95 protein-coding genes, 1 pseudogene and 2 riboswitches (2 of these 98 running past the window's edge) are annotated in these 114,346 nt (G+C 71.8%); of the genes and pseudogenes, 40 read left to right on the top strand and 56 right to left on the bottom strand.

Annotation, left to right across the window (positions count from 1 at the left end; genetic code table 11):
- The 8 genes from ACSHXN_RS16770 to ACSHXN_RS16805 all read right to left on the bottom strand — a co-directional run.
- On the bottom strand, positions 1–2,326 hold the 5' portion of the coding sequence (locus tag ACSHXN_RS16770) for a hypothetical protein (RefSeq protein WP_356111973.1). The gene continues 308 nt to the left of window position 1, outside the view; the window shows 2,326 of its 2,634 coding nt (coding positions 1–2,326); it begins with the start codon at positions 2,324–2,326; the stop codon falls past the left edge of the window.
- Positions 2,323–4,050 (bottom strand): phosphate ABC transporter substrate-binding protein PstS, encoded by a 1,728-nt coding sequence (gene pstS / locus ACSHXN_RS16775; protein ID WP_355136100.1) that lies wholly within the window; start codon positions 4,048–4,050, stop codon positions 2,323–2,325. The genes ACSHXN_RS16770 and pstS overlap by 4 nt, the downstream gene beginning before the upstream one ends.
- Positions 4,050–5,339: a phosphate ABC transporter permease PstA gene (gene pstA, locus ACSHXN_RS16780; RefSeq protein WP_356294544.1), complete on the bottom strand. Its 1,290-nt coding sequence runs from the start codon at positions 5,337–5,339 to the stop codon at positions 4,050–4,052. The genes pstS and pstA overlap by 1 nt, the downstream gene beginning before the upstream one ends.
- A 1-nt stretch (position 5,340) precedes the next feature.
- Positions 5,341–6,405, bottom strand: a complete 1,065-nt coding sequence (gene pstC, locus ACSHXN_RS16785) for a phosphate ABC transporter permease subunit PstC (protein ID WP_356294547.1) — start codon at positions 6,403–6,405, stop codon at positions 5,341–5,343.
- Positions 6,406–6,562: 157 nt separating this feature from the next.
- Positions 6,563–7,780: a hypothetical protein gene (locus ACSHXN_RS16790; protein ID WP_356111969.1), complete on the bottom strand. Its 1,218-nt coding sequence runs from the start codon at positions 7,778–7,780 to the stop codon at positions 6,563–6,565.
- Positions 7,781–7,806: 26 nt separating this feature from the next.
- Positions 7,807–8,745 carry an N-acetylneuraminate synthase family protein gene (locus tag ACSHXN_RS16795; RefSeq protein ID WP_345549601.1) on the bottom strand — a complete coding sequence of 313 codons (939 nt, stop codon included), beginning with the start codon at positions 8,743–8,745 and terminating at the stop codon, positions 7,807–7,809.
- Between the two features lie 14 nt (positions 8,746–8,759).
- The gene (locus ACSHXN_RS16800; RefSeq protein WP_438303294.1) at positions 8,760–10,061 is read right to left on the bottom strand and encodes a cytidylyltransferase domain-containing protein; all 1,302 of its coding nucleotides are present in this window, start codon (positions 10,059–10,061) and stop codon (positions 8,760–8,762) included.
- Between the two features lie 41 nt (positions 10,062–10,102).
- On the bottom strand, positions 10,103–11,461 hold the full coding sequence (locus tag ACSHXN_RS16805) for a DUF6716 putative glycosyltransferase (protein WP_438303295.1): 1,359 nt from the start codon (positions 11,459–11,461) through the stop codon (positions 10,103–10,105).
- 198 nt (positions 11,462–11,659) lie between these two features.
- Here ACSHXN_RS16805 and ACSHXN_RS16810 point away from each other — a divergent pair, with 198 nt between their 5' ends.
- The 4 genes from ACSHXN_RS16810 (at position 11,660) to ACSHXN_RS16825 (ending at position 16,769) form a co-directional block, all read left to right on the top strand.
- Positions 11,660–12,646 carry a glycosyltransferase family 2 protein gene (locus ACSHXN_RS16810; protein ID WP_355136088.1) on the top strand — a complete coding sequence of 329 codons (987 nt, stop codon included), beginning with the start codon at positions 11,660–11,662 and terminating at the stop codon, positions 12,644–12,646.
- Complete coding sequence (locus ACSHXN_RS16815) at positions 12,646–13,977, top strand: alpha-2,8-polysialyltransferase family protein (RefSeq protein WP_438303296.1); 1,332 nt, start codon at positions 12,646–12,648, stop codon at positions 13,975–13,977. The genes ACSHXN_RS16810 and ACSHXN_RS16815 overlap by 1 nt, the downstream gene beginning before the upstream one ends.
- A gap of 142 nt (positions 13,978–14,119) precedes the next feature.
- Positions 14,120–15,094: a hypothetical protein gene (locus ACSHXN_RS16820; protein WP_356294551.1), complete on the top strand. Its 975-nt coding sequence runs from the start codon at positions 14,120–14,122 to the stop codon at positions 15,092–15,094.
- A gap of 22 nt (positions 15,095–15,116) precedes the next feature.
- Positions 15,117–16,769 carry a phospholipid carrier-dependent glycosyltransferase gene (locus ACSHXN_RS16825; RefSeq protein ID WP_383358090.1) on the top strand — a complete coding sequence of 551 codons (1,653 nt, stop codon included), beginning with the start codon at positions 15,117–15,119 and terminating at the stop codon, positions 16,767–16,769.
- A gap of 44 nt (positions 16,770–16,813) precedes the next feature.
- Here the strand turns inward: ACSHXN_RS16825 and ACSHXN_RS16830 are convergent, their stop codons facing one another.
- Positions 16,814–19,165, bottom strand: a complete 2,352-nt coding sequence (locus ACSHXN_RS16830) for a glycosyltransferase (RefSeq protein WP_438303297.1) — start codon at positions 19,163–19,165, stop codon at positions 16,814–16,816.
- Positions 19,162–20,622 (bottom strand): glycosyltransferase family 29 protein, encoded by a 1,461-nt coding sequence (locus tag ACSHXN_RS16835; protein WP_355136080.1) that lies wholly within the window; start codon positions 20,620–20,622, stop codon positions 19,162–19,164. The genes ACSHXN_RS16830 and ACSHXN_RS16835 overlap by 4 nt, the downstream gene beginning before the upstream one ends.
- Positions 20,623–20,917: 295 nt before the next feature.
- Between ACSHXN_RS16835 and ACSHXN_RS16840 the strand changes: the two genes are divergently transcribed.
- The gene (locus ACSHXN_RS16840; RefSeq protein ID WP_383358089.1) at positions 20,918–22,075 is read left to right on the top strand and encodes an acyltransferase family protein; all 1,158 of its coding nucleotides are present in this window, start codon (positions 20,918–20,920) and stop codon (positions 22,073–22,075) included.
- Positions 22,076–22,133: 58 nt separating this feature from the next.
- On the opposite strand, the gene ACSHXN_RS16845 is transcribed toward ACSHXN_RS16840, so the two are convergent.
- The gene (locus ACSHXN_RS16845; protein WP_438303298.1) at positions 22,134–22,811 is read right to left on the bottom strand and encodes a TetR/AcrR family transcriptional regulator C-terminal domain-containing protein; all 678 of its coding nucleotides are present in this window, start codon (positions 22,809–22,811) and stop codon (positions 22,134–22,136) included.
- A 70-nt stretch (positions 22,812–22,881) separates the two neighbouring features.
- On the opposite strand from ACSHXN_RS16845, the gene ACSHXN_RS16850 reads away from it, so the two are divergent.
- The gene (locus ACSHXN_RS16850) at positions 22,882–24,291 is read left to right on the top strand and encodes an FAD-dependent oxidoreductase (protein ID WP_356111961.1); all 1,410 of its coding nucleotides are present in this window, start codon (positions 22,882–22,884) and stop codon (positions 24,289–24,291) included.
- A 7-nt stretch (positions 24,292–24,298) separates the two neighbouring features.
- Here the strand turns inward: ACSHXN_RS16850 and leuE are convergent, their stop codons facing one another.
- Positions 24,299–24,952, bottom strand: coding sequence for a leucine efflux protein LeuE (gene leuE / locus ACSHXN_RS16855; protein ID WP_355136072.1), 654 nt, complete (start codon positions 24,950–24,952; stop codon positions 24,299–24,301).
- 159 nt (positions 24,953–25,111) lie between these two features.
- Entirely contained in the window at positions 25,112–26,692 is a 1,581-nt protein-coding gene (locus ACSHXN_RS16860) for an acyl-CoA mutase large subunit family protein (protein WP_355136070.1), read from the bottom strand.
- Between the two features lie 230 nt (positions 26,693–26,922).
- Here ACSHXN_RS16860 and ACSHXN_RS16865 point away from each other — a divergent pair, with 230 nt between their 5' ends.
- Positions 26,923–27,750, top strand: coding sequence for a L,D-transpeptidase family protein (locus ACSHXN_RS16865; RefSeq protein ID WP_355801314.1), 828 nt, complete (start codon positions 26,923–26,925; stop codon positions 27,748–27,750).
- Positions 27,751–27,991: 241 nt separating this feature from the next.
- On the opposite strand, the gene ACSHXN_RS16870 is transcribed toward ACSHXN_RS16865, so the two are convergent.
- The 5 genes from ACSHXN_RS16870 to ACSHXN_RS16890 form a co-directional block, all read right to left on the bottom strand.
- The gene (locus ACSHXN_RS16870; RefSeq protein ID WP_361158290.1) at positions 27,992–29,029 is read right to left on the bottom strand and encodes a hypothetical protein; all 1,038 of its coding nucleotides are present in this window, start codon (positions 29,027–29,029) and stop codon (positions 27,992–27,994) included.
- Positions 29,029–29,703: an RNA polymerase sigma factor gene (locus tag ACSHXN_RS16875; protein WP_438306473.1), complete on the bottom strand. Its 675-nt coding sequence runs from the start codon at positions 29,701–29,703 to the stop codon at positions 29,029–29,031. The genes ACSHXN_RS16870 and ACSHXN_RS16875 overlap by 1 nt, the downstream gene beginning before the upstream one ends.
- 456 nt (positions 29,704–30,159) lie before the next feature.
- Positions 30,160–30,924, bottom strand: a complete 765-nt coding sequence (locus ACSHXN_RS16880) for a hypothetical protein (protein ID WP_355136066.1) — start codon at positions 30,922–30,924, stop codon at positions 30,160–30,162.
- A gap of 88 nt (positions 30,925–31,012) precedes the next feature.
- On the bottom strand, positions 31,013–31,645 hold the full coding sequence (locus ACSHXN_RS16885) for an RNA polymerase sigma factor (RefSeq protein ID WP_355136064.1): 633 nt from the start codon (positions 31,643–31,645) through the stop codon (positions 31,013–31,015).
- Between the two features lie 507 nt (positions 31,646–32,152).
- Positions 32,153–32,557, bottom strand: coding sequence for a hypothetical protein (locus tag ACSHXN_RS16890; RefSeq protein WP_355136062.1), 405 nt, complete (start codon positions 32,555–32,557; stop codon positions 32,153–32,155).
- 169 nt (positions 32,558–32,726) lie between these two features.
- Here ACSHXN_RS16890 and ACSHXN_RS16895 point away from each other — a divergent pair, with 169 nt between their 5' ends.
- A complete protein-coding gene (locus tag ACSHXN_RS16895) occupies positions 32,727–33,221 on the top strand; it encodes a DUF1877 family protein (protein ID WP_356111958.1) in 495 nt (164 codons plus the stop codon).
- A 109-nt stretch (positions 33,222–33,330) separates the two neighbouring features.
- Here ACSHXN_RS16895 and ACSHXN_RS16900 read toward each other — a convergent pair whose 3' ends face one another.
- A complete protein-coding gene (locus ACSHXN_RS16900; protein WP_355801270.1) occupies positions 33,331–33,900 on the bottom strand; it encodes a hypothetical protein in 570 nt (189 codons plus the stop codon).
- A 175-nt stretch (positions 33,901–34,075) separates the two neighbouring features.
- Positions 34,076–35,683 (bottom strand): beta-N-acetylhexosaminidase, encoded by a 1,608-nt coding sequence (locus ACSHXN_RS16905; protein WP_438303299.1) that lies wholly within the window; start codon positions 35,681–35,683, stop codon positions 34,076–34,078.
- A 218-nt stretch (positions 35,684–35,901) separates the two neighbouring features.
- Here ACSHXN_RS16905 and ACSHXN_RS16910 point away from each other — a divergent pair, with 218 nt between their 5' ends.
- The 7 genes from ACSHXN_RS16910 to ACSHXN_RS16940 all read left to right on the top strand — a co-directional run bounded on the left by ACSHXN_RS16910 (position 35,902) and on the right by ACSHXN_RS16940 (position 41,228).
- Positions 35,902–36,576 carry a 2-oxo-4-hydroxy-4-carboxy-5-ureidoimidazoline decarboxylase gene (locus tag ACSHXN_RS16910; protein WP_355136056.1) on the top strand — a complete coding sequence of 225 codons (675 nt, stop codon included), beginning with the start codon at positions 35,902–35,904 and terminating at the stop codon, positions 36,574–36,576.
- A 228-nt stretch (positions 36,577–36,804) separates the two neighbouring features.
- Complete coding sequence (gene sdhC / locus ACSHXN_RS16915; protein ID WP_355136054.1) at positions 36,805–37,185, top strand: succinate dehydrogenase, cytochrome b556 subunit; 381 nt, start codon at positions 36,805–36,807, stop codon at positions 37,183–37,185.
- 5 nt (positions 37,186–37,190) lie between these two features.
- A complete protein-coding gene (locus ACSHXN_RS16920) occupies positions 37,191–37,673 on the top strand; it encodes a succinate dehydrogenase hydrophobic membrane anchor subunit (RefSeq protein WP_059128508.1) in 483 nt (160 codons plus the stop codon).
- Positions 37,674–37,692: 19 nt separating this feature from the next.
- The gene (gene sdhA, locus ACSHXN_RS16925; RefSeq protein WP_356111954.1) at positions 37,693–39,447 is read left to right on the top strand and encodes a succinate dehydrogenase flavoprotein subunit; all 1,755 of its coding nucleotides are present in this window, start codon (positions 37,693–37,695) and stop codon (positions 39,445–39,447) included.
- Positions 39,447–40,208: a succinate dehydrogenase iron-sulfur subunit gene (locus ACSHXN_RS16930; RefSeq protein WP_355136050.1), complete on the top strand. Its 762-nt coding sequence runs from the start codon at positions 39,447–39,449 to the stop codon at positions 40,206–40,208. The genes sdhA and ACSHXN_RS16930 overlap by 1 nt, the downstream gene beginning before the upstream one ends.
- Before the next feature lie 145 nt (positions 40,209–40,353).
- On the top strand, positions 40,354–40,923 hold the full coding sequence (locus ACSHXN_RS16935) for a hypothetical protein (RefSeq protein ID WP_355136048.1): 570 nt from the start codon (positions 40,354–40,356) through the stop codon (positions 40,921–40,923).
- An 11-nt stretch (positions 40,924–40,934) separates the two neighbouring features.
- On the top strand, positions 40,935–41,228 hold the full coding sequence (locus tag ACSHXN_RS16940) for a hypothetical protein (RefSeq protein WP_355136046.1): 294 nt from the start codon (positions 40,935–40,937) through the stop codon (positions 41,226–41,228).
- 48 nt (positions 41,229–41,276) lie between these two features.
- Here ACSHXN_RS16940 and ACSHXN_RS16945 read toward each other — a convergent pair whose 3' ends face one another.
- Complete coding sequence (locus ACSHXN_RS16945; protein WP_355136045.1) at positions 41,277–42,218, bottom strand: hypothetical protein; 942 nt, start codon at positions 42,216–42,218, stop codon at positions 41,277–41,279.
- Between the two features lie 277 nt (positions 42,219–42,495).
- Here ACSHXN_RS16945 and ACSHXN_RS16950 point away from each other — a divergent pair, with 277 nt between their 5' ends.
- The 3 genes from ACSHXN_RS16950 to ACSHXN_RS16960 are packed head-to-tail and all read left to right on the top strand — an operon-like array spanning position 42,496 to position 44,144.
- Positions 42,496–42,903, top strand: a complete 408-nt coding sequence (locus ACSHXN_RS16950; protein WP_355136043.1) for a hypothetical protein — start codon at positions 42,496–42,498, stop codon at positions 42,901–42,903.
- 3 nt (positions 42,904–42,906) lie between these two features.
- Positions 42,907–43,392, top strand: coding sequence for a thiol-disulfide oxidoreductase DCC family protein (locus tag ACSHXN_RS16955; protein WP_438303300.1), 486 nt, complete (start codon positions 42,907–42,909; stop codon positions 43,390–43,392).
- 11 nt (positions 43,393–43,403) lie between these two features.
- Entirely contained in the window at positions 43,404–44,144 is a 741-nt protein-coding gene (locus tag ACSHXN_RS16960) for a TetR/AcrR family transcriptional regulator (protein WP_355136039.1), read from the top strand.
- A gap of 207 nt (positions 44,145–44,351) precedes the next feature.
- On the opposite strand, the gene ACSHXN_RS16965 is transcribed toward ACSHXN_RS16960, so the two are convergent.
- Complete coding sequence (locus ACSHXN_RS16965) at positions 44,352–46,781, bottom strand: MMPL family transporter (protein WP_355136200.1); 2,430 nt, start codon at positions 46,779–46,781, stop codon at positions 44,352–44,354.
- Positions 46,782–46,940: 159 nt separating this feature from the next.
- Between ACSHXN_RS16965 and ACSHXN_RS16970 the strand changes: the two genes are divergently transcribed.
- Both ACSHXN_RS16970 and ACSHXN_RS16975 read left to right on the top strand, forming a co-directional pair.
- Positions 46,941–47,645 (top strand): response regulator transcription factor, encoded by a 705-nt coding sequence (locus ACSHXN_RS16970; protein ID WP_355136035.1) that lies wholly within the window; start codon positions 46,941–46,943, stop codon positions 47,643–47,645.
- On the top strand, positions 47,642–49,111 hold the full coding sequence (locus tag ACSHXN_RS16975; protein ID WP_355136033.1) for a sensor histidine kinase: 1,470 nt from the start codon (positions 47,642–47,644) through the stop codon (positions 49,109–49,111). The genes ACSHXN_RS16970 and ACSHXN_RS16975 overlap by 4 nt, the downstream gene beginning before the upstream one ends.
- Before the next feature lie 18 nt (positions 49,112–49,129).
- On the opposite strand, the gene ACSHXN_RS16980 is transcribed toward ACSHXN_RS16975, so the two are convergent.
- From ACSHXN_RS16980 to ACSHXN_RS16990, 3 genes are all read right to left on the bottom strand, one after another.
- On the bottom strand, positions 49,130–50,686 hold the full coding sequence (locus ACSHXN_RS16980; RefSeq protein ID WP_355136031.1) for an ABC transporter substrate-binding protein: 1,557 nt from the start codon (positions 50,684–50,686) through the stop codon (positions 49,130–49,132).
- 157 nt (positions 50,687–50,843) lie between these two features.
- The gene (locus tag ACSHXN_RS16985) at positions 50,844–52,103 is read right to left on the bottom strand and encodes a metallophosphoesterase (protein WP_438303301.1); all 1,260 of its coding nucleotides are present in this window, start codon (positions 52,101–52,103) and stop codon (positions 50,844–50,846) included.
- Positions 52,104–52,120: 17 nt separating this feature from the next.
- Positions 52,121–52,363 (bottom strand): SCO4848 family membrane protein, encoded by a 243-nt coding sequence (locus tag ACSHXN_RS16990; protein WP_059128518.1) that lies wholly within the window; start codon positions 52,361–52,363, stop codon positions 52,121–52,123.
- Between the two features lie 112 nt (positions 52,364–52,475).
- On the opposite strand from ACSHXN_RS16990, the gene ACSHXN_RS16995 reads away from it, so the two are divergent.
- Positions 52,476–53,738 (top strand): D-alanyl-D-alanine carboxypeptidase family protein, encoded by a 1,263-nt coding sequence (locus ACSHXN_RS16995; RefSeq protein ID WP_438303302.1) that lies wholly within the window; start codon positions 52,476–52,478, stop codon positions 53,736–53,738.
- On the opposite strand, the gene ACSHXN_RS17000 is transcribed toward ACSHXN_RS16995, so the two are convergent.
- The gene (locus tag ACSHXN_RS17000; RefSeq protein ID WP_355136025.1) at positions 53,686–54,597 is read right to left on the bottom strand and encodes a YihY/virulence factor BrkB family protein; all 912 of its coding nucleotides are present in this window, start codon (positions 54,595–54,597) and stop codon (positions 53,686–53,688) included. The genes ACSHXN_RS16995 and ACSHXN_RS17000 overlap by 53 nt on opposite strands.
- Positions 54,598–54,763: 166 nt before the next feature.
- Between ACSHXN_RS17000 and ACSHXN_RS17005 the strand changes: the two genes are divergently transcribed.
- Entirely contained in the window at positions 54,764–55,531 is a 768-nt protein-coding gene (locus tag ACSHXN_RS17005; protein WP_355136023.1) for a decaprenylphospho-beta-D-erythro-pentofuranosid-2-ulose 2-reductase, read from the top strand.
- A gap of 27 nt (positions 55,532–55,558) precedes the next feature.
- Here the strand turns inward: ACSHXN_RS17005 and ACSHXN_RS17010 are convergent, their stop codons facing one another.
- Complete coding sequence (locus ACSHXN_RS17010; RefSeq protein ID WP_438303303.1) at positions 55,559–56,140, bottom strand: 2'-5' RNA ligase family protein; 582 nt, start codon at positions 56,138–56,140, stop codon at positions 55,559–55,561.
- 157 nt (positions 56,141–56,297) lie between these two features.
- Positions 56,298–57,314, bottom strand: a complete 1,017-nt coding sequence (trpS, locus tag ACSHXN_RS17015; protein WP_383358080.1) for a tryptophan--tRNA ligase — start codon at positions 57,312–57,314, stop codon at positions 56,298–56,300.
- A gap of 82 nt (positions 57,315–57,396) precedes the next feature.
- Here trpS and ACSHXN_RS17020 point away from each other — a divergent pair, with 82 nt between their 5' ends.
- Positions 57,397–58,077, top strand: a complete 681-nt coding sequence (locus tag ACSHXN_RS17020; protein WP_356111942.1) for a hypothetical protein — start codon at positions 57,397–57,399, stop codon at positions 58,075–58,077.
- Positions 58,078–58,098: 21 nt separating this feature from the next.
- Here ACSHXN_RS17020 and ACSHXN_RS17025 read toward each other — a convergent pair whose 3' ends face one another.
- The gene (locus ACSHXN_RS17025; protein ID WP_383358078.1) at positions 58,099–59,547 is read right to left on the bottom strand and encodes a glycine hydroxymethyltransferase; all 1,449 of its coding nucleotides are present in this window, start codon (positions 59,545–59,547) and stop codon (positions 58,099–58,101) included.
- A 32-nt stretch (positions 59,548–59,579) separates the two neighbouring features.
- Positions 59,580–59,673, bottom strand: a riboswitch (ZMP/ZTP riboswitch).
- Between the two features lie 101 nt (positions 59,674–59,774).
- Between ACSHXN_RS17025 and rocD the strand changes: the two genes are divergently transcribed.
- The gene (gene rocD, locus ACSHXN_RS17030) at positions 59,775–60,980 is read left to right on the top strand and encodes an ornithine--oxo-acid transaminase (RefSeq protein WP_438303304.1); all 1,206 of its coding nucleotides are present in this window, start codon (positions 59,775–59,777) and stop codon (positions 60,978–60,980) included.
- Here rocD and ACSHXN_RS17035 read toward each other — a convergent pair.
- Both ACSHXN_RS17035 and ACSHXN_RS17040 read right to left on the bottom strand, forming a co-directional pair.
- On the bottom strand, positions 60,977–62,161 hold the full coding sequence (locus ACSHXN_RS17035) for a glutathionylspermidine synthase family protein (protein ID WP_356111939.1): 1,185 nt from the start codon (positions 62,159–62,161) through the stop codon (positions 60,977–60,979). The two genes, rocD and ACSHXN_RS17035, sit on opposite strands and share 4 nt — an antisense overlap.
- A 7-nt stretch (positions 62,162–62,168) precedes the next feature.
- Complete coding sequence (locus ACSHXN_RS17040; protein WP_355141550.1) at positions 62,169–62,501, bottom strand: hypothetical protein; 333 nt, start codon at positions 62,499–62,501, stop codon at positions 62,169–62,171.
- A gap of 153 nt (positions 62,502–62,654) precedes the next feature.
- Between ACSHXN_RS17040 and ACSHXN_RS17045 the strand changes: the two genes are divergently transcribed.
- A complete protein-coding gene (locus ACSHXN_RS17045; protein WP_356112005.1) occupies positions 62,655–63,476 on the top strand; it encodes a hypothetical protein in 822 nt (273 codons plus the stop codon).
- Between the two features lie 12 nt (positions 63,477–63,488).
- Here ACSHXN_RS17045 and ACSHXN_RS17050 read toward each other — a convergent pair whose 3' ends face one another.
- Positions 63,489–64,880, bottom strand: a complete 1,392-nt coding sequence (locus tag ACSHXN_RS17050) for a PLP-dependent aminotransferase family protein (RefSeq protein WP_356111937.1) — start codon at positions 64,878–64,880, stop codon at positions 63,489–63,491.
- Between the two features lie 47 nt (positions 64,881–64,927).
- Between ACSHXN_RS17050 and ACSHXN_RS17055 the strand changes: the two genes are divergently transcribed.
- Genes ACSHXN_RS17055 through ACSHXN_RS17065 form a run of 3 tightly spaced genes read left to right on the top strand, consistent with a single transcriptional unit; the run spans position 64,928 to position 66,581 of the window.
- Entirely contained in the window at positions 64,928–65,416 is a 489-nt protein-coding gene (locus ACSHXN_RS17055) for a carboxymuconolactone decarboxylase family protein (RefSeq protein ID WP_355141546.1), read from the top strand.
- Positions 65,413–65,859: a carboxymuconolactone decarboxylase family protein gene (locus ACSHXN_RS17060; RefSeq protein WP_355141544.1), complete on the top strand. Its 447-nt coding sequence runs from the start codon at positions 65,413–65,415 to the stop codon at positions 65,857–65,859. Before ACSHXN_RS17055 ends, ACSHXN_RS17060 begins: the two co-directional genes overlap by 4 nt.
- Positions 65,856–66,581 carry an isocitrate lyase/PEP mutase family protein gene (locus ACSHXN_RS17065; protein WP_355141542.1) on the top strand — a complete coding sequence of 242 codons (726 nt, stop codon included), beginning with the start codon at positions 65,856–65,858 and terminating at the stop codon, positions 66,579–66,581. The genes ACSHXN_RS17060 and ACSHXN_RS17065 overlap by 4 nt, the downstream gene beginning before the upstream one ends.
- On the opposite strand, the gene ACSHXN_RS17070 is transcribed toward ACSHXN_RS17065, so the two are convergent.
- From ACSHXN_RS17070 to ACSHXN_RS17090, 5 genes are all read right to left on the bottom strand, one after another.
- Positions 66,582–67,538, bottom strand: coding sequence for an ABC transporter substrate-binding protein (locus ACSHXN_RS17070; protein ID WP_438303305.1), 957 nt, complete (start codon positions 67,536–67,538; stop codon positions 66,582–66,584).
- A gap of 1 nt (position 67,539) precedes the next feature.
- Positions 67,540–69,477: an ABC transporter permease gene (locus ACSHXN_RS17075; protein WP_355141538.1), complete on the bottom strand. Its 1,938-nt coding sequence runs from the start codon at positions 69,475–69,477 to the stop codon at positions 67,540–67,542.
- Positions 69,477–70,565, bottom strand: a complete 1,089-nt coding sequence (locus tag ACSHXN_RS17080) for a quaternary amine ABC transporter ATP-binding protein (RefSeq protein WP_356111930.1) — start codon at positions 70,563–70,565, stop codon at positions 69,477–69,479. Before ACSHXN_RS17080 ends, ACSHXN_RS17075 begins: the two co-directional genes overlap by 1 nt.
- The gene (locus ACSHXN_RS17085) at positions 70,565–72,091 is read right to left on the bottom strand and encodes a GMC family oxidoreductase (protein ID WP_355141535.1); all 1,527 of its coding nucleotides are present in this window, start codon (positions 72,089–72,091) and stop codon (positions 70,565–70,567) included. Before ACSHXN_RS17085 ends, ACSHXN_RS17080 begins: the two co-directional genes overlap by 1 nt.
- A gap of 99 nt (positions 72,092–72,190) precedes the next feature.
- Positions 72,191–73,702 carry an aldehyde dehydrogenase family protein gene (locus ACSHXN_RS17090; RefSeq protein ID WP_355141533.1) on the bottom strand — a complete coding sequence of 504 codons (1,512 nt, stop codon included), beginning with the start codon at positions 73,700–73,702 and terminating at the stop codon, positions 72,191–72,193.
- A gap of 192 nt (positions 73,703–73,894) precedes the next feature.
- Between ACSHXN_RS17090 and ACSHXN_RS17095 the strand changes: the two genes are divergently transcribed.
- Complete coding sequence (locus ACSHXN_RS17095; protein WP_355141531.1) at positions 73,895–74,668, top strand: hypothetical protein; 774 nt, start codon at positions 73,895–73,897, stop codon at positions 74,666–74,668.
- A gap of 122 nt (positions 74,669–74,790) precedes the next feature.
- On the opposite strand, the gene ACSHXN_RS17100 is transcribed toward ACSHXN_RS17095, so the two are convergent.
- From ACSHXN_RS17100 to ACSHXN_RS17110, 3 genes are read right to left on the bottom strand one after another with little or no spacing between them, the layout of a single operon-like run.
- Positions 74,791–75,882 carry a hypothetical protein gene (locus ACSHXN_RS17100; RefSeq protein ID WP_359460125.1) on the bottom strand — a complete coding sequence of 364 codons (1,092 nt, stop codon included), beginning with the start codon at positions 75,880–75,882 and terminating at the stop codon, positions 74,791–74,793.
- A 10-nt stretch (positions 75,883–75,892) separates the two neighbouring features.
- On the bottom strand, positions 75,893–76,246 hold the full coding sequence (locus ACSHXN_RS17105) for a hypothetical protein (RefSeq protein ID WP_355141527.1): 354 nt from the start codon (positions 76,244–76,246) through the stop codon (positions 75,893–75,895).
- On the bottom strand, positions 76,233–77,975 hold the full coding sequence (locus tag ACSHXN_RS17110) for a hypothetical protein (protein WP_438303306.1): 1,743 nt from the start codon (positions 77,973–77,975) through the stop codon (positions 76,233–76,235). The genes ACSHXN_RS17105 and ACSHXN_RS17110 overlap by 14 nt, the downstream gene beginning before the upstream one ends.
- 191 nt (positions 77,976–78,166) lie before the next feature.
- Here ACSHXN_RS17110 and ACSHXN_RS17115 point away from each other — a divergent pair, with 191 nt between their 5' ends.
- On the top strand, positions 78,167–79,066 hold the full coding sequence (locus tag ACSHXN_RS17115) for a bifunctional helix-turn-helix transcriptional regulator/GNAT family N-acetyltransferase (protein ID WP_355141523.1): 900 nt from the start codon (positions 78,167–78,169) through the stop codon (positions 79,064–79,066).
- Between the two features lie 103 nt (positions 79,067–79,169).
- On the opposite strand, the gene ACSHXN_RS17120 is transcribed toward ACSHXN_RS17115, so the two are convergent.
- From ACSHXN_RS17120 to ACSHXN_RS17135, 4 genes are all read right to left on the bottom strand, one after another.
- Positions 79,170–80,159 (bottom strand): malate dehydrogenase, encoded by a 990-nt coding sequence (locus tag ACSHXN_RS17120; RefSeq protein WP_355141521.1) that lies wholly within the window; start codon positions 80,157–80,159, stop codon positions 79,170–79,172.
- 448 nt (positions 80,160–80,607) lie between these two features.
- Positions 80,608–81,774 carry a DUF2690 domain-containing protein gene (locus ACSHXN_RS17125; RefSeq protein WP_438303307.1) on the bottom strand — a complete coding sequence of 389 codons (1,167 nt, stop codon included), beginning with the start codon at positions 81,772–81,774 and terminating at the stop codon, positions 80,608–80,610.
- Between the two features lie 1,008 nt (positions 81,775–82,782).
- Positions 82,783–83,331, bottom strand: a complete 549-nt coding sequence (locus ACSHXN_RS17130; RefSeq protein ID WP_383357354.1) for a DUF3017 domain-containing protein — start codon at positions 83,329–83,331, stop codon at positions 82,783–82,785.
- A complete protein-coding gene (locus tag ACSHXN_RS17135; RefSeq protein ID WP_355137376.1) occupies positions 83,321–84,175 on the bottom strand; it encodes a bifunctional methylenetetrahydrofolate dehydrogenase/methenyltetrahydrofolate cyclohydrolase in 855 nt (284 codons plus the stop codon). Before ACSHXN_RS17135 ends, ACSHXN_RS17130 begins: the two co-directional genes overlap by 11 nt.
- A 256-nt stretch (positions 84,176–84,431) precedes the next feature.
- On the opposite strand from ACSHXN_RS17135, the gene ACSHXN_RS17140 reads away from it, so the two are divergent.
- Together ACSHXN_RS17140 and ACSHXN_RS17145 are read left to right on the top strand one after the other, a co-directional pair.
- A complete protein-coding gene (locus ACSHXN_RS17140; protein WP_438303308.1) occupies positions 84,432–85,040 on the top strand; it encodes an RDD family protein in 609 nt (202 codons plus the stop codon).
- Positions 85,041–85,094: 54 nt separating this feature from the next.
- A pseudogene (locus tag ACSHXN_RS17145) lies at positions 85,095–85,302 on the top strand (FHA domain-containing protein); the annotation flags it as partial.
- A 66-nt stretch (positions 85,303–85,368) separates the two neighbouring features.
- Here ACSHXN_RS17145 and purH read toward each other — a convergent pair.
- Together purH and purN are read right to left on the bottom strand one after the other, a co-directional pair.
- Entirely contained in the window at positions 85,369–86,934 is a 1,566-nt protein-coding gene (gene purH, locus ACSHXN_RS17150) for a bifunctional phosphoribosylaminoimidazolecarboxamide formyltransferase/IMP cyclohydrolase (protein WP_355137372.1), read from the bottom strand.
- Positions 86,931–87,581, bottom strand: coding sequence for a phosphoribosylglycinamide formyltransferase (gene purN, locus ACSHXN_RS17155; protein ID WP_355137370.1), 651 nt, complete (start codon positions 87,579–87,581; stop codon positions 86,931–86,933). Before purN ends, purH begins: the two co-directional genes overlap by 4 nt.
- Positions 87,582–87,934: 353 nt before the next feature.
- Between purN and ACSHXN_RS17160 the strand changes: the two genes are divergently transcribed.
- Positions 87,935–88,747, top strand: coding sequence for a hypothetical protein (locus ACSHXN_RS17160; protein WP_356111291.1), 813 nt, complete (start codon positions 87,935–87,937; stop codon positions 88,745–88,747).
- 45 nt (positions 88,748–88,792) lie between these two features.
- On the opposite strand, the gene ACSHXN_RS17165 is transcribed toward ACSHXN_RS17160, so the two are convergent.
- Entirely contained in the window at positions 88,793–90,511 is a 1,719-nt protein-coding gene (locus tag ACSHXN_RS17165) for a cell division protein PerM (RefSeq protein ID WP_355137366.1), read from the bottom strand.
- An 89-nt stretch (positions 90,512–90,600) separates the two neighbouring features.
- On the opposite strand from ACSHXN_RS17165, the gene ACSHXN_RS17170 reads away from it, so the two are divergent.
- Positions 90,601–91,656 (top strand): sigma factor-like helix-turn-helix DNA-binding protein, encoded by a 1,056-nt coding sequence (locus tag ACSHXN_RS17170; RefSeq protein ID WP_355137364.1) that lies wholly within the window; start codon positions 90,601–90,603, stop codon positions 91,654–91,656.
- Positions 91,657–91,727: 71 nt separating this feature from the next.
- On the opposite strand, the gene sucD is transcribed toward ACSHXN_RS17170, so the two are convergent.
- The 7 genes from sucD to ACSHXN_RS17205 all read right to left on the bottom strand — a co-directional run bounded on the left by sucD (position 91,728) and on the right by ACSHXN_RS17205 (position 102,513).
- Positions 91,728–92,612, bottom strand: coding sequence for a succinate--CoA ligase subunit alpha (sucD, locus tag ACSHXN_RS17175; RefSeq protein ID WP_355137362.1), 885 nt, complete (start codon positions 92,610–92,612; stop codon positions 91,728–91,730).
- A 21-nt stretch (positions 92,613–92,633) separates the two neighbouring features.
- Entirely contained in the window at positions 92,634–93,815 is a 1,182-nt protein-coding gene (gene sucC, locus ACSHXN_RS17180; RefSeq protein WP_059127257.1) for an ADP-forming succinate--CoA ligase subunit beta, read from the bottom strand.
- Between the two features lie 473 nt (positions 93,816–94,288).
- Positions 94,289–95,965 (bottom strand): hypothetical protein, encoded by a 1,677-nt coding sequence (locus tag ACSHXN_RS17185; protein ID WP_438303309.1) that lies wholly within the window; start codon positions 95,963–95,965, stop codon positions 94,289–94,291.
- A gap of 234 nt (positions 95,966–96,199) precedes the next feature.
- Positions 96,200–97,273 (bottom strand): hypothetical protein, encoded by a 1,074-nt coding sequence (locus ACSHXN_RS17190; RefSeq protein WP_438303310.1) that lies wholly within the window; start codon positions 97,271–97,273, stop codon positions 96,200–96,202.
- Positions 97,274–97,477: 204 nt separating this feature from the next.
- Entirely contained in the window at positions 97,478–98,677 is a 1,200-nt protein-coding gene (locus ACSHXN_RS17195) for a VWA domain-containing protein (RefSeq protein WP_355137356.1), read from the bottom strand.
- Positions 98,674–101,154: a DUF5682 family protein gene (locus ACSHXN_RS17200; protein ID WP_438303311.1), complete on the bottom strand. Its 2,481-nt coding sequence runs from the start codon at positions 101,152–101,154 to the stop codon at positions 98,674–98,676. Before ACSHXN_RS17200 ends, ACSHXN_RS17195 begins: the two co-directional genes overlap by 4 nt.
- A gap of 132 nt (positions 101,155–101,286) precedes the next feature.
- The gene (locus ACSHXN_RS17205) at positions 101,287–102,513 is read right to left on the bottom strand and encodes an ATP-binding protein (protein ID WP_355802560.1); all 1,227 of its coding nucleotides are present in this window, start codon (positions 102,511–102,513) and stop codon (positions 101,287–101,289) included.
- Between the two features lie 134 nt (positions 102,514–102,647).
- Here ACSHXN_RS17205 and ACSHXN_RS17210 point away from each other — a divergent pair, with 134 nt between their 5' ends.
- Together ACSHXN_RS17210 and ACSHXN_RS17215 are read left to right on the top strand one after the other, a co-directional pair.
- A complete protein-coding gene (locus ACSHXN_RS17210; protein WP_438303312.1) occupies positions 102,648–104,000 on the top strand; it encodes an SWIM zinc finger family protein in 1,353 nt (450 codons plus the stop codon).
- Between the two features lie 34 nt (positions 104,001–104,034).
- Positions 104,035–105,654, top strand: a complete 1,620-nt coding sequence (locus tag ACSHXN_RS17215) for a DUF5691 domain-containing protein (protein WP_355137350.1) — start codon at positions 104,035–104,037, stop codon at positions 105,652–105,654.
- A 71-nt stretch (positions 105,655–105,725) separates the two neighbouring features.
- On the opposite strand, the gene ACSHXN_RS17220 is transcribed toward ACSHXN_RS17215, so the two are convergent.
- On the bottom strand, positions 105,726–106,142 hold the full coding sequence (locus ACSHXN_RS17220; protein ID WP_356111279.1) for a cobalamin B12-binding domain-containing protein: 417 nt from the start codon (positions 106,140–106,142) through the stop codon (positions 105,726–105,728).
- 686 nt (positions 106,143–106,828) lie between these two features.
- On the opposite strand from ACSHXN_RS17220, the gene ACSHXN_RS17225 reads away from it, so the two are divergent.
- Together ACSHXN_RS17225 and ACSHXN_RS17230 are read left to right on the top strand one after the other, a co-directional pair.
- Positions 106,829–107,695, top strand: a complete 867-nt coding sequence (locus ACSHXN_RS17225) for an esterase/lipase family protein (RefSeq protein ID WP_438303313.1) — start codon at positions 106,829–106,831, stop codon at positions 107,693–107,695.
- Positions 107,696–107,998: 303 nt separating this feature from the next.
- Positions 107,999–109,564, top strand: coding sequence for a M23 family metallopeptidase (locus ACSHXN_RS17230; protein WP_355137344.1), 1,566 nt, complete (start codon positions 107,999–108,001; stop codon positions 109,562–109,564).
- A gap of 50 nt (positions 109,565–109,614) precedes the next feature.
- On the opposite strand, the gene pcrA is transcribed toward ACSHXN_RS17230, so the two are convergent.
- A complete protein-coding gene (gene pcrA, locus ACSHXN_RS17235; protein ID WP_355137342.1) occupies positions 109,615–112,125 on the bottom strand; it encodes a DNA helicase PcrA in 2,511 nt (836 codons plus the stop codon).
- Between the two features lie 409 nt (positions 112,126–112,534).
- Positions 112,535–112,706: riboswitch (cyclic di-AMP (ydaO/yuaA leader) on the top strand.
- A gap of 8 nt (positions 112,707–112,714) precedes the next feature.
- Here pcrA and ACSHXN_RS17240 point away from each other — a divergent pair.
- Entirely contained in the window at positions 112,715–113,866 is a 1,152-nt protein-coding gene (locus tag ACSHXN_RS17240) for a C40 family peptidase (RefSeq protein WP_355802522.1), read from the top strand.
- Between the two features lie 108 nt (positions 113,867–113,974).
- Positions 113,975–114,346 carry the 5' portion of a tellurite resistance/C4-dicarboxylate transporter family protein gene (locus ACSHXN_RS17245; protein ID WP_438303314.1) on the top strand. The gene runs 600 nt beyond the window's last position, so the window shows 372 of its 972 coding nt (coding positions 1–372); the start codon lies at positions 113,975–113,977; its stop codon lies beyond the right edge, outside the window.

Here is a 114,346-nt window from a genome sequence, read left to right on the forward strand (position 1 = left end):
TGGCCTCCCCGGTGCCGCCGGTGGTGGCGCCGTCGCCCGTCGTTTCGTCCGAGCCGCCCACGTCACCGGTGCCGCCGGACGCTCCGCCGTCCGGGCCGCCCTCGTGCGAGGAGGACCCGGTGTAGTGGACCAGGGCGTCGGCCGCCTGGTCGGTCCGGGCGCGCAGCCGCTGTGACAGCGGGGCGTAGCCGGCGGGCAGCCGGCCCGGGTCGGCGCCGCTGATCTGCCCGGCGCCGGCCGCGTACCGCAGCAGGGCCGCGTAGTCCTTGCGGGCGGACGCGTCGATCTCGCCGGGGCGCACCGCGGCGTAGACCAGCTGCGCGAGCGGGTAGGCGCCCTTCTGGGCGACCTTGTCCGGGTTGATCTCCGCTACCCCGGAGCCGGAGGCGCCGGCGGCGGCCGCGGACAGCGACGCGGTGGTGGGGGCGACGAACGCGCCGGCCGCGTTGCGCAGCTTGGCGGTCTGCAGCCCGAAGCGGGTGGCGGAGGCCGCGTCGGTGACCGTGATCAGGAACCGGGAGCCGACGGTCTGCGGCCCCGGGCTCTTGTAGGTGGGCGGGTCGGCCAGGGCGTCCCAGGTGGACTTCCACAGCGTGTCGGTACGCCGGGTGCGCAACGCGGCGTCGTGCATGTCCGTCACGTACGGGTGGAAGTCCGTCATGCACTGCAGGGCGTCCTTGGGTGCCCCCGTGCCCGGGGGCACCGTGCACCAGCGGTCGTTCTTCGGGTAGTTGTCGGTGCGGGCCGGGTCGAAGGCGGCGCCGCTCGGGTTCAGATCCACGTTGGTGCTGTAGAACGGGTTGACGCGCATGCCCCAGTCGTCGGAGACACCCGCGAGGAACTGGCGGGCGTCCTTGTCGGACAGGACCCACTGCCACAGCGCACGGGCCGAGTCCGAGTGGCCGGCCGCGGTGAGCAGATCGGTGTCGGTGGCCGGGGTCTCGGCGACCGACAGTTCGGCGAACTCCGGGTTGAGCGCGATGAACTCGGGGTCGCTCGCCAGACCCGCCGGGTTGTTCTTCGCCCAGCCGTAGCCCGCGGCCGTCTTGTCGCCGAGCACCGCTCCCCAGGGGGAGTTGCGGTAGGACTCGGTCAGCAGTTTGGCGACCAGGCGGGGTGTGAGGTCGATGGAGTCGACCATGGTGCCGGCGAGCTTGCGCACGCTGTCCGGCGCCCCCGCCTTGGGCCTGCGTTCGATGGTGAAGCCGATGACGGCCCCGGAGAGCGCGACCGGCGCGTAGGTCGTCGTGCCGGGCGGCGCGGCCGTGCCTTCGTCCGACCCGAGGGCCCTGGTGGTGAACGCGAGACCGTCGGTCCCGTCCGTGCCGATCCGCTGACGGGCGTCGGGCTCACCGAGCTGGGTGTAGCCGTAGACCCGGCCGGCCGGGCACAGGGCCGTCTGCCAGCTGGTCATGGCGTCGGCGGCGAGCTCGCTGCCGATGGTCGGGCGCTCCTCGGAGCCGAGGGCGCAGTTGGAGCCGACCGCGTTGAAGCGGAGGGGGATCGCGATGCGGTTCCGCCAGTTGGTGGAGGAGACCGGGGAGCCCGCGTTCACCTGGCTCTGGTCGGCGTACGGCTTGCCGTCGAGGTCCAGGTGGCCCTGCGGGACGATCACCAGCCAGCAGGGGCGCGGCTCGGTGACGCCGTTGTGGCTGACCGGGATGCCGCAGCCCAGGTGCGGGGCCTCGTTGGCGGTCTGCACCTCGACGTACTCGTGTCCGTTGCCGTCGGCGCCGGTGCGGGCGAAGTCGACCTCGTTGGTGGTGTTGCGGTTGAAGAACTGGTTGTTCTGGGTGTCGCCGGTGATGACGGTGCCGTCGACGGACTTGAAGGGCACCTCGCCCTGGCCGAAGGGGTTGCCCGCCCCGTACCGGTCGTCGTCGCCGTAGTTGGTGGGGTCGGCGTTGTAGGTGATCTTGCGCGTGTCGTCGCGGTCGTTGCCCGGCCAGTTGTCCCGGCCGGTGACCGGGGAGCCGCCGAACTGGCACTGGGTGCGCGGTGGACCGGGGTTGGCCGGGACGGTGCCGTCGTCGTCGCCCCAGCACTGCATGATCTGCACGAAGTCGGTGTTGAACCGGGTGCCCGCGAAGGTGGTCGGGGTACCGCCGGACCAGGAGACGGTGATCGCCTGGCTGGTGAGGTGGGTGGTCTGGTCGACCGTGAACCTCATGTCCTTGAACTCACCGCGCCCGGAGACGGTGACGGCGGAGCCGTGGGAGGCCGCGGCGGTGGCGGGCGGGGCCGCCTGCGCCACGGCGAATCCGGCGAGGGCGCCGACGGCCGCTCCGGCGACCAGGCGCACGAGCGCGTTGCGCAGTCGTCTCATCGTCCGTCCCCGTCCGTGAGGCGGCCGTCCCGGGTGCCGGTGCGCGAGGCGATCGCGCGGGAGACCACGGAGGGCAGCAGAACCAGTCCGAGCAGCAGGAACGCGGCGAGCAGCATCAGGGTCTGGGTGCCGGTCCAGCCGTGCCTCCCGGCCACCGAGACCGGCTGGGCGAGGGCGACGGTGCCGCCCGCGACCGTGCTGCCGCCGGCGACCGCCGACGTTCCGTCCGGCGCGATGGTCTGCCCCGTGTCGGGGTCGACGGACGGTTGTGCGCCGCCACCGGAGCCGCCGGACGCACCACCGCCCGTGGCGGTGGTGCCGCCCGAGGTGTCGCCGCCCGTGGCCGAGCCGCCGTTCGAGCCGCCGCCGTTCGAGCCGCCCGAACCGGCGGACCCGCCGGCGTCCTTGGCGCCACCGCTGCCCGTGGTGCAGGGCGGGGCGCCCTTCTTGTCACAGGCGGCCGGGTAGGGCGCCGTCTCGGCCAGCTTGTTGCGGCCGTTCGTGGTGAACGTCGGGTTGTTGCAGCCGCGGATGTTGATGTTCTGCGCCTGCACCCCGGGGATGCGGCGGATCTGGTCGAAGCCCGCCTGGACCAGGTTGATCGGGAGCGGGGAGTAGCCGAGCTTGGGCGCCTGCTGCTGGCCCTGGCACATGAAGTAGTACGAGAAGGCGCCGAGCGTCCTGCCCTTGGCCTTGGTGAAGATGCCCTGCTCCTTGAGCGGCAGGATCATGTACGAGTAGCTGGACAGCGGGTAGTTGCGCTTGTCGGTGTCGTTGTAGACGCCCTCGAGCTGCTGGGTGAGGTAGTCCGGTGAGCTCTTGTTCGTGTTGATCCTGGCCTTGAGCAGCGACACCGCGACGTTCTGCGGGGTCGGCTCGGTGTAGTAGCCCGCGTGGTTGAGGACCTTCGCGACCGGATAGTGCTCGTTGAGCGCGTAGGAGTAGTTGACGTACCCGATCGCGCCCTCGCCGTAGTTCTGCGCCACGTAGCCGGCCACACCGAGGTCGCCGGACTGGGCGATCATTCCGGAGACGGTCGGGTAGTTCGAGGTCTGCCCGCAGGCGCCGGCGCGGCCGACCCGCCGGCAGTAGTCCTGCCACAGGCCCTTGTGCTGGTTGGCCATCCACATCGTGAACTGGGCCGTCGAGCCCGAGCCGTCGGAGCGGACCACGGGGACGATGGCGCGGTGCGGCAGTTGCAGGCCCGGGTTGTCGGCCTTGATCACCGGATCGTCCCAGGTCTTGACGACCCCGGTGAAGATCTTGGTGACCACGTCGCCGGAGAGCCGCAGGTTGGTGATCCGCTTGCCGCCCGCGGTCAGGTGGTACATGAAGACGGTGCCACCGGCCACGATCGGCATGTAGGCGTAGGAGCCGTCGCCCGGCCGTTCGGCCGCCGAGCCGTCGGTCGGATGGGTCTGGAACGGGATGTCCGAGACCGCGAAGTCGACCGTGCCGCTGAGGAACTGACGCCGGCCGTCGGAGGAGCCGTTGCCGGCGTAACTGATCCGCATGCCGTACTGGTTGACGGCGCGGCGCCATTCGTCGATGGCGTTCTCGGCCCAGGTGGAGCCGGCTCCGGCGATCGGGGTGTAGCCCCCGCCTGCGGCGGCCGCCGGCGGGGTCAGCGGGCCGCCCAGCAGCCCGACGATCATGGCGAGCAGTGCACCGAGGATCCCCGGCGCGCGCAGGCGGCGCAGAAGAAGAGGCAGGTGACGGCGCATCAGTGGGTGTCTCCGGGCTTCTGTCCGGGGTCCTCGTCGGTGGTGGACCCGGTAGGTCGGTCGAACGGGGCGGCTTGCGGATCGGTCTCGAACAACGTGAGGCCGGGGGCGTGCAGTTCGGCGAACCGGGCGGTGTCGCGGCGGGAGGCGCGGGCCGTGCGCCGCGCCTGCCGGCGGGTCTGGTGCCCGGGGCCGCGCCCGCCGATCACCCGGGCGATCGCGAAGAGCACCAGGACCAGCGCCATCAGGACGGCCGCCGCACCGAAGCCGCGGGCGATCATGGCGGGCTGCGGCGACTTGACGAAGTTGAAGACGGCGAGCGGCAGCGAGATCATCGGCCCGCTCGTCGGATCGGCGTTGAGTGCCGCGGTGAAGCCTGCGGTGAGCAGCACGGGCGAGGTCTCGCCGATGCCGCGCGCGGTGCCGAGGATGACGGCGGTGGCGAGTCCGGAGCGCGCCGTCGGCAGGACGACGTGCCACACGGTCCGCCAGCGCGGCGCCCCGAGCGCCTCCGCGGCCTCGGTCAGGTTGCCCGGGACCAGCCGGAGCACCACGTCCGCGGCGCGGATCACGATCGGCAGCATCATCACGCTGATCGCGAAGGAGGCCGCGAGGCCCGACTTCTGCATGCCGAGGATGAGGATCCAGGTGGCGTACACCATCAGGCCGGCCACGATCGACGGCAGCGCGGTCATCGCCTCGACGATGGTCCGTACGAACCGGGAGAAGCGGCCCGGGATCTGGTTGAGGTAGACCGCGCAGGTCAGGCCGAGCGGGACCGTGATCGCCAGGGCGATGGTGATCATGATGAGGCTGCCGAGCATCGCATGGAGGATGCCGCCGTGGGTGAGCGGGTCGAGCGGACCCGACGCCTGCATGTCCTCGGTGAAGAAGTTGCCGTGCGGCAGCGCCTCGCGCCCGCGCCAGGCGGTGAAGCCGACGACCAGGGCGAGCCCCGAGAACAGCAGCGTGGCCGCCGTCCACAGCACCACGGTCATCACCCGGTCGCGGACCGCCTGGCCGTTCTCCTCCAGGCCGGTGAGCACGGCGTAGACGGCGAGGAAGGCGAGGTACGCGGTGACCGTGAAGCCCAACACGCCCGAAAAGGGAGCGAGTTCGCCGAACAGCAGCACCGTGAGGCAGAACCCCGAGACGGCGGCGCCCGTCAGCGACAGCACACCCGAGCGGGTCGGGCCGCCGATGCGCCGGGGACGGTCGGGCAGTTCGGCGGCATCCGGGGCGGCCGGGGCCTCGACGGGTGCGGTCGTGGTCTCTTCTACGACGGTCATCTCATGCCTCGCTCTGCGCGCCGGACCGGGAGCGGGCCACGATGGAGGAGGCGGTGAAGTTGACCGCCAGCGTGAGCAGGAACAGCGCCAGGCCCGCCGCCATCAGCGCCGACATGCCGAAGGTGGAGGCGTCGCCGTAGTGCAGGGCGATCAGCGAGGACACCGAGTTGGAGCCGGTCTGCAGGATGTGCGGCTGGATCACGAAGACCGGGGAGATGATCAGGTAGACCGCGATCGTCTCGCCCAGCGCCCGGCCGAGCCCCAGCATCGTGCCGCCGATGATGCCGCCCTTGCCGTACGGCAGGACGACCGAGCGGATCATCCCCCAGCGTGTGGCGCCCAGTGCGTACGCGCCCTCGCGCTCGCCCGCCGGCGCCTGGGCGAACACCTCCCGCATCACCGAGCACTGGATCGGCGCCACCATCAGCGCGACGACGATCCCGGCGACGAAGGTGGAGGCGGTGTAGACGCTCTCGGAGGCCAGCGGTTCGCCCGGCTGGGTACCGTCCACCGTGAACAGGGGGATCCAGCCGAACCAGTCGGACAGCCAGCGCGACAGCCCGATCACGTGCTGCTGCAGGAAGAACAGCCCCCACAGTCCGTACACCACCGACGGGACGGCGGCCATCAGGTCGACCATCGTGACGAGGGTGCGGCGCAGCGGGCGCGGCGCCACGTCCGAGATGAACAGCGCGGTCCCGATGGCCAGCGGCACGGACAGCGCCACCGCGACGACCGCGATCAGCACGGTGCCGGTGAGCACGGCCGCGATGCCGAAGTGGTGGACGTCGGGCTGCCATTCGGCGGTGGTGAGGAAGGAGAATCCCGTGGCGCGCAGCGCCTGGGCGGCCCTGATGAGCAGGAAGAGGCCGACCGCCGCCATGATCGCCAGGACGACGACTCCCGTGGCCGTCAGCTGAAGGCGGAAGATCCGGTCACCCAGTCCCCGGGCCGCTCGCGGCCGGCGGGGCGCCGGTCTGTCGGACTCCGATCCGTCGGACTCCGGTCTGTCCGAATCCGTTCGGTCGGACTCATGGTGCGTGGCCGCCACGTGTGGTCCCCCCACTGTGGAAACAAATCTCCCCGCGCGTAGCCGGATGGCACCGCGCGGGGAGATTCAATGGCCGGATCGTGTCGGACCAACGCGTGGCACGTGGACAACCTGTGAATGCCGCATGTCTGTTCCGTACGCGAGTTGTGCGTATTTCGAGGTGATGGCCGCCCTAACCCGCCGCCACGTCCTGCCCGGCCGCCACGTCCTGGTCCGCCGGCCCCGGGTCCAGCCGGTCCACGTCCCGCGCCGTCCCCGAAACACCCGACAGAAAGCCCTGTGCGCGCGGTGACGCGTTCTGCGTCAGCCACGCCGGATCGATGTCGCACACCGACACCCGCACCTCCGTGCCGACCAGCGCCAGCGGCAGGGTGTGGACGACCGTGGAGGGGAAGCTGAGGACCGTCCGGCCGATGGGCCCGCGGCGGGCGATCAGTTCCAGGGGGAGGTCCGGGCGCACCACCTCCAGACCGGTCTCGACCGCCAGGGTGTGGAGTTTCTCCGTGCTCTCCCGGCGGTGGGCGAAGTAGCGCCGGGCGCCGTGCGCCTTGGCCAGGGCCTGGACCGCGTCGAGGTAGCGCCGGCTGTCCACCACGCCCGTCTCGACGAGGGAGGTGCCGACCAGGTCCGCACCCTTGGTGATGCGGGGCGGGCCGAACCGCGCCCGGGTCCAGGAGAAGTCGTTCGCCGTGACGGTGACCCCGGCCGGGGTCTCCTCGATCGGCATCGATGAGAAGACCTCCACCGTGCGCCGCCCGCTCGGCGTCAGACGGCGGCGCGCCGACGACGACACCGGCACGAGCATCAGCTCACGGACCCCCCGCCTGCCGCCCTTGCGGTGCCAGCGCACCAGGCGCTCGCCGCGGGCGAGTTGGGTGACGAACTCCATCGTCGCCGTGCCGTCGTCCACGACCACCAGGTCACGCGCCCGGCTCATCGTCAGCAGGAGCTGGACGTAACGGGAGAAGGGGTCCCCCATCACCACCCGGTGCGCGCGGCGCAGCAGCGGGAGGAGGCCGCCGATCGTCTGGAAGGGCGCGGCCGCACCGCCCCGCGCCTCCTCCCAGCGCACCTCGTAGCCCTCGTCGCGGGCCAGATCCGCCATACGGCGCAACTGTCCGCGCGTCATCGGGTCGTTCGGGGACAGCACCACGAGGGTGAGCACGTCACCCTCGGTGGTACCCGCCGCCCCCGGGCCGTCCGCCGGCGCACGCCCCGCTATGGACCGCCGGCCCCCCTGCGTGGGGATCGCCGCCGCCTGTCCGGGCACACCGCTCCCCGTGCTGCGGAGTGCGTGCGCATGGGCCCACTCCAGCACGTTGAGGAGCTGTACGGGGCTCTCGACAAAGGCGAGCGTGCGGTGGCCGGCGGTTCCGGCGCGAGGGCTCATCGGCGTACGACCGTCCCCTTATGTGGTCAGACCTGGACCGGCTCACCGGCGGCCGCGGCGATCTCCGCCTCCGCGACCGCACCCGCGACACGGCGCAGCTTCTTCATCGGGCCGAGCTCGGAGTCGTAGACCTTCTTCACACCGTCGCCCAGCGACGACTCGATGATGCGGATGTCGCGGACCAGGCGCTGCAGGCCCTGCGGCTCGACGGAAGCGGCCTGGTCGGAGCCCCACATGGCGCGGTCGAGGGTGATGTGACGCTCGACGAAGGTCGCCCCGAGCGCGACCGCGGCGAGGGTGGTCTGCAGACCCGTCTCGTGGCCGGAGTAGCCGATCGGGACGTTCGGGTACTCGCTCTGCAGCGTGTTGATCACGCGCAGGTTCAGCTCCTCGGCCTTCGCCGGGTAGGTGGACGTGGCGTGGCAGAGCAGGATGTTGTCCGAGCCGAGGACCTCGACCGCGTGGCGGATCTGCTTCGGGGTCGACATGCCGGTGGACAGGATGACGGTGCGGCCGGTGGCGCGCAGGGCGCGGAGCAGCTCGTCGTCGGTCAGGGAGGCGGAGGCCACCTTGTGCGCCGGGACGTCGAACTTCTCCAGGAAGGCGACGGCCTCGGTGTCCCACGGGGACGCGAACCAGGCGATGCCCTTCTCCTTGCAGTACTCGTCGATCTGACGGTACTCGTCCTCACCGAACTCCACGCGGTGGCGGTAGTCGATGTACGTCATCCGGCCCCAGGGGGTGTCGCGCTCGATGTCCCACTGGTCGCGCGGGGTGCAGATCTCCGGGGTGCGCTTCTGGAACTTGACGGCGTCGCAGCCGGCCTCGGCGGCCACGTCGATCAGCTTGAAGGCGTTCTCCAGCTCACCGTTGTGGTTGATGCCGATCTCGCCGCAGATGTACACGGGGTGACCGGGACCGGCGGTACGCGTACCGAACTGACGCAGACGGGAGTTGGTGCTCATGGCAGGGAGATTCCTTACTTGTCGAGGGAGTCGAGAGAGGGGCCGAGGATCCAGCTGGCGATCTCTCGGATCGCGCCGTCGCCGCCGGGTACGGTGGTGACCGCGCGTGCGGCGCCGCGCACGACGTCGTGGGCGCTCGCGACCGCCACGGGCCAGCCGACGAGGCCGAAGCACGGGAGGTCGTTGACGTCGTTGCCGACGTAGAGCACGCGCTCAGGCGCGATGCCCTGCTCCTCGCACCACTGCTTCAGCGCGAGGTCCTTCCGGTCGATGCCGTGCAGGACCGGGATCTGCAGCTTCCGGGCCCTGGCGGCGACGACCGGGTTCTGCTCCGTGGACAGGATGAGCATCGTCAGACCGCTCTTGCGCAGTGCGGCGATGCCGAGCCCGTCCCCGCGGTGCACGGAGACGAACTCGCGTCCGTCGGAGTCGATCAGCACCCTGTCGTCGGTCTGGGTGCCGTCGAAGTCGAGTACGACCGCGTCGATGTCGGCGCGGGTCGGAAGGGCGCCGGGCCGGGACGCGTCGAACAGCGGCGCGAGGGCCCGGGCGCGGGCCAGCTCGTGCGGGTCGTCGATCTCCAGCACGCGGGCCGGGTCGGTGCGCACGAGGTCGGTGCGGCCGAAGAAGCGGTGCCGGTGCTCACGCAGCCCGGCCGCGTCCATGGCGTAGGCGGCGCCGGTCTCCAGCAGGTCCTGCGGGCGGTCCTGGCGGCGCGGCCGGAAGGACTTGTCGTGGTTGATGCCGTAGCCGCCGCGGGTGACCCGGGAGTCGGCGACCTTGGTGCCGCCGCCCATCTCACCGGTGCGCTGCGCGCCGATGACCGGCACGGGCTCGTCCTCCGCGTCGCGCCAGACGAAGCCGTGGAACGGGGCCACGGTCAGGGCCGTGTCCGCACCGTTCTCGACCACCGCGGCGGCCACCCCGTCGACGTCCTCGCGGAGCAGGAACGGGCTCGTGCACTGGACCAGCAGCACCACGTCGACCGGCGAGCCGTGCAGCGCCTCGTGCACGTCCATGGCGTGCAGGACGGCGTCCTCGGAGGTGGCGGTGTCACCGGCGATCGCGGCCGGGCGCAGCACGATCTCGGCGCCGGCCTCACGGGCGGCGGTGGCGATCGCCTCGTCGTCGGTGGAGACCACGACATCGGTCACGAGACGGGCGGCCAGGCACTCGCGTACCGCGCGGGCCACCAGCGGCACGCCGCCGACCGGGGCCAGGTTCTTCGCGGGCACACCCTTGGAGCCGCCGCGCGCGGGGATCACCGCGAGCACACGGCGCACCGACGCCGTCTGTCCCGCTTCCGGGTTGGACATGGGCTGTACTCCTTGAGGTCCTTGGCGTGGGATGCGCTCGCTCACAGCTCACCCATTCGCCGGATCACGGGGGCCACGCGCTGGACTCCGTGGCGGTAGGCACCGCGGGCCGCGCGGCGGACGATCTGGCGCACCGGGCCGGCCGGCTTGTCGGCGGCGGGTGCGCCGGGCAGCGGGCTGCCGTCCGGGGCGAGGTGGTGGCGGGCGAGGACGCCGGGCAGATAGCCGGGCGCGGTGACGGGGGTGTAGTAGGGCCGCAGCGGCGGGAGTTCATCGGCGGCGAGCAGCGAGCCGATGCGCAGCCGCGCCTCGTCGAAGGCGGTGGCGTACGACCCTGCCCCGGAGGCGGCATCCCCGGCAGCCACGCCCTGCCGGGCGACCCACTCCGGGTCCGGCGCCGGCTCGTGCCCGGCGTCGAGCTGATCCCAGGAGGCGAGGCACCCGGAGCCCACGAAGTGGTGGTTGCCGAGCCCCTCGCGCACCCCGAGGTCGGTGAGGACGACGGTGGGGATCCGGCGGTGCAGGGACTCCAGGGCGGCCGTCGAGCTGATGGTGACCAGCAGGTCCGTGTGGTCGAGGACCTCGCCCATGTTCCCGTACACCAGACGGAAGTTGGCCGGCAGGTCCTGCCGCTGGGCCAGCTTCTGGTAGGGCAGTTCCTCGATGTGCGTGGTGTGTTCACCCGGCTTGGAGCGCAGTTTGAGCAGCACCTCGCGCTCGGGGTGCCGACGCGCATGCTCCACGAGCCGGTCCAGCAGGTACGTACGGTCCCTGCGGCTCTCGGGCACGGAGGGCTGCGCCGCGAAGACGACCGTGTAGGGGTCCTTCTTCTCGTACGGCGCCCCGCCCAGGAAGGGCAGCGCGACCTCGGTCACCGACGAGGCGTCGGCGCCCACTCCCTCGTACACCGCGCGGAAGCGCTCCGCGTCCTGCCGGGAGTTGGCGAGGACGAGGTCCGCGCCGTGCCGCAGCAGCAGACCGTCGGCGAGCTTCTCGTAGACGACACCGACATAGCCGGTGACGACGACGGGCCGCCGTGCGCGTCCCTGCCAGGCGTGGGCGAGACCGTGCAGCATCGCCTGGACGCCGCCGCCGACGAGGGAGAGCACAAGGACGTCGTAGGTCTCCTTCGCCATCTCGCGCAGGAACTCGACACCGGTGACCTCGCGCAGGGAGTCCGCCCGGACGCCGACCTCGCGGAGCTGGCGGACGGTGGGAGTGGCGCGTCCGCGCAGCAGAAAACCGTCCAGGACCGGCGCGGCTTGCGCGTCGGCATGCTGCCCCGCTTCCATGGACGGACCCGCAGTGAGGCGGCTCGCGGTCAGCGCACCCCATTTCCACCGGGTGTCCGAGTCCGCGAGTACGGCAATCCGCGGGAGCTTCGTAGTACTTGCTGGCACGCTCCAGACGCTAGGAAGCAATTCCTAGGTACACCCCAACCGCGATTCAACAAAAGGTTAACAGCACCTCACCGAGAGCCAAACTGGCTCGTCAAAGCCCGGAAAGCGCGCGGCATGCACCGTTCCGACACATGGAGTTCACCCCCTGTACCCGCACCGGAAAGTTCACCAGACGGGCCGCACCCTACGCTTTCGCAGGTGCCAAAGCTTTCCGTGATCGTGCCGTTCTACAACGTGCAGCAATACGCCCCGGACACCCTCAGAAGCCTGCGCCGCAACGCCAGGCCCGAATTCGAGTTCGTCCTCGTCGACGACCATTCGAGAGACGACACGCCACGCATTCTCGAACGGGCGGTCGAAGAGCTCTCGGACGTCGCAAGCGTGCGTTTCATCCGTCGAGAGGAGAACGGCGGTCTCGCCACCGCCCGCAACACCGGCCTGGATGCGGCGCAGGGCGAATACCTGACGTTCCTGGACGGTGACGACTGGCTCGCTCCGGGCTACCTCGGCGACCTCGTCACGGCCGTCGAGGAGCTGGGCTGCGACTTCGTCCGCACGGACCACGTCCAGGCCACGGCCCGCGCGCGGGCCGTGTTCCGGGCGCCGCACGGGCGGCGCTGGGAAGTGATGAACCCGCGGGACGCGATCCTGCCCGCCGACCGCTCGACCTCGGTCGACTACCCCTACGCCTGGGCCGGCGCCTACCACCGCCGGCTGCTCGACAAGGGCCTGCTGCACTTCACCGACGGACTGCGCACGGCCGAGGACCGGCCGTGGATCTGGAAGCTGCACCGTGAGGCGGAGTCGTTCGCCGTGGTGAGCCTGATGGGCGTCTTCTACCGCCGGGGAGTGGCCGGCTCGCTCACCCAGATCGGTGACGTACGCCAGCTCGACTTCATCCGCGCCTTCGACCAGGTGATCGAGGAGACCGCGGCCGACCCCCAGGCCGACCGGCTGCTGCCGAAGGCAGTGCGCACCTACTGCGCGATCATCGCCCATCATCTGTCGGAGATCGACAAGTTCGAACCGACCGTGGCGAAGCAGTTGCGGACGATGAGCGCCGCGGCGATCAAGCGCATGCCCCAGGAACTGCTCACCGACGTCCTCGACACCATGGACCTGCACCGCTCCTCCCGGCTGCGGCGACTGCGCCGGCGGGTCACCACAGCGAAGGCGGCCGCCTGATGTCCCGAACCACCCAGATCTTCTGCGCGTCGACGCTGTACGGCGCCGCCACGCTGGCCGCGGCCATCGAGTCGGACTGCTTCCCGGAGGCGGACCGCCGCCTGCTGCTGGTGTGCAACAACTCCGCCATGCCGGAGACCACGCCCGCCGTCGACGAGATGCCGGGCTTCGAGCCGCTGCGCGAGCACTTCGACGCGGTGCTGTCCTGGAACGACGCCATCCGCCCCTTCCACCCGGGGGCCTGGGCGCCGCGTCCCGACGACATCCCGCTGTTCGAGCGCTACCTGCGGATGCTGTGGGACCTGGGCGACGACCACGTGGCGCTGGTACTGGAGTCCATCCAGGTCAACCCGGCCCTGACCATCGCCCAGATGTTCACGGACGCACCCGTCGACGTCTACGCCGACGGACTGATGAGCTACGGCCCCACCCGGAACAAGATCGACCCGCTGGTCGGCACCCGGGTACGGCGGCTGCTCCATCTGGACCTGGTCCCCGGCCTCACACCGCTGCTGCTCACCGAGTTCGACGTGACCCCGCAGATCGTGCCGACCAGCGCCTTCCTCAAGGTGCTCGGCCGCCTCGGTGAGTCGGTCGCGGAGCTTGCGCCGCTGCCCGAGAACTCCGCCCTGCTGCTCGGCCAGTACCTGTCGGCCCTGGACATCCTCTCCCCGCAGGAGGAGGAGGACCTGCACGTGCGGATGATGCGGGGGGCGGTCGCCCGCGGCCACCGCTCGATCGTCTTCAAACCGCACCCGACCGCGCCCGCCCGCTTCAGCCGTGCGCTGGAGGCCGAGGCCGACAGACTCGAGGTGGACCTCACCGTCCTCGACGTGCCCGTCCTCGCCGAGACGCTGTTCGAGAAGGCCCGGCCCGCACTGGTGGTCGGGTGCTTCTCGACCGCGCTGTTCACCGCCTCGGCGTTCTACGACCTGCCGGTCGCCCGGGTCGGGACCGCACCGCTGCTGGACCGCCTCGCGCCCTACCAGAACAGCAACCGCATCCCCCTCACCTTGGCCGACGCGCTGCTGCCGGAACTGGACGGCGAGCAGCGGCGCGCGCCCCTCGACGCGGAGACGCTGACCGGTCTGGTCACCGCGGTCGGCTTCGTGATGCAGCCGCAGATCTACCCGGGCAAGCGCCCCGCGGCGGAACGCTTCCTTTCCCAGCACTTCGGCCCGGACACCCAGCGCTACTTCAAGCGCCGCCGGCTGACCTCACTGGGTCTGCCGGGCGGCATTCCCGAACGGTTGTCGTTCCTGCCGCGCAGTTCAACGGCGCGCCGGGTCGTACGGCGGGCGCGGGCACTAAAGAAGGCAGTGAAACGCTGAGCAGCGGATAGGTTAATTCTACGGGAAGGGCATGGAAAGAAAGGCAAATCGGCGAGTTACTCCATTGGTGCAATAGTCAAGCGGTGCCCGAATCCATAGGATCGCGGGGCACCGCCCAACCGAAGAATCCCGTGAGGCACTCATGACGAAGCTCGGCCACCTCTACTCCCTCTTCGACAGTGTGAAGCTGCCGAAGAACCTGCCTTACACCCAGTGCAGCACCTGGGAGCTCAAGTTTCTGTACCTTGTCGGCCGGCACCGCCTCACGGGCCAGGACCGTATCGTCGAACTGGGCTCCGGAGGTGGTGGATCGACGTACGCGCTCGCGCTCGGCCTGCACGAGAGCCCCGTGTTCGACGAAAAGGCGGGACGGCTGCACGCGTACGACTTCTTCCGCGTCGGCAAGGGCACGTACGCCACGGAAAAGTTCTTCGACTCCGGGCACAAGCCCGCGGACGACAACTCGTTCCTGGACGACTTCAAGAGACGCCTGGATCCGTTCCTTCCGTTCCTGGAGATCCACGCCGGTGACCTCTGGCAGACCTCGGACCCGAGCGACACCAGCCCCGTCGAGTTCCTGCACATCGACATAGCCAAGACCGCCGGGGTCTTCCAGTGCGTGTCGGAGCGGTTCCTCACGCGCATGCGGCCCGGGACGGTCGTGCTCCACCAGGACTTCGCCGGTCCGCGCCTGCCGTGGCTGCACCACAGCACGGGCGCCCTGCTGCCGTACATCGAGATCGCGGGCCCGCCGATCCGCTCCACGCTCGCGTTCGAGGTGACCGCGCCGATCCCCGACGACGTCATGAAGCGCATCACCGAGGACGACTACACCGTCGACGAGAAGCTCGCGCTGATCTCCGCCGTCCAGGACCGTGTCGATCGCGACCACACCGGCGGCATCCCCTTCAAGTCCGTGCTGGAGATGGGCAAGGCGTTCGTCTGCCACTACGACGGCCAGCACAAGCGCGCCTGGTCGATCGCCAAGCCGCTCCAGACGGACGAGTACTTGAGCCGGACCCGCGCCGATCACTTCGCGCAGCTGAAGAAGGCCTACGAGGCCGAGCCCAAGGTGACGACGATGGCCAGGCTCAAGAGGCTGGTGGGCAAGAAGTAGTCTTCCGCGACAGCCTACTGCCATGGCACAGACAGCCTCTCTGGCTCCCGGCGTGGCCGACGCCCTCACGGCGACCGGGCCACGCCGGCAACTCCGTTACCGGCGTCTGCTGTTCGCGCTCGCCGTCGTGGCCCTCCTCGCCCAGATGGCGGTGGCGATGGTCACGACGGCCGTGCAGCAGACCCCGACCGTCGACGAGCCGGTGTACGTCGGCACGGCCACGGTCTATCTCAAAGAGCGCAGCCTGCGGTACAACCCGGAGCATCCGCCGCTGGGCAAGCTGATCATCGCGACCGGCGTGGCGGTCGCCGACCCGCACCTCGAACGTGGCTTCCCCGGCGACCAGAGCAGGCTCGGCCGCCATCTGCTGTACGAGTCCGGCAACGACCCGTGGCGGCTGATGCTGTGGGCCCGGCTGCCGGTGATCACGCTGACGCTGCTGTTCGGGCTGGTCGTCTGCGCGTTCGCGTACGACCTCACCGGCCGCGTGGGCGCCCTGGTGGCGCTCGGGCTGTACGCCTTCTCCCCCGACGTCATCGCCCACGGCTCGCTGGCCACCCTGGACGTGCCCGCGGCGGGCTTCGTGCTGACGTCGGTGTGGCTGACGTGGCGGGCTCGCGGGCGCCCGGGTCTGTACCTGCCGTTGGCCGGCGTGGCGCTGGGCGCGGCACTGGCCACCAAGATGAACACGCTGGCGGCCGTGCCCGTGGTGCTCGGCCTGTGTGTGCTGGCCACGTGGCGGGGGCCACGAGCCCGGGCCCTCGCACGCGGCGCCGCCTGGGTCATCGGGGTCGCGCTGATCGCGGTGGCCGTCGTATGGGCGTCCTACCTCGTCGTCGACCCGCGGCTGCGCTGGACCCCGCCCGCCGACATGTCGTCGTTGCACGGGCTGCGGGCCCTGGTCACCGAGAGGCTGCCGTTCCCGCGCGAGTACCGGGACGGGATGCTGATCCAGTTCGGCAAGGAGGAGATCGTACGGGCGGGCTACCTCTACGGCCGGACGTACAGCGGCTCGCTCTGGTACTACCTGCCGGCCGCCCTCCTGGTGAAGACCCCGCTCGGCATGCTCGCCCTGTGGGCGGCGGGCGCCGTGGCGATGTGCGCGATCCGGCGCCTGCGGCCCGCCGCGCCGTACGTGCTCCTGCCCACGGCCGTCCTGCTCGCCGCGGCCATGACCGGCACCCGCGACTACGGCACCCGGTACGCGATCTTCGTGCCGCTCTTCCTCGCGGTCGCGGCGGCGGCAGTGACCGTCGTACGGCGGCGGTGGGTGTACGTCGTGACGGGCGCGCTCGTCGCGTTCGTCACCGTCAGCTCGCTCAGCGCCTACCCGTACTACCTGCCGTACGGCAACGAGGCGTTCGGCGGGCCCGCGAAGACCCATCGGTGGCTGCGCGACTCGAACGTCGACTGGGGCCAGGACCTCGGGCGGCTCGCCGACCGTCTGCGGGAGCGCTATCCGGACGAACGAGTCTGGCTGTTCTACAAGGGCAGCGGTGAGCCGTCGTACTACGGCATCCAGGCCTCCGACCCGCTGACGGTCCCCCCGGACGAAGTCCACGGGCTCCTCGTCGTGTCGGACACCGCGTCGGCCAAGGCCTCGCTGGCCGCGCTGATCGACAGCAGCAAGGAGATCGACGAGGTCGGGCACTCGATCACGATCTACCGCCGCTGAAAAAAATGCGGGCCCCCACCGTCCTCGGTGGGGGCCCGCCGCCGTCAACCGCCCAGGATCACTCGAAGGTCGGCCGCGTTCGCCTCGGTGACCTTCCAGAGTTCCTGCTGGCGACCGTGCACGTCGGCCACGGTCGCCGCGTGGTCGGCGAGCAGGTCCCGGGCGCGCTCGACGAGCAACGCCCCGAGGTTGCGGTCGTGCACGGACACCCCCCACTCGGGCCGCTCGATGTCGCTCAGGAAGTACGCCATCTTCGGGTGCGAGATGAGACTGATGATGGGCGTGCCGCAGCCGAACGGGATCATGCCGGCGTGCCCACGCATACCGATCACCAGCTTGGTGCGGGCGTACAGCGCCCGGATCTCGTCGTTCTCGAAGTTGTACATCGGGATGACGGGCATCGAGATGCCGTGCTCGCGGCGCAGATCGAAAGCGATCTTCTCGTCGTCCAGCGAGTGTGCCACGCACTGCACCTCGGCGAGCTCGCCGAGGCCCTTGACCGCCTTGGCCATCTGCGCCAGGAAGTAGGCGTAGTCGTGGCCGAAGCGCAGCCCGGCACGGTCGTAGGCGGCGTTGATCAGGATGGTGTCGTCCCGCCCGGCCGGGTCCTGCCAGCCCGCGACGGTCTGCCGCGCGACCGTGGTGGGGCACGGCTGGAAGCGCACCTTGTCGTGCAGGTGCGCGGGGAGCATGGAGCGCACCTTCTCGATCGAGCCGTGGTTGCGCAGGCCGAAGAAGGCCGACCGCTCCACGAGCAGGCGCAGCGAGGTGCGGAACCGCTCGGCGCGGTAGGACTGGCCGTCGAAGGCGTTGAACCCTACGGCGAACACCGCGATGGGCACGTCGATGCGGTTCAGCAGCTCGTCCGGGACGTTCCACTGCCAGGCGCTGTTGCCGTTGGGCATGGTGTCCGGGATGAACAGCCCGCCACCGCCGATGACCAGGCCCTTGCGGGCGTTGACGCGCTCGAGGGCCGGCTCGTCGAACAACCGGTGGGCGTGGACCGAGTGCCAACGGCGGCCGGTGGTGTCGGGTCCGAAGGCGAGACGGACACTCTCCGGCAGCAGCTTGTCACCCGCGTTGCCCTGGCGGTCCATGTAGAAGGCGACGTGCGCCAGCTGGTCCTCGGGGCTGCTCTGCTGCTGGGCGGGGACGCCGGTGGTGCGCTGGTTCCAGATCCGGCTGGCGCGGTGGGTCGGGTCGACGGAGAGCCCCGACAGTGCGTACCGGCGTGCGGCGGCGTCGTCGCCGTGCACCCAGGCGATCTGGGCGAGCCGGGAGAAGGCGGTCGCGGCGCGGTTGGGCGCGGCGGTGGCCAGCAGCAGCTGGGTCCGGGCCTCCTCGTAGCGGGAGACGCTCATCAGCGCGTGGCCGTAGACCTCGTGCGGCCAGGCCTCGTCGACGGGGAGGTGCACCCCCTCCATGATGTCGACGGCGGCCTGGTAGTCGCCCGCGCCGATGTGGGCGAGGGCGACGCGGCGTGCGATGTCGAGGTCACCGGTGCGCTCCACGTGCGGCACACCGAAGTGCACGAGCAGGTCGTGGTGGAGGGACCCGTTCAGGGCGACGTAGGCGGCGTGCAGCTCGGCGTCGCTCATGTCGAACTCGAGCCAGCGCTCCTGCGCGAGGTCGTAGCCGACCTCGCTGCCCAGCCACGGCTTGTGCCGTCCGGTGAAGTGCAGGATGGCCGTGTCCTCGGGCACCGGGAGGTTCCCGGACAGCCGGCGCTTGACGAAGTTGTACTTCGGGTCGAGCCGGACGAAGTCGCCGTCGAGCACGGCGTTCAGGATGCCCTGGTCGTGCTTGTCCAGCTCGTAGGTGCCGGCACGGCCGACCTTGTCGATCTTCGCGCAGAACTCGTCGCTGAGGTATTCCTTCTGGATGACCAGCAGCCCGCTGTTGAGCTTGTGCTGGCCGTAGAAGAACTGCGGTACGGCCGCGAGCCCCTCGCGCAGCGAGAGGAGTTCCTTCAGCGATCCGAGGACCACCATGTCGGTGTCCAGGGTGATCACGGTGTCGTAGTCGCGGATGCGGAAGATGTCGAGGATGAAGTACGCCTTGCGCACCAGGTAGTTGTCCTGGTCGCCCTTGACGTACGAGTCGTAGTGGTCGGCGTCCACCCGGCGCAGCACGATCCGCGGGTGCAGGGCGCGTATCCGGGCTATGGACGAGGGGCGCAGGTCGTCGTGCAGGACGATGAAGTCCTCGCACACGTCCGGGTTGGACAGCGCGAGCGAGCGCAGCAGGGCGAGAAACCCGGGCAGGTAGTTCTCGTCCACGAAGCTGGCGAAGGCGATACGGCGCTTGCCGGTGAGCGCCCGGGCCGAGCCCGTGTCGGATGCCGAAGTCCGGGCCGTGGCCGCGGCAACGGAGCCGGAGGTGGGGATGGTGGTCATCGAAGAGAGATCCTCATGCCGGAGACGCTCTGGGCCCGTTCCATGACCCACGCCTTTTCACTGGTGTATTCGTGGACGGACGTGATGGGCATCTTCATCGCGGCGTCGATGCGATAGGCACCGCTCTCGTAGAAGTCGAAGCCGATCAGGTCCAAGGTGGGGCTGACGTCGAGGAAGTCGAGCAGCCAGAGCATGTTGAAGCCACTGGTGGGGATCCCGGACCATGCATCGGAGCCGATGTTGCCGATGTTGCGGACGGGCCAGCGCAGCGATTCGTCACCGAGGTACTTCTGCGCGCCCGGCACCAGCCGGTTGCGCAGGGAGTACTTCCAGTCCCCCGAGACCCCGCCGAAGACCAGGCGGGTGGTCACCGGCCGGTCCCAGTTGAAGCCGTGCTTGTGGATGGTGACGTGGACGTCGGTCCGCTTGCCGGTGTGGGTGGGGTCGATCTTGTACGAGTTGAAGCGTACGACGAGGTCGTAGCCGTCGATCTCGGCGCCCATGGAACTCTCGCCGACCTTGCCCGAGTTGGCGATCAGGCAGATGGACTTCCCGGTGATCTGGTTGCGGAACTCGCCCAGGGTGAGCCACTCCACACCGCCGAAAAGCGGGTCCTCCAGGGGGCCGCGCATCCGATTGCGGCGCTGCTCGGCGAAGAGGGCGACGGTCTCGATGAATTCGGGGGACGGACGGCCGTGTCCGGCGGTGGCCAGGTCGAGGTACTGGCTGAGCGCCTCCTGGACGTCCTGTTCGGGCGCCTGGATGCGGTCCATGGTCAGGAGCGCTCCCACGAGGCGGGCCTGCGCTCCGTCCCAGTCGCCGGCCGCGTGTGCCTGGAGGCCTTCGAACCACGCTTCGGTCGGGGGCCGCTCGGTGAAGGAGGCGGCGGCCGGAACGTCCCGGCGGAGCACGCCGAGCAGTTCCCCGCGCCGGTCCTGGGCCGTCCGAAGGCCCGTCACCCGGGTCCGGACGCCGAAACCGTCCTCGGTGGTGAGCTCCAGGTAGCGCTCGTACGCCCCGATCGCGGCGGCCGGCAGGCCCAGGGCCTCCAGCAGACGGCCGCGCAGCCGCCAGCCGGCCCGGGAGTTCTTGCGCTGGGTCAGCACCGTGTCGTTGATGAGCAGGGTGAGGTTCAGCTCGTCGTCGTAGCCGCAGTCGAGCGCCTTGTTGGCGACGGCGAGGAGCGCGTCGAGCATCTTGTTGCTCATGCTGCCGCCGACGGCCTTCGTCCCCCGGCGCAGCAGGCCGCCCGCACCCGAGGGCGCGGGCGGGGACTGGTCTTCACCCTCGGCGCACAGGGCGAGGAGCTGACGCAGCTGTTCGGCGAGGGCTATTCGGCGGGTGTCCAGGCTGCCGACCAGCTTGCCGCTGTGGACGGCGCAGGCGCGCAGGCAGTCCTCCAGCTCGGTCGGTCTCGGCTGAGCGGTCGGCGCCCCGGAGCCGGCTGGCTCCGACACAGGCCCCCCGGGCCGGGGACGTGTCCATCTACTGCCAACCCTCGTCATGATTCTCCTGCAAGGTGTGAAAAAGGCATGAAATCGCTAAGCCCTGGGGGGAAGGTTGGGGAACAGTAAGAAACCAATACGACGCGGAGATGAACCCCTCGGGTCTTGCGGGCAAATGCTGATCTCGTCGAACAGATTCCCTCTGGGTGAGGTCATAGAGTCTCGATAGACGACTTTCATTTGACCCGGGCGCATTCGGTCAGAAGTGAGCAGAACGGAGCCCGCGGCGGAACTTCAAGGGGTATCAGTGACCGAAACGGTCGTCAGCACAGCGAAAGAACCGTCCGCCGTGGCTGCCCGTCCCGAGGAGCGGCACGTCACGCCCGCACAGCCGAAGGCGAAGGCGTCCGGAGGCCGGCTGCGCGCCCTCGACGGGCTGCGGCTGGTGGCCGCGCTGATGGTGGCTCTCTACCACTACGGCGGACGGGGCGGTGAGATCTCCGCCGCCTGGGGCACGTCCCCGAAGACGCAGTTCCCGATGCTGCACTCGTGGTTCTCCTACGGCTGCCTCGGCGTCCAGGTCTTCTTCGTGATCAGCGGCTTCGTCATATGCATGAGCGGCTGGGGACGCCCGCTCCGCTCGTTCTTCGCCTCCCGGGCGTCACGGCTGCTGCCCGCCTACTGGGCGGCGGTCCTCCTCGTGACGGTGGTGTTCGCCCTGCCGACGGTCGCCTACAAGGCGCTCTCGCCCAGTGACGTGCTGGTGAACCTGACGATGCTCCAGATGCCGCTCGGCGTCGACCGGGTCCTCGGCGTGTGCTGGACGCTGTGGGCGGAGGTCCGCTTCTACGCCCTGTTCGCGCTGTGCATCGTGCTGCCCGGCGCCAACCGCCGGCGCGTGATCCTCTTCTGCGCCGGCTGGACCCTGGCCGCCGCGATCGCCCAGTCGTCGAAGGACGCACTGCTGAACGTGATCCTGATGCCCGAGTACGCGCCCTTCTTCATCGGCGGCGTCGGCCTGTACCTGGTGCACCGCAACCGCAAGGACGCCTACGCCTGGGGCATCGTGGCCGTGAACTTCCTGATCGGGCAGCACTACGCGGTGCGGGACCTGTGGAACGTCTCGGACCCGAACGCCTTCGCCCACCGCACCTCCCTCGGCATCACGCTGATCGTCGCCTTCGGTTTCGTGGCGGTCGCGGCGATCGCGCTGGGCTGGCTGGACTGGGCGAACTGGCGCTGGCTGACCGTCGCGGGAGCACTGACCTACCCCTTCTACCTGGTCCACGAGCACCTCGGCTGGGTCGTCGTCAAGACCCTGCACCGGAGCCTGCACGTCCCGTCGTACGCCACCTTCCTGCTGACGATCGCCTCGATGCTGCTGCTGGCCTGGCTGCTGAACCGGTACATCGAGAACTGGCTGACGCCGAAGCTGCGCGCCACATTGTCGAAGCCGCTGGCGTAGGCCGCCCGCCCGGCCCGATGTCACGGGGCACCCCGCCACGGGGTGCCCCCCATGTCGTTCAGCGGCCGGCGCCGTCCGCATCGCCGCGGAGGGTGAGCCCGATGCCCTCGATCACCGCCCTGAGTCCGGCCTCGAAGCCCCGGCCGTGCTCCTGGAACATCTCACGGCCCGCCTGCGCCGCCAGCGGGTAGGCCGCCAGCCGCTCGGCGCGGGCATCGAGGTCGTAGCCCGCCGCGGCGGAGGCCGGGTCGGGTCCCATGGCCTGTTCCTCGACGACGTAGCCGATCGTGTAGCTGTACGCGGTGAACCAGGCGCGCGCCGCGGCGCCCGGGGTGAATCCGGCCGCCGTGAGCAGGCGCAGATTCGCCTCCATCGGCTCGGCGTAGGACGTGTCCGTGAACCGCGTGCCCGCATAGACCTTGGCGCCGTCCCGATAGCGCAGCAGATGCTCGCGCAGAGCGCTCATCCGCTGGAAGAACACGTCCCGCCACGCCGGGTCCAGCGCGGCCGGCTGCGCGGCGAAACCGTCGGACATGCGCCGCAGCATCTCCGTCGCCATCTCGTCCAGCAGCGCCTGCTTGTTCTTGAAGTGCCAGTACAGGGCGGGCGCCTGCACGTTCAGCTGCTTGGCGATGGCGCGGAGCGTCAGGCCCTCGAGCCCCACCTCGTTGAGCAGCCCCAGAGCCGCCTCGGCGACCTGTCTCCTGTCCAGTTTCGGACCTCTCTGCGCAGCCACGCTTGACAGTTTAACGCCGTTAAGGAGACGCTTGCCGACAGTGCAACTTAACAACGTTAAGGAGGCGGTCATGGGTACCGAGAGCACCGAGGTCGCCGTCGTCGGCGCCGGGCCCACCGGGCTCGCGCTCGCGGTCGACCTCGCGCGGCGCGGCGTGGACGCCGTGGTCCTCGAGCGCGCCGGAGCACTTTTCCCCGGCTCCCGGGGCAAGGGCCTCCAGCCGCGCACGATGGAGGTCCTCGACGACCTCGGCGTGCTCGACACGATCCGTGCGGCGGGCGGCCCCTATCCGGTCGGGATGATCTGGCAGGGCGGCCGCCGGACCGGCGAGCACCGAATGTTCGAGCCGGCCGCGGCGAGCGAGGACGCGCCGTACAACGAGCCGTGGATGGTGCCGCAGTGGCGGACGCAGGAGATCCTGCACGCACGCCTGGAGGAGCTGGGCGGACGGGTCGCCTTCGGCCGGGAGGTCGTCGGCCTCGAACAGGACCCGGCCGGGGTGACCGCGCATCTCGCCTCCGGAGCCCCGGTGCGCGCCCGGTACGCCGTCGCGGCCGACGGCGGGCGGTCGGCCGTGCGCCGGGCGCTCGGCATCGGCATGACCGGCGAGACCGTCGACCCCGGCCCGACCCTTGTCGCGGACGTGCGCGTCGCCGGCCTCGACCGCGACAACTGGCACATCTTCCCGCCCGGTGCCGACGGCGAGGGGTTCCTCGCCCTGTGCCCGCTGGCCGGCACCGAGGACTTCCAACTCGTCGCGCGGTTCGCGCAGGACACGACGCCCGACCTGTCCCTCGACGGCATCCGCAAGGTCGTGGCCGCCCGTTCCCACCTCGCCCCCGAGGACGTGACCGAGGTGCGCTGGGCCTCGGACTTCCGGCCGCGGGCGGCCCTCGCGGACCGGTTCCGCGAGGGGCGGGTCTTCCTCGCCGGTGATGCGGCCCACATCCACTCGCCCGCAGGCGGCCAGGGCCTCAACACCAGTGTCCAGGACGCCTACAACCTGGGCTGGAAGCTGGGAGCGGTGCTGCGGGACGGTGCGGCACAGTCGCTCCTGGACAGCTACGCGGAGGAGCGGCGGCCGGTCGCGGCGGACGTCCTCGGTCTGTCCACCCGTGTGCACCGCGGCGAGACGCGGCGGGGCGAGGCGACCCGGCAGCTCGGGATCGGGTACCGGGATTCGTCGCTCACGGCGGAGACCCGGAGGGACCCGGGCCGGGTCCGGGCGGGCGACCGCGCACCGGACGCGACGGTGGACGGTGTACGGCTCTTCGACGCCTTCCGCGGCCCGCACTGGACGCTGCTGGCCCTCGGCACGCCGGCGCCCGCGACCCCGGGACGGGTGCGGGTGGTCCACGGGCCCGCCCACGGGTCCTACGGGACCGGCCTGTTCCTGGTCCGGCCCGACGGTCACGTCGGCTGGAGCGGCGACTCGGCGGACGGACTCGCGGACTACCTCACGCGGTTCGGCCTGCGGTAGCGGGCGGCTAGGCGCTCGCGAGCGACAGCTTCACCGCGAAGCCGAGGAAGAGGGCGCCCGCGGCGGAAGTGGCGCCCGCCGACAGGCGCTTGCGGCGGCGGAAGGCATCCGCGAGTCGCGTGCCGCTGAAGATCAGGGCGCTGAGGTAGAGGCAGCTGGCGAGCTGGGCAAAGGCGCCGAGCACCACGAAGGAGAGCGCCGGATAGGCGTACCCGGGGTCGACGAACTGCACGAAGAAGGCGACGAAGAACAGGATCGCCTTGGGGTTGAACAGGCTGACGACGAACGCCCGGCGGTAGGGCCGCTCCTCGGCGGCGGTGGCGGTCGCGGCCTCTTCCGCCACGTCCCTCTCGCGTCGCGTCCGCCACATGCCCCAGGCGGTCCGGAGCATTCCGAAGGCGAGCCATGTCAGATAGCCGGCGCCCGCGTACTTCACGATCCCGAACAGCACGGCGTTCGCCTGGAGCAGCGAGGCGACTCCGGCCGCGGACAGCGTCATCAGCACGGTGTCCCCGCACCACACGCCGGCCGCCGCGGTGTACCCGGCCCGCACACCGCGCCGGGCGGCGACGGAGAGCACGTACAGGGAGTTGGGCCCGGGGAGCAGGACGATGAGGACAAGTCCCGCCAGGTAGGTGGGGAGATCGATGACGCCGAACATGGAAGGAGTGTCGCACGGGGGTACGACACTCGGCTTTCGGATTTCGCAGGGCGAGACGGACGGGTCGGTCCTCACCGGCACGGCAGGACGCCTGCGCCGGGGGACGGACGCGCTCGGGCCGTCCGTCCCCCGGTCGCCGGTGCGGACCGGCCGCCCGGCTCAGAAGGCGTCCGAGGGTACGTACGTCCCCCACACCTCCCGCAGCGCGTTGCACACCTCGCCCACCGTGGCGCGGGCCTTGAGTGCCTCCTTCATCGGGTACAGGACGTTGTCCGTTCCCTCCGCCGCCTTCTTCAGGTCCGCCAGGGCCGTGTCCACCGCCGTCCGGTCGCGTTCCGCCCTGAGCCGGGCCAGGCGTTCGGCCTGCTGCGCCTCGATCGCGGGGTCGACGCGGAGCGGCTCGTACGGCTCCTCCTCGTCCAGCTGGAAGCGGTTGACGCCGACCACGACCCGCTCGCCCGCGTCCGTCTCCTGGGCGATGCGGTAGGCGCTGCGCTCGATCTCGTTCTTCTGGAAGCCGTGTTCGATGGCCGACACCGCACCGCCGAGGTCCTGGACCTTCTCCATCAGCTCCAGCGTCGCGGCCTCGACCTCGTCCGTCATCCTCTCGATGACATAGCTGCCCGCGAAGGGATCGACCGTCGCCGTCACGTCCGTCTCGTAGGCCAGCACCTGCTGTGTGCGCAGGGCCAGGCGCGCGCTCTTGTCGGTCGGCAGCGCGATCGCCTCGTCGAAGGAGTTCGTGTGCAGCGACTGGGTGCCGCCGAGCACGGCGGCCAGCCCCTGGACCGCGACCCGGACCAGGTTCACCTCCGGCTGCTGCGCCGTCAGCTGGACGCCCGCCGTCTGGGTGTGGAAGCGCAGCATCATCGACTTCGGGTTCTGCGCCCCGAACTCGTCCTTCATCACCCGCGCCCAGATCCGGCGGGCCGCACGGAACTTGGCGACCTCCTCCAGGATCGTGGTCCGCGCCACGAAGAAGAACGACAGCCGGGGGGCGAAGTCGTCCACGTCCATGCCCGCCGCGACGGCCGTACGCACGTACTCGATGCCGTCGGCCAGCGTGAACGCGATCTCCTGTGCGGGAGAGGCGCCGGCCTCGGCCATGTGGTAACCGGAGATCGAGATCGTGTTCCACTTGGGGATCTCGGCCCTGCAGTACTTGAAGATGTCGGCGATCAGGCGCAGGGACGGCTTGGGCGGGAAGATGTACGTCCCCCGGGCGATGTACTCCTTCAGGACGTCGTTCTGGATCGTGCCGGTCAGCTTGTCGGCCGGCACGCCCTGCTCCTCCGCCACCAGTTGGTACAGGAGCAGCAGCAGGGCGGCGGGCGCGTTGATCGTCATCGACGTGGACACCTTGTCCAGCGGGATCCCGCCGAACAGCACCCGCATGTCGTCGACGGAGTCGATGGCGACGCCCACCTTGCCGACCTCGCCGTGCGCGATCGGCGCGTCGGAGTCGTGACCCATCTGGGTGGGCAGGTCGAAGGCGACCGACAGGCCCATCGTGCCGTTCGCGATCAGCTGCTTGTAGCGCGCGTTGGACTCCGTCGCCGTACCGAAGCCGGCGTACTGGCGCATCGTCCACGGACGGCCCGTGTACATGCTCGGGTACACGCCGCGCGTGAACGGGTACGCCCCCGGCTCGCCCAGCTTCCCGGCGGGATCCCAGTCCTTCAGGGCATCCGGCCCGTACACCGGCTCGATGGGCAGTCCCGACTCCGACTCGCGCGCCATGGTGTGTGCCTCCGCGTTGCTACTTGTCCCGGGGTGTCGGCCAGGCCTCGTTACTCGCCGGTACGGCCGACCTCGCGACGGACTGTAGCGGCGGGCGTGCGACCGGTGGAGTACCGCACGCTGGGACCTTGCTCACAACCATGCCCCGTAGTTCGGCGACGGTCACGCGCGGGGAACATCTCAAGGGACACGACCGGCCCATGAGGACCGGTGAGACGACGGGGGTGCAGATGCGTACCAAGGGCATGGGCCGAACGTTGATCGCGGTCGCCACGGGCGTGGCGCTCGCCGCTCTCACCGGGTGCGTGGCACAGCCCGTGGACGCGAAGAACGGCGGCGGGCACCGCTCCCCGGTGCACATCGAGATCTCGCACACACCGTCGGGCACGGGCGCGACGAGCGCCCCGCCCGCCCCGAAGCCCGCCCCCGCGGTCCTGTGGGCGCCCGGCGCCGGCGGCCCCGGCGTGCGTGAACTCCAGGCGCGGCTGCGCCAGGTCGCCTGGCTGTTCGACGGTCCGACGGGGACCTACGACGACCTCACCGAGAACGCCGTCAAGGGTTTCCAGGGCAAGCGCGGACTGCCCCGCACGGGCCGGGTGGACTCGGTCACCTGGCAGCGGCTGCTGAAGATGACGCACGAGCCCGGCAAGTGGGAGCTGTACCTGATGGGCGGACAGCCGGCCGCCGCCCCGGACGCGCGCTGCATGACGGGCAGGGTGCTGTGCATCAGCAAGACGAGCCGGACGTTGCGCTGGATGGTCGACGGCCGCACGGTCTCGACCATGGCGGTGCGGTTCGGCGCGCAGTACACGCCGACCAGGGAGGGCGTGTTCCACATCTACTGGAAGTCGCGGTACCACGTGTCCACGCTCTACCACTCGCCCATGCCGTACGCGATGTTCTTCAGCGGTGGCCAGGCGGTGCACTATTCGGCCGACTTCGCGGCGCGCGGATACGCGGGAGGTTCGCACGGCTGTGTGAACGTACGGGACGAGGCGGCCGTCTCGGCGCTGTTCGCCGGAGCGAGGACCGGGGACAAGGTCGTCGTCTACTGGTGAGAACGGCGGTGCGGGGCGCGGGCGGGACCGGGGGAACGTGTCCCGCCCGCGCCGATGTGCACCGAGCCGTGGGTACGGGGGGAACCCCGGCTCTGTGCGACGGCCGATGACCAGTCGGCTCACTCAGTACTGCGCCGGGGCGGCCGAAAGTGTCACACCCGCCGTGGGAGGGTTCGGGAGGACGACCGGCCGCGCGTCGACAAGGGGAGCGGGGCGGCCGCACCCCGGACCGGGCGACGGGTCAGTGTGCCGCTTCGGTGGCCGGCGTGCTGAGCGTCGGGCTCGGCGACGGCGTCCCGTCCGCAGGAGCCGGAACGCGGGGTGTCGCCGGCGGGAAGGGTGCCAGACCGATGTCCGGGCCTATGTGTCCCTCGCCGTCACCGTCGTGGTCGTCGCCCTGGTCACCGTCGCCTTCGCCGTGGTGGCCGTGGCCGTCGCCGTCCCCGCCGGGGCCGCGGATGTCGCCGTCCCGACGGCTCCCGCCGAGGACGCCCTTGCAGAACGTCTTCACCCGGCCGCTGCCACCGGCCGCGTCCTCGAGACTGCGCATCCGCCGGGTGCCCAGTTCCCTGCCGTCGACCACGGCGCGGCAGGAGGAGCGCACGCCGATCCACCAGTCACCGCCCCGCCCCGCGGCTGCGTTGCCGGAAGAGCGCGGCCGGCCGGTCGCGGCGGCACCGGCACCCACCTCGTCCTGCGACGAAGTGCCCTGCGCGGGCGCGCCGTTCGTGTCCGTGGGTGTCGGTGAGGTGGAACCGCGGGTCCGCGTCCCCTCGGGCGTGGGGGTGAGCAGCGGCATCCGCGGGGTCGCGGCCGCCGACACGGACGCGGCCGGACGCGGTTCGTGGAACGGCGTGGGCAGCGCTCCGGTTCCGGCCGCCACCGCGGCCCCGCCGATCATCCCGGCGGCCACCACCCCGGCCAGCGCAAAGCGCACGGGGCGCCACCGCCGGGCCTGGCGCCCGTCCGCGACCGGCCGCCCGAGACGCACCAGCCCGGCGTCGCCGGACGGGACCGCGGAGTGTGCGGAGGCCGGCCCCCCGACGCCCGTGGGCTCGCCGTCGCGGGCCGTGCGCGCCGCCCTGAAAGCGGCCACGGCCGAGGCCTCCCCGGGCAGTTCGTCGCTGGTCGGCAGGGGTGGGGAGGCGAGTTCGGAGAGGGCCTCGGCCATCCTCGCCGCGTGTGCACGCGCAACGTCGCCGACGGCGTCCAGCGGCTCTCCGCGCAGCAGACGCTCCGCCGCGTCACCGTCCAGCCACCTGTACTGCTCGTCGGCCATCACATGTCCTTCTGCGTCCGCGAACGCATATGCGTCACACCGCCGGACGCCACCGTGCGCCGGTGCGCCTCTCGTGGGGGAGGCAGGGCGCCTTGTCCGCCCACCGATTCCGGATCCGTCTCCGCACCCTGACCGAGCAGTTCCGCAAGGCGTTTGAGGCCGCGGTGCGCTGCCGTACGGACGGCCCCGGGGCGTTTTCCGAGCGTCTCGGCTGCGCTCTTGGCGTCGAGGCCCACGACCACACGCAGTACGACGGCCTCCGCCTGGTCCTGCGGGAGCTGGGCTATGAGGGAGAGGGTGTGTCCGGTGGCCAGCGCCTCCATGGCCTCACCGGCCGTGTCCGACTCCGAGGGCTTCCCGGTCAGTTCCGTCTCGTCGCCGCCGATCGCGGGCCGGCGACCGCGCATGCGTATGTGGTCGAGCGCGCGGTTGCGGGCTATCCGGGCCGTCCAGCCGCGAAACCGGTCGGCGTCGCCGCTGAACCGGTCGAGGTCGCGTGCGATCTGGAGCCACGCCTCCGAGGTGACGTCCTCGGCGTCCGGATCGCCGACCAGTGTCCGCACGTATCCGAACAGGCGCGGATGCACGGCGCGGTACACGGTCCGGAACGCGGTCTCGTCCCCTGACTGTGCCGCAAGCACCGCGGCCGTCAGCTCCGCGTCGTCCCCCAGCACCTCGAACTGCCCCTCTGTCCGCCTGCGCCGACGCCGCATCCGCGGGCCGGGTCTCACCGTCGTGATTCCGTCGTCGAAAGCGGTTTGAGGCCGCTCGTGGTCTGCGGCGGTTGCATCACCCGTTTTGCTGATCGTCCGCGGTCGGCGCGATGGGCACGTTACGGCTTGAAACCGTTCTACGTCCACGTCCGTACAACGTGCAACCAACCCGTGACGCGGTGAGGTGTGACAGAAAACGCATCCACGGCGCTGTAGAAAGTACGGGTCGCCGCGCGGCCCGTGCCGCGCGACGGCCGGGGCCTCTCCTGTGGGGGGTGGCGGCCCCGGCCGTTGCCCGGGTGGTGCACTCGCGGGACCCAGGGGTCGACCGCACACCACGGGGACGCCCGGATGCCCGTACGTCCCGCGGGGTGAAAGGGGTTACCGGGTGCCGCGGGGCCGCGGCCCCGGACGACGCTACTCGTTCTTCCCGTTGCCCTGGTCGGCGTGCGCCCTGCCGTTGCCGGACGCGTTGCCCGAGCCGGCCGTCCCGCTGCCGGAGCCCTTGTTCCCCTTGCCCGCGCCGCCGGCGGACCCGCCGTTGCCGTTGCGGCCGGCGGCCGCCTTCGAACCCGCCAGTTGCCCGGCGCAGTAGGCGGCGACCTTCTCCTCGCCGCCCGCCGCCGTGACGAGCCGCTGCCAGGCGGTCGAGTCCAGTGCCTTGCCGCGGTCCTTCACCTGCGCGTAGGCACGGCAGTGTGCCGCGGTGTCCTTGGCGGTGTCCGGCCGGTCCGCCCGCCCGGGGCGGGCGGAGGACGCGGCCGACGGCTCCTTGCCCGGCAGGGCGGACGCGCCCGTCGACGGCGTGGCCCCCGCGCCCGAACCGGCGCCGTGCGAGGACGACCCGGCCGAGCCGATCGCGGCGACCGCCACACCGCCCAGGGTGAGGCTCGCGAGGATCACAGCGAACGTCGTCCTGAGCGGGCGTCCGACCCGGCGCTCCTCGCGGACCCGCCAGTCGTCCCGGCGCCGGGTCCTGGCCTTGTGGACACCAGCGTCCCGGGCGGCCCGGAACGCGGCGACAGCACGCTGCTCCGCCCCGGCATCGACGTCACCGCCGCGCACGGCCGCGGCCAGGGCCGTCTCCAGACCGGCGTCGTCTCCCCCGCGGCCGGCCACCATGCCGTCAGGGTGCACACGCCGACGACCGGGAAACCCGTCGCCGCCCAGCTGTTCACCCATGTCCGCTTCCGTTCCTGTCCGACCTGTCACATCCAACCGGCCCGCCGGGCCCGCACGGTCGTCCGTACGAACGCAGCGCCGTCGTCGTTCACTTCGACTCCCCCAGCGTCCGGGAAGCCTCATCCGTCACACCCTCGTCCGCGGCGCCCTCGACACCCAGCCGGCGGGCCAGGCGTTTCAGGCCCCGATGTGCTGCGGTGCGCACCGCACCCGGGCGTTTGCCGAGCACCCGCGCGGCGGTGGGGCCGTCCAGACCGACGACGACACGCAGCAGCACGGCCTCGGCCTGGTCCCGCGGCAGCTCGCCGACCAGTTGCAGGGCGCGCTCGGTGGAGAGGGACTCCAGGGCCTGCTCGTGCGTGCTGTTCGGGCCGGGCAGGTCCAGTACGTCCTGTTCGAGCGCCGTCGGACGCGGCCGCGTCCGCTGCCGGCGCAGATGGTCGAGCGCCCGGTGCCGGGCGATGGTCGCGGTCCAGCCGCGGAAGCCCGCTCCGTCCCCCTTGAACCGCCCGAGGTCCCGGGCTATCTCCAGCCAGGCGTCGGACGCCACGTCCTCGGCGTCGTCCCCCACAAGACCGCGCAGATAGCCGAGCAGCCCCGGCTGCACCAGCCGGTAGGCGACCGCGAAGGCCGCCTCGTCGCCGTCCTGGGCCCGCGCGACCGCCGCGCCCAATTCCCCGTCGTACGCCTGTACGCGCCGGGGTTGCCGTCCCTGACCCAAAACCGTCCTCGTTCGTACCGGGTCGTAGCAGCTCCGCTGCGTCCGGCACGATCCGGTGCCGGGCGCCCCCCTCACGAACTGCGTCGGACGCCTCGGAAGTGTCACAACGGGGCGAGTGCCCTTCACGCCGACGGCCGGGTTCTCCCGGCGGACCCGCCCCGGGCCCGAGGGGTCCCGCGGGGGCGCGGAACGGCCGAAAGCCATGCCGGCCGCCCTGCCGGATCGGGTGCCTGACGGGGGTTCTGCTTCCGGCGCCCCGGTGACACTTCGCCGTCCCCGTGCGCTCTGCAGGAGGCCCGGGTCCGCACGGCGGCCGGTCACCCTCGCACACCGGACGCCGGCGGCGTTTCCCTCTCCCCGGGCCCCCGCCCGCTCCCACTCCCCCGGGAGCGGCGCGGGGAGGGACCGATCGGGCGCGGCCCCGCCCACGGCCGCGGGCCCCGACCGAGCCGTGCCCGCACGGCGGCACGGGGACGGTCGGGGACTCGTGGAGCACCGGGGCCGGGATCACCCCACCCGGTGGGCGGATGCCCTCGCTGTGGCGTCCCGGCACAGCAGCCGCAGCGATCCGTGCCCGGCGAAGCAGCGACGGGCCTCGTCGATGGGATCCCACAGACCGCCGTCCGGGGTGCGGATCCAGTGGTCACCGCCGGTCGACCACCACTCGGCGCCCGTCTGCCGCACGATCACCTCGCCGGCATAGGCGCCGAAACCGCGCAGAACGTTCTGCACGGCGGCAGGGGGTGCCCCCTCGCGGCGCAGGTCGTCGATCATCCGGTCGATGCGCCACAGGCTCTGCGCCGAGTAGTCGAGGCGCAGCCGCGCCCCCTCCCGCATCGTCGCCACGGCGTCCGCCGCCCATCGCAGGGGCTTCGCTGCCGCTTGGGGTCTGGTCTCCTGCTGAGTCGTCACATACGGAAGAGCGAGGTCAGCGAGCGATACGTCACTCGATTCCGCGGGATTCCCGCAACCGGCGCAGGACCGCCCCAGCTCACCCGCACGACGGCCACAGGATCTTCCCGCCACGAGCGAGCCGGGCCGGCCCGTGATGCTTCCGTGCCCCGGCGCGCTCCTTCCATTGATGAGCACCTATCTGCATCTGCGCGCGGTACCCCCGCCGGCGCTGCGCAACAGCGTGAACTGGCTGCAACGACTGTTCGAGGACGACCGGAGCGGCGACCGCACGCGGGTCTGCCGTCACCGCGAGGAGGTGCTGGACGAGGACTACCGGGAACAGGAACTCCTCTACGCCGGCGCTCCCCCGCTCCGCACGGAGGACCCGCCGCGGACCGAGGTGGTGCTCGGCGGCCGGCCGGTGTTCCACCCGGACCGGGACAAGCCGCCGTTCCTGCTGCTGACGGCGGCCCAGGCCAAACGGGTCGCGCTGTTCCTGACCTCGGCCGACTTCGAGACACTGTGGCGCCCCGCCCGGAGCCGGCTGCTTGCGCGCCACGGCGGGATCACGGCCGAGCCCCGGACGCGAGGCGCGTTCGCGGCGGCGCACCGCGACCTCACGGCGTTCTACGTGCGCACGGCCGACTGCGGTGACGCGGTGGTGAAGTGGTTCCTCGACTGAGGTGCCCGGGCTCCCGGACGGCCCGGGCCCGGTGCATCCGTGACCGGATCCGGCACGGCGAGCCCCCGGCAGGGCGAGCCCTCCGCCCGCCGCCGCGCCCGGCCCCCGCTCACGCCCTGCCGCGGGCCCGCCGCGACACGACGGCCTGCAGCACCCGGCGCCCCTCGGTCGACACATCGCGGGCCTGCCGCAGTCCGGCGGCGCCGTGGCCCGTCACCAGCTCCAGGATGGTGATCTGGCGCCGCAGTTCGGCGGCGACGAGCGGCGGCATGCCGTCCGTGCGGCCCTCGCGGCGGCCCGCCACCGAGGTCCCGTCCTCGGCGGGATCGAGCAGTCGGTGGATCTGCAGCGCCGCGACCGAGCAGGCGTCGGCCCACCGGCGCAGCGCATCCGCCGAGGCTTCCGCGGGAACCGCCTCCAGCATGCGGCGCACGAGCCCTGCGGCCTCCGCTTCGAAGGTGCCCTCCGCGTCTGCCTCGGCCCCTGCCTCGGCGCCGAGTTCGGCCCGCACCTTGGCGAGCCGCTCCTCCCACTCGTGGCCCTCGACAAGGCTCGCCCACAACGGGCGCAGGATGTCGTCGTCGCCTCCCAGGAGCGGTACACAGCGATCCAAACAAGCCAACCCGCTCGCCGCGAGCGCACGTTCGTCGGCCTGTGCGATCTGGTCCACCAGGCTCATCACGCCTCCTAGACATGCGTCGTTGGGCGCCACATGCCTACGGAGCCCGCACTTCCCCCTACTGCGTGCAACCTACCGGGAGTGTCACAGCGGCACCACGCCCGTCGGTGGAGGAGTTCGTGGAAGTTGTTTTCGGCCAACTGCCCCGCGACCGGGCCCCGGTGCGGCACCCGTGTCAGCCCAGCCGATCGGCCAGTTGCCGGAAGTCCGCCCAGGACAGCGGGGGCGTGCCCGGGTACCACAGCTTCTGGACCGTCGCCCGCAGGGGCATCCGGATCCCGGTCGCCACCTGGTCCTGCGTCTGCGCGGCGGCGCGATCGCTCCAGACCGCGAACACGCCGCCGAGGATCTGCCCGTCGTACCCGGCCGGCACCTGAGCCGTCCCCCGCAGCACGCGCGGATTCCACTGCTCGTAGATCCGCTGACCGGTGGGGTAGACGAAGGTCTGCGGCTGCCCGAGCACGTAGTAGAGGAACTCGTCGTTGTAGTTGATGACCTTGCGGCCCGCCGCCAGGTACTCCGTCGGCTGCCTGGCGCCGCGCTCCTTGCCGGTCCAGTACGCGACCTCCAGGTCCTTGGCCGGCTGCACCACGTTCGTGCGGTAGAAGCCGTCGTTCCACGCGCGCATCGTCCGGCCGTGACCGCGCATCACGTCGGCGCGGTCGTTCAGCCAGCCGGTCGCGAGGTCGGCGACGCTCGCGTTCGCCCCGTACTTCGCCCGCGCCGCGGCGGCCAGCTGCGGATAGGAGGCGGCGGGGTTCGGCACCGTCAGAGCCTGGTACTCGTCGCCGCCCAGATGCCAGTAGCCGCCGGGGAACACCCCCGCGAACTCGTTGAGGAGGTCGTCCACGATCTTCGCGGCCTCCGGCTTCGAGATGTCGAGCGTGCCGCGCGGGGCGGCACCCGAGACGCCGCGCAGCTGCAGATCGGGGTGCGCGGCGATGACCGCGCCCAGGTGCCCCGGTGAGTCGATCTCGGGGACGACCGTGATGTGGCGGCTCGCGGCGAGGTCGACGATCCGCTTCACCTCCGCCTTGCTGAGGTGCTGGGGGGACACGATCTCCGGGTGCGAGCCGGACTCGATGCGGAAGCCCTGGTCGTCGGAGAAGTGCAGACCGAGCTCGTTGTACTTCAGGTCGCCGAGTTCCCGGACACGGTCCTCGATCCAGCCGGCCGTGTAGAACTTGCGGGCCATGTCGAGCATGAAACCGCGCCGCGGCTTGGCGGGTGCGTCCCGCACGACGCCCTCGGGAGCCGTACCGCCGCCGTGCACCTCCTGCTTGAGGGTGCGGGTGCCGTAGAAGACGCCCGCGTCGCCCGGGCCGGTGATCCGCACCCGTCCGTTCTGCACGGTCATCGTGTACGACTCCTGGTCGCCGCTGCCGGCCAGGCCGAGTTCCACGTCGCCGTCGCGGGCGGCGGTCCGCCCTCCGTACTCCATCCCCAGCTCTCCGGCCAGCAGCCGGCCCTCGTCGTCCAGGGAGGGGCTGTCGACGACCACCCGGGCACCGGACGCCGGCCGCCAGCCAGGACCGCGTGCGGGGACGTGCTCCCGGACGGCGGGGATGGTGCGGGGCGCCTGGGACAGGGCGTAGGTGGCGGTCGGTGACGCGAAAGGGGTCGACGGGCTCACCGAGCTCCGGGACGGCTCGCCACCGCCGGACGGCCACCACGCCACCGCCGCCGCGATCGCGCCCGCCACGACGATCCCCCCGCCCAGCAGCAACCCGTTGCGCCTCCGGTGCGTCTTGTTCTCGGGACCGTGCCGCACCGGGCCGGTCACCGCTCCACACCCCGCTCCACACTCGCGTACGGCCACGCCAGGCCCGTACGACTCCGCGGCACCGAAGACGCCGCACCCGCACGTATCCACCCGCCGTCCGATCGCATTCCCCTCACCTCTCCCTGCGCCTGCCCCTTCCGAACCTATGACCCCTGCCCGCCCCACCCGTCCACCGGACGCCAGAGAACTCTCCCATTCGGGTGAAATTCGGTCAGCCGATGGACGACCCCCCGATCACCGTGGATAACGTGACGGCGCATTTCCCGCACCCTCCCCTGCCGACCCCCTGTGACGCGCACGACGTCACGCCCGCCACTCGCCGAGGACCCACGCTGCCTGCGCACCGTCTCCCCGACCTCCCCGGCCCCGCCGCCCTGCCGGCGCAGCACCGCATCGAGGCCCCCACGGGTATCGAGCGGTTCAACTCCACGCCCGCCGCGAACGCCCGGCGCGCGCTTCTCACCTGCTGCCGGAGCCCGCGCTGGGCCGACCGTGTCGCAGACCACCGCCCCTATCCGGACCTGGACTCCCTGCTCGCCGCAGCCGACGAAGCCGCCTACGACCTGACACCCGCCGACCTGTCGGAGGCGCTGGCCGGGGAATCGCTCACCCTGCTCCCGGCGGGCGCGTACTCCGCCGCCCACACCGCCCTGAGCGCGGCACACGCCGCCTACGAGAGCCGATTCGGGCACGTGTTCGTCATCTGCCTGGACGACGTGGCCCCCGGCGAAGCGGCCGACCGGGTCCTGGCCGCCATCCGGTCACGATTGACACACGATCCGGAGGAGGAGCGTCCACTGGCCGCGGAGGAGCTGCGGCGTCTGACAAGGGGCAGGCTGATCCGCCTGGTCCGGCACTTCTCCGACACGCCCGTGGCGCAACGCGCCATGTAGAGGGGCGCAGTCGCGGCCCGCGGCCACCGGCCCCCTTCTGCGGCACCGCGGCCGCCGATAGCCCGTCCGTGCTCGATTGATTGCCAGTTTGATCACATCGGTAGGGCCGCCGTAAGCGTTCCGACCGCACGTCGCTACGATGCTGGGGGCCGGTGGACCGTACCCGGCCGGGCCCGACCGACACAGAAGCCGGCGCGGCCCTAGTCCCCGCTCCCGGAGGGTTCTTCCGTGCCGGCTGGAACGCTGTACCGCGGCCGGGAAGGAATGTGGTCCTGGGTGGCTCATCGAGTCACCGGCGTCCTCATCTTCTTCTTCCTGTTCGTACACGTGCTGGACACCGCACTCGTCCGTGTCTCCCCCGAGGCCTACGACAAGGTCGTGGCCACGTACAAGACGCCGATCGTCGCCGTGCTGGAGTACGGCCTGGTCGCCGCCATCCTCTTCCACGCGCTGAACGGTCTGCGGGTCATCGCCGTCGACTTCTGGTCGCAGGGCCCGCGCTATCAGAAGCAGATGCTCTGGACCGTCGTCGGCGTCTGGGTCGTGCTGATGCTCGGGGCCATCTACCCCGTCCTCGGCCACGCCGCTCGTGAAGTGTTCGGGAGCTGACGCGCATGTCCACGACTGAAACCACCGCCTCCGGCATCGGCCCCGTCGAGGGTGCCTCGCTGTACGACGTCGACAACCCGGCGCCGGTCATCGAGCCGCCGCGCAAGCGGACGAAGAAGACCCCGAAGTCGACCCGCGGCAACTTCGAGATGTACGGCTGGGTGTTCATGCGCCTGTCCGGCATCGTCCTGGTCGTCCTGGTCCTCGGGCACCTGCTGATCCAGCTGGTCCTCGACGGTGGCGTCTCCAAGATCGGCTTCGCCTTCGTGGCCGGCCGCTGGGCCTCCCCCTGGTGGCAGGTCTGGGACCTCGCCATGCTCTGGCTCGCCATGCTGCACGGCGCCAACGGTCTGCGTACCGTCATCAACGACTACGCGGAGCGGGCGAACACGCGGCTGTGGCTGAAGGGCCTGCTGTACACCGCCACGGTGTTCACCATCCTGCTGGGCACGCTGGTGATCTTCACCTTCGACCCGAACATCCGCTAGGCACGGGGCTGCGAGAAATATGAAGATCCACAAGTACGACACCGTCATCGTCGGCGCCGGCGGCGCCGGCATGCGCGCCGCCATCGAGGCCACGAAGCGCAGCCGCACCGCCGTGCTGACGAAGCTCTACCCGACCCGCTCCCACACGGGCGCCGCGCAGGGCGGCATGGCCGCCGCACTGGCCAACGTGGAGGAGGACAACTGGGAGTGGCACACCTTCGACACGGTCAAGGGCGGTGACTACCTGGTCGACCAGGACGCCGCCGAGATCCTGGCGAAGGAGGCCATCGACTCGGTCCTCGACCTGGAGAAGATGGGCCTGCCGTTCAACCGGACGCCCGAGGGGAGGATCGACCAGCGACGGTTCGGCGGTCACTCGCGCAACCACGGCGAGGCCCCGGTCCGTCGCTCGTGCTACGCGGCCGACCGCACCGGCCACATGATCCTCCAGACGCTCTACCAGAACTGCGTGAAGGAGGGCGTGGAGTTCTTCAACGAGTTCTACGTCCTCGACCAGCTGATCACCGAGGTCGACGGCGTCAAGAAGTCGGCCGGTGTGGTGGCCTACGAACTGGCGACCGGCGAGATCCACATCTTCCAGGCGAAGGCCGTGATCTACGCCTCCGGCGGCTGCGGCAAGTTCTTCAAGGTGACCTCGAACGCGCACACGCTGACCGGTGACGGCCAGGCCGCCGTCTACCGCCGGGGTCTGCCGCTGGAGGACATGGAGTTCTTCCAGTTCCACCCGACCGGCATCTGGCGCATGGGCATCCTCCTCACCGAGGGCGCGCGCGGCGAGGGCGGCATCCTTCGCAACAAGGACGGCGAGCGCTTCATGGAGAAGTACGCGCCGGTGATGAAGGACCTGGCGTCCCGCGACGTCGTGTCCCGCTCCATCTACACGGAGATCCGCGAGGGGCGGGGCTGCGGTCCCGAGGGCGACCACGTCTACCTGGACCTCACCCACCTGCCGCCGGAGCAGCTGGACGCCAAGCTGCCGGACATCACCGAGTTCGCCCGCACCTACCTCGGCATCGAGCCGTACACGGACCCGATCCCGATCCAGCCGACCGCGCACTACGCCATGGGCGGCATCCCGACGAACGTCGAGGGCGAGGTCCTCACGGACAACACCACGGTGGTCCCGGGCCTGTACGCGGCCGGCGAGGTCGCCTGCGTGTCCGTCCACGGCGCGAACCGCCTCGGCACCAACTCGCTGCTGGACATCAACGTCTTCGGGCGCCGGGCGGGTATCGCTGCGGCGGACTACTCGCGGACGGCGGACTTCGTCGAACTGCCGGAGAACCCCGCCGAACTGGTGGTCTCCCGGATCGAGGAGCTGCGTTCCTCCACCGGCAGCGAGCGCGTGGCCGACCTGCGCCGTGAGCTGCAGGAGACCATGGACGCGAACGTCATGGTGTTCCGCACCGAGCAGACGATCAAGACGGCCGTCGAGAAGATCGCCGAACTCCGGGAGCGCTACAAGAACGTGGCGATCCAGGACAAGGGCAAGCGGTTCAACACGGACCTGCTGGAGGCCATCGAGCTGGGCAACCTGCTGGACCTGGCCGAGGTCATGGCGGTGTCGGCCCTCGCCCGCAAGGAGTCCCGCGGCGGCCACTACCGCGAGGACTACCCGAACCGCGACGACGTCAACTTCATGCGCCACACCATGGCGTACCGCGAGGTGGGCGACGACGGCACCGAGTCCATCCGTCTCGACTACAAGCCGGTCGTCCAGACCCGCTACCAGCCGATGGAGCGTAAGTACTGATGGCAACCCCCGTTCTGGACAAGGTGGAGGCGGAGTCCGCCGCCTCCCCCTACATCACCGTCACCTTCCGGGTCCGCCGCTTCAACCCGGAGGTCTCGGCCGAGGCGACCTGGGAAGACTTCCAGCTGGAGATCGACCCGAAGGAGCGCGTGCTCGACGGCCTCCACAAGATCAAGTGGGACATCGACGGCACCCTCACCTTCCGCCGCTCCTGCGCCCACGGCATCTGCGGCTCGGACGCCATGCGGATCAACGGCAAGAACCGCCTTGCCTGCAAGACGCTGATCAAGGACATCAACCCCGAGAAGCCGATCACGGTCGAGCCCATCAAGGGCCTGACGGTCCTCAAGGACCTGGTCGTCGACATGGATCCGTTCTTCCAGGCCTACCGTGACGTGATGCCCTTCCTCGTCACGAAGGACACGAACGAGCCGACGCGCGAGCGCCTGCAGTCCGCCGAGGACCGTGCGCGCTTCGACGACACGACGAAGTGCATTCTGTGCGCCGCCTGCACCTCGTCGTGCCCGGTGTTCTGGAACGACGGCCAGTACTTCGGTCCGGCCGCCATCGTCAACGCGCACCGCTTCATCTTCGACTCGCGTGACGAGGCCGGTGAGCAGCGCCTGGAGATCCTGAACGACAAGGACGGCGTGTGGCGCTGCCGCACGACGTTCAACTGCACGGACGCCTGCCCGCGCGGTATCGAGGTGACGAAGGCGATCCAGGAGGTCAAGCGAGCGCTGATCACGCGCCGCTTCTGATCCTCCGGATCCGGTACCAGGGCCCTGTTTCCGCACCTTCGGAAACAGGGCCCCCGTGCATTTCTGGCCTGTTTGCACCTCTACTGAATAAGCAGCTCCGTCTGTCACACTCCGACCCCAATGCCCAGTAGGTGGGGGACGGTTCGTGGAGCAGAGCAAGGAACCGTACATAGGGCCGAGGGCCCCGCACTTCCTCGGTTATCCGGAAGCGTCCGCGGCGGCGCAGACGGTGGCCGCGCCCCTGCTGGCGGGCGCGTCCCTGTCCCTGGTCGGCGTGATCATCGTTGACGGCGGCGACTTCCGGTGGCCCGGCGTGACCCTGCTTCTCGTCGTCACGTCGGCCATCGCCTTGATCGCGACCATGCAGATCGGCGCCGATGCCCGCAAGTACCTGTACAACCGGCAGACGGTCGAAGCCTGGTACACACCGGAGGATCTGCAGCGCAACAGCGAACTCCTCGAACGGTGGAGCGCCCACTTCATCCAGTGGTCGGTGCGCAACCGCCGTGCCGTCATCACCTTCAACACCGGCACCATGCTGCTGATCATTGCCGTGGCCACGGCACTTGTTCCGCCCCACGACGATCAGGCCGCATGGCGTTGGACGGCCGCGGGCCTGGCTCTGGCCGGTGCTCTCGTCGAGTCCTGGTGGATCCACCACCTCTTCCACGAAGACCCGGGGGGACCCCGGGAGAAACCCAAGTCGCTGAACTGAGGAGCCGGCTGATGCTGTACGACGTGACGCTGCCGGGCAACGGGGTGGACCTGCACCAGTGCCCCTCCTGCATCCGGCCGTTCCGGGGCCACTACACGCGCGATCAGGTGGACGACTGGGAGAGGGCACTCGAGCAGGGGGAATCGCCTGCCCGGGCGCACCTCGAGCAGTCCGGCGCCTTCGAGGTGCTGCATGCGGCCACGTGTCCGTTGAGGTGTCTGCCGCCGGCCGTGCTCGCGCTCTGCCCGCAGAGCGAACTCCGCGCCCAGTACCACAAGGGCCGGGCCGTACTCGGGGACTGCTAGGGCCCGCCCTTTCGCTCCGCGACGCCGGCCCGATCCACACGACGGGCGCTATGCCTCCAGCGGGCCGTCGCGGTCGTCGGCGGGGGGACCATGTCGTCGCGTACGACCACGTGCCGCCGCATGGTCGTACGGCCTGCCCTGCCGCCGAATGCCGGCCAACCGGTCCGACAGTTCGGAGAACGTCGCCTCCTCGCTCGTGCGGTCCGAAGGCAGTGGGTGGTGCAGCGCGTCGAGGAGATCGAAGCGATGCAGGTCGTACACCACGTACATGAGGCCCGAGTAGGCCTGCGCCGCGGTCACGGCGCCCTTGTAGGCCACCGCCGCCACCACCGGGCCGGCGCCGCACAGCCACCAGGCCGACGGCTCGTCGTAGAGGGCCGCGCATCCGGCTCCGGTGAGCAGCAGGAAGGACCAGCAGAGATTCACCGCCGTGTCGAGTGCGTCACGAGTGGAACGGAGTACCTCGGCCATAGGGTCGGACACTTGGAGGTAGATGCGCGGCCACGAGGTCAGCGTCGTCAGCCCGTAGCGTTCCCCGGCGGTCAGCTCCCCGGCCCGCAGGGCGTTGCCCAGTGCCGTGGGCAGCAGGAGATCGACCGGCGGGTGGGCGGCGAGGCGGCGGCGCGCGTCGGCCCGCACGCGCCGCGCCCGGTCCCCGCCCGTCGCCGCCTCGGCCCGTCGCCGCAGCGCCTGCCACCGTCTGCGCTGGACCCGGGTCAGCATCCCCGCAAGTCCGGCCGTGAGCGGCCAGCGGTCCCAGTAGCCCTCCAGCACGCGTACCGCACGCACCTGGAACGGATGCAGCAACAGGCCGAGAACTGCTGCGCAGACGGTGATCGTCGCGATGGCCCCGAGCAGCGCCGTCGGCCGCGGCGGCCACACGGCGCTCCAGTCGCTGCGCCCCGAGAAGCTCCCCGCCCGTACGAGTGCGAGCACCCCGGCGACGAACAGCGCACACGGCACGAAGTGCACCGACAGCACCCGTCGCACGAAGCCCCGCCCTCCCCACACGCCCCTCGGCGCCCCTCAGTATGGGCGCTCGGGGATCACAGCCCATGGGCAGGTCGGGCGGGACCCCGGTGACCCGGCCGGCGTACGGCACGGCAACCGCGTTCCGTGTCGAGGTGCGAGGCGGAGGCGCGACCGTCACCTCACGCCGCGGTCGGACCGTGAGGCACACCTCTCCCGCTTGAGTTGAACACGTTCAAAAACAGGTCTACAGTCAACCCCGTCAGCGTTTTTGAACGCGTTCAAGAAGGGTGGGGACATGGACCTCACGGTCATCGCCTACGTCATCTATCTGCTGATCAGCGTCGCCCTGACGGTCTGGGTGGCGCGCACCCTCAGCCGCAACGGGCGCGTCTTCCTCGAGGACGTGCTGCACGGGAACGAGAAGCTCGCCGACGCCGTGAACCACCTCCTGGTGGTCGGCTTCTACCTCGTCAACCTCGGCTTCGTGGCGCTGTATCTGAACGGCCACAGCACCATCGAGGACGCGCGCGGCATCTTCGAGGCACTGTCGACCAAGCTCGGCGTGGTGCTGCTGGTGCTCGGTGTGATGCACCTGGGCAACGTGTACGTGCTCAACAGGATCCGGCGGCGCGGTGTGATGGAGCGGGAGCAGGTCCCGCCCGTCGGGCCGCAGGGCTGGGTCACGCCTTCGACGGGGGCCTGAGCCGTGCCGGCCCCGGAGGTCCGGGACGCCGCGCGCGTCCCGGTCCACGGGCTCACCGTCCTGTACGACGCCGATTGCTCCCTGTGCACCTTCCTGCGCGACTGGCTGGTACGGCAGCCCCAGCTGGTGCCGCTGGACCTGGTTCCGGCCGGCTCGCAGGAGGCACGCCGGCGCTTCCCCGGACTCGACCACCGTGCCACCCTCGACGAGATCACGGTCGTCGGCGACGCAGGCCAGCTCTACCGCGGGCCCGGCGCCTGGGTCCTGACGCTGTGGGCGCTGCGCGGCCGGCGTGCCCTCGCCCACCGGCTCAGCACGCCGACGGGCGCCAGGCTCGCCAGGGGCGCGGTGCTGGCGGCCGCCAAGTGGCGCGGGGCGCAGTGGGGCGGGCGCGCCTACCGGCAGGGGGACGGCTGGAGCTACGACCCGGCACAGGGGTGGACGCACACCGGGCCCGGGTGCGACGGCGGCGCCTGCGCCACTCGTTAGGCTCTCTGTTCGTGCCCTCGAAGAACGACCGAGCCGACGAGGCCGGTACGCCCACCAAGTCGGAGCAGACCCGTGCGCTCATCCTGGAGACGGCGATGCGCCTGTTCCAGGAGCGCGGCTACGACAAGACGACGATGCGGGCGATCGCCAAGGAGGCCGGTGTCTCCGTCGGGAACGCCTACTACTACTTCGAGGGCAAGGAACATCTGATCCAGGGCTTCTACGACCGGATCGCCGCCGAGCACCGGGTGGCGGTCCGGGAGGTCCTGGAGCGGGAGACCGGCCTCGAGGCACGGCTCGCCGGGGTCCTGGAGGCATGGCTGGACATCGCCACGCCGTACCACGAATTCGCGGTGCAGTTCTTCAAGAACGCCGCCGACCCGGACAGTCCGCTCAGCCCCTTCTCCCCCGAGTCGGAGCACGCGCGCCAGGAGGCCATCGCCGTCCACAAGGAGGTGCTGGCCGGCGCGAAGACCAAGGTCTCCGCCGATCTGCGGGACGTCCTGCCCGAGTTGATGTGGCTCTCCCAGATGGGCCTCGTGCTGTATTGGATCTTCGACAGGACCGAGGGGCGCGAGCGCAGCTACCGGCTGGCCGAGCGCGGCGCCCGGCTCACCGCACGGGGTGTCGCCCTGGCCCGCTTCCGCGTGCTGCGGCCCCTCGTCCTCGAAGTGCACGAACTGTTCACGGACTTCCTGCCGGGCATGACGAGGATGCTGCCGGACCCCGGGAGCAGGCAGCGGGCCGAGTGACCACCACCACCCGAACACCGCCGGATTCGAAGACCGGGGCCCCTGCTCCGAGGCTCGGGCACCGGTCCGCGACATCGCCGGCCGCGGGCACCGGCGCCTTCGCATGCGGCGATCCGACCGGGGATGTGTACGGGAAGAACCGCGTCCACGTCCCCGGCGAGATCGGCACGCCGCCCGCCGAGATCGGCCTCGGTACGGGCGCGAGCCTCAAGGCCGGGCAGAAGAGGGCCGGTTGACGGCGTCCCACTCGTCGCCCGTGAGCTCCACGTCGTGCACCAGCGGTTCCTCCCCGACGACCACGTGCCGGGCCTTCGATCCGTACGCGGCGGCCGTGATCGCCACGAGGTAGGTGCCCGGCGAGGGGACCGCGAGGATGTACGAGCCGTCCGCCAGTGACGTGACACGGTCCAGCTGACGGCCGCCCTTCGAGAGCAGCGTCACGGCCGCTCCCTGGACCGACTCGCCGTCCGCGTCCCGTACGAACCCGTACACCACCGTCGCGCCACCGGCCGTCGGCCTCGTCTCCTGGTGCGGCTCCTCGCCCGGCTCCACCGCCAGATGCGGCAGCCGCTTCTCCAGCCAGCCGGGCAGCCACCAGTTCGCCCCACCGAGCAGGTGCATCACCGCCGGCACCAGCGCCGTCCGCAGGACGAACGCGTCCAGCGCCACGGCCGCAGCGAGCCCGACACCCGCCATCGCCGCGCCCGAGTTGCCGCTGAGCACGAACGCCAGGAACACACAGACCATGATCAGCGCCGCGGAGTTGATGACCCGGCTGGTCTCCGCGAGACCGACCCGGACGGCGCGCGCGTTGTCCTTGGTGTGCACCCACTCCTCGTGCATCCGGCTCACCAGGAAGACCTGGTAGTCCATCGACAGACCGAACAGCAGGGACAGCATGATGATCGGCAGGAAGGCCTGGATCGGCCCCTCCTTGCCGAGGCCCAGCAGGTCCAGGCCCCAGCCCCACTGGAACACCGCCACCAGGACGCCGAAGGACGACGCCGCGGCGATCAGGTTCATCACCGCGGCCGTCAGGGGCACCACGAGCGAGCGGAACGCGATCAGCAGGAGCAGGAAACCGAGCCCGATGATGGTCCCGATGAAGTACGGCAGCCGGTCGCCCGTGACGGACGCGAAGTCCTTGGACACCGCCGTGACGCCGCCGACATGGGCCTGCGCGCCCGCCTTCGGGATCACCTCGTCGCGCAGGGTGTCGATGAGCCTGTCCGTCCGCTCGGACTGCGGCGAGGTGGTCGGGACGACCTGGATGACCGTGACGCCCTGTGCGGGCGGCAGCGCGGCCGCCCGGGCCACGCCGTCCGTCTCCCGGATGCCCCGGACCAGCACATCCGTATCACCGCTGACCGAGACCACCTGCAGCGGTCCGTTGAAGCCGGGTCCGAAGCCCTCGGCGAGCAGGTCGTACGCCTTGCGGGTCGTCGTCGACGCGTCGTCGTTGCCCTGGTCGGCGGCCCCGAGGCGAAGGGAGAGCACGGGCAGGGCGAGCACGGTCATGACCACCACCGCGAGCACGGCGATCGTCCGGGGGCGCTTCTGCACCGTGGCCGACCACTTCGCCGCGAGACCGCTCGCCCGCTCCGGCTCGGGTCCCTGGGCCGCGAGCCGCCGCCGCTGCCGGCGGCTGAGCACCCGCGGGCCGAGCAGACCGAGCAGCGCCGGCAGCAGGGTGACGGCCGCGAGCACGCTCAGCACGACGGTGAGCGAGGTGCCGATGACCACACCGTCCAGGAAGCGCAGATTGGTCACCAGCATCCCCGCGAGCGCGATGCACACCGTGCCGCCCGCGAACAGCACGGCTCGGCCGGAGGTGTTGAGGGCGGTGACCGCCGCCTCCTCCGGTTCCATGCCGCGCAGGATGCCGCGCCGGTGCCGGGTGACGATGAACAGGGCGTAGTCGATGCCGACCCCGAGGCCGATCAACGAGGCCAGCAGCGGTGCGATGTCGGGTACGTCCGTGACATGGCTGATCAGCTGCGTGGAGAACAGCCCGATGCCGACGCCGAACACCGCGACGGCGATCGGCAGCAGCATCGCGAAGAGCGAGCCGAAGGCCAGGAACAGCACGACCGCCGCCGCCACGATGCCGACCATCTCGGACAGTCCGGTCGGCGGCTGCTGGATCCGGGTGATCGCCTGACCGCCCAACTCGACCTCGAGACCGCCGCGCTCCGCGCCCTGCGCCGTGTCGACGACGTCCTGGACCAGCTCTTGGGGCACCTCGTTGGCCCGCTCGGTGAACGTGAGCTGCGCGTACGCGATCGTCCCGTCCCGGCTGATCTGCGCCGCGCCCTGGGGGCCCGCATACGGGCTGCCGACCGCGCCGATCCCCGGCATCCGCGCGATCTTCGCCAGTGCGGGCTGGATCCGCGCCCGCACCGCCTCGTCGCGCACCGATCCCCGCTCGACCTTCCAGACCACCGTGTCGGTGTCGCCCGAGGCCTTCGGGAAGGCCTTCGTCATCAGGTCGTACGCGGTCTTGGAGTCCGTGTTCGGCAGGGAGAAGACATTCGCGTAGTCGGGCCCCTTCACGGACGCCGTCGCGCCCATCCCGACCAGTGCTCCCACCCACAACAACAGGACCAGCAACCGGTGCCGATAGCACCACCGCGCCAGTGTCGTCACTCTCCACCCTCCTTCATCGGCGTCCCCCAGGTCCCGGAGCACCAGGATCGGCGGCGGCGGGCCCGAACGGGCTCACCGCCGCCCGACTCTCAAGGAACTCCAAAGCGCCCGCCGCCCCGGCCGCCGGTGCCGCCGCGGATACTGGTGGGCATGACGGCCAACGAGGCAACACACGAAGGGGCCACGGTTCTCGTCGTGGAGGACGAGGAGAGCATCGCGGACGTCCTCGCCATCGCCCTGCGCTACCACCGCTTCCAGGTGATGATCGCGGGCACCGTGCGCGAGGCGCTCACCCTCGCGGAACGGACACGGCCGGACGCGGCGCTGCTCGACGTGATGCTGCCGGACGGCGACGGACGTGCGCTCGGCCGGGAACTCCGCGCCCGCCGACCGGACCTGGCACTGGTCTTCGTCACCGCGCGCGACGCGCCCGCCGAGATCGTCGGGGCGCTCGGCTTCGGCGACGACTACATCACCAAGCCGTTCAACATAGACGAGGTGGTCGCGCGTCTGCGGGCCGTACTGCGGCGCACGCGCCCGGCGGACGTCCTGCCCCAGCGTCCGCCGCTGCGCTACGGCGATCTGGAACTGGACGAGACGACCTACTCGGTGCACCGTGCGGGCCGCACGGTAGAACTGACCCCCACGGAGTACGCGCTGCTGCGCTTCCTGGTGCGCAACGGAGGCCGGATCGTGCCCAAGGAACAGCTGCTGCGCCATGTGTGGCAGTACGAACACACGCCACCCGAGTCGACGGTCGTCGAGACGTACGTCAGTTATCTGCGCCGCAAGCTCGACACGCTCGGACCCCCGATGATCACCACCCGGCGGGGTGTCGGATACGGCCTGGCATGACGCTCCTCCGACTCCCCCCGCTCCCCCGGCCACGGGGCATCCACTCCCTGCGCGGCAAGTTGACGCTGGCGAACGTGGGGCTGCTGGCGCTCGGCATCGTGGCCGCGACGGCCATCAGCCTGATGGGCATGCGGCACTACGTGCTCGGGCAGATCGACACGGAGCTGACCAAATCCCGCGACTCGCTCGTGCGTTCGCAGCTGACCCTGCGGGAGATCGACTCGCTGAGCGCGCTGGCGGTCGTCCGTGACCGGCTGCTGCCGCACAGCGGCGGCGACTCGCCGAACCCGGACTCCGTGTTCGCGGCCGTCGACCGGCACGGCACGGTGCTCACCGTCGCCGGCCTGAAGCCGACCGACGCCCAGCAGGCGCTCGCCTCCGCCGTCCACGACCCCGCCGCACTCGTCGTGGCCCCCCAGCCGCGCGACATCCACCTGCGCGGCGACCCCTACCGGGTGACCGGTGCGCGGCTCGCGGACGGCACCTATGTACTGCTCGCCCGCTCGACCCGGGTGCTGCACACCGGCATGGCCAAGGCGCTCAGACTCGATCTCACCATCGGGACCCTGCTGCTGGCCCTGCTCGCGGCGCTGACGATGATCAGCGTGGGCCGGCGGATGCGGCCGCTGGAGGACATGGTGGAGACGTCGTCGGCGATCGCCGAGGGCGATCTGACCCGGCGCATGCCCTCCAGCAAGGAGACCTCCCTGGAGGTCGAGCAGCTGCGCACCGCGCTCAACTCGATGCTCCACCAGGTGGAGTCCGCTTACCGCACACGCGAGCGCAGTGCCGCCCAGCTCCGCCACTTCGTCGCGGACGCGTCGCACGAGTTGCGCACGCCGCTGTCGGCGATACGCGGCTACCTCCAGCTGTACGACAAGGGGATGCTCACCGATCCGGCCGAGCGCAAGCGGTCCTGGGAGCGGATGATGGCCGAGGCGGACCGGATGGGGCGCCTGGTCGACGAACTCCTCGTCCTCGCCCGCCTGGACCAGCGGCCCGAACTCCGTTTCCGGAACGTGGACCTGAGCCGGCTGGTGCGGGACGCGGCGGAGGACCTGCGGGCCCAGCAGCCGGGGCGACCGGTGACGGTGCACGCGGACGGGGCGCTGCTCGTACGGGCCGACGAGTCGGGTCTGCGTCAGGTGCTCGGCAACCTCGTGACGAACGTCCGGGTCCACACACCCGCCGGCACCCCGGTGCTGCTCGGTCTCGAACGCGAGGGCGAGGTCGTACGGCTGTGCGTCGCGGACGAGGGGCCGGGCCTCGCGGAGGAGGACGCGGCACGTGTCTTCGACCGCTTCTTCCGCGCGGGCCAGGGTGCGGGCAGCGGGCTCGGCATGGCGATCGTGCACGGGGTGGTGGCAGCGCACGGCGGCGACGTGGCGGTGCGCACGGCGCCCGGCGAAGGGCTGGCGGTGACGGTCACGCTGCCGGAGCGGGCGCACGACCGGGACCACCGGTGAGCGCCCGCCCGGCGACCGTCAGATCCAGGTCAGCCGCCAGAGCCGGAAGACGCCGGTACCGTCCGACAGGAACTGCCCTCCGCCGACGTCCTCGCTGCTGACCACGTACTCCTTGCGCTGCCACAGCGGGATCAGCGGAACGTCGTCCGCCACATGCTGCTGGATCTGCTCGAAGTCGTCGGCGCTCCGGGCGCGGTCCGAGTACAGCTGGCTCTTCAGGATCAGCCCGTCGACGGCCTTGCTGCCGTAGCCGTTCTTCATGCTGTTGCCGGTGCCGATGAGCGGGGCGGTGAAGGTGTCCGGGTCGGGGTAGTCGGCCACCCAGCCGACGGCGTACGCGTCGAGCTTGCCTTCCGCGTACCGCTTCTGGAAGGCGGTCCACTCGTAGCCCTGGAGGTCCACCTTGAACAACCCGGTCGCCTCGAGCTGCCGCTTCAGCTCGGTGGCCTCCTCCTCGGCGGCGCCGCGGCCCTTGCCGTAGCCGTAGGTGAAGTGGACGGGCACCTGCGCCCCCGCCTCGGTGAGCAGGGCGCGGGCCTTGGCGACACTGTGCGTGGGGTAGGTGTTGAAGAACGAGGTGGTGTGACCCGTGATACCCGCCGGGATGAGCGAGTAGAGCGGGTCGGTGGTCCCCTCGTACACCTTGTCGATCAGTTCCTCGCGGTTGATCGTCATCGCGATGGCCCGGCGGACCCGGGGGTCGTGCAGCGGCGAGGCGGAGGTGGTGTTCAGGACCAGATTGCGGATCTCGGCGCTGTCGGCCTCGCTGACGCGCTGGTCGGGGTCGCTCGGCGAGAGGTCCGCGAGCATGGCGGGCGGCAGCTGGCGCGTGGCGACGTCGACCTGCTTCGCCTTCCAGGCCTTCTCCAGCGCGGCGGGGTCGCCGTAGTAGCGCAGGTCGATGGGCCGGCCCGTGTCCTTGACGTTGCCCTTGTAGTGGGTGTTCGGGGCGAGGACGGCGTTCTTGTCCTTCGTGTACGACCTCAGGTTGTACGGGCCCGTCCCGTCGGCACCGGAGTCACCGCGCAGCGCGTTCTGCGGGTACTTGGTGTGGTCGACGATCACTCCGGCGCCGGTGGCCACCTTGAAGGGGAACGTCGCGTCGGGCGAGGACAAATGGAAGGTGACGGTGAGCCCGTCGGCGTCGACCGAGTCCAGCGTCTCGAGCAGGGACGCGGGGCCCACATCGGAGTTGATCTTCTTGACCCGGTCGAAGGAGTACTTGACGTCCTCGGCGGTCATGGTGCGCCCGCTCGGGAACGTCAGCCCGTCGCGCAGGGTGCAGCGGTACGTCTTCAGGTCCGACCCGACGAACCTGCAGCTCTTCGCCGCGTCCGGTACCGGTTCCACACCCTCGGGTTCGAAGGTCAGCAGCGACTGGAACACGCTGCTGAACAACGCCCAGGATCCCGCGTCATAGGCCCCCGCCGGGTCCAGGGACGTGACGGCGTCCGTCGTCCCCACCGTGATCGTCTTGTTGTTGTTCTCCGCGGCCGGCAGCAACTGCCACCCGCCCACTCCCACTCCTGCCAGGACCAGCACAGTCGCGAGAATCCGTATGCGAACCGAACGCATCGGCGCGCCCTCCCCAGGCACTCAGCGCATGCCACTCCCCTGTGGCGCGGATCACCTAATCACAGGAGTTTGACCCGAGGGAAGAGGGATTTGTTGAGATGAGAATGAACTTGTCCAAGCCTTGATCCATCGGGATTTCACGGACCGGGTGGCAGGCTCACGCCTGCTTCGACGCAAGGTGCACGATCGTGATGTCCGACGGAGCGCCGACCCGCGTCGGCGGCCCCCAGGCACCCGCTCCCCGGGAGACGTACAGCTGCGTGTCGCCGTAGCGGTCCAGGCCCGCGACGGTCGGGTTGGCGGCGGCCGCCACGAGGTTGCCGGGCCAGAGCTGGCCGCCGTGGGTGTGGCCGGAGAGCTGAAGGTCCACGTGATGGCGCACGGCCTCGTGGATCTGGAGCGGTTGATGGGCCAGCAGCACCACGGCGCGCGAGGTGTCCCGCTCGCCCAGCGCCTTCCCGAAGTCGGGGCCCTCGCCCTCGCTCTCGCCCGCGAGGTCGTTGACGCCGGCCAGGTCGAACGCGGGCAGTTCCGTGCGCGCGTTCTCCAACGGGTGCAGACCGAGCCGGCGTACCTCCTCGACCCACTGGTCCGCGCCGGAGAAGTACTCGTGGTTGCCGGTGACGAAGTAGCTGCCGTGGCGCGCCCTCAGCCGGGACAGCGGGGCCGCCGCCGGGCCCAGGTCCTTCACGCTGCCGTCGACCAGGTCGCCGACGACCGCGATCAGGTCCGGCTGGGTCGAGTTGATCGTGTCCACCACGCGCTGTGCGAAGCCACGGCCGAGTACCGGGCCCAGATGGATGTCGCTCACGACGGCGATGCGGAACCCGTGGGCCGAGCGCGGCAGCCTGGCCAGCGGGACCGTGACGCGTTTCACGGCGGGGCCGCGCAGAACGCCGTAAGTGCCGTACCCCACCGTGCCGGCCGTGGCGGCGGCCACCGCGCCGCCGACCGCCCGGGAGACGAAGAGCCGGCGCGAGGGGTCCGCGGGCGCGGGCGCCGGTTCCACGACAGGTTCCGCGTTCGACCCGGACGGCGCGGGTGCCGTCCCCGCCGGGACCGGTGCGGGACTCGGCGTCGGCTCCCTCGTCCGCGCCCCGCGCCGCACCAGCAGGTGGACCAGGGGACGTACGAGTTCACCCGCGACCAGCGCCAGCAGCAGGTAGAGCGACACCGCCATCCACAGGAACCCGGGCCATCCCACGGTGCGCTGGAGCCAGAAGGGGGCTCCGGCCCGCTCGGCGACCAGGGCCGCGACCATGAGCACCGGTCCGGCGACCAGCACCACGGCGCCGGCACGGCGGGCCGGGCCCGGACCCCGGGTCGTGTCGCGCACCAGCCGGCGCCACGCGAACCAGTGCAGCGCCGCCAGGGCGACCAGGGCGGTCAGCGCGATCAACAGGACGACAACGACCACCGTTCTCCAGCCCTCCGCTATGACGTTCGCCGCAACGCGCGCAGTCCGCGCAACCCCAGGGCGCCGATGACAGTCCCCAAGACAAAGGAGACGACGGCAAGCGTCAAGTGCACCCAGAAGTAAGCCGTCGGATTCCCCGCGTCGTCGAACGCGAGTCCACTGCCGTCCTTCCACAGGTTCTTGACGAAAGTGATCCAGATGACCCAGCTCCACACCCCGAAGGCGAGCAGGAACCAGGAGACGGGGCGGCTGAGCTTCATGAGGTCAGTATCGCGGTTCTCCGGGCGCCGCTCGGCGCGGGGTACCGAGCATCGGCCGGGATACGGCGGGACTTCCCGCTCCGCGCCCTGTACTTTCGCCACCGTGTCCGCCATGAAGAAGATCGCCGGGCGCCGTCTGGCGCTCGCCACCGCAGCCCTGTTGCCCCTCTCGCTCGCAGCTCCCGCGACCGCCTTCGCGGACACGCAGAGCCCGACCCTGTCCCATGCGGCCACTCCCCCGGCCCGGATGTCGACCGTAGGCGGCGCGCTGCTGGGCAAGCCCGGAACCCAGGCGAACCTCGGCAGCGGTGCCCCCGTGCTCCCGAAGGACCTGACCGCGCGCTCCTGGATCGTCGCCGACGCCGAGTCCGGTGACGTTCTGGCCGCCCACAACGCGCACTGGCGGCTTCCCCCGGCGAGCACGCTGAAGATGCTGTTCGCCGACACGGTGCTGCCCAAGTTCCCGAGGAGCGAGAAGCACAAGGTGGCTCCCTCCGACCTGGCCGGCATGGGCGCCGGGTCCAGCCTGGTCGGGATAAAGGAGGGCGAGACCTACACGGTCCACGACCTGTGGCTCGGTGTCTTCCTGCGCTCCGGGAACGACGCCGTGCATGTGCTGTCCGCGATGAACCACGGCGTGAAGCAGACCGTCGAGGACATGCAGGCGCACGCCGAGGAGCTCCAGGCCCTCGACACGCACGTGGTCAGCCCCGACGGCTACGACGCCGGCGGCCAGGTCTCCTCCGCCTACGACCTGACCCTGTTCGCCCGCTCGGGGCTGCAGAAGAAGGACTTCCGCGAGTACTGCTCGACGGTGCGGGCGAAATTCCCGGGCGAGAGCACGAAGAAGCACGGCAAGACGACCCGCGGGTCCTTCGAGATCCAGAACACCAACCGGCTGCTGGCCGGGGACTTCGACATGACCCCGTACCAGGGCATCGCGGGTGTGAAGAACGGCAACACCACCAACGCGGGCGCCACCTTCACGGGGGTCGCCGAGCGCGGCGGCCGGGTGCTGCTCGTCACCGTGATGAACCCGGAGAAGAAGGACCACAACGAGGTCTACAAGGAGGCCGCCCGGCTGCTCGACTGGGGCTTCGGCGCGGCCGAGAAGGTGACTCCGGTGGGCGAACTCGTCGCGCCGCGGGGCGCACAGACGGGCGCACAGCCCAGCGCGCCCGCGACGGCCGCCGCGGGTGGGAAGCAGACCTCGGCCGGGCCGGTGGCCGCCTCGGTGCGGGAGAGCGGCTCCGGCGGGGTCGGCGTGGCGCTCGCCATCGCCGCCGGTGCGCTCGTGCTGCTCGCGGCGGGCGTCTTCCTGGTCAACCGCCGCTGGCCGCTGCCGGATCTGGTGCGCCGCCGGACGCGCCCCTGACACCGTCGGAATCGCTGCTCCGCGTCGCCGTCCAGGCGGCGCAGAACAGCACGAGTTTCGCGGTGAAGTTGATCCACAGCAGCAGGGCGACGGGTACCCCGAAGGCGCCGTACATGCTCTTCGAGGCGACGCCCTGGATGTATCCGCTGAGCAGCAGCTTGAGCAGTTCGAAGCCGACCGCGCCGATCAGGGCGGCGGTCAGCAGCCGGTGCCGTGGGGGTTCGACGCCGGGCAGCAGGGTGAGGACGTACAGCAGGACCAGGAAGTCGGCGACGACGGCGACGAGGAGGGCGGCGACCTGGAGCAGGACGCTGCCCCAGCCGTTTCGTTCCAGACCCAGTTGCCCGGCCACCCGGTCGATCAGCACCGAGGCGACGGTGGACACGGCGATGGTCACCAGGATCGCGCCGCCCAGGCCGACGAGCACCACCCCGTCCTTGGCCTTGGCCAGCACGGGGTTCTCACCCCTGTCGGGCAGCTCCCACACGGCACGCAGGCAGTCCCGCACCTGGGCCACCCAGCCGATGCCCACGAGGAACAGCGTGGCGCCGGCGATGAGACTGACGGTGCCCGCGTTCTGCACCAGCCCGTGGATGTCGAGCTGGCCGGAGATGCCGGGGAACTGCTCGGCGATCTTGTTCTGCAGCTCCTTCTGGCGGGACTCGCTGAGGGTCGCGGCGGCGATCGCGGCGGTGACGGTGAGCAGCGGGAAGAGCGCCACGAAGCTGATGAACGTCATCGCGGCGGCGAGCCGGGTCCACTTCACGCGGTCGAGGCGCTCGTAGGAGCGCCAGGCGTGCGTGGCCATGAGACGTACGACCAACGGCCCGATGACGGGGAGCTTCTTCAGCCAGTCCATGATCCGAATCTCCCCTCGTGTCCCTCGGTCACTCCTCGGGTACCCCCGTGGGCGCAGCATGCGGCATCGTCGGCCGCGTACGGCGACTCGCCCATTCCGGTGAGGAGCCGTACAGACCGAGGACATTGAGATGTTATGCCCGTTTCTCGGCGCTACGGTCACGGTCATGCCTGCCCTCAAGGACGCCTTCACCCCTCCGAAGTCCCTGCTGGTTCTCGGCGGCACGTCCGAGATCGCGCTGGCCACCGCGCGCCGCCTCGTCGCCCGCCGCGCCCGGACCGTATGGCTGGCAGGGCGCCCCTCCCCCGGCCTTCAGCGGGCAGCCGAGCACCTGAGCGAACTCGGGGCCGACACCCGCACGGTGGCCTTCGACGCGCTCGACCCGGAGGCCCACGAGAGCGTCCTCGGGAAGGTGTTCACGGAGGGCGAGATCGACGTGGTGATCCTCGCGTTCGGTGTGCTCGGCGATCAGGCGACCGACGAGCGCGACCCGATGGCCGCGGCACGTGTGGCGCAGACCAACTACACGGGCGCGGTCTCCGCGGGGCTGGTGTGCGCCCGTGCGCTCCAGGACCAGGGCCACGGCGCGCTGGTGGTGCTGTCGTCGGTCGCCGGTGAGCGCGCCCGCCGCGCGGACTTCATCTACGGCTCCAGCAAGGCGGGGCTCGACACGTTCGCGCAGGGCCTGGGCGACGCGCTGTACGGCACCGGCGTGCACGTCATGGTCGTACGCCCCGCCTCGGTCCGCAGACGCGGGACACCGGCCCGGGACGCGGCGCCTCTGGCCTCGACACCGGAGGAGATCGCCGCCGCGATCGAGATCGGCCTGCGCCGGCGGTCGGAGGTGGTGTGGGTGCCGGGAGCGCTGCGACTGGTGATGTCGGCGCTGCGGCACGTGCCCCGGGCGCTGTTCCGGCGGTTGCCCGTCCGGTGAGCGCTGTCCTCGGGCCGACGACAGGCCCTAGGACAGCGGGAGGGTGGCGTCCTCGGCCCGTGCGCACGCCTGCGGCGGCACGACCGCGCCACCGAACACGAACTCCCGCAGCTTGCGCCAGACGCCGTCCGCGCCCTGCTCGTACAGCGCGAACCCGGTGCAGGGCCATTCTGCGCGGTAGTCGGCGAGCTCCTCGTGGGCCCGGTCCATCGCCGCCTCGTCGATGCCGTGCGCGACCGTGACATGCGGGTGGTACGGGAAGAGCAGCTCGCGGGCCAACGGCCCGGAGGCGTCCCGGACCTGCTTCTGCAGCCGTGTGCACACCTCGGCGCCCTGGACGACCCTGACGTACACGACGGGCGACAGGGGCCGGAACGTGCCCGTCCCGGCGAGCCGCATCGGGAAGGGCCGGCCGGCCTCCGCGACCTCGACGAGGTGCGCCTCGATCACGGGCAGCTCGCGGGCGTCGACCTCCGTCGGAGGCAGCAGGGTGACGTGCGTGGGGATGCCGTGAGCCGCGGCGTCGCCGAAGCCCGCGCGCAGCTCCTGGAGCTGGCTGCCGTGAGGCTCCGGGACCGCGATCGACACACCGATCGTTACGGTCCCCACGTCGTCTCCTGTCGTCGTGTTGGTGTGCGTGGCCCGGGGCAGGACGAGCCGCCGCGGAGATGTTCGGCTTCCGACTGTACGGCCAGGTCCGTGCCCCCGGGCAGGCGCAGACGGAGTGGAGTGCAGCACTCCGCGGCGCGCCGGGGCCTGGTGGGGGTCAGTGCTTGGCAGGCAGGAAGCCGACCCGCGCGTATGCCTGCGAGAGGGTCTCCGCCGCGACCGCACGCGCCTTCTCCGCGCCCTTGGCCAGGATCGAGTCGAGTGACTCGGGGTCGTCCAGGTACTGCTGGGTGCGCTCCCGGAACGGCGTCACGAAGTCGACCATGACCTCGGCGAGGTCCGTCTTGAGCGCACCGTAGCCCTTGCCGGCGTACTTCTCCTCCAGCTCCGCGACACTCGCACCGCTGAGGGTCGAGTAGATGGTCAGCAGATTGCTGACGCCCGGCTTCTCCTCCGGGTCGTACCGGATGACGGTGTCGGTGTCCGTGACGGCGCTCTTGACCTTCTTGGCGGTGGTCTTCGGGTCGTCGAGCAGGTTGATCAGGCCCTTCGGCGTGGACGCCGACTTGCTCATCTTGATCGACGGCTCCTGAAGGTCGTAGATCTTCGCCGTCTCCTTCAGGATGTACGGCCGCGGGACCGTGAAGGTGTCCCCGAACCGGCCGTTGAAGCGCTCGGCGAGGTCGCGGGTCAGCTCGATGTGCTGGCGCTGGTCCTCACCGACCGGCACCTCGTTGGCCTGGTACAGCAGGATGTCCGCGACCTGGAGGATCGGGTACGTGAACAGGCCGACGCTCGCACGGTCGGCGCCCTGCTTGGCGGACTTGTCCTTGAACTGGGTCATACGGCTCGCCTCGCCGAAGCCGGTGAGGCAGTTCATGATCCAGGCGAGCTGGGCGTGCTCGGGGACGTGGCTCTGCACGAAGAGCGTGCACCGCTCCGGGTCGAGCCCGGCCGCGAGCAGCTGGGCGGCGGCGAGCCGGGTGTTGGCGCGCAGCTCAGCGGGGTCCTGCGGGATGGTGATCGCGTGCAGGTCGACGACCATGTAGAACGCGTCGTGGGTCTCCTGGAGGGCAACCCACTGGCGGACGGCGCCGAGGTAGTTGCCGAGGTGGAACGAGCCGGCGGTGGGCTGGATCCCGGAGAGCACGCGAAGAGAGGCCATGTCCGCCATTCTCTCAGGTCGAGGGGCCCCCTCCGGAACGTGCGGGAAACGGGTGCGGACCGAAGCGTCGTCGACGGTGTAACAAGGGGACATGACAAACAAGGGGGGCCTCGTGCGCGGGCCTGGCAGGCTGCTGGCGACCCTGGCGGTGACGGTCGCGGCGCTGACGGCGGCCACCGCTCCGTCGCAGGCCGTGAGCAAGGACATACCCGACGTGGCGCTCGTCGTGGCGGGCGGCAGCGGCCGCACGACGGCACTGCACTCGGGTGACCGCGACTTCGCGCTGCTGCTGCAACTGCTGTCCCCGATGGACAGTGGAACGGAGCAGGTGCCGGAGGACTGGACCCGGGGCCGGTATCCACGGGTACGGGCCACCGTCGTGTGGGCGCTGACCGGGATCGGGGGCTGGCCCTACACCCGCAGGGCACCCGGCGGCGACGTGGCCATCGAGCGGGAGGACCAGGTCTTCCTGGCGGGGGACGGGACGGCGTGGGTGCGCTCGGACCCGGCACCGGACGTGTCCGACGACGACATCCGGTGGCGGCGGGTGCCTCGGTCGGTCTTCGACCGGCTGGCCGAGGGCGGCCTCCTCGGGGAGCGCGTCGCCGCCGAGGACGGCTCCGCGGACGTACTGCGCTGGGGCGCCGGGGGACTCGGGGCGGGGCTGGTGCTGGGGGGCGGCGGCGTGTTCGTCGCGCTGCGGCGGGCGGCGGCCCGGCGGGAAGCCGGACCGCCGCGACAGGAGCTCATCGATCTCGGAGACCTCCGGTGACGGTCGCCGCGCGGGCCCCGGTCAGCTCAGGTCGATCTCCGGGTACAGCGGGAAGCCGGTCAGCAGGTCGGACGCCCGGCGGGCGACCTCGTCCGCGACCTTGAGGTCCAGCACGTGCTGGGCCTTCGAGGGGGTTCCCTTGCCCGTGGTGCCGGGGACGGCCTCGGTCAGCACACGGTCGATCAGGCCGGCGATCTCGTCCATCTCCACGACGCCGAGGCCGCGGGTGGTCAGCGCCGGCGTGCCGATGCGGATGCCCGAGGTGTACCAGGCTCCGTTCGGGTCGGCCGGGACGGCGTTGCGGTTGGTGACGATGCCCGACTCCAGCAGCGCCGCTTCCGCCTGACGGCCGGTGAGGCCGTAGGAGGAGGCCACGTCGATCAGGTTCAGGTGGTTGTCGGTGCCGCCGGTCACGAGGGTGGCGCCGCGGCGCACCAGGCCTTCGGCCAGGGCGCGGGAGTTGTCGACGATCCGCCGGGCGTAGTCGCGGAAGGACTCCCGCCGGGCCTCCGCAAGGGCGACCGCCTTGGCGGCCATCACATGCGGCAGCGGACCGCCCAGCACCATCGGGCAACCGCGGTCGACCTGGTCCTTGAGCGAGTCGTCGCACAGGACCATGCCGCCGCGCGGGCCGCGCAGCGACTTGTGGGTGGTCGTCGTCACGATCTGGGCGTGCGGGATCGGGTCGAAGTCGCCGGTCAGGACCTTGCCCGCGACGAGGCCGGCGAAGTGCGCCATGTCGACCATGAGCGTCGCGCCGACCTCGTCGGCGATCTCGCGCATGATCCGGAAATTCACCAGGCGGGGGTAGGCCGAGTAGCCCGCCACGATGATCAGCGGCCTGAACTCGCGGGCCGAGGCACGCAGGGCCTCGTAGTCGATCAGGCCCGTGACCGGGTCCGTGCCGTACGAGCGCTGCTCGAACATCTTGCCGGAGATGTTCGGGCGGAAGCCATGGGTGAGGTGACCGCCCGCGTCCAGGGACATACCGAGCATGCGCTGGTTGCCGAAGGACCGGCGCAACTCGGACCAGTCCTCCTCGGACAGGTCGTTGACCTGGCGGACACCGGCCTTCTCCAGGGCGGGGGCCTCGACCCGCTGGGCGAGGACGGCCCAGAAGGCGACCAGGTTGGCGTCGATGCCCGAGTGCGGCTGGACATAGGCGTGCCGGGCGCCGAACAGCTCCTTGGCGTGCTCGGCGGCGAGCGACTCGACGGTGTCGACGTTGCGGCAGCCGGCGTAGAAGCGGCGGCCGACGGTGCCCTCGGCGTACTTGTCGCTGAACCAGTTGCCCATCGCCAGCAGCGTGGCCGGGGAGGCGTAGTTCTCGGAGGCGATCAGCTTGAGCATCTCGCGCTGGTCGGCGATCTCCTGGCCGATGGCGTCGGCCACCCTCGGCTCCACGGCGCGGATCACGTCCAGGGCGGCTCGGAAGGCCGCGGACTCGGTGGAGAGTGGCTGCTCTGGCATGGGGACCTCCGGACGGCGGGCGTTCAGCGTTCACGGTCGGCCCAGGCGCACGGCACTCGATCGCTCGACTACGGGCCGCTCCCCGATGGTCGGTCCCATCCCAGCGCGCCAGTCACGGCCCGTCGCTCAGACTACCGGGCAGGCCCGTCGGCCAGGCTCCCGCGTCCACCATGCGAGCGACGATAGGAAGGGGGAAAACGTCCTCGCCCGGCCGGAAGGGGAGCCCCGTGAGCATCACCGACACCTTCGTCGCCGTGGCCGAGGCACACAGCGCGCCCACCTACCACCCCCTCCCCGTCGTCGTGGCCACCGCGGACGGGGCCTGGATGACGGATGTGGAGGGGCGCCGCTATCTGGATCTGCTCGCCGGGTACTCGGCGTTGAACTTCGGCCACTGCAACCGGCGGTTGATCGAAGCGGCCGAGGCGCAGCTGGAGCGGGTGACACTGACCTCCCGGGCGTTCCACCACGACCGGTTCGGGGCGTTCTGCGAGCAGCTCGCGGCGCTGTGCGGCATGGAGATGGTGCTGCCGATGAACACGGGCGCCGAGGCGGTGGAGAGCGCCGTCAAGACGGCCCGCAAGTGGGGCTACCGGGTCAAGGGCGTGCCCGCCGGAAGGGCGAAGATCGTGGTCGCGGGCAACAACTTCCACGGCCGTACGACGACGATCATCAGCTTCTCCACCGACCCCGCGGCACGCGCGGACTTCGGGCCCTACACGCCGGGCTTCGAGATCGTGCCCTACGGCGATCTGACCGCGATGCGCGCGGCGATGACCGAGAACACGGTGGCGGTGCTGCTCGAACCGATCCAGGGCGAGGCGGGCGTGCTGGTGCCGCCCGCCGGCTACCTGCCCGCGGTACGGGAGCTCACCCGTGAACGCGGCGTGCTCTTCGTCGCCGACGAGATCCAGTCGGGTCTCGGCCGGACGGGACGGACGTTCGCCTGCGAGCACGAGGGTGTCGTCCCGGACGTGTACGTGCTCGGCAAGGCGCTCGGCGGCGGGATCGTGCCGGTGTCGGCCGTGGTGTCGAGCGCCGAGGTGCTCGGGGTGTTCCGGCCGGGCGAGCACGGTTCGACCTTCGGCGGGAACCCGCTCGCCTGCGCGGTGGCGCTCGAGGTGATCGCGATGCTGCGGTCCGGGGAGTACCAGGCACGCGCCGCGGAGCTGGGCGACCGTCTGCACCGTGAGCTGGGCGCGTTGGCCCGCACCGGCCGGGTCACCGGGGTACGCGGGCGCGGTCTGTGGGCGGGGGTGGACATCCATCCCGGCTGCGGCACGGGCCGGGAGGTCGCCGAGAAGCTGATGGACCGGGGTGTCCTGGTGAAGGACACCCACGGGTCCACCGTCCGCATCGCCCCGCCGCTCGTCATCGGCGAGGAGGACCTGGACTGGGGGCTCGCCCGGTTGCGGGAGGTCCTTGGCCTCTAGAGGATCACGTGCGGCAGGAAGCGGGCGTACTCGTCGGTGATCAGGCCGGAGGACTCGCGGATGCCGAGCCCCGCCGACTCGTCCCCGACGACCCAGGCCCCGAGGACGACGCGGTTGCCGTCGAACGACGGCAGGGGCGCGAGTTCCTGGTAGCAGCACGCCTCGTCGCGCACGACGGGCTCGGGCCCCGGCTCGTGGACCGTCACCCCCTCGCCCTCGCGGCCGAGGAGCGGCTTGGCGACGTAGCCCGCGGTGCCGGCCAGATCGCGGGGGCCGTCCAGGTAGGCGGGGAGCAGGTTCGGATGACCCGGGTACAGCTCCCAGAGGATCGCCAGGAGCGCCTTGTTGCTGAGCAGCATCTTCCAGGCGGGCTCGATCCACAGGGTGCTGCCCGTACCGCCGCCGTTGTCGAGGGTGTCCAGGACGTGTCCGGCGAAGCGGTCCGTGGTCAGCCACTCCCAGGGGTAGAGCTTGAAGCAGCTGCGGACGAACCGGAGCCTGTTGTCGACGAAACGCCCGGAGAGCGGATCCCAGCCGATCTCCTCCATGGAGATCCAGTCGGTGTCGAGACCGGCCTGCTCGGCGGTCTCCTTCAGATAGGCGATCGTCATCAGGTCCTCACCGAGCTCGTCGGCCGAGGAGTGCGCGAAGTGGAGCGGGCTGCCGGGCGGAAGGAGGGCGGACTGCTTCTTCCAGGCCGCGACCAGGCGTTCGTGCAGGGAGTTCCACTGGTCGGCGTCCGGGAAGCGGTCCTCCATCCAGAACCACTGGGGACTGGCCGCCTCGACCAGGGACGTGGGCGTGTCGGCGTTGTACTCCAGCAGCTTCGCCGGTCCCGTGCCGTCGTAGCGCAGGTCGAATCTGCCGTACACGGAGGGGAGTTCGGCGCGGCGGTGCCAGGCCTCGGCGACGGCTGCCACGACGCGCGGTTCGGTGAGCCCGAGGTCGGCGAAGCGGTCCGCGGCGACGATGTGCCCGGCCGCGGCCAGGCACATCCCGTGCAGTTCCTCGACGGTCCCCTCCAGCGCCTCGACCTCGGGCAGCGTGAAGACGTAGTACGCGCTCTCGTCCCAGTACGGGCGCAGCGAGTCGTCCGGGTGGCGGGTCAGGGGGTAGACGAGGCCCTGCGCCTCGACGGTCCGCTGCCAGCCGGGACGCGGCTCGACGGTGCGGCGTTCCACGGCGGGCTCAGCCGCCGGACTTGCCGTGGCTGCCGAAGCCGCCCCGGTCGACGCTGTGGCTCCCGCCGCCGGACCCCTTGCCGGGCCGGGTGAAGGAACCGCCGTCGACGAAGCCGCTCTTCTTCTTGCCGCCGTAGTACCAGGAGCCGTGGGAGGATGTTTCGGCCGACGTGCAGTTCTTGTCGGCGACGACCCGGTAGCCCCGGCCGAGGGTGTAACTGTCGCGGTCGACACAGCGCTTGTCCGGGTCCGAGGAGCAGGCGGTGAGGGCGGCGGCGAGGAGTCCCATGCCACCGAGGACGACCGTGCCCGAGCGCAGTTGCCGGCGTGTGTCCGCCATGTTCGTGTTCCCCCGTCGAGTGAGACTTCGTTGAGTGGGACGTCGGTGAGACGTCGGTGAGTTTCCGCCCGACAGACTAGAGATCGTCACTCGGGTGTTCGAGTATGCCCCCGCCCCTCCGCCACCCCCTGGAGTCGCTTTGTGCTCTTTGGAATGATCTGCGCGCTGGGTGCGGCCGTCTGCTTCGGTACGGCGACCGTGTTGCAGGCGATGGCGGCACGCTCGGCGGGCGAAGGCCCGGGCGGGGACGCGGCGCTGCTGCTGCGGGCTCTTCGGCAGTGGCGGTTCCTGGCGGGACTCGCGCTGGACGGGCTCGGGTTCCTGTTGCAGATCGCGGCGCTGCGCTCGCTCCCGATCTACGCGGTGGCGGCGGCCCTCGCCTCCAGCCTGGCGGTCACGGCGGTGGTCGCGGCCCGGCTGCTGCGCGTGCGGCCGACCGGGAATGAGTGGGCGGCGGTCGCGGTGGTCTGCGCCGGGCTGGCGATGCTGGGCGTGGCCTCGGGGACGGAGGGCGGCCGCGCGGGGTCCACGGAACTGAAGTACGCGATGCCGGCGGCGGCCGTGGCCGTGCTGCTGCTCGGTCCGGCCGGGGGCCGATTGCGGGGGTGGCGCCGGGACCTGGTGCTGGGGCTCTGCGCCGGGTTCGGTTTCGGGGTCGTCGAGGTGTCGGTGCGGCTCATCGACTCACTGGCGCCCGGACCACTGCTCACCGATCCGGCGACGTACGCGCTCGTGCTGGGCGGCGGGGCGGCCTTTCTGCTGCTGACCACGGCGCTGGAGCGGGGATCGGTCACGGTGGCCACCGCGGGCATGGTGGTGGGCGAGACGGTGGGGCCGGCCGCGATCGGGGTGGTGTGGCTGGGCGACCGCACCCGTGAGGGGCTGGCCTGGCTCGCGGTCGTGGGCTTCGTCGTCGCGGTGGCGGGGGCGCTGGCGCTCGCACGGTTCGGGGAGGCGCCCGTCGCCGAGGGGTGAGGGTCCCGGCCGTCAGGGCAGCACCCTGCACAGGGCCTCGAGCGCTCCAGGCCATCCGTGGTCGGGCGGTGTTCCGTACCCCACGACCAGGGCGTCCACCGGCTCGACGGCCGCATCGGGGTGGCGGTAGCCGCCCAGCCCGTGTACCGCGAGGCCCTGCCACGCCGCCGCGCGCACCACACTCCGCTCGGTGCCCGGCGGGAGCCGCAGGACCGCGTGCAGTCCTGCGGCGATCCCGGTGACGCTGACACCGGGGGCGCGGACCGCCAGGGCCCGGACCAGGGCGTCGCGCCGGCGCCGGTAGCGCAGCCGGGCGGCGCGTACATGGCGGTCGTACGCGCCCGACGTGAGGAACTCCGCCAGGGTCAGCTGGTCGAGCACGCCGCATGTGTCGGTGACTCCCTTGGCCGCGACGGCCTCCTCGACGAGCGCCTCGGGCAGCACCATCCAGCCCAGGCGCAGCCCTGGGGCCAGGGACTTGCTGGCCGTGCCCAGATACACCACGTGGTCGGGGTCGAGTCCCTGCAACGCCCCGACCGGCTGCCGGTCGTAGCGGAACTCCCCGTCGTAGTCGTCCTCGAGGATCAGTCCGCCGCTGTTCCGCGCCCAGTCCACCACGGCCGCCCGCCGGCCGGGACTCAGCGGTACACCCATCGGGAACTGATGGGCCGGAGTCAGCAGTGCCGCTCCCGGCCCCGCCAGCTCCTCGGTACTCGTGCCCCGTACGTCGAACGGAAGGGGGTAGGTGCGCAGACCGGCCGCCTCCAGGAGCTCCCAGTGGGCCTCGAGCCCGTACGTCTCGACGGCGACCGAGGGGACTTTGCGTGCGCGCAGCACCCCGCCGAGGATCGTCAGCCCGTGCCCGAAACCCGCGCAGATCAGGACGCGCTCGGGGTCGGCTCGCACCCCCCGGGCGCGGGACAGGTACTCCGCGAGCGCGGTGCGCAGTGTCGCGAGGCCGCGCGGGTCGCCGTAGCCGAGGACCTCGTTCGGTGCCGCCGTCAGGGCGCGGCGGGCGGCCCTGAGCCAGGCGGCGCGGGGGAAGGAGGCGAGATCGGGGGTGCCGGGTTGCAGGTCGTGGACGGGTCGGCCGCGCTCTCGGGGACGGCGCGCGGCGGGGGTGACCGGCGGCTCGGGCGAGGTCCGTTCGGCCACCCGGGTGCCCGAGCCCTGGCGTGCGACGAGCCACCCCTCGGCCACGAGGTCGGCGTACGCGTCGGCGACCGTGTTGCGGGCGATGCCCAGGTCGGCGGCGAGCGAGCGGGAGGAGGGCAGCCGGGTCCCCTGCGCGAGCCGGCCGGTGCGCACCGCCTCGCGCAGCGCGCTGGTCAGCCCTTTGCGCACTCCCGGTCCGGTCGGCTCCAGATGAAGATCGACCCCGAAAGTGGCCCAGGATTTCGCCATGGAAATGAACCATACTCCTGGGCTGCTCCGCTCCTAGGGTCGGTGGCATGACGACGCATGAATTCGCTCCCGAGCACACCCCCCGTCTGCAGTGGGCCAAGCACGCCCCCCAGGTGTACAAGACGATGGTGCGACTGGACGCGGCCGCCGGGGAGGGACTCGACCCCAAGCTGCGCGAGCTGGTCAGGATCCGTGCTTCACAGCTCAACCACTGCGCCTTCTGCCTGGACATGCACAGCAAGGACGCGCTCGCGGCGGGCGAGAGCGTCGAGCGGATCATCCAACTGAGCGCCTGGGAGGAGTCGCGGCACTTCTACACCGAGAAGGAGGTCGCGGCGCTGGAGCTGACCGACGCGGTGACCGTGCTCACCGACGGGTTCGTGCCGGACGAGGTCTACGAGCAGGCCGCCGAGCACTTCGACGAGGCGGAGCTCGCCCAGCTGATCGCCGTGATCACGGTGATCAACGCGTGGAACCGGTTCGGCGTGACGACACGAGGGGTGCCGGGCCACTACCAGCCGGGCCAGTATTCGTGACGGCCCGGACCACCCGTCTCGACGCCGGGGTGCGCACGGCCCTGCAGGCCCTCGGCGCCGCCGCACGGCGGGGGCTCGACGACCCCGCGCTCGCCGAACTGGTCCAGATCCGCGCCTCCCAGCTCAACCACTGCGCCTTCTGCCTGGACATGCACCTCGCGGGCGCCCGGCGGATCGGGGTGAGCGAACGGCAGCTGGATCTCCTCAACGCCTGGGAGGAGGCGGGCGAGGCCTTCGACGAGCGTGAACGGGCCGCGCTCGCCCTGACCGAGGCGGTCACCGTGCTCACCGACGGCTTCGTGCCGGACGAGGTCTACGAGCAGGCCGCCGAGCACTTCGACGAGGTCCGGATCGCCCATCTGATCGCTCTGATCACCACCATCAACGGCTGGAACCGGCTCATGGTCGGCCGCCGGATCCCGCCGGGCAGCACCGAGTGGTGAGCCCGGCCGACACCTTCCGGACCCTGCACCACGAGCGCCCGCCGGGCGACCCCCTGGTGCTGCCCGGCCCCTGGGACGCGGTCAGCGCACGGGTGTTCGCGGATGCCGGGTTCCCGGCGCTCTCCACGCCCAGTGCGGGGATCGCCGCCTCGCTCGGGTACACCGACGGGGAGACGCCCGCCGACGAGATGTTCGCGGCGGTCGCCCGGATCGTGCGCGCGGTCGATGTCCCGGTGTCGGCCGACCTGGAGAACGGATACGGACTGGCCCCGCGCGAGCTGGTGGAGCGGCTGCTGGGGACCGGGGCGGTGGGCTGCAACATCGAGGACTCGACCGCGGGCGTCCTCGAGGACCCGCACCGGCACGCCGACCGGATCGCCGAAGTGCGGGCCGCGGCCGGGGACCGGCTGTTCGTCAACGCCCGCGTGGACACCTTCGCCCATGGGGACGGCGACCCCGGGCGGGCCGTCGAACGGGCCGCGTTGTACGTCGCCGCGGGCGCCGACTGCGTCTATCCGATCGGCGCCCCGGCCGACGTACTGCCGATACTGCGGGCTCAGGTCCCGGGACCGCTCAACGCGTTCGCCCGGCTGGACGGCGAGAGCCCCTCGCCCCGCGAACTCGGCGCGCTCGGGGCCACCCGCGTCACGTTCGGGCCGTGGCTGCAGCGCCGTGCGGCGGCACACCTCGGTGAACTCGCCGCACGACTGGGGCGGGACTGATCAGGACAGCCATGACTTCCATGTCGAGGCATGGCTGTCCACCCACTTCTTCGCGGCCTGCTCCGGGGTCAGCTTCCGGTCGGCGATCATCAGGGCGACCTGGTTCTGGTCCTCGGTGGTCCAGTGGAACTTCTTCAGGAATCGCGCCGCCTTGCCGCCGCTGCGGTCGAAGTCGGCGTTGAGGTACTTCTGCAGCGGCGTGTGCGGATACGCGCAGGCCACCTTCGCCGGGTCCGCGTCGCAGCCTTCCTTGTACGGCGGCAGCGCGACCTCGGTCATCGGGACCTTCTTGAACAGCCACTGCGGCGCGTACCAGTACGTGAGGAAGGGCTTGTGCTCCTTCGCGAACTGCCTGATCTGCGTGATCTGCGCCGCCTCCGAACCGGCGAAGACCACCTGGTAGTCCAGCTTCAGGTTCTCCACCAGCGCCTTGTCGTTGGTGACGTAGGACGGCGAGCCGTCCATCAGCTGGCCCTTGCCGCCGCTCTCCGCGGTGCGGAACAGGTCGGCGTACTTGTCGAGGTTCTTCCAGTCGGTGATGTCGGGGTGCTGCAGGACCAGATAGGTGGGGACGTACCAGCCGATGTGGCCGGTGACCCCGAGACCTCCCGCCCGCGCGATCGTCTTCTTGTCCTCGACGTAGCGCTTCTCCTGGTCCGGGTGGCCCCAGTCCTCGAGGATCGCGTCGACCCGGCCCTGGCTCAGCGCGTCCCAGGCGGGGATCTCGTCGACCTGGACCGTGTCGACGCGGTATCCGAGCTTGTGCTCGAGGAGGTACTGGGCCACCGCCACGTTCGCCTGCGCGCCGACCCACGACTGCACCGACAGGGTCACGGTCCTGGCGCCCTGCGCGTTCGCGAAGGGCGACGCCTGCTTGGTCATGTCGGCGGCGCCGCAGCCGGTCGTCAGACCGAGCACGGCCAGAGCGGTGATGATCTTCGTACGGGTACGAGGCATGTCACGCCCCCTTCTTCGCGCGCCGCTCGGTCGGCTGGGTCACCCGGTCGAGCATCAGTCCGAGGCAGACGATCGCCGCGCCGGCCACCAGACCGGTCGCCAGGTCGCCCTGCGCCAGCCCGAAGACGACGTCGTAGCCGAGCGCACCGCCACCGACCAGACCGCCGATGATCACGACGGCGAGGACCAGGACGACACCCTGGTTCACGGCGAGCAACAGCGCCGGGCGGGCCAGCGGAAGCTGGACCTGGCGCAGTTGCTGGACGCTCGAGGCGCCCAGCGAGCGCGCCGACTCCAGGGCGGCCGGGTCGACCTGGCGCAGGCCCTGGGCGGTGATGCGGACGACCGCCGGGAGCGCGTACACGACCGCCGCCACGGCGGCGGGCGCGCGCCCCACGCCGAAGAGGGCGACGACCGGAATCAGGTACACGAACTGCGGCATCGTCTGGAAGACGTCGAGGACCGGGCGGAGCAGCCGCTCGCAACGGTCGCTGCGCGCCGCGGCGATCCCGGTCGCGACCCCGAGGACGAGCGTGACGGCCACGGCCGCCAGCACCTGGGACAGCGTGTCCAGGGAGGGCTTCCACACGCCGAGCACACCGGTCGCGGCCATCGCCAGGACGGCCGTGAGCGCGGTGCGCCAGGTGCCGATCAGCCAGGCCAGCGCGGCGACCACGAGCAGGACCGACCACCAGGGCAGCCACTGGAGTCCGGCCCGCAGGGGGTCGAGGATCCAGGTGGTGAAGTGGCCCGCCCAGTCGGCGGTGCCTCCCACGTACGGGACACCCGAGTACAGATGGGCGGTCATCCAGTCGACGGTGCGGTTCACCGGCTCGGCGATCTGCACGGTCCAGGAGCCGGGCCAGTCCAGACCCCCCGCGAGGCGCGCGGCCACGGCGACGGCCGCCGTCGCGGCGGCGGCGTAGGCCCATCCCGCCCGGCCGCCGGACCGCAGGCCCTCACCGGCCGCGGCCGTGACCCGGTCGAGGACCACCGCGAGCAGGACGATCGGAAGGCCGGCGGCGAGCGCGGCGCCCACGTCGACCGAGGCGAGCGCCTGGTAGACGCGGTCACCGAGGCCGCCCGCGCCGATCACGGAGGCGATGACGGCCATGGACAGCGCCATCATGATCGTCTGGTTGAGCCCGAGAAGCAGTTCCCTGCGGGCCAGCGGGAGGCGTGCGGTGAACAGGCGCTGGCGCGCCGTGGTGCCGAGCGACTCGACCGCCTCGAGGACCTCGTGGTCGGCGCCGCGCAGGCCGAGTGCGGTGAGCCGGGCCATCGGCGGGGCCGCGTACACGACAGTGGCGAGGACGGCGGCCGGTACACCGATGCCGAAGACGAGGACCACGGGCAGGAGGTACGCGAACGCAGGAAGCACCTGCATCGTGTCGAGGACGGGGCGCAGGGCGCGGAACGTACGGTCGGACAGGCCCGCCGCGAGACCGAGCAGCACACCGAGCACGACCGAGACGAGTACCGCGACCACCATGAGCGCCAGCGTCTGCATGGTGGGGATCCACATGCCGAGCAGACCGCAGGCGAGAAGGGCGGCCGTCGTGCCGAGGGCCAGGCGGACCCCGGCTACCCGCCACGCCAGCAGTCCGGCGGCGGCCGTCGCACCGGCCCAGCCCACGGCGAGCAGCACGAGGTAGACGGCGCGTACGGACAGTACGACCGCGTTGCTGATGTAGCCGAAGAAGTAGAGGAACAGGGGGTGGCTGTCCCGGTTGTCGATGATCCAGTCGCTGACGCCGGTCAGCGGCTTCGACAGGTCGACGGTGAGCGCCTGCGGCCAACTGCCGCTCGCCCAGTGGGCGTCGGCAAGGGGGACGAGAACAGCGGCGGCGACGGCGAGCAGCGCGAGCTTGCCGACGGCACGGTGCCGCAGGAGGCCCGGCAGGCCGACACGGGCCGGGGTCGCGGTGAGGGTGGCCATCAAGCCGCCTCCTCGCCGCGCTCCGTTCCGGCCACGACGGCGAGCAGCCGTTCGTGGTCGACAACGCCGAGGCAGCGGCCGCCGTCCATGACGCGGGCCGGGGACCCGGTACGGGCCACGGCCTCGATCGCCTCCGAGACGGTCGCGTCCGGTGACAGTGCGGGGCCCTTCGCCGCCTCGTCGGCGGACGCGGTGCGCATGGCCGCACGGACCGTGATGACCTGCTCGCGGGGGACGTCCCGGACGAAATCCCGGACGTAGTCGTCGGCCGGGGAGCCCACGATCTCCTCGGGGGTGCCCAGTTGCACGATGCGGCCGTCGCGCATCAGGGCGATGCGGTCGCCCAGCCTGAGTGCCTCGCCGAGGTCGTGCGTGATGAAGACCATCGTGCGGCTCTCCTCGCGGTGCAGCCGGACGACCTCCTCCTGCATGTCGCGCCGGATCAGCGGGTCGAGCGCGCTGAACGGCTCGTCGAACAGCAGCACTTCGGGATCCACGGCGAGCGCACGGGCGAGCCCCACCCGCTGCCGCTGGCCGCCCGAGAGCTGTGCGGGGCGCCGCTGTTCCATGCCCTCCAGGCCGACCTTGGTCACGAACTCCCCGGCTCGAGCGCGGCGTTCGGCCTTCCCGACACCCTGGATCTCCAGGCCGTAGGCGACGTTGTCGAGGACCGTGCGGTGCGGCAGCAGGCCGAAGTGCTGGAAGACCATCGCGGCCCGGTGGCGGCGCAGTTCGCGCAGCCGCGCCTTGTCCATGGCGCGGACGTCCTCGCCGTCGATGGCGATAGTGCCCGCGGTCGGCTCGATCAGCCGGGTCAGACAGCGTACGAGCGTGGACTTGCCGGAGCCCGACAGGCCCATGACGACAAAGACCTCGCCCTTGCGGACATCAAAACCGACATCGCGGACGGCCGCCGTGCAGCCGGTGCGCTCACGCAGCTCGGCCGGGGTCAGGCTGCCGAGCTCGGGCTCGGCCGGGACGCGGTCGGCCTTGGCGCCGAAGACCTTCCACAGGCCCTCCACGCGGAAGACGGGAGTGCCGGCGGAGTCCCCGGTGGGGGGCTTGCGGGTGGGAACCGTGAGTGCCATCAGGCCTCACCTCCGAGCAGATCGGCGGCCTTCTCCCCGACCATGAGCACCCCGATCATCGGGTTCACGGCGGGAATGGTCGGGAAGACGGACGCGTCCGCGATGCGGATCGCGTCGAGGCCGCGGATCCTCAACTCGGGATCTACCACGGCGAGTTCGTCGGTCGCGGCGCCCATCCGGCAGGTGCCCGCCGGGTGGTACACGGTGTGGGCCGCCTTGCGGGCGTACTCACTCAGCTCCTCGTCCCCGGTGATGTCCGGACCGGGGCACACCTCCCGCTTCAGCCATCCGGCCAGCGGCTCCGTCCGCGCGATCCGGCGGGCGATCCTGATGCCGTCGACGAGGGTGCGGGCGTCGTGGTCCTCCTCGTCGGTGAAGTACCGGAAGTCCAGCGCGGGTTTCTCCTCCGGGTCGGCGCTCTTCAGGTAGAGGCGGCCCCGGCTCCGCGGCTTGGGGATGTTCGGGGTCATCGAGACGCCGAACTCCGGCCGCCGGTAGCCCAGTCGCTCCGGATTGTCCGTGAACGGCACCTGGTAGAAGTGGAACATCAGGTCGGGACCCGCGCGGTCGGGGTCGCGGCGCACGAAGAGCCCGGCGTCGCTGTCCATCGCGGAGTTCTCCGGGATCGGGCCGTGCGTCTCCCACACGATCACCGACTCCGGGTGGTCGAGCAGGTTCTCGCCGACACCCGGCAGGTCGTGCACGACCGGTACGCCGAGTTCCTCCAGGTCCGCCTTCGGCCCGATGCCGGAGTGCAGCAGCAGACGGGGCGAGTCGACGGCGCCCGCACACAGCACGACCTCGCGCCGGGCCCGTACGAGGACCTCCTCGCCGGCCGCGGTGCGCACATGCACGCCCTGTGCGCGTGTGCCCTCGAGCTCCAGCCGGTACGCCCAGGTCTCCAGCATGATCGTCAGATTGGGGCGCTCGTCCATCACGGGGTGCAGATAGGCCACGGACGCCGACGACCGCTTGTTGTCCTCGGGGTGGTAGGCGAGGTCGAAGAAGCCGACGCCCTCGGTGAACGGCTTCTTGTTGAAGCCCTCCACGTGCGGAACGCCCAGCGCGGCGCGGGCCGCGTCCACGAAGTCGCCGGCGATCGCGTTCCGGTCCTTCTCGTGGACCGGGACGATGTTGTTCAGGAGACGGGCGTAGTACGCCTCCATCGGAACGGCGCCCCAGCCCTCGGCACCGGCCGCCTCCCACTCGTCCCAGTCGGACGGCAGCGGCTTGAACGCGATCAGTGTGTTGTGCGAGGAGCAGCCGCCGAGCACGCGGGCCCGGCTGTGCCGGATGTGGGAGTTGCCCCGCGGCTGCTCGGTGGTCGGGTAGTCGTAGTCGAGTTCACCCCCGAGCAGGCCCATCCAGCGGCGCAGGGTGAGGACGTCGTCGCGGCCGACGTCGCTCGGGCCGCCCTCGATGACGGCGACGGTGACGTCCGGGTTCTCGGTGAGGCGGGCGGCGATCACGGAGCCCGCCGTGCCGCCGCCTATGACGACGTAGTCGTATACGTGCTGCTCGGACATGGAGTGCTGCTCCTCGGGGGACGTGCGAAGGTGCTGCGCGTCGCTGGGGGGGTGGGGGGACGGGGCGCGGGGACGGGGACGGGAGGGAGGGGGCGCGGTTCAGCCCGCGAACCAGCGCACCGGGCGCGGCGCGAGGTTCTGGTAGACGTGCTTGGTCTCGCGGTACTCGGCGAGGCCCGCGGGGCCGAGCTCACGACCGATGCCGCTCTTGCCGAATCCGCCCCACTCCGCCTGCGGGAGGTAGGGGTGGAAGTCGTTGATCCAGACGGTGCCGTGGCGCAGCCGGCCGGCGACCCGGCGGGCGCGGCCGGGGTCGGCGGTCCAGACGGCACCGGCCAGGCCGTACTCGGTGTCGTTGGCGAGCGCGACCGCCTCGTCCTCCGTGCGGAAGGTCTCCACGGTCAGGACGGGCCCGAAGACCTCTTCCCGCACGACCTTCATCTCCCGGTGGCACTGGTCGAGGACGGTCGGCTCGTAGAAGTAGCCGTCGGCGGGCCTGGTCCCGCTCGGCTCGGGGCGCCTGCCGCCGCACCGCAGCACCGCGCCCTCGGCGAGCGCGGAGGCGACGTACGCCTCCGTCCTGGCACGCTGCTGCTCCGAGACGAGCGGGCCGCACTCGACGCCCTTCTCGGTTCCGCGTCCGAGGCGGATCCGGCCGGCCCGGCGGGCCAGTTCGGCGACGAAGCGCTCCCGGACCGACTCCTCGACGATCAGGCGTGCGCCCGCCGAGCAGACCTGGCCGCTGTGGATGAAGGCGGCGTTGAGGGCCTGGTCGACGGCCGTGTCGAAGTCCTCCTCCGTGGCGCAGGCGTCGGCGAAGACGACGTTCGGGTTCTTGCCACCGAGTTCGAGGGCGATCTTCTTGACCCCCGCGACGGCGGCCTGCGCCACCTTGGTGCCGCTGACGAGGCCGCCGGTGAAGGACACGAGGTCGACTCCCGGGTGCTCGGCGAGCCGGGCGCCGGCCGAGTGACCGGGGCCGGTCACCATGTTGGCCACTCCGGCGGGCAGTCCGGCCTCCTCGAGCCGTTCGAGCAGCGCGATCGTGGTCATCGGGGTGATCTCACTCGGCTTGACCACAAAGGTGTTTCCGGCCGCGAGCGCGGGGGCGATCTTCCAGCTGGCCTGCAGCAGTGGATAGTTCCAGGGTGTGATCAGCGCACAGACACCGACGGGCTCGTGCACGACGACGCTGTGGACGTCGGGGGAGCCGGCGTCGACGACGCGGCCGGGGCCCTCCGCGGTGACGAGGTCCGCGAAGTAGCGGAAGGCGTCGGCGACGCAGTCGATGTCGACTCGTCCCTCCTCGACGGTCTTGCCGGCGTCCCGGCTCTCCAGCAGCCCGAGCTCTTCACGGTCGCGTATGAGGAGGTCGGCGACGCGGCGCAGCAGCGCGGCCCGTTCGGCGACCGGGGTGCGGGGCCAGGACCCCGCGTCGAAGGCGCGGCGGGCGGCGTCGACGGCGGCGTCGGCGTCCCGCTCGTCACCCTCGGCCACCCGGGCGAACGGCACGGCATCCGCGGGGTCGAGGATCTCGCGGGTGGCACCGGAGAGCGCCGGGCGCCACTCCCCCGCCACATGGATCGTCTGATCTGCCTGCTGTCCTGCCATGTTCGGTGTTGCCTTCCGTTCCTGGTCCATGCCCCTGCGTCACACACGTGTCACCCTCGGAGGCCGGGTGCACCTGCCCCCGACCCGCCGATACATGCGCGTTCAGTGGCGGAAAGTGCGGGGCGTCACTGAGAATGCGGTCGAAAAGCGATAAAAGTACGCTTTTGGGCAGATACTCATGGAGGTGATGCGATGTTCCCGACCCGTGGCTTCACAATCGCGACCTGTACGGCGACCGCGGCTGCGACGATGGGTCTGTTGTTCTCCCCCGGCATGGGCGGCGTCTCGTCGGCCCGGACCGGTGGCAACCCGGACCCGCAGCGGCTGGCCGCCCAGGCACAGGAAGGGCTGCGGAAGGCAACATCGGTACGCCTCGGCTATGTGGACCGGAGCCGGACGGCCTCGTCCAACAAGCGTCTGCCGACCGCGATGAACATCGCGCTCGACCGGCGCGGCAACTGTGCGGGCACCATGACGCTCGGCGGGCACGGCGGCTCGGTCGAGATCATCAAGCGCGGCACCGAGGTGTGGCTCAAGCCCGACCAGACGTTCTGGAAGGCGGAGCTCCCCGGCGAGCGGGGCGTCGCCGCGAGCCGGGAGTACGAGGACCGCTATATCCACGGCTCCACCTCCAACGCCCTCCTCAGCGGCATCGCGAGCACCTGCGACCTCGAATCGCTCCAGCGGGCGGCGATGGTCAAGGCGCCGAACACCCTGAAGGTGGGTCTCGCGAGGACCCTGGACGGAACACGGGTGGTCCCCCTGTCCTTCCAGGTGAACGGCCTGACCTCGACGCTGTACGTCACGGCGGGCAAGCCGCATCGCCTGTTCCGCGCAGCCCAGACCGGGCCGGGCACGGACCTGTCCCTCACCTTCACGGACTACAACAAGCTGGTCCTGGTGCGGACCCCGCTCGCGAGCGAATCGGTGGACATCTCCCAGGTGCCGAACCTGCCGGCGTCCTGACGTCCCGTCGGATCACCGCAGGGCCGGACACGGCCCACCCGGTCGGTCGTACCCGTCCCCCCGCCCGTGCGGCGGGGGGATTCGCCCGTTCGGGCGAGGGCCGGCCGGCGCCGGGTACGACGTCAGGCCGGCGCCGGGTCGCAGGTGGCGCCGGGCGGGCAGAACCAGTTCAGGGCAGTGGTGAGCAGCTGGAGTTCGTCGTCCCGGCCGTCCGCGTCGGGGCCGTACACGGCGATGGCGTATATGTTGCCGTCCGCCGCCACGAAGCGCTCGTCGTAGACGTGCCAGGGGCCCACGGCCGGTTCGCCCTTGATGGTGTCGGCCAGGTACTCCAGCCGCGAGCCGGTGAACTCGCCGTCGTCGAGGTTCTGCAGGGAGATCTCCTTGAAGCCGGCCGGCTTCGCGGTCGCGGCGGACAGGTACAGCTCGAACGACGCGTCCGGCGACGACTCCGCCACCTGGTACACCTGAATCCGGTGGGAGTGGTCCGCGCTGCGGTAGTTGACCACGCGTATGCCGTACGTGGACTTCACCGTCGAGCGCGTCCAGCCCTCGGGGACGGCGATCCGGAAGCCTTCGCCGTCGTCCCGCGACGCGTAGCCCGTCGGGAGTGCGCTCGGCGAGGTGGAGGGCGACGCCGGGCCGCCGGTGGGCGAGGGCGCCCCGGAGCTCTCCGTCGCCCCGGTGGGCCCCGGTGTCGTGGCGGCGCTCGCCGCGGACCGCTTGTCCCCCTTGTCGTCCCCGGGGCCGATGACCAGGCTCAGCACCAGGCTCACGCCGACCCCGACCACCGCCGCCCCGACCACCACGGACCACAGGACCCGGCGGTTGAGACCACCGGGCGCTGCGGGCGCCGGCGGCACCCGGTCCGGGTACGGCCGGCCGGCGTCGGCCGGCCACGCGGGGAACGGCTGCACCCCGCTCCCGTCCGTCGCGTCCGGCGCCACCGGCTCGACGACCCCGCCGTCACCGGCCTGTGTCTGCGTCTGCCACCAGGCGACGTCCGCCTCGGAAGGGCCTGTCTCCGAAGGGCCCGTCCCGCGGCCCTCGCCCGAGGCCTCCGCGTCGGGCGCGACCGGTCCCGGCGGCGCCGCGTCCGGGGCGTGCTGCGGGCGCGCCGGCGGTGGCGGCGTCGCCGGGGCCGGGTTCCGGACCGCCTCACCGTCCTCCCAGCGCTGGGTGTCCTCGTTCCAGTACCGCCGGCCCCCGCTCATCGTCTCCCTCTCACATTCCCAGCAGCCCGGCCACGGCCCCCGCGGACGCGAGTACGTTCAGCAGTGCCTGCGAGTCGCCGAGCAACTCCCGCAGCCGCTCCCGGCGCGACGGGGCCGCCTGGCCCGTACGGGTGATCTCGTCCTCCGTCCGGGCGAGCGCCTCGTCGAGAGCGGCCGTCCGCTCGTCGCCGCGCACCCGGGTCAGGTCGGCGCGCAGCTCGCGCACCGCCTTCAGCAGTTCCTCGGTCGCTTCGTCACGCTGCCCGGCCGTCCCGTGGTGGCTGACGGCCTGCGCGTGGCTGCCGACAGCGAAGGTGCTGTGCGACACGTCGCCGATGCTGACGTTCGGCTCATCCGTGGCCATCGGTCTCGGGTCCCTTCTGCGGCGCGGGGCCGCCGGTGGTGGCGGAGGCGCTGGCGTGCTCGCCGACTGCGAAGGTGCTGCCCTCCACCCTGCCGATGTGAACGCCGCCGTTGCTGATGTTCACGATGCGCTGCACGAACTCGCCCGTTCGGTAACCGGAATCGGCCAGGGCCGCCCGAACTCCGTGGGCGACGCGGTCCTGGATGCTCTTGAGATAGCGGTCGACGTCCATGTCCTGGAAGAGCGACCGGTCGGGCGTGGAGCCCAGCTCGCGTACCGACAGGGCCGGACCGTCGGGCAGTGCGTTCGCGTAGCCGCCGGTCAGCAGCCGCCATCCGTACACCGCGGTCCTGCCGAGCGTGATCAGGGCGCGCGCCGGGGAGCCCGGCACTCGGGCGAGCGCCCAGGCGGCCCGCCCGAGCGGGTTGTTGTGACGGAAGCGGTGGGCCGTACGGTCGGCGTCCTTGAAGTCCTCGCGCACGGGGGTGAGTACATGCGGGGAGATCTCCAGCATGAGCATGCGGCCCTGGGTGTGGACGCGCACGAACACGGTGACGACCAGTTCCTCCTCCCATCCGCCGACCCGGATGCGCAGGAAGTGCCGCCGTTTCTCGCCTCCCTCCTCGACCGCGCGCGCCCGGTGCTCCTCGAACGCCTGCGGGTGGTAGGGGGCGTCCTCGCGGCGGAGCAGCCCCTCGGCGGGCAGGAACACGCACTCGTCGATCTCCAGTCCGCGCAGCCGGTCGCGGACGCCGGGTCCGGCGTGCTCGGCGGGCACACGCAGCCGGGCGAGCAACGGGCGGACCTTCTCCAGCACGGCCCGGTTGCTGAGCGGCTGCTGCTTCTTCACCGGGTCGGGCACGAGTTCGACTGCGAGCACCCAGGTGTCGAAGGCCGCGCCCGCGCCGCAGAACGGCCGGGCCTCGTGATACATGATCAGCGGCGCGTGCTGTTCGAGCCGGATGCGCTGCCGCACCCGGTGCAGGCGCGCCCCCTGCTCCTGCTCCGCGGGGTCGCTCGCGGCGTCCGGGAAGCGCTGCGAGGACAGTTCGGCGGCCATGACACGGGCGAACTGACGGCGTTGCCCGGCGATGCACACGGCGATGAGCGCGAGAACGCCGAGGGCGAACCACGCCTGCCAGGGCTTGACGCTCTCGCTCGGCAGCACCAGGTCGGACACGCTCGGGGTGCCGGAGGAGCCTCCGCCGTAGGGGTCGTAGGACCCGTAGGACGAGCCGTCGTCGGAGCCGGCGAACGCGGCCAGGACCGTGATGACGAGGTACCCGGCGAAGGTGAGGCGGCCCCACCAGCGCACGAAGAAGGCCGGCACCCGCCGGTACAGCGGAGGGTCCCCGGCCCGGCCCCTGATCCAGGACGCGATCGCGAGCATCAGGCTGGGCACGAGGAAGCCGAGCAGCAGACCGCCGGAGAGCGCGGAGCCCACCAGCCACAGACCGATGATCGCCCCCGCCCACGCGAGTTCCAGACGCCGGGCCCGCAGGGCGTGGGCGAGCACCCGCGCCGCGTCGAGGCCGAGTGAGGGCGCCACGATCCGCTGTTCGTTGAGGTGCAGTTCCTCGATGACCCGGTCCCGGTAGACGGAATCCAGGTAGACACCCGCACACAGCAGTCGCGTGGCCTCACTGGCGTGCGGTGGGCCCTGCGGCTGCGCCGGCGGTGGGCCGACCTGCGTCGGCTGTGGTTGCTGCGGCACGTAGGCGGTGCTCACGCCACTCCCCCGATGACGGACCCCGACCCTCAAGAGACGTGGGTCACACACAAGTTGATGAGCCATCAGCATAGGGGGGCGCCCGTGTCCGGGAAAGCGGAAAGTTCACGCCCGTGACGGGTGACGACTGCGGTGGGTGACCGGCCGCGTCCATGGACGCCCACGAGTCCTTTGACTAAGGTCAAAGGAACATGGAGCCAGTGTCGACTGAGCATGTGACGGCCTTCCGCCGCTTCAACCGCTACCTCACCCGCCGGATCGGCGTTCTCGACGACCACTACCTGGGGCAGGACCGGCCACTGGGTCAGGCCCGGCTGCTGTACGAGATCGGGGACGGCGCCTCACTGCGTGAACTGCGCGTGCGGCTCGGCCTGGACGCCGGCTATCTCAGCCGGATGACACGGGCCCTGGAGGCCCAGGGACTGGTGCGGACGAGCGTCCATCACGGGGACAGCCGGCTGCGGCTCGCGGCACTGACGCCCGCCGGACGCGACGAGGTCGGGGAGCAGAACCGCCGCGCCGACGCCCTGGCCGAGCGCCTGCTCCGCGATCTCAGCGAGGACCAGCGCGGCGAACTGACCGCCGCGCTCGGCACCGCACGGCGCCTGCTGCGTCTCGCCGGCATCGTGATCGAGCGTGTCGACGGCGCCTGCGCGGACGCGCGGGCCTGCCTCGACGCCTACGCCGCCGACATCGACGCCCGCTTCCCCGAGGGTTTCGACCCCACCGCCCTGGTCCGCCCGGAAGAGGTGTCCGGGGACGCCGGGGCCTTCCTGGTCGCCTACGAGGAGAACCGGCCCGTCGGATGCGGGGCGCTGCGGACCCTGGAGCCCGGCGTCGGTGAGATCCGCCATGTGTGGGTCCACCCGGAGGCCCGCCGCCTGGGCCTCGCGCGCCGTCTGCTCGACGGCCTGGAGCGACAGGCGATCGAACACGGCCTCGGCCTGGTGCGCCTGGACACCCATGCCGTCCTGACGGAGGCTCAGGCCATGTACCGGGCCTGCGGATACACGCGGATCCCGCGCTACGACGACAACGTGTACGCGGCCCACTGGTTCGAGAAGCGGCTGACGGAGGGGGCCGTTCGCTGACCGCGGGCACCCGGGGGGGACGGCCGGAGCGGTGTCCGCACAGCCGCAGGCCCCGTTCCGGGCGGGACCGGAACGGGGCCTGTGCGGACCGAAGGCCCTGGGATCAGATGAGGCCGAGCGCGCGGACCGCCTCGCGCTCCTCCTCCAGCTCCTTGACGGAGGCGTCGATGCGGGCGCGGGAGAACTCGTTGACGTCCAGGCCCTGCACGATCTCGTACGTGCCGTCCTTCGTCGTGACCGGGAAGGAGGAGATCAGACCCTCCGGGACGCCGTAGGAGCCGTCCGACGGGATGGCCATGGAGGTCCAGTTGCCCTCGGCGGTGCCGTTGACCCAGGTGTGGACGTGGTCGATGGCGGCGTTGGCGGCGGAGGCGGCCGAGGAGGCGCCGCGGGCCTCGATGATCGCCGCACCGCGCTTGGCGACGGTCGGGATGAAGTCCTCGGCGAGCCACTTCTCGTCCGACACGACCTCGGCGGCGTTCTTGCCGGCGACCGTGGCGTGGAAGATGTCGGGGTACTGGGTGGCGGAGTGGTTGCCCCAGATCGTCAGACGCTTGATCTCGGAGACCGGGACGCCCGTCTTCTTCGACAGCTGGGTCAGCGCGCGGTTGTGGTCGAGGCGGGTCATCGCGGTGAAGCGGTCGGCCGGCACGTCCGGGGCGGCGGCCTGGGCGATCAGCGCGTTGGTGTTGGCCGGGTTGCCCACCACGAGGATCTTGACGTCGTCCGCGGCGTGGTCGTTGATGGCCTTGCCCTGCGGCTTGAAGATACCGCCGTTGGCCTCGAGGAGGTCACCGCGCTCCATGCCCTTGGTGCGCGGGCGGGCACCCACGAGGAGGGCGACGTTGGTGCCGTCGAAGGCGACGTTCGGGTCGTCGCTGATGTCGATGCCCTGCAGGAGCGGGAACGCGCAGTCGTCGAGCTCCATGGCCGTGCCTTCGGCGGCCTTGAGCGCCGGGGTGATCTCCAGCAGGCGCAGCTTGACCGGCACGTCCGCGCCGAGCAGCTGGCCGGAGGCGATGCGGAAGAGCAGTGCGTAACCGATCTGGCCGGCCGCGCCGGTGACGGTGACGTTCACGGGAGTGCGGGTCATGGCGTTCTCCGTATGACAGCTGGCGGTAGGGCTTCGTCGCCCGGGGTGCGGGATCCCGCCGCCGGCTCGTGACCGGCGCCCCGCCGCGATGATCGATCACGGGTACAGACGATCGATATCTTGGCGTCAAGAGAGATCCAGCCGTCAGGCTATCGCGCATCCCGGATCCCGGACGCCCGGGCCCCTGTGGCCCGCCCCACAGACGCGGCGGCCGCCGCGTGCCGGGAGAGGGGGACGCGAGGCGGCCGCCGTGCGGGGCGTCCAGCCGGAAGGGGTATGGGGGCCTCCCGGACTGCCGGACTCCCGTGGGGGTACGTTCCGCTTGCCCCGCGACGCGGGGGTCATGCGTGCCGTACGGCGATTGTTTTCAGGTGAGGGGCGCGCGGCAGAAACCCGCGCGCCCCTCCCCTGGTGGCCGCCCCCCGTCCCCGTGGGGGCCGCGCCCTCCTTACTTCGTGCACCCCTGCTGTCCTGACGTCAGCGTCACGCACGCCTTGGCAGCGGCCGCGTCCGTCACGGACACCATCGGGGTGTAGGCGTCCGTGTCCCCGGCAGCGGCGACCGAGCCGGTCTGCCGGGCGGCCCCGGCCGCCGACACCGTGACCGTGTCGCCCTGCGCCGCCCGGGTGACACGGGCCCACGCGGCCCCGCAGGTCTCGCTGTAGCGGACCTCAACAAGGGTCGTGCCGACGGTGACGCTGGTGGAGGTCTTCGCCAGCGTGCCGCCGCAGCCCATGCTCTCCGGGTCCTTGCCGGTGCAGCCCGCACCGGCGCACTTGACGCCGGCCGGCAGGTCGGGTGCGGGACTCGGCGCCGAGGCCGACGGCTTGGGCGCGCCCGCCGCCTTCGTGCCGTCGCCGCCGGTCAGGAAGAAGGCCACCGCGATCACCGCGAGCGCCCCGACCACGCCCGCGAGGAACATCAGCAGCGGCCGTCTGCGACGCGCCCCGTCGGACGCGTCCCGGCCGGACGGCCGGTCCTCGGGCGGCGGGCCGCCGGCCGCCGCCGGCCGTCGAGCGGCGGGCGTCCCCGCTGTGCCGGCGGCTGCCTCCGCCGACGTCACCGGTGGCTCGGGCGCGCGGGCCGCACGGCCGTTCTGCGATCGCCCCCGGGAGCCCTCGACGGAGGACCCGCCCCGCGGCGCTCCGGCGGCGACGCCGGCGTCCGGTGCCGTGGTGGACGTCGGCTGCGACGGCACCACCGGCGCCACACCGGCGGGTCCCGCGACGCCCGATGCCGCCGTGGCTCCGCGGCCCCCGGCCCCGGAAGGCGGCCCGAACTCCCCGAGCGCGGCACGCGCCTGGGAGATACGGATGGCCTCCATGGTCATGTCGTGGCGCATCTCCGAGCGGCTCCAGGCGCGCTCGGCCAGCTCCCACATGGTGGTCAGATGCACGGGATTGGTGCCGGTCACCTCGGCCAGGGCGATGACCGCGCCCTTGGGCGCGAGCAACCTGCCGTTGAGGTAACGGTCCCAGGACGTCTTGCTGTAGCCCGTGCGGTCGGCCACGGCGGAGACGCTCAGCCCGCTGCGGTCCACGAGCCGCCGCAGCTGTCCCGCGAACTCACCCACCTGCGGGTCGAGTTCATCGGGCAGGGCCTTCCAACGAGGCATTGCTTCCCCCCTCTTTCCCCCGGTACCTGCTGACGTTCCCCTTGCGTGCCGTGTGCTGTCGAATCCCCCCTCCCCGCTACCCACGGGGAGGCCCCCGGCCGTGATCCCGCCACCCGGACTGGGGGCGCACGGGAGCATTCGGTGGCAGGCATGCACCGTCGCACACCCGTCGGTCCGCGGCCCAGTGTCCCACCGCCCGTGCGAACGGATCCCCGGTTCGCCGTGCGGGACGCCCCGGACCGTCCCGGTTGGACACGTTAGCCACGGTCCGTCTGCGATTGGGCCGCCATCCCCGAACTTGTCAACACATCGACACAACGGGCACACAGCGGTGACCTCAGCAGGCGCAGAGGGACCAGCCCACCCGAGCGTGACGGCCCCGGCGACGACGAGCAGCGCCGGCGGAGCGAGGAGCGCGGACGTCGGCGCACAGTGTCCCGCGGGGCGCGGCTCGGACTCCCGGTCCGGCCGTTCCCGCCACCGAACCGTGCGATCGTCCTCGTACCGCCCGGGCGCGGGACCGCCCGCCGGGTCCGGCACCGGAGCCGACGGGCGGGGCCCGCTGTACGCGGCGCGAGCGCCGCGGGCGACGATACCGAGGCCCGTACGGTCCTTCAGGAGCCGCAGGTGCTCGGCGAAGTGCCGCGCCTCCGGCGGCGGATCGCCCGGCAGGGCCTGCCGGGACCGATCGCACACCCCTCCGCTTCGCTCCGTCCGCAAGCCTGTTCGGCCCGATGGACGGCGTCGGGGCCGCACCGGTTCCGTTGCGGCGGCCGGACACCGTAGCGGAATGGTCACTTCCGTGCCACAGCGGCCTGTCGGGTGTTGAACACCCCGAGCGAGTACATGAGGGTGTTTCCCGGGCGACTCGCCGCCCCGCGCGCCCGGCCTTCCACGGGGGAGAGGCCGGGCGCGCCCCCGTTCCCGGCCGAGGGCGACACGACGGCGGCGGGCGGCCCCTCACCGGAGGGGCCGCCCGCCGCCGTCGTGTCGCGTCCCCGGACGCCGTCAGGTGCGGACCGTGAAGTGCAGGGTGTCGTCGAGGAACGGTATCTCCAGCCACGGTCTCGGCTGCGCCATCAGCGCGAGCAGCACGATCGCCAGTCCGAGGACGCCGTACGTGACCATGTCCGTGAAGCGGGAGCGCACCGCGAGCATGCCGACGTCGGGCAGCGTCCAGCGCATCGCGGCGCCGCCGAGCAGCGCCACGCCGATCAGGATCGTGCCGAGACGGAACACGTCCAGCGCGGTCAGCAGGAGTCCGAGTCCGACGGCGGACAGCACGACCAGGATCGGCCACTGCCGTGCGGGCGCGGGTGCGTCGCCCGGCGCGGCCCTGCCGCCGCCCTCGGGCCGCGCGGTGTCCCGGGTGATCCGGGGGAACCGCCGGGTCGCGCGCCGGGGCCTGCCGTCGGCGTCGGGCGCGCTGACCGCATCCGTCACGACGGGCTCGGTGCCGTCCGGCCGCTGCTCTTCCACGGCATTCTTCGCGGCGGGCTCGGTCCCGCCGGTCCGCCGCTCTCCCGAGGTGCCCTCGGGCCTGTTCTCAGCCGACACTGCGCTCCGCCGCCTCGACCACGTTGACGAGCAGCTGGGCGCGGGTCATCGGACCCACGCCGCCGGGGTTCGGGGAGATCCACCCGGCCACCTCGGCCACCTCCGGGTGGACATCGCCGACGATCTTGCCTTCGGCGCTGCGCGAGACGCCGACGTCGAGGACGGCCGCGCCCGGCTTCACGTCCTCGGCCCGGATCAGGTGCGCGGAGCCCGCCGCCGCGACGATGATGTCGGCCCGCCTCAGATGGGCCGAGAGGTCGCGCGTGCCGGTGTGGCACTGGGTGACCGTGGCGTTCTCGCTGCGCCGCGTCAGCAGCAGCGGCATCGGGCGGCCGATGGTCACGCCCCGGCCGACCACCACGACCTCGGCGCCCTTGATCTCCACGCCGTAGCGGCGCAGGAGGGTCAGCACGCCGTTCGGGGTGCAGGGCAGCGGCGCCGGCTCGTTCAGGACGAGGCGCCCGAGATTCATCGGGTGCAGTCCGTCCGCGTCCTTCTCCGGGTCCATCAGCTCCAGGATCCGGTTCTCGTCGATGCCCTTGGGCAGCGGCAGCTGCACGATGTAGCCGGTGCAGGCCGGGTCCTCGTTCAGCTCGCGGACGACCGCCTCGATCTCCTCCTGGGTGGCCGTCGCGGGCAGTTCGCGCTGGATGGAGGCGATGCCGACCTCCGCACAGTCGCGGTGCTTGCCGGCGACGTACTTGCGGCTGCCGGGATCGTCCCCGACCAGGATGGTGCCGAGGCCGGGCGTGACGCCCTTCTCCTTCAGCGCCGCCACACGGGCGGTCAGCTCGGACTTGATCTCGGCTGCGGTGGCCTTGCCATCGAGAATCTGGGCGGTCATGGCTCCCATCCTCCCGGATGAACCGCCCGTGGTTCCAATCCGGGCTGCTTCCCGCCCGACCCGTCCGCCCTGTCCCAAGATCGGTGATGTTGCACTTGCACAACACCTGCGCAATGCCGCTGGACAAGGGCTCGTCTCCCGCACGACGATGTCTGGCGCAGTATCGCGGCCGTGTTGGGGGGCAAACCGCTCATCTGTTGACGATCCTCCGCGCCATTCCGCGTCGTCCCCGATCGTGCTACGGAGGAATCAGGCCATGAGTTTCGGCTCCCCCAACAACCCCTACGGTCAGCCGCAGAACCCGCAGAACCCGCAGCCCGGCTACGGACAGCCCCAGCCCGGCTACGGTCAGCCCCAGCAGGGCCAGCCGGGCTACGGCTACCCCCAGCAGGGCCAGCCGGGCATCCCCCCGCAGGGCTACCCGCAGCAGCCCGGCGGTTACCCGGGCTACCCGCAGCAGCCGGCCTACGGCGCCCAGCCGCCGTACGCCAACTGGGGCCAGCGGTTCCTCGGCACCCTCGTCGACGGCCTGGTGTTCCTGGTGCCCTACCTGCTGGTGATCCTCGGCAGGGACACCCCGGCCCTCGCGGTGATCGGCGGCCTCGCCATCTTCGCCGTCGCCATCTGGCAGCTGATCATGGAGGGGCGCACCGGGCAGACGCTCGGCAAGAAGGCGCTCGGCATACGTCTGGTGCGGGAGATCGACGGTCAGCCGCTCGGCATCGGCATGGCGTTCGTCCGCCGCCTGGCCCACTTCCTGGACAGCCTCCCCTGCTACCTGGGCTGGCTGTGGCCCGCGTGGGACGCCAAGAAGCAGACGTTCGCCGACAAGGTGTGCTCCTCCATCGTGATCCGCTCCAACTGACCGGAGTGACCCGGGCCGACCGGCCGGGGTCGGGAGGCGTCTTCTCGCCCATCACTGCTCGGGGCCGTGTCTCACCCGTCCGAGGGAGACACGGCCCCGGTGTGTTCCCCCGGCGAGCACCGGACCTTCGGACGGCCCGGGCCACCCGGCAACGACCTGACGATCCCGCACGAAGGGGTCTCGCGCCGGGCCGGAACGCCTGGACGCGCCGGTGCCGTTCGAGTTCTCGCGGATCGTGCTGCCCGCGGCCGGCGATCTGTTGCCGGCAGCGTGAACCACCGAGCGCCGGATCCCGTGCGGGACCCGGCGCTCGTCGACTGTGTGTCGCTCAGTGGAAGAAGTGCCGCGTGCCCGTGAAGTACATCGTCACCCCGGCCTTCGTCGCGGCCTCCACGACCTGTTCGTCGCGGACCGAACCGCCGGGCTGGACCACGGCCTTGACGCCGGCAGCGGTGAGGATCTCCAGTCCGTCCGGGAACGGGAAGAAGGCGTCCGAGGCGGCGTACGAGCCCTGCGCGCGCTCGGCGCCCGCCCGCTCGACGGCCAGCTTCGCCGAGTCGACCCGGTTGACCTGGCCCATGCCGACGCCGACCGAGGCCCCGTCCTTGGCGAGCAGGATGGCGTTGGACTTGACGGCGCGGCAGGCCTTCCACGCGAAGGCGAGTTCGCGCAGCTCGTCGGGACCGAGCGCGTCACCCGACGCGAGGGTCCAGTGGGCGGGGTCGTCGCCCTCGGCCTGCAGACGGTCGGTGACCTGCAGGAGCGCACCGCCGTCGATCTGCTTGATCTCGGCCGGGTTGTCCGGGCCGTCGGGCGCCCGCAGGACCCGGATGTTCTTCTTCTTGGTGAGGACCTCGAGCGCGCCCTCCTCATAGTCCGGCGCGACGATGACCTCGGTGAAGATCTCGGCGACCTGCTCGGCCATCTCCTTGCTCACCGGACGGTTGACGGCGATGACGCCGCCGAACGCGGACAGCGGGTCGCAGGCGTGCGCCTTGCGGTGCGCCTCGGCGACGTCCGCGCCGATCGCGATCCCGCAGGGGTTGGCGTGCTTGATGATGGCGACGCAGGGCTCGGCGTGGTCGTACGCGGCACGGCGCGCGGCGTCCGTGTCCGTGTAGTTGTTGTACGACATCTCCTTGCCGTGCAGCTGCTCCGCCTCCGCGAGGCCGCCACCGCTGCCGTCCACATAGAGCGCCGCGGGCTGGTGCGGGTTCTCGCCGTAGCGCAGGGTGTTCTTGCGTTCGTAGGTGGCGCCGAGGAAGTCCGGGAAGGCCGAGTCGTCGACGGGCGCGTAGGAGGACGCGAACCAGGAGGCGACGGCGACGTCGTAGGCGGCGGTGTGCTGGAAGGCCTCCGCGGCGAGCCGCTTGCGCGCCGTGAGGTCGAAGCCGCCGTCACGGACGGCGGCGAGCGCGTCGCCGTAACGGTCCGGGCTGGTGACCACGGCCACGGACGGGTGGTTCTTGGCGGCGGCGCGGACCATGGAGGGGCCGCCGATGTCGATCTGCTCCACGCACTCGTCGGGCGAGGCACCGGACGCGACGGTCTCGCGGAAGGGGTAGAGGTTGACCACGACGAGGTCGAAGGGCTCGACGCCCAGCTCGTCGAGCTGCCTGCGGTGGCTGTCGAGACGCAGGTCGGCGAGGATGCCCGCGTGGACCTTGGGGTGCAGGGTCTTGACCCGGCCGTCCAGGCACTCGGGGAAGCCGGTCAGCTCCTCGACCTTGGTGACGGGCAGGCCGGCGGCGGCGATCCTCGCAGCGGTGGACCCGGTGGAGACGAGTTCGACGCCTGCCTCGTGCAGCCCGCGGGCGAGGTCCTCGAGCCCGGTCTTGTCATAGACACTGACGAGCGCGCGCCGGATGGGCCGCTTGGTGCTCTCGGCGGTCACTGGATAACTACCTTTCGTCCCTCAATGCGATAGCCGTTGCGGGCGAGCCGCCCCACGACCTCGACGAGCAGCCTTCGCTCGACTTCCTTGATGCGCTCGTGCAGAGCGCCCTCGTCGTCCTCGTCCCGGACCTCCACCACTCCCTGAGCGATGATCGGCCCGGTGTCGACGCCGTCGTCGACGAAGTGGACGGTGCACCCGGTGACCTTGGCGCCGTACGCGAGCGCGTCGCGCACACCGTGGGCCCCGGGAAAACTGGGGAGCAGGGCGGGATGGGTGTTGACGAACCGTCCGCCGAACCGCGCGAGGAACTCCTTGCCCACGATCTTCATGAACCCGGCGGAGACGACGAGGTCGGGCTCGTACGCGGCGACCGCCTCGGTGAGGGCGCTGTCCCACGCCTCCCGGCTGTCGTGGTCCTTGACCCGGCACACGAAGGTGGGCAGCCCGGCGCGCTCGGCGCGGGCCAGGCCCTCGATGCCGTCGCGGTCGGCGCCGACGGCCACCACCTCGGCGCCGTACGCACGCACTCCGGTCTCGGCGATGACGTCGAGGAGCGCCTGGAGGTTGGTGCCGGACCCGGAGACCAGGACGACCAGGCGCTTGGCCGCGGACTCGGTGACGGTCTCGGCCACGGACTCGGCCACGGCGGGGCCCTTTCTCGGGAAGCGGTTGTGCGGTCGCTCGGCGGAGCGCTTGTATGTCGGCAGAGCGTTTGTATGGTCGTACGAATGCTTCGCGCCCCTGGATACGGGGAACTCTACGAAGCGGACGACCGCCAGCAACGATACCGGCACTCCGGACGGCCCCCACGGGACGGGGCCGTGGCCGGGAGGTAGCGTCTGGGGAGGAGCCGCCCGGGAAACGGGTGGTCGACGCGGGGAACGACGCACCTGCGTGGGACGTTGTCCGGGAACGGGTAGGCCCGCGGGGTACACCCCGCGGCGCGTTCCACGAACAAGCCGCACGCCGGAACCACCAAGGGGAAGACGCACACCTGATGCCGGATCGCAGTCTCCGACTCCCTCCGCTGCTGCTGCGCGAGCGGCGCCCTTCGCCCGTGCCGCCGCCGGAGGGCACGAAGACGCCCCGGAACGGCGACGACTCCGCACACGGCGGATCGGCGGGCGGTGGTCAGGACACGGAGACACCCCCGGACGACAACCCCTTCGCACCGCCGCCGGAGGGCACTCCGGACCGGCCCTGGCAGCCGCGGCGCCCGGCGCCCGGCCGGGACCAGGGGCAGGGGCAGGAGGGTTCCGGCGAGGGCGGACGCACCCCGTGGGGCAGCCAGTGGAGCGACCGGCAGCCGGGCCCGTCGACGGGCGGGCGGTTCGGCGATCGCCCGGGCAGCCCCGGCGGACAGGGCGGCCCCGAGGGCCCCACCGGTTCCGGCCGGCCCGGCACGGGCATGCGCTGGGACCCCACGGACCCGGTGCAGCGCCGCGCTCGCTACGCGCTGCTGGCCGGCATGTGGGCCTTCTTCTTCGCCCTCTTCAGCTGGCCGTACGTCGCCCTGCTGCTGGGCGCGCTCGCGTTGTACTGGGGCACGAGCGCGCTGCGCGCCAAGCCCCGCGGCCCCGAGCCGAAGGCCGCCGCCTCCTCCACGGCCCGCCCGCAGACGACGGCCGCGATCAGCGGCCTGGTCACGGCGTCCCTGGCGATCGCGATGGTGGCGGCCACGTTCACGGCCCATCTGGTCTACCGCGACTACTACACGTGCCTGGACGACGCCCTGACGACCACGGCGAAGCACTCCTGCAACGATCTGCTGCCCAAGGACCTGCGGAACGTGCTGGGGACACAGGGCTGAGCAGGGGCGGGGCGGTCTCGCGGCCCCGCCCGCCGCGACTCCGCCTCAGGCATCCGGTCCGGGTCTCTCGGGACGAGACGTCTTCGGACGCTGCGACAGCAGCGGGTCGTCCGCCGACAGCTCCTCGTACTGCTTGAGTTCGAGGTCCACCCACGCGGTGTTCGGCCCGAGCGCGGGGTCCTCCGCGGGCAGCGCCTCGTACGGCCTCAGATCGGGGTCCTCCCACGCGCCGCGCGACGCGGGCCCGGGGGCCCTCCGGGCCCTGTGCGACGCGGGCCCGAGGCGGTCCCACGCCTCACGTGGCACGGCGCCGGCGTTCCGGCCCCTGTGGCTGTCCGCCGGTTCCGCAGCCGTCGGGGACGGGACCGGAGCCGCCCCCGTGCGCGGCTCCTTCGGCCGCTTCGGCTTCTTCCGCTGCTTCCGCGCTTCGGAGCCCCGCAGCCGCCACGCCCGTACCGCCAGGGCCACCGGCACACCCAAGCCCGTCGTCCAGCCGGCCGCCGCCCCGCCCACCTGCCACCCCACGGGTCCGAAGCGCGCCAGGGCGGCGACCCCGAGCGGCCCGCCCGCCGCCTCCGCGAGACCTCCGAGCAGCAGCCCGCACAACACCCCGGCCACCACGACCGCTCCCACGGCGCGCCCCGCCGGCCACACCGCCTCACGTCCGCGTTCCCGCCCCTCGCACGCGGCCCGTGCCACGAACCAGCCGACCGTCGCCCCCGCCACGACCGGCACCGCCGCCACCGCCCACCACAGGGGTCCGCCCGCCGCCCGGGGCACGGCCGCCAGCAGCGGAAACGGCGGCAGCAGGGCGGGCGGCCGCGTCGACGACAGCGGCCCCGTCACATGCCCCACGCCCAGCACGAATCCGGGCCCCAGTCCGTACGCCGCACCCCACACGGCCGCGTTCGGCACCAGCGCCACCGCGAGGAGCAGCACCCCCCAGCGACCCGACCATCCGTCCGCCAGCTGGTGGAACGTCGACTGCGCCGCCTCGCCGTGCCACAGCAGCGACACCCCGACGAGCAGCGCGCCCCCGCCCACCAGCACGGCCGTTCCGGCCATGGCCGCCCGGAGGGAGTCCCCCAGCCGCACCCGCCCCTCGGCGTCGACGGCTCCGGCGGTCACCACCTGCCGTACGGCCGAGGGCAGCCGGTCCAACGCCCGGCGCACGCTCCGCGGCAGACGTCCGCACGGACGCCCGTAAGCCGTCCACACTCCGGCTCCCGCCGCCACGACCACGGTCAGCGGCAGATGCATCGCGGACCAGGTCCACGCCGGGCGCAGTGTTCCGTCCGTGGCGTACAGCGCGGCCACCGCGGCCACCGCGAGATAGCCCGCCACCACCCCCGCCCACGCCGTGCGGACGTCGACCAGCGGCGCCTCGGCCAACGCCGCCTCCTCGCCTTCTCCGTCCGTCACATCACGTGCGGCCCGGTGCAGCAGCCACACCGGCACCGCGGCCAGCAGCAGCGGAGTGACACCGACGGGCGCGGGCAGGCCGGAGAGTGTCTCGGTGCGGACGAGCACGACGCCGTGCGCCAGCAACCACAGTGCGGCCGCCACGCGCAGCGCACCGCCGGGCCCGTTGTCGGCATACGGGGAACTGATCCACAGCACCATCACCAGCAGGGCGAAGGAGCCGAGGCCCAGCACGGCCGCGACGGCGCCTGCGGCGAAGGTCTCGCCCAGATGGGGCCAGCGGTCCCGCAACCGGGTGCGCAGGGGCGACAACGGAAATCGGCGATCGGTCCATTGGGTCACCCCGCCATGCTGCCAACGACACGCGCTTTACCGGCGTAACAGGCAAAGCGCCGATGTGTCGCTCAATATACGTTTATGTACTTTTACGCATGGAGGGCAGCACAGTGATGCAGAGCACCGCCTCCCAGCTGCCGCGCCCCAAGGAATGCCGACGCCTCCGCAGGAGCCAGTCGCTGACGCAGACTCAAGCGGCGGCCGCGCTGGGCGTCTCCCTCGAAGAAGTACGCGACTGGGAGACCGGTCTGACGGAACCGCACGGCCGGAGGAGGCGGTCGTACGCCCGGTTGCTCGCCGAATGGGCGGCGCACGAGAGGACCGAGGGCAGTGCACGGGACTGGACCACCACCCGCCCCCTGACTCCGCATCAGGCGTTCGACGGGCTGTACGAGTTCTGCGCCCCGGCCCTCGTGCGGCAGGCGTATCTGCTCACCGGCCGTCCCGGCCTCGCCCGCGAGGCGGTCGAGCACGCCTTCCAACTGGCCTGGCAGCGCTGGCCCGAAGTCGCCCTGGACCGCGATCCGCCCAGCTGGGTGCGCGCGGCGGCACACGACTGGGCACTCTCCCCCCGGCACCGCTTCCGGCTGCGCCACCGCCGCTCCGATGCGCCCGCGGACCCCGCCGACCGGGCCCTGCTGGACGCCCTTCTGACGCTGCCTCCGATCCATCGGCGCACCCTGGTGCTCCACGACGGTGCCGGACTCGGCCTCCCGGAGACCGCGGCCGAGACGGAGGCGAGCACCGCGGCCGCGACCGCCCGGCTGCAGCGAGCCCGCGAGACGATGTCCGACCTCGTGCCGGACCAGGCGGCCCCCGAGGTACTGCCGGACAGGATGGCCGACTTGGCGATGTCAGTCCGGCTCCGCGCCGCCCGGCCGCCCGCGGTCCGCTCGGTCGGCGAGCGCAAAGCCCGTCGCGGGAACCGGATGGCCGTGCTCTTCACGGCCGCCCTGGTGGGTGCGACCGCCCTCACCCTGAACATGGCGACGGACCACTACGAGCGTCCGGTGCCCGAGGGAACGGCGGTCCTGGACCTCCCGCCCCGGGTCGCCATGGGCCCGCTGTCCGCCCAGCAACAGCGACTGCGGCTCCTGCTGAAGAAGCAGGCCCACAAGGGGCCGGCGCGCCTCGTCCCACAGGTGCGCTGAGCCGGCCCCGCACACGCCGGTGGGCCCGCCCCCGAAGGAGACGGGCCCACCGGCGTTCAGCCGGGAAGGACTCAGCCGGCCAGGATCTCGCGCGCCAGCTTGGCCGTCTCGGTCGGGGTCTTGCCGACCTTGACGCCCGCGGCCTCCAGCGCCTCCTTCTTCGCCTGGGCCGTGCCCGACGAACCGGAGACGATGGCGCCCGCGTGCCCCATGGTCTTGCCCTCGGGCGCGGTGAAACCCGCGACGTAGCCGACGACCGGCTTGGTCACGTTCTCCTTGATGAACGCCGCGGCCCGCTCCTCGGCGTCGCCGCCGATCTCGCCGATCATGACGATCAGGTCGGTGTCGGGGTCGTCCTGGAAGGCCTTGAGGGCGTCGATGTGCGTGGTGCCGATGATCGGGTCACCGCCGATGCCGACGCAGGTCGAGAAGCCGATGTCACGCAGCTCGTACATCATCTGGTACGTCAGCGTGCCGGACTTGGAGACCAGGCCGATGCGGCCCGGCTTGGTGATGTCGGCCGGGATGATGCCGGCGTTCGACTGACCGGGGGTGATCAGGCCGGGGCAGTTCGGGCCGATGATGCGGGTCTTGTTGCCCTTCTTGCCGGCGTACGCCCAGAAGGAGGCCGAGTCGTGCACCGCGATGCCCTCGGTGATGACCACCGCGAGCGGGATCTCGGCGTCGATGGCCTCGATGACCGCGTCCTTGGTGAACTTCTCCGGGACGAAGATGACCGTGACGTCGGCGCCGGTCTTCTCGACGGCGTCCTGGACGGAGCCGAAGACCGGGATCTCGGTGCCGTCGAAGTCCACGACCTGGCCCGCCTTGCGCGGGTTCACGCCACCGACGATGTTCGTGCCGGAGGCCAGCATGCGCTTGGTGTGCTTCTGGCCCTCGGAGCCGGTCATGCCCTGGACGATGACCTTGGATTCCTTGGTGAGGAAGATAGCCATGGTTGTCTGTGACCTCGTCCCTTACTTCGCGGCCGCAGCCAGCTCGGCGGCCTTGTCGGCCGCGCCGTCCATGGTGTCCACACGCTGTACCAGCGGGTGGTTGCGGTCGTCCAGGATCTGGCGACCGAGCTCGGCGTTGTTGCCGTCGAGACGCACGACGAGCGGCTTGTTGACCTCTTCGCCCTTGGACTCGAGGAGCTCCAGGGCCTGCACGATGCCGTTGGCCACCGCGTCGCAGGCGGTGATGCCGCCGAAGACGTTGACGAACACGGACTTGACGTCCGGGTCGCCGAGGATGATCTCCAGGCCGTTCGCCATGACCTCGGCGGAGGCGCCACCGCCGATGTCGAGGAAGTTGGCCGGCTTGACGCCCTTGTGGGCCTCACCCGCGTAGGCGACGACGTCCAGGGTCGACATGACCAGGCCGGCGCCGTTGCCGATGATGCCGACCTCGCCGTCGAGCTTGACGTAGTTGAGGTTCTTCTCCTTGGCCGCGGCCTCGAGCGGGTTGGCCGCCGCCTTGTCGTGGAGCTCCTCGAACTCGGGGTGACGGAACTCCGCGTTGTCGTCCAGGGAGACCTTGCCGTCCAGGGCGATGACGTCACCGGAGGCGACCTTGGCCAGCGGGTTGACCTCGACGAGGAGGGCGTCCGACTTGACGAAGGTGTCCCACAGCGTGACCAGGACGTGGGCCACCTTGTCGGCGACCTCGGCCGGGAACTTGGCCGCGGCCACGATCTCCTGGGCCTTGGCCTCGTCCACGCCGTCGATGGCGTCGATCGCGATCTTGGCGACGGCGTCGGGGCGGGTGGCCGCGACCTCCTCGATCTCCATGCCGCCCTCGACGGAGGCGATGGAGAGGAAGGTGCGGTTGGCGCGGTCGAGGAGGAAGGAGACGTAGTACTCCTCGACGATCTCGGGAGCCGTCTCGGCGATCATGACCTTGTGGACCGTGTGGCCCTTGATGTCCATGCCGAGGATGTCCGTGGCGCGGGCGACGGCCTCGTCCGGGGTGGCCGCCAGCTTCACGCCGCCGGCCTTTCCGCGGCCACCGACCTTCACCTGCGCCTTGACGACCGACTTGCCGCCCAGCCGCTCGGTGATCTCGCGCGCCGCCTCAGGCGTGTCGATGACTTCACCGGCCAGCACCGGTACACCGTGCTTGGCGAAGAGGTCCCTCGCCTGGTACTCGAACAGGTCCACGCGCTTCCGTCCCTATCAGTGATCTCGCGGTTCGTTGGATGCGTGGGCGTGCCGCGAAGGGCAACGTGACGTCCGCTCTGGGTCACAAGGGAGGCGCACACGGTGTCCGAGCGCGCGGCATGTCCGTCTCGCAGGTTATCGCCGCTTGAGGTGGGGCCCTAAATCGCAGATCACACCTGAGCGGTGATACCTGTCACACGTGCGGCCGAGCCGGCGCCGGACCGGTGCGGGGCCCTGAGGAGGCGGCGGAGCGGCAGGGTCCCACCGGGTTGGGGTTGGCCCGGTGGGACCCCTTGTGCCGCCCCTCAGGGCGCCGGGACGGATGGACCCCACCCCAATGGGGCCATCCGCCCGGCCCGCGGGGCTCTCGGTCGGGCCGGTCGACGGCTTTCGGCCGCCCGGGTCCTCGACCCCCGCGGAGTCCGGTGGATGCCGTGGGAGCGCGCCGCCGCGCTCCGTACGGCATCGCGGGGTCAGACGGAGTACGGGTCGCCGTGCTCCGGCCGCAGGTGCTGCGGGACGACGGCCCCGGCGACACCCCGGACACCGGTCACGGCGTGCTCGCCCAGTGCGGCGCCGGAGGCACGGACGTTCCCGGTGAGGCCGTCGGCGAACGGCGGGACCCCGCCCGCGACTCCCTCCGCGAGAGGGCCGGCCGCGTCCGCGACGCCGCCCGCGAACGGCGGCACGTCGCCCGCCACACCGTGGGCGAGGCCCGCGGCGCTGCCCGCCACGCCGTGCACGACGGGCCGCACGGTGTCGTGCACCGTCTGCACGACCGGCCGCACCGCGCCGTCCACGCCGTCCGCGAACGGCGGCACCTCCTCGCCCACGCCGTACGCCAGCGCGGTGGCGCTTGCGGCGACACCCCCGGCGAACGGCGGGACCTGGCCCGTGACACCCGCCGCGAAGGGGGGCACCTGGTCCGCCACGCCGTACACCGACTGCGCGGCGTCCCCGACGGCCCGCCCGGCGACGGGCACGGTCCCGTGCACGGCCGTACCGGCGGCCGGCGGCAGGACCGAGCCCGCCGCGTCGCCGGTCATCTCCCCGGTCACGTCGTACACGACCGGCCGCACATCGGCGCCGGCCCCGTACCCGAGCGCGGACGCCTGGCCGACGGCGTGCCGCGCGAGCGGCCGGACGTCCGCAACGACGCCGTCGGCCAGGCCGGTTGTGTGCCCCACCGCGTGCCCGGCCAGCGGCAGCACACCGCCGACGGCCGTGCCGGCGACCGGGGGAAGCACCGAGGCGGCCGTCTCGGCGGCCACCGGCGCGACGGTGCCGGGCACGCCGGTGACCGTGCCGACGACCTGCTGCCTCAGTCCCGTGACGACTCCGGTGACATGGCCGGGAACGGCGGAGACACATGCGCCCGCGGCGGCCCCCGCCTCATCCGCCTCGACGGCCGACTCGGCGACCGCCTGTGATGCGGCGCCGTGCACACCCTCGACGGTGCGCCCCGCTCCCGCCACGGCGCTCTGCGCCCTTGTGCGCACCGGACCGCCGACGCCCCGCGCCTGGGCGCGCGCGGCGTTCTGCACGCCCTGGAGCTTGGTCTGCGCGGCGGCGAGTGCCTGCTCCACCTCGGGTGCGAAGGCGGAGAGGGGGCCGAACAGGTAATCGATCTCGTCCCGCGGCGCGGTCGCGTCGGACACGGCGACCGTGGCCGCGCCCGTGGCGTGGTCCGCCGTAGCCGCGGCCCGGGGCGCGACGGTGTGCGCGCGGCCCCGTGCCTGCGAGAGGTGCGACACGGCCGCCCCCGCGCCGGAATGCCGGGCCGCGTCGGCCGTCGCCTTCCCCACCTGGGTCTTGGCCCGGGCTGTGGCGGGGGCCCCGGGCCGGGCCGCGGTGTGTGCGGCACCGGCGGCGGTGGAGCGGGCCGTGGCCGCCGTGTGCCTGACGGTAGAGGCGGCGCCGTCCACCGCCGTGCCGTGCGTGACGCCGGAAACCGTGGTGTGCACACCGGCGACGACGCCGTCCAAGGTGTCGGTGACCGCCCCGACCGTGTCCACGGCGTTGATGCCCACGTCGGGGGTGGACGCGGAGGCCGCGGGAAGTTCGTCCGCGTCGGCGACGGTGGAGCCGAGCGCCCAGGCGCCGGTGACACCGGCGGCTATGACGATGGAACGTCGGATGTTCTTGTTCATACGTGCGTCAGATCCTTCGGAAATCCGGGAGTTCGGGACGTACCGGTTCCGAGTCCCGCGCCGGTGTCGGTGGGGTCGACGGGTCCATGGGGGTCATCGGGGACCTGCGGCCATGGAGGTGTTCCGGCTGCGGCGGCTCGGGGTCCGGTGGCTTCCGTCCGGGACCGGAGGGTCCGGACGGGGCAGACCGGTACCGCCCCCGCGCATCGGGTCGCGCGGGGCGGAGGTGCTGCCCTAGCCGGGGAACTCGGGGATGTCCCGGTGCCGGTCCCGGGTCCCGTCCGCGGTGACCACCGCGGTGCCGCCCATCAGCAACGGCAGCGGCGCCCGGACCCCGAACGCCACGGCGTGCGCGTCTCCGTGCCGCGGCACACCGCCGTCGGCGGCCGGCTGGTCGCCGTACGAACCCGGATCACCGCCGGGGGCCTGGTGCGCGGGCATCTGCGAGGGCCGGGCGGGGTGAGGGGCGTGGTGCGCGGGCGGCGCCGCCGGGACCTGGACGGCCACCGCCGGGAAACCGTGCGCTTCGCTCTTCCGCTGCTCGACGGCGCTCGGGTGCCGGCGCTCGCCATCCGGCTGCTGCGGTGCCGACGGCGCGGGCAGGGTGTGCACCGGCGGTGTCGGCAGCCCGGGAAGACCGGGCAGCCGGGGAAGTCCGGGAAGGTGCGGCAGCGGCGGCTGCACCGGTGCCTCCGGCAGCCCTTCGGACACCGTCTCGACAAGACCCCCGACCGGCCGAACGACCGTGTCGCCGACCGGCTGGAGAAGCGTGCCGACGACGGGCCGCACCACATGACGCAGGGTGTCGTCGATCGCGGGAACCGTCCGGACCACCGAGGCGAGGACGTCGGCCGACGCGGCGGGTACGGCCGGACGGGTGACCGGTGCGACGTCCGGACGGGCGGCGGACGTTCCGGCAACGCCGGTGGTGTGCCCGACGGCGAGCGGCGAAACGAGCGTGCCGCGCGCTGCGTGTCCGGCCGGTGCGGCCGTACGGGTCGAGTGAGCGGCCGGCCCGGCCGTACCGGAGTCCTTCACCGCTCGTCCGACCGTCCCGCCGACGGTCTTCCCGATCCCTCGCACCGCCCCCTCGATCGGGCGCACGGCGCCGGCCGGAGCACCGGACGCGACGGGAGCCGCAGAGGTCTGCGGCGTACCGTCGGCCGCTTGGGCGTGCCCGGCGCAGAGCAGCCCCAGCGCCAGCAACCCGCCCACCACCAGCACGAGATGGAGCGCACGCCGCCCGGCCGCCGTACGCATCGTGCGCAGTGCGGCACCGGCGAAGGGCAGTGCGGCCGGCAGGGTCACGACGGGGAGGGCCTCCGTGCGGCGGAACGAGGCGATACCGAGAACGGCGCATCGCCGAGGATGAAGCGTCGTCGATCCTTGCACGGAACTCCTGCGGTTGCGCAAGCCCTCCGTTACCGATGGGTAGTCATATCCGTTTTCTCACCTTCCCCACGGGTGCCCGCTTTGTGAACTGCCCGTTGTGTCCGGCATATCGCCGGATCGTCATGTCGACTCGGGTATCGGAAGAGGCCGTTTCTCGATGGCCGCCGCCATCACCTCCGGGAACAGGTCGGGCGTGCACGCGAACGCCGGTGCGCCCAGCGCCGCGAGCGCCGCCGCATGCTCGCGGTCGTAGGCGGGCGTCCCCTCGTCGGACAGCGCGAGCAGCGCCACGAACTGCACCCCCGACGCCTTCATCGCCGCCACCCGCTTCAGCATCTCGTCCCGGATCCCCCCTTCGTACAGGTCGCTGATGAGGACCACGACCGTCTCGGCGGGCCGCGTGATCCGGGACTGGCAGTACGCCAGCGCCCTGTTGATGTCCGTGCCGCCGCCGAGCTGCGTCCCGAAGAGGACGTCCACCGGGTCGTCGAGCCGGTCCGTGAGATCGGCGACGGCCGTGTCGAAGACGACCAGCCGGGTGGCGATGGACCGCATCGACGCGAGGACGGCCCCGAAGACGGACGCGTAGACCACCGAGGCCGCCATCGAGCCCGACTGGTCGACGCAGAGGACGACCTCCTTCTGCACGGAACGGGACGCCCTCCCGTACCCGATCAGCCGCTCGGGCACGACCGTTCGGTACTCCGGAAGGTAGTGCTTGAGGTTGGCCGCGATCGTGCGGTTCCAGTCGATGTCGTGGTGCCGGGGCCGGGTGACACGCGCGCTGCGGTCGAGTGCGCCCGTGAGCGTGGCCCGGGTGCGAGTGACGAGCCGGTCCTCCAGATCGTCGACGACCTTGCGGACCACCGCCCGGGCGGTCTCCCTGGTGGTCTCCGGCATCGCCTTGTTCAGCGACAGGAGCGTGCCCACCAGGTGCACGTCCGGCTCGACCGCCTCGAGCATCTCCGGCTCCAGGAGCAGCGCGGACAGGCCGAGCCGGTCGATGGCGTCACGCTGCATGACCTGGACGACGGTGGAGGGGAAGTAGCTCCGGATGTCTCCGAGCCAGCGCGCGACGGACGGCGCGGAGGCCCCGAGTCCCGCCGAACGGTCGCGTCCCTGCCGGGGCTTGTCCCCTTTTCCGTACAGCGCGGTCAGGGCGCCGTCCATCGCCGCGTCCCGCCCCGCGAGCCCGTACCCGGTGCCGTCCGCCGCGTCGCCGCCGAGCACCAGCCGCCAGCGCCGCAGCCGTTCGTCGGCTTCCGCCGTCCCGTTTCCCACGGTCGAGGTCTCCTCCCGGACGGTCGTGTGCGTGCTCATCGGCCCACCCCCACGAGGTCGTCGGCGCCGCCGTCGGCCGCGTCCGCTCCGAGCAGCAGACGCAGCACCGGGACCACGGCGTCCGCCCGCCCGGCGTCCCGCTCGACGGCGAACCCCGAGGGGCCCGAGCCACCGGCCACCGCGCCGCCCCGCGCCCCCGGACCCCGCCGCACCAGCTCACCCAGCGTGCGCCGCACTCCCGGCTCGTAGGCCGAGAACGTGCGCCTCAGCAGCGGCAGTACATCGGTGAACGCGTCCGCCGGCACCCCGGTCAGCCATGCGTCCACCAGGCCGAGCAGCCTCTCGTCGTGCACCAGCAGCATCCCGCCGCCGGAGCCGCCGCCGACGAACCCCTCGATCCACGCGGCCGCGTCCGCCGGTGCCGTCCCCGGCGACAGCACGAGCCCCATCAGCCGCGCCGACTCCGCCTGCGCCAGCTCCCCGTCGTCCAGCAGCAGCCGCACGGCACGCCCGCGGATCACCCCGGGCACGGTGTCCCGCCCGGAGAGCACCCGCAGGACGGAACACCACCGCACCCGCAGGCCGCCCCGCGCCGCCCCGGCCCCTTCCTCGAGCAGCCCGACCGCCCCGTGCACCGCGTCGAGATGACGCCGCATCTCCTCGGCCGCCTCCGCGTCCAGCGCCGCGCAGGCGGGCGGCAGCCCGACGAACACACGCTCCGCCAGGCCCGTCGCGACCTCCGCCAGCGCCCGGGTGTCCGTGCCGCGCACGTCCCCGTAGCGCAGCGCACGCACCAGCGCGGGCAGGGCCTGGGCCAGATGTCCGACGTCGGCGTCGAGTGCCGCGCGGTCGGCGAGGACCCGCATGACCACGGGCAGCGCGTCGGACAACTCCGCCCGCAGGCACCGCTCGGCGAGCGCCGTGACCTCGGCGAGAGCCTGTGCGGCGACCGCTTCCGCCTCGGCCTTCGCGGTCGCGGCGCCGAGCACGGTCGTCCCCCACACACCGGCCTCGGCGACCCGCACGGCCAGCTCCGGATCCCAGCGCAGCCGCCAGGTCTCCCGGAACGTCCCGGTGCTGCCGCGCGAGACCGCGGGCTCTCCCCACCCGATGCCCAGGAGCCGCAGCCGGTGAAGCAGCCGGCTGCGCCCCGCGTCGGTCTCCCTGCGCAGATCGAGCTCCAGCTCCCGCTCCTGCGGCTCGGGTTTGAGCCTGAGCCGCTTCTGGAGCCGGGTGAGGTCCCGCTGCAACGGCACCGCGGGTGCCGAGACCGGCACCTCCCCCAGCACGTCCCCGACGACCAGCCGGTCGTGTACCAGCGCGAGCGGCACATCGGATCCCTCGCACATCACCGCCCGCACCGCGTCGGTCGTCTCGGACAGCCCCGGCAGCGGCCGTCCGCGCAGCGCGGCGAGTGTCCCCGCGAGCCGCACCGCCTCGATGACATGCGCGGACGACACGATCCGGCCCTCCTCGCGGAGCAGCCCGGCCACCCTCGTCAACCACCGCTCCACCGGCCGGTCGGAGGCGGCGAACAGATGCCCGTACCAGCCGGGCGAGTCGATCCCCGCGCCGTAGCCACTGGCCCGGGACAGCCTCCGATGGGTCCAGGGCACCCAGGTCATGTCCGCTTTCACCCTGGGCAGTCCCTTCAACAGGGCCCGGTCGGCGGCGACGGGAGTCCTCCGGCGCAGCGCGGGCACGTGCCAGGCCCCGCACACCACGGCCACGTCCCGGCCGAACTCGCGCCGGGCGGCGCGCACCTGCAGCCGCATGTACGCCTCCCGCACGAGGTCCCGCTCGTGCCCCCCGGTGCCGTACGCCTCCCGCAGGGCTCCCATGGCCTCGTCGAGCACGGCGAACGGGGCGAGGGCGTCGGCCGTCCCCGCGCCCCGGTGCTCGACGACGTCCTCCCACCACCGCTCCGGATCGTCGTACCCGGCGGTCCTCGCCAGCACGGCGATCGGGTCGACGCGCACCGTGTCCTCCGGTTCGCCGTCCTCCGGTCCGCCGTCCTCCGGTCCGCCGTCCTCCGGTCCGCCGTCCGGGCCGGGCTCGGCCGCCCCGGTCGGCCCCGCTCCGTCCCCGCGCCCGTCCGCGGACGGCTCCGGCTCCGCCTCACCGGTCTCGCCCTGCCGGGACGCCGGTCCATCCCCCTCCCATGCCAGCGTGTGCGCGGCGGGCAGGTCGATGAACCGGGCCGGAACGCCGTGTTCCAGGGCCCAGCGGATCGCCACCCACTCCGGGGAGAACTCGGCAAGCGGCCAGAACGCGGACCGTCCTGGCTCGTCCACGGCATGGGCGAGCAGCGCCACCGGCGGCCGCATCTCCTCGTCGGCCGCGAGCGGGACGAGCGGGTCCGCCTCGGGCGGCCCCTCGATCAGCACGGCGCGCGGCCGCGCCGAGTCCAGCGCGGCCCGCACGGCGCGCGCGGAGCCCGGTCCGTGATGCCGCACCCCGAGCAGCAGCGGCCCCTCGTCGGCCGCCGCACCCGACGGCCCGTCAACGCCCGTCACACCGTCCCCCTCGCCTCCGGCCCCACCCCGGATCCCCGCGTCCGTTCACCCCCGCGCCGGCACTCCCGTCCCCGGCCGCCGTGCCGCCCGCCCCCCTCGAAGAGCCCCACCGGAGCTCGCCGGCCGGGCCCTTCATGCGGACACCTCCCGGCAGGCGCGATAGAAGTCCGTCCAGCCGTCACGCTCACGGACCACGGCCTCCAGGTACTCCTGCCAGATGACGCGGTCGGCCGCGGGGTCGCGGACGACCGCTCCGAGGATGCCCGCGGCGATGTCGCCCGCCCGCAGCACTCCGTCGCCGAAGTGGGCGGCCAGCGCGAGCCCGCCCGTGACGACGGAGATCGCCTCGGCGGTGGACAGCGTGCCGCTGGGGGACTTCAGCTTCGTCCGTCCGTCCGCGGTGACGCCGCTCCGCAGTTCCCGGAAGACCGTGACGACGCGCCGGATCTCGTCGATGCCGTCGGGCAGCGCCGGCAGGTCCAGCGAGCGTCCGATCTGCTCGACCCGGCGGGAGACGATGTCGACCTCCGCCTCGGCGCTCTCGGGCAGCGGCAGCACCACGGTGTTGAAACGGCGGCGCAGCGCGCTCGACAGCTCATTCACCCCGCGGTCGCGGTCGTTGGCCGTCGCGATCAGGTTGAAGCCGCGGACGGCGAGCACCTCCTGCCCCAACTCCGGTATCGGCAGGGTCTTCTCGGACAGGATGGTGATGAGCGTGTCCTGCACGTCGGCCGGGATGCGGGTCAGCTCCTCGACCCGGGCGACCGTCCCCTCGCGCATGGCCCGCATGACGGGGCCGGGCACCAGCGCGTCCGGGCTCGGGCCGTGCGCGAGCAGTTGCGCGTAGTTCCAGCCGTAGCGGATCGCCTCCTCCGGGGTCCCGGCCGTGCCCTGCACGAGCAGCGTCGAGTCGCCGCTCACGGCAGCCGCGAGATGCTCGGACACCCAGGTCTTGGCCGTGCCGGGCACGCCGAGCAGGAGCAGGGCGCGATCGGTGGCGAGTGTGGTGACGGCCACCTCGACGATGCGGCGCGGGCCGACGTACTTCGGTGTGATCACGGTGCCGTCCGGCAGTGTGCCGCCCAGCAGATAGGTGGCCACGGCCCACGGCGACAGCCGCCAGCGGGCCGGGCGCGGCCGGTCGTCCTGCGCGGCCAGCGCGGCGAGTTCGGCCGCGAAGGCGTCCTCGGCGTGCGGCCGCAGCACCTCGGACCCCGCCCGCCCTTGGGCCCTCTCCCCCTCGGGCGTGTGCACGGGCGCGGGCACCCGCCCGTCCGGGACTGCCGGCGCTCCCCCGCTCCCGGGCCCCGGCCCGCTCGGGCCTGGTGCGACGGACATCGGATCGACGGACACACGCATGGCCATGTCCCCCTCCAGCTCGGCCGGTTCGGATCTGCCACCAACCGTGCACCAGACCACTGACAATCCGCGGTGACCTGCGCGAAGACCCTGACGATCGGCGATTGTCAGTGCCGGGACCTACCGTCGACGACATGACTCAGCAGGGGGTGCGCTGGACCGCGGACCAGGTGCTGGCACTGGCACCTGACGCCGCGTCACGCAGGGCGGGAAGCGAACTCGGTGCGGCCGGCCCGTGGTCGCAGGCAGGCAGTTCCGACGAGGGGACGGTATGGGGACTGTGCAAGGGCAGCGGCAGTACGCCGTACCGGACGGTCGTCGACACCGCGGAGCCGAACGGCCCGGCGTACTCGTGCACCTGCCCGAGCCGCAAGTTCCCGTGCAAGCACGCCCTGGGGCTGCTGCTGCTCTGGGCCGGCGGGGACGGCACGGTGTCGCGGGGGCGGGCGCCGGACTGGGCGGAGCAGTGGATCGAGGGGCGCAGGCAGCACGCACGGATAAAGGGGACGGCGGCCGGTCGCGGCGGGGGGGCGACCGGCGATCCGGAGGCGGCCCGACGCCGGGCGGAGCGGCGGGCCGAGCGGATCACGGCCGGGGCGGAGGAGCTGGAGCAGCGGCTGGCCGACCTGCTGCGCGGCGGTCTGGCCTCGGCCGAACAGGCGGGATACGGGCTGTGGGAGGAGACGGCCGCCCGGATGGTGGACGCACAGGCCCCGGGACTGGCGGCTCGGGTGCGGGAGTTGGGGTCGCTCCCCGCGTCGGGGGCGGGCTGGCCGGCCCGGCTGCTGGAGGAGTGCGCGCTGCTGCATCTGCTGGACCGGGGCTGGCTGCGCCGTGAGCGGCTGCCGGCCGGCCTCGCGGCGACGGTCCGTTCACGGGTCGGCCTGCCGGGCTCGCCGGAGGGTCCGCCGGTCCTGGACCGCTGGCTGGTCCTGGCGCAGTACGACACCTCGGACGGCCGGCTCACCACACGGAGGATCTGGCTGTACGGATCGGAGACCGGGCGCACCGTACTGCTCCTCTCCTACGCGGCCGCCGGACGCGCTCCGGAGCAGTCGCTGCCGGTGGGCCTGGCCTTCGAGGCGGAGGTCTCCGGGTATCCGGGCGACGGGCAGCCGCGGGTGGCCCTGGGCGAGCGGTACACCCCGCCCGAGCCGGTCCCGGTGCGGCCGCCGGGCCTGACCACCGTCCGGGCGGCGGCCCGGTACGGGGAGGCGCTGCGCGCGGACCCCTGGCTGGAGTCGTACCCGGTGACGCTGGACCGGGTGATACCGACGCCGGCCGGGGACGCCTGGCAGCTGGCGGACGCGGACGGCGGCACGGCGCTCCCGGTCACCCCCTCGGCGGCCGCCCGTCCGGGCCTGTGGCGCCTGGTCGCCCTCTCGGGCGGCGGCCCGGTGACGGTCTTCGGCGAGTGCGGTCACCTCGGCTTCACCCCGCTCACCGCCTGGCCCGAGACAGCGGGAGAGGCGGTCCCGCTGTGCTGACGGCACCCCACCACCCACCGACCGGAGGACCGATATGACTGCGGCTCCTGCCCCACCGGACACAGCTCCCGACGTGCCCTGGGAGGAGCTCGTGACCGCGGCCCTGCTGGGCACCGGCCGGCGTACCCCGCCATGGCTGCCGCCCGGCCGCGAGGCGCCGACGGCGCTGCTGGACCTGGCCGCCGTGGCGACGGTGCGCCGCAGAGCCGGGCTGCGCCCCGCCCCGGCGGCGGCACGGCCCGTGCCCGCGGCACCGGACCCTCGCCCACCGCTGCCACCCGCGGCGGTCCGCAGGCTGGCGCTGCTCCTGGCGGAGCGCCCCGGCGCGGTCGGTGGCCGCAGGGGGGCGGCCCCCGACCTCATGGAACTGCTCCCGCAGTGGCTGTCCCTGGCCAACGCACGGGGCTTCGCGCCACCGCCGGAAGCGCTGCCCGCACTCCTGGACGCGGCCCGGGGGCGTACCGACCTGCGGCCGGCGGCGCTGGCCTTCGCCGGACCGCGCGCCCTGTGGCTGGCCCGGCTGAACCCGGACTGGCGTTTCGCGCTGCGCTCCACGCCCGGCGGCGGTTGCGAACTGCCGCCGTCCGAGGACGGGGACCGGATCCGGGCCCTGTGGCAGGAGGGCCTGTTCGCGGAACGGGTCGCACTGCTCGCCGCGCTCCGCACGCGACAGCCGTCCGCCGCCCGCGAACTGCTGGCCTCAACCTGGGCGGCCGAGCGGGCCGAGGACCGTCTGATGCTCCTCGACTCACTGCGCACGGGGCTCGAAGCCGCGGACGAGCCGTTCCTGGAGCAGGCGCTCTCCGACCGGAGCCGCAATGTAAGGGCGACGGCGGCGGAGTTGCTGTCGGCGCTTCCGGGTTCGGCCCTGGCCGGCCGCATGGCGGCGCGGGCGGCGGCCTGTGTGGCGATCGACCGCACCCGGCCGGATCCCGTGATCGTGGTCGAGGCGCCGCATCAGTGCGACCCGGGCATGGAGCGCGACGGAGTGGTGCCGAATCCCCCGGCGGGCCGCGGCGAACGGTCGTGGTGGCTCGGCCAGTTGGTGGAGGCCGCACCGCTCGGTGCATGGCCGGTCCGGCTGGGGCGGCGGGCGCCGGAGGAGATCGTCGCGCTGCCGGTGGCGGACGACTGGCGGGACGAGTTGCACGCGGCGTGGTGCCGTGCGGCGGTACGGCAGCGCGACCCCGGCTGGTCCCGGGCTCTGCTCGGCCGTCCTTCGGCCCCGGAGGCCGGGGGTCCGGGTGCGGTGTCCCTGGCCGAGCGGGCGAACCTGCTGTCGATCCTGGACGCAGCCGACCGGGCGGACTGGGTCGCGGGGTTCATCGCCACACACGGTCTGTCCGAGGCATTCCAGCTTCTCGGGGTGTGCGCGATCCCCTGGGCCGCGCCCCTCGGGCGGGCGGTCGTGGACGCGCTCGACATCGCCCGGGACGCGGGAAGTTATCCCTGGAGCTTCAGCGGGGTGATGGGCCTCGCGGAGCGCTGCCTCGACCCCGCGGAGGCAAGCCGGCTCGACGCGCTGACGGCGATACCCGACGAGACGGAGGACACGTCGCCCGGGGCCGGCGGCTACTGGGCAGAGGCGTTCCAGCGGCTGACCACGACGCTGCGCCTGCGCGCCACGATGCGGCAGGAGCTGGGTGAGCCCTGAGGCGGGGCAGCGCCGCGCTGCGGTGAAGGGCGCCGCCCACCCACCGGTGAACGGCACCCTCGTCGCGGGTGTTACGCCCCGGCCGGCTGGCGCACGTTCGCCCGCACCCAGTCCACGATCGACGACGTGGTCGCACCGGGTGTGAAGATCTCCGCGACGCCCTTCTCCTTCAGCGGGGGGATGTCCCCCTCGGGGATGATCCCGCCGCCGAAGACCAGGATGTCCTCCGCTTCGCGCTCCTTGAGCAGGTCGATCACCGCGGCGAACAGCGTGTTGTGCGCGCCGGACAGGATCGACAGGCCGATGGCGTCGGCGTCCTCCTGGATCGCCGTGTCCACGATCTGCTCGGGCGTCTGGTGGAGGCCGGTGTAGATGACCTCCATACCCGCGTCGCGCAGCGCCCGCGCGATCACCTTGGCCCCACGATCGTGGCCGTCGAGCCCCGGCTTGGCCACCACCACGCGGATCGGACCGGCTGCCACACCCATCACTGCCTCCATGAAGCGACTACTCCACCCTGTACCGATGTACCGCACCGCCGCCACGTCACCGCACCGGCGGACATGCGGACCGCACGTTCGGCGTATTTTCCCGTCGGCGGTGAACACAATCCGCTCCGCCCGCGCGACCCCGGCGGACGAGGCCCTCGCGCACCTCACGCCACAGGTGTCCCGCTCCGTATCGACCCGGGAAGTGAACGAACGTTATCGCCAGCATCCCGCAACCGGCAGTTTCGCGGTGCAGACCGAGGGGGAAATCACACAGTGGGACACATTCGCCGCGCAGGGTCTCCCCTCTCGGCGGCACAGGGGCCGTGACATCGGCGGCCCGGGTGCCGTGGACCGAGGTGATCGTGCGCACGGAGAGCCGCTGAGGGCGGCCGCACCACCGCATCGCCGGCGGGGCGCAGTGGTGGTGAGGTTTCCCGGCGAAATTGCACAGGGCACGCATGCGGGGACCCCACACCCGTACGAGGAGGACGGGAACCGCGACACGAGGACGGGCGTCGCGTCACAGCGACGAGAAGGACGTCCGCCGCGTCAGGGTCGCACACGCCGCGTCCGCGGCACGGCCGAACCCGCGGTCCTTGCCCCGCAGGCCATCGCCTGACGGCTTTCCACGAGGGCTCACGGGGGACAGAGGCGTCCTTGCGTGTGCCGACGGGAGGTCGGCCATGATGGTCACCAGGGCAGTGCAGCCCCTGCAGCCGCTGCTTCCGCTGTGCCAGCGTCTGTTCCCGAGCCGACTGGCCGGACTCTCCATAGGCCTCCTGAAGGCGACCGCGCTGGAGCTCGCGATCCTCGCCGGGCATGTGCTCCTGTACCCGTCGGGCATCATTCAGGAGCGTCGTTCGGCGCCCCTCCCGATCCCGCCGGACGCCGCCATGCTGCCGACCGAGGCCAAACCCCCGGTCATCCTGCTCCACGGGTTCATCGACAACCGCTCGGTCTTCGTCCTGCTGCGCCGCAACCTCACCCAGCACGGACGGCAGCACATCGAATCCCTCAACTACTCGCCGCTGACCTGCGACATCCGTACCGCCGCCGAGCTCCTCGGCCGTTATGTCGAAGAACTGTGCGAGCGTACGGGGCAGGAGCGGGTGGACGTCGTCGGGCACAGCCTGGGTGGGCTGATCGCGCGGTACTACGTGCAACGCCTCGGCGGCGACCTGCGTGTCCGCACCCTTGTCACGCTGGGCACCCCCCACTCGGGAACCCGTGTCGCGCCGCTCGCGAACGCGCACCCGATCGTGCGGCAGATGCGCCCCGGCTCGGAGCTCATCCAGGAACTGCGTGAGCCCGCACCCGGCTGCCGTACGCACTTCGTGAGCTTCTGGAGCGATCTGGATCCCCTGATGGATCCGCTGGAGACGGCCTGCGTCGACCACCCCGATCTGCTGGCGCAGAACATACGGGTCAGCGGCATCGGCCATCTCGCCCTGCCGGTGCACCCCACCGTCGCCGCCGGGATACGGCAGGCACTCGACCTCGTCGAGCCCGGAGCGGCCGCCGCCCACACCGGTGGTCTGACGGTGGCCTGACCCTCCGCTCCCCCGGCGCGCGACCACGGACGGCACAACCTTTGGCCACCGCTTGCGGAGGACAGCCCGACGCGACCCTCGCCACGGCCCCGGATCGCCCGTCCGACGACGTGCAGCCACCCTCTCGACCTCGAACATTCATCGAACGCAAAACCAAAGCCTCGCCGCGGGCCGCCGAATCACGGCTGAATGCCCGTTTCCTGCCGGAGGGAAACCAGCGGAAGATTGTCGCGCCCGCATACCGCCGGGTACAGTCACCGCACTGCTCTGCCAGCCCCTGTTGTCGAGGCGAAAGAGAAGTTGGTGAACGACCGTCACCCGTCGGGGACCGCTACTTCCCCGGCCCCGGCCCCCGATGCCGTCGCGGCGCACTACGCGTCGTACGGAGGACACGGTGGCCAGTACGGCGAGTTCACCACGTACACGGACACCTTCGGCACCGGCGGCACCACGACGGCGAACTTCGCGGCCGACCCCCTCTTCGGGGACCTCCCGGGCCACGGCTCGACCGGCACGTACGACGCCACGCAGTGGTCCACGGCCGGCCATGCGACATACGGCGACCACGCCCACCCGTCGCCGAACTACGACGCCTACGCCGCCCAGCACCAGGCCGCCTTCGACACCGGCGCCCATGACACGACCGCCTGGGCGACCGGTTATCAGCAGCTCGCCGGCATCCCCGCACAAGGCACCTCCCCCGACGCCACGGGCCAGTGGGACGCGCAGGCCTGGGCCGAGGCCGGGCAGTCGGCGGACCCGGCCCAGCAGTGGGAATGGGGTACGCAGACCTTCGACACGGGCGCCTATGACGCCACCCAGTGGAACTCGGCCGAAGCCGTCGAGCACGGGGTCCACGACCAGTACGCCGACGCGGCGGACCCGGCCACGGCGACCTTCGAGCAGGCGATCCCGCACCCCTTCGACCAGGCCGAGTCCTTCGACGGGACGGTGCCCTTCGACCAGCAGGCCACCGCCGGCTTCGACGCGGCGGAAGCCTTCGACCAGCCGCCGTACGACCACATCGCCTACGAAGAAGGCGAGTCGGGAGACGACGAGGCGTCCGGCGACGCCCCGCCGCTGCTCGAGGACGAGGAGGACATCGCCCCCGCCTCCCGTGTCGCGGCCCGCTCCTCGAACCGTGCCCGGCGCCGCGCCCCGGCGAAGCGATCGGCACTGCTCACCGTCGCGGTGCCGTCGGTGTGCGTCATGGGGGTAGCCGGTATCGCCGCCGCGTCCGTCGGCGTGAACGGGGAGGACGGCAGGACGACCAGCGCCTCGGCCGCCACCCCCGTGAAGCCGTCCGCCGCGAACAACAAGCTGGACTCCCAGCTCGAAAGCCTCTCCGCGGGCGCGAACGACTTCGCGGACCGGGCGAGCCGCACGCAGGAGCGCATCGATCTCAAGGCGGAGCAGGCGGCCGAGCAGCGGAAGGCCGCGGCGGAGGCGGCGCTCAAGGAGCGGATGCGGCCGAAGTTCGTCCTGCCGGTTCTGCAGAAGGGCCTGAGCGCCTACTTCGGACAGGCCGGCATCAACTGGATGTCCGTGCACACCGGGATCGACTTCCCGGTCTCCTACGGCACGACGGTGATGGCCGCGACGGACGGCACCGTCCGCACGCAGTGGAACAGCGCCTACGGCAACATGCTGATCCTGACCGCGAAGGACGGTACGGAGACGTGGTACTGCCACCTCTCCACCTACCGGGTCTCCTCCGGAACGACGGTCAAGGCCGGTCAGCCGATCGCGTATTCCGGCAACTCGGGCAACTCCACCGGCCCGCACCTGCACTTCGAAGTGCGGCCGGGCGGCGGCGCGGCGATAGATCCGCTGCCCTGGCTGCGCAGTCACGGGCTCGACCCGACCTGATCAACTCCCCGGCTGGGCCCCGCCGTTGGGCGCGGGCCCAGCCGTACGGGCTACAGCTTCTCCACCGGCGCGTACCGCAGCAGCAGCCGCTTCGGCTTGGTGTCACCGAAGTCGATCGTCGCCTCCGCGTTCCCACCTGTGCCCTTGACGCCGACGACCGTCCCCAGGCCGAACTGGTCGTGCGTGACACGGTCGCCCACCGCCAGGGAGATCACCGGTTTCTCCGCCGCACCGCCCCGGCGGGTGGCGAATCCGGACGCACCGACCGCCGAGGAGCGCGACCGGGAGGACGACAGCGAGGCCGCGACACCCGAGAGCGGACCGGAGGACACCGGGGCCGAGGAGGTGCCGGTGCGCTTCCACTCCACATGCTGGTCCGGGATCTCCTCCAGGAACCGTGAGGGCGGGTTGTACGAGGGCTGGCCCCAGGCGCTGCGCAGGGCCGACCGCGTGAGGTACAGCCGCTCCCGCGCCCGTGTGATGCCGACGTACGCCAGGCGCCGCTCCTCCTCCAGCTCCTTGGTCTGGCCGAGCGCGCGCATGTGCGGGAAGACGCCGTCCTCCATACCGGTCAGGAACACCACCGGGAACTCGAGGCCCTTCGCGGTGTGGAGGGTCATCAGCGTGATGACGCCGTCGCCGTCCTCCTCGTCCGGGATCTGGTCGGAGTCGGCGACCAGGGCGACCTGTTCGAGGAAGTCGGCGAGCGTGCCGCCCGCGGCGGCCGCCCCCGGCGCCGATGCCTCCTCGCCGCGCTCCTGCTCGAACTCCAGGGCCACGGCGGCGAGTTCCTGGAGGTTCTCGATACGGGTCTCGTCCTGGGGGTCGGTCGAGGCCTGCAACTCGGCCAGGTAGCCGGTGCGCTCCAGCACGGCCTCCAGGACCGTGGCCGGTCCGGCGCCGGACTCCACGATGGTCCGCAGGTCCTCCATCAGCGCGTTGAACCGCTTGACCGCGTTCGTCGAGCGGGCCGCCATGCCGTATGCCTCGTCCACGCGACGCAGCGCCTGCGGGAAGCTGACCTTCTCCCGCTGCGCGAGGGCGTCGATCATCGCCTCCGCGCGCTCGCCGATGCCCCGCTTCGGGACGTTCAGGATCCGCCGCAGCGGCACGGAGTCCTCCGGGTTCGCCAGCACCCGCAGATACGCGAGGACGTCCCGGACCTCCTTGCGCTCGTAGAAGCGGACGCCGCCGACCACCTTGTAGGGCAGGCCGACGCGGATGAAGATCTCTTCGAAGACACGGGACTGGGCGTTCGTGCGGTAGAAGACGGCGACGTCGCCGGCCTTCGCCTCGCCCGAGTCCGTCAGTCGGTCTATCTCCTCGGCGACGAACTGGGCCTCGTCGTGCTCGGTGTCGGCGACGTAGCCGATGATCCGTGCGCCCGCGCCCGCATTGGTCCACAGATTCTTGGGACGGCGCGACTCGTTGCGCTCGATGACCGCGTTGGCCGCACTCAGGATCGTCTGCGTGGAACGATAGTTCTGCTCCAGCAGGATCGTGGTGGCGTCCGGGTAGTCCTCCTCGAACTGGAGGATGTTGCGGATGGTGGCGCCACGGAAGGCGTAGATCGACTGGTCGGCGTCACCGACGACGCACAGCTCGGCCGGGGGCAGGTCGTGCTCGGCGGGCGGCACGTCCACGGGATGCTCGGCGGTGCCGACGAGTTCCCGTACGAGGGCGTACTGGGCGTGGTTGGTGTCCTGGTACTCGTCGACGAGGACGTGGCGGAAGCGGCGGCGGTAGTGCTCGGCGACATCGGGGAAGGCGCGCAGCAGGTTGACCGTCGTCATGATCAGGTCGTCGAAGTCGAGCGCGTTCGCCTCGCGGAGGCGGGACTGGTACAGCGTGTAGGCCTGGGCGAGGGTCTTCTCGAAGCCGTCGGCGGCCTGCGCGGCGAAGTCCTCCTCGTCGATCAGCTCGTTCTTCAGATTGGAGATCTTGGCGCTGAAGGACTTCGGCGGGAACCGCTTGGGGTCGAGGTCCAGATCGCGGCAGACGAGCGCCATCAGCCGCTTGCTGTCGGCGGCGTCGTAGATCGAGAAGGAGGACGTGAAGCCCAGCTTCTTGCTCTCCCGTCGCAGGATGCGGACGCACGCGCTGTGGAAGGTCATCACCCACATCGCGTTCGCGCGCGGGCCGACGAGCTGCTCGACGCGCTCCTTCATCTCGCCCGCGGCCTTGTTGGTGAAGGTGATCGCGAGGATCTGGCCCGGATGCACGCCCCGCTCGGCCAGCAGATGGGCGATGCGGTGGGTGAGCACGCGGGTCTTGCCGGAGCCGGCGCCGGCCACGATGAGCAGGGGGGAGCCGGCGTGCACGACGGCCGCGCGCTGGTTCTCGTTCAGGCCCTGGAGCAGCGCCTGGGGGTCGATGACGGGGCGGGGAGCGCCGTCGCGGTAGTAGGAGTCACGGTCCGCGGGCACGTCGAAGCGCCCGCCGAACAGATCGTCCGGAACCGGCTCCGGAGCGTGGTCGTCCTCGGGCGGCGGGGGCTCCTCCTCAGGGGCCGGTGTGGCCTTGAGGTCCGCCAGGAAGCTGTCGTCAAAGAGGCTGCTCATCGCTCTCCGAGTCTAGGCCGCCCCACCGACAGTCGGCCGCCGCCCCGAGAACTCCGTCGTCGGGAGTGGGCCGGACCGCCCGCGATCCTCCGGTGTCGACCGCAGTCGCGCCGCCACCTTCCGGGACCGTTCGATCGCTGACGGAAACCGACCGCACGGCGGCGCACCGCCCTGCGGTCCGGGACCGCCTCCCGACGGAACCAGGCGGAGTCCGTCACTCCGCCCGACTTCACGGGAAAACGCCCAACCCGTCGCAGATACCGCCACATTCCCCCAGGGCGGCCCGGCACATGGTCAAGGTCACGAAAATGTATCGGGCATATCGCACATCAACCTTCACACGGGCCACACGAGTTGGCTAGCGTTCCGGGCGGGTCGCACGACCCCCACCGGCGAAGATCGCCGGGCCGTGCGGCCTCCGCCGAGTCCGGTACGCCCCCGCGGCACCCGGAGCCGGGGACCCACCCGACCTTGGGGTGAATCGGCCAACGGCCCTACGGGGCCCGGGCCGTAGGGCATGCCTTCCGGAACCACCCGCCCGAACCCGACAGCTAACTCGGTAGGCGGAGTACGGAAGGAGTCGCCTCCCATGGCGCCGCACCGCAAGGCGCGTCCCTCGGGCACGCGCATCGCAGGCATACGGACCCCCGTTCTCGCGACGGCCGCCCTCACCTCCGTGGCCCTGCTGTCCCAGACGGCCAACGCCGCCCCCTCCCCCGACCGCAAGCCGAGCGTCGAGGAGGTCGAGAAGAAGGTCGACGACCTCTACCGCCAGGCGGAGTCGGCCACCGACAAGTACAACGCGGCCAAGGAGCAGTCGACCAAGCAGCGCAAGCGCGTCGACACGCTCCTCGACGACGTGGCCCAGCGCACCCAGAAGCTCAACGAGGCACGTGAACAGCTGGGGTCGTACGCCGCCGCGCAGTACCGCACCGGGGCGGCGGCCCCCGACACGGCCACCTTCCTGCTGGCCGACACCCCTCAGGACTACTTCGACCAGACCCAGCTGATGGACCGGCTCACCGGTCGCCAGAAGGAGACGGTCGACGACTACTTCACCGACCGGTCCGCGACGATGAAGAAGCGGCAGGAGGCCACCGAAAGCCTTCGGACGCTCACCGAGTCGCAGGAAACGCTGAAGTCGAGCAAGACGGAGATCCAGAAGAAGCTCGGCACCGCGCGGGAGATGCTCTCCAGACTCACCGCGGAGGAGAAGGCGCGCCTCGCCGCGATCGAGAAGAAGAAGCAGGAGGAGGCGCAGCGCCAGGCGGAGGAACTGGCCCGGCAGCAGGAGGCGGCCCGGCAGAAGCAGGCCGCGCAGGAGTCGTCCTCCACCACCACGAGCGGCTCGTCCGGCACCTCCACCACGGACTCCTCGAACGGGACGCAGGCGGAGAAGGCCCTCGCGTACGCCCGGGCCCAGGTGGGCAAGCCGTACGTGTGGGGCGCGACCGGCCCGGATTCGTACGACTGCTCGGGACTGACCCAGGCCGCCTGGAAGGCCGCCGGGGTGTCGCTCCCGCGCACCACGTACGACCAGGTCGACGCCGGCACGACGGTGCCGCTCGCCGACGCCCAGCCGGGTGACCTGATCTTCTTCTACGACGACATCAGCCACGTAGGCATCTACATCGGCGACGGCATGATGATCCACGCGCCGAAGCCGGGCGCCTATGTCCGCGAGGAGTCGATCTACTACGGCGGCTCCTCCATCATCCACAGCGTGGTGCGCCCCGCCTGAGGCCGGGCCTCCCGCTCGTCGTGCGGTACGCGCGCGTGGGGTTGTTTTCGGCATCCCCGCGCGCGTGCCCCGTACGCAACCCGGGTGCGCATCCCTAGCATCGGGCGCATGTCAGGCACCTCCGCGCTCCGCACCTGGTGGTCGCAGCGTCCACCCGCCACCGGGGCCGCCGTGATGGCGACGGGCATCCTGTCGGTCGGGCTTCACCTGGCCGGCCACCAGGTCCTCTCCCGCATCGCCGTCGCCCTCGCGGCCGCCGCCTGGCTGGGACTGGTCGCCGACGTCGCCGTACGGGCGCCGAGGTGGCGCGGGCGCGGGGCGGACGCGGCACTCCCCCCGGTCGTCCTCACCCCGGTCGCGGCGACCGCCGCGCTGGGCACGGCGACGGCCCTGCTGGGCGGGCGGTCGCTCGCGCAGGCCCTGCTCGCCCTGTCCGTCCTGCTGTGGGCGGTCCTGGTCCTCGTGGTCGCACGCCGCTGG

It is taken from the genome of Streptomyces sp. HUAS TT11 (assembly GCF_051553595.1).
GTDB lineage: Bacteria > Actinomycetota > Actinomycetes > Streptomycetales > Streptomycetaceae > Streptomyces.

What these genes read in the sequence shown, in the direction of transcription:
- ACSHXN_RS17140 (WP_438303308.1), top strand. Translation starts at nt 84,432, where the DNA reads ATGAGTTTCGGCTCCCCCAACAACCCCTACGGTCAGCCGCAGAACCCG.
- ACSHXN_RS17135 (WP_355137376.1), bottom strand. Translation starts at nt 84,175, where the DNA reads ATGACCGCCCAGATTCTCGATGGCAAGGCCACCGCAGCCGAGATCAAG.
- ACSHXN_RS16860 (WP_355136070.1), bottom strand. Translation starts at nt 26,692, where the DNA reads ATGGCGCGCGAGTCGGAGTCGGGACTGCCCATCGAGCCGGTGTACGGG.
- ACSHXN_RS16820 (WP_356294551.1), top strand. Translation starts at nt 14,120, where the DNA reads ATGACGAAGCTCGGCCACCTCTACTCCCTCTTCGACAGTGTGAAGCTG.
- ACSHXN_RS17050 (WP_356111937.1), bottom strand. Translation starts at nt 64,880, where the DNA reads ATGGCGAAATCCTGGGCCACTTTCGGGGTCGATCTTCATCTGGAGCCG.
- ACSHXN_RS16990 (WP_059128518.1), bottom strand. Translation starts at nt 52,363, where the DNA reads ATGAAGCTCAGCCGCCCCGTCTCCTGGTTCCTGCTCGCCTTCGGGGTG.
- ACSHXN_RS17220 (WP_356111279.1), bottom strand. Translation starts at nt 106,142, where the DNA reads ATGGGTGTGGCAGCCGGTCCGATCCGCGTGGTGGTGGCCAAGCCGGGG.
- ACSHXN_RS17075 (WP_355141538.1), bottom strand. Translation starts at nt 69,477, where the DNA reads ATGGCCACCCTCACCGCGACCCCGGCCCGTGTCGGCCTGCCGGGCCTC.
- ACSHXN_RS17100 (WP_359460125.1), bottom strand. Translation starts at nt 75,882, where the DNA reads ATGAGCGGGGGCCGGCGGTACTGGAACGAGGACACCCAGCGCTGGGAG.
- ACSHXN_RS17045 (WP_356112005.1), top strand. Translation starts at nt 62,655, where the DNA reads ATGATCTGCGCGCTGGGTGCGGCCGTCTGCTTCGGTACGGCGACCGTG.
- sucD (WP_355137362.1), bottom strand. Translation starts at nt 92,612, where the DNA reads ATGGCTATCTTCCTCACCAAGGAATCCAAGGTCATCGTCCAGGGCATG.
- ACSHXN_RS16815 (WP_438303296.1), top strand. Translation starts at nt 12,646, where the DNA reads ATGTCCCGAACCACCCAGATCTTCTGCGCGTCGACGCTGTACGGCGCC.
- ACSHXN_RS16975 (WP_355136033.1), top strand. Translation starts at nt 47,642, where the DNA reads ATGACGCTCCTCCGACTCCCCCCGCTCCCCCGGCCACGGGGCATCCAC.
- ACSHXN_RS17020 (WP_356111942.1), top strand. Translation starts at nt 57,397, where the DNA reads ATGACAAACAAGGGGGGCCTCGTGCGCGGGCCTGGCAGGCTGCTGGCG.
- ACSHXN_RS17085 (WP_355141535.1), bottom strand. Translation starts at nt 72,091, where the DNA reads ATGTCCGAGCAGCACGTATACGACTACGTCGTCATAGGCGGCGGCACG.
- ACSHXN_RS17105 (WP_355141527.1), bottom strand. Translation starts at nt 76,246, where the DNA reads ATGGCCACGGATGAGCCGAACGTCAGCATCGGCGACGTGTCGCACAGC.
- ACSHXN_RS17240 (WP_355802522.1), top strand. Translation starts at nt 112,715, where the DNA reads ATGGCGCCGCACCGCAAGGCGCGTCCCTCGGGCACGCGCATCGCAGGC.
- ACSHXN_RS16995 (WP_438303302.1), top strand. Translation starts at nt 52,476, where the DNA reads ATGAAGAAGATCGCCGGGCGCCGTCTGGCGCTCGCCACCGCAGCCCTG.
- sdhA (WP_356111954.1), top strand. Translation starts at nt 37,693, where the DNA reads ATGAAGATCCACAAGTACGACACCGTCATCGTCGGCGCCGGCGGCGCC.
- ACSHXN_RS17215 (WP_355137350.1), top strand. Translation starts at nt 104,035, where the DNA reads ATGACTGCGGCTCCTGCCCCACCGGACACAGCTCCCGACGTGCCCTGG.
- ACSHXN_RS16825 (WP_383358090.1), top strand. Translation starts at nt 15,117, where the DNA reads ATGGCACAGACAGCCTCTCTGGCTCCCGGCGTGGCCGACGCCCTCACG.
- ACSHXN_RS16830 (WP_438303297.1), bottom strand. Translation starts at nt 19,165, where the DNA reads ATGACCACCATCCCCACCTCCGGCTCCGTTGCCGCGGCCACGGCCCGG.
- ACSHXN_RS17090 (WP_355141533.1), bottom strand. Translation starts at nt 73,702, where the DNA reads ATGGCAGGACAGCAGGCAGATCAGACGATCCATGTGGCGGGGGAGTGG.
- ACSHXN_RS17070 (WP_438303305.1), bottom strand. Translation starts at nt 67,538, where the DNA reads ATGCCTCGTACCCGTACGAAGATCATCACCGCTCTGGCCGTGCTCGGT.
- ACSHXN_RS17210 (WP_438303312.1), top strand. Translation starts at nt 102,648, where the DNA reads ATGACTCAGCAGGGGGTGCGCTGGACCGCGGACCAGGTGCTGGCACTG.
- ACSHXN_RS17055 (WP_355141546.1), top strand. Translation starts at nt 64,928, where the DNA reads ATGACGACGCATGAATTCGCTCCCGAGCACACCCCCCGTCTGCAGTGG.
- leuE (WP_355136072.1), bottom strand. Translation starts at nt 24,952, where the DNA reads ATGTTCGGCGTCATCGATCTCCCCACCTACCTGGCGGGACTTGTCCTC.
- ACSHXN_RS16895 (WP_356111958.1), top strand. Translation starts at nt 32,727, where the DNA reads ATGAGCACCTATCTGCATCTGCGCGCGGTACCCCCGCCGGCGCTGCGC.
- ACSHXN_RS17025 (WP_383358078.1), bottom strand. Translation starts at nt 59,547, where the DNA reads ATGCCAGAGCAGCCACTCTCCACCGAGTCCGCGGCCTTCCGAGCCGCC.
- ACSHXN_RS17185 (WP_438303309.1), bottom strand. Translation starts at nt 95,965, where the DNA reads ATGAACAAGAACATCCGACGTTCCATCGTCATAGCCGCCGGTGTCACC.
- ACSHXN_RS16910 (WP_355136056.1), top strand. Translation starts at nt 35,902, where the DNA reads ATGGACGACCCCCCGATCACCGTGGATAACGTGACGGCGCATTTCCCG.
- ACSHXN_RS17000 (WP_355136025.1), bottom strand. Translation starts at nt 54,597, where the DNA reads ATGGACTGGCTGAAGAAGCTCCCCGTCATCGGGCCGTTGGTCGTACGT.
- trpS (WP_383358080.1), bottom strand. Translation starts at nt 57,314, where the DNA reads ATGGCGGACATGGCCTCTCTTCGCGTGCTCTCCGGGATCCAGCCCACC.
- ACSHXN_RS16880 (WP_355136066.1), bottom strand. Translation starts at nt 30,924, where the DNA reads ATGGGTGAACAGCTGGGCGGCGACGGGTTTCCCGGTCGTCGGCGTGTG.
- ACSHXN_RS17160 (WP_356111291.1), top strand. Translation starts at nt 87,935, where the DNA reads ATGCCGGATCGCAGTCTCCGACTCCCTCCGCTGCTGCTGCGCGAGCGG.
- ACSHXN_RS16865 (WP_355801314.1), top strand. Translation starts at nt 26,923, where the DNA reads ATGCGTACCAAGGGCATGGGCCGAACGTTGATCGCGGTCGCCACGGGC.
- ACSHXN_RS17040 (WP_355141550.1), bottom strand. Translation starts at nt 62,501, where the DNA reads ATGGCGGACACACGCCGGCAACTGCGCTCGGGCACGGTCGTCCTCGGT.
- ACSHXN_RS16850 (WP_356111961.1), top strand. Translation starts at nt 22,882, where the DNA reads ATGGGTACCGAGAGCACCGAGGTCGCCGTCGTCGGCGCCGGGCCCACC.
- ACSHXN_RS17080 (WP_356111930.1), bottom strand. Translation starts at nt 70,565, where the DNA reads ATGGCACTCACGGTTCCCACCCGCAAGCCCCCCACCGGGGACTCCGCC.
- ACSHXN_RS16900 (WP_355801270.1), bottom strand. Translation starts at nt 33,900, where the DNA reads ATGAGCCTGGTGGACCAGATCGCACAGGCCGACGAACGTGCGCTCGCG.
- ACSHXN_RS17095 (WP_355141531.1), top strand. Translation starts at nt 73,895, where the DNA reads ATGTTCCCGACCCGTGGCTTCACAATCGCGACCTGTACGGCGACCGCG.
- ACSHXN_RS17205 (WP_355802560.1), bottom strand. Translation starts at nt 102,513, where the DNA reads ATGCGTGTGTCCGTCGATCCGATGTCCGTCGCACCAGGCCCGAGCGGG.
- pstA (WP_356294544.1), bottom strand. Translation starts at nt 5,339, where the DNA reads ATGACCGTCGTAGAAGAGACCACGACCGCACCCGTCGAGGCCCCGGCC.
- ACSHXN_RS17115 (WP_355141523.1), top strand. Translation starts at nt 78,167, where the DNA reads ATGGAGCCAGTGTCGACTGAGCATGTGACGGCCTTCCGCCGCTTCAAC.
- pcrA (WP_355137342.1), bottom strand. Translation starts at nt 112,125, where the DNA reads ATGAGCAGCCTCTTTGACGACAGCTTCCTGGCGGACCTCAAGGCCACA.
- ACSHXN_RS16920 (WP_059128508.1), top strand. Translation starts at nt 37,191, where the DNA reads ATGTCCACGACTGAAACCACCGCCTCCGGCATCGGCCCCGTCGAGGGT.
- ACSHXN_RS17195 (WP_355137356.1), bottom strand. Translation starts at nt 98,677, where the DNA reads ATGAGCACGCACACGACCGTCCGGGAGGAGACCTCGACCGTGGGAAAC.
- ACSHXN_RS16950 (WP_355136043.1), top strand. Translation starts at nt 42,496, where the DNA reads ATGGACCTCACGGTCATCGCCTACGTCATCTATCTGCTGATCAGCGTC.
- pstS (WP_355136100.1), bottom strand. Translation starts at nt 4,050, where the DNA reads ATGCGCCGTCACCTGCCTCTTCTTCTGCGCCGCCTGCGCGCGCCGGGG.
- ACSHXN_RS17005 (WP_355136023.1), top strand. Translation starts at nt 54,764, where the DNA reads ATGCCTGCCCTCAAGGACGCCTTCACCCCTCCGAAGTCCCTGCTGGTT.
- ACSHXN_RS16980 (WP_355136031.1), bottom strand. Translation starts at nt 50,686, where the DNA reads ATGCGTTCGGTTCGCATACGGATTCTCGCGACTGTGCTGGTCCTGGCA.
- ACSHXN_RS16970 (WP_355136035.1), top strand. Translation starts at nt 46,941, where the DNA reads ATGACGGCCAACGAGGCAACACACGAAGGGGCCACGGTTCTCGTCGTG.
- ACSHXN_RS16790 (WP_356111969.1), bottom strand. Translation starts at nt 7,780, where the DNA reads ATGAGCCCTCGCGCCGGAACCGCCGGCCACCGCACGCTCGCCTTTGTC.
- ACSHXN_RS16795 (WP_345549601.1), bottom strand. Translation starts at nt 8,745, where the DNA reads ATGAGCACCAACTCCCGTCTGCGTCAGTTCGGTACGCGTACCGCCGGT.
- ACSHXN_RS16940 (WP_355136046.1), top strand. Translation starts at nt 40,935, where the DNA reads ATGCTGTACGACGTGACGCTGCCGGGCAACGGGGTGGACCTGCACCAG.
- ACSHXN_RS16870 (WP_361158290.1), bottom strand. Translation starts at nt 29,029, where the DNA reads ATGGCCGACGAGCAGTACAGGTGGCTGGACGGTGACGCGGCGGAGCGT.
- ACSHXN_RS16800 (WP_438303294.1), bottom strand. Translation starts at nt 10,061, where the DNA reads ATGTCCAACCCGGAAGCGGGACAGACGGCGTCGGTGCGCCGTGTGCTC.
- ACSHXN_RS17125 (WP_438303307.1), bottom strand. Translation starts at nt 81,774, where the DNA reads ATGCCTCGTTGGAAGGCCCTGCCCGATGAACTCGACCCGCAGGTGGGT.
- ACSHXN_RS17170 (WP_355137364.1), top strand. Translation starts at nt 90,601, where the DNA reads ATGGAGGGCAGCACAGTGATGCAGAGCACCGCCTCCCAGCTGCCGCGC.
- ACSHXN_RS17120 (WP_355141521.1), bottom strand. Translation starts at nt 80,159, where the DNA reads ATGACCCGCACTCCCGTGAACGTCACCGTCACCGGCGCGGCCGGCCAG.
- ACSHXN_RS17225 (WP_438303313.1), top strand. Translation starts at nt 106,829, where the DNA reads ATGATGGTCACCAGGGCAGTGCAGCCCCTGCAGCCGCTGCTTCCGCTG.
- ACSHXN_RS16930 (WP_355136050.1), top strand. Translation starts at nt 39,447, where the DNA reads ATGGCAACCCCCGTTCTGGACAAGGTGGAGGCGGAGTCCGCCGCCTCC.